We start from the raw sequence: 114,190 nt of genomic DNA, 5'->3' as shown, positions 1-114,190 counted from the left end.
CGCGTCGCCACGCCGCCTTCCATCGCCGCCTTCGCGACGGCCGGCGCGATCCGTACGATCAGGCGCGGGTCGAACGGCTTCGGAATCAGGTATTGCGGGCCGAACGACACGTCGTACGCACCATAGGCCGCCGCGACGACTTCGTTCTGCTCTTCCTCGGCCAGCCCGGCAATTGCGTGCACCGCGGCGATTTCCATTTCACGCGTGATCGTCGTCGCGCCCACGTCCAGCGCGCCGCGGAAAATGTACGGGAAACACAGCACGTTGTTGACCTGGTTCGGATAGTCCGAGCGGCCCGTCGCGATCACGACATCGTCGCGCGTCTCATGCGCCAGTTCCGGGAAGATTTCCGGCGTCGGGTTGGCCAGCGCGAGAATCAGCGGGCGCGCCGCCATCTGCTTGAGCATCTCCGCCGTGAGGATGCCGCCGACCGACAGCCCCAGGAACACATCCGCACCGCCGATCACTTCGGCGAGCTTGCGCGCATCGGTTTCCTGCGCGAAGCGCGACTTGGCCGGGTCCATCAGCGTGGTACGGCCGCGATAGACAACGCCTTCGATGTCGGTCACCCACACGTTTTCCACCGGCAGCCCGAGGTCGACCAGCAGGTCCAGACACGCCAGCGCGGCCGCACCGGCGCCCGACGTCACGACCTTCACTTCCTTGATGGATTTCCCGACGACCTTCAACCCGTTGATGAACGCGGCGGAAACGGTAATGGCCGTGCCGTGCTGATCGTCGTGGAAGACGGGAATCTTCATGCGCTCGCGCAGCTTCTGCTCGACGGTGAAGCATTCCGGCGCCTTGATGTCCTCGAGGTTGATGCCGCCGAACGTCGGTTCGAGGCCGGCAATGATGTCGATCAGCTTGTCCGGGTCGGTCTCGTTGATCTCGATGTCGAACACGTCGATGCCCGCGAACTTCTTGAACAGGACGGCCTTGCCCTCCATCACCGGCTTCGACGCGAGCGGGCCGATGTTGCCGAGGCCCAGCACGGCGGTGCCGTTCGTGATCACGCCCACCAGGTTGCCGCGGCTCGTGAAGCGGTGCGCCTGCAGCGGATCGGCGGCGATCGACTCGCACACGCTCGCCACGCCGGGCGTATAGGCCAGCGCCAGATCGCGCTGCGTCACCAGCGGCTTGCTCGCGACGACCGAGATTTTCCCGGGAGTCGGAAACTCGTGATAGTCGAAGGCGGCCTGCTGCTGTGTCTCTGTCTGTTTCATGTTTTGGTCCCGGCGTGGGCGCCAGGCCAGTCCCGGCGCGATCCATGAAGGGGATTCTAAGGACCCGCCATAACGTGATGATTCTGTTTTAATATCGGTCCATCACTTTTTCCTAATGAATACATGACCAGTCAATGAATTTTGACGCAAACGACGTGGTCAGGCGGCTCGGCGCGCGTCTGAAGATCCGGCACCTGGTGCTGTTGCTGCAGATTCAGCAGCACGGATCGCTGACACGCGTGGCCGAGCACATGGCGAGCAGCCAGCCGGCCGTGACGAACGCGCTGTCCGAACTGGAGAGCATGTTCGGCACGCCGCTGTTCGAACGCTCGTCGCGCGGCATGCGGCCCACCGCGCTCGGCGCGGTCGTGCTCGAACGGGCGAAGGCGATGATCAAGGATCTCGACCACCTCGCCCGCGAGATGGAGGCCGTCGCCGCCGGGCATGCGGCCCATCTGCACATCGGCGTGATTCCATTCATCTCCGGCCAGATGCTGTCGGCCGCGCTGAAGCGGCTGCAAGCGCGCATGGAACGGCGCCTGACCGTGACGATTCACGAAGGCACCAGCGATCAGTTGCTGCTGCAACTCCGGGATCACAGCGTCGACATCGTGATCGGCCGCGCGTCGTCGGCGATCGATCTCGGGCAGGTCTCGTTTGAAGTGCTGTATCAACAGCAGCCGCGCATGATCGCGAGCCGGCGGTTGGCCGCCAAGCTCGCCCGCACGCCGCTGGACTGGCACAAGCTGCACGCGCTCGACTGGATTCTCGGCGCGCCGCATACGCCGATGCGCGAACAGGTGACCGACCTGTTCCTGTCGGCCGGCATCGCGCCGCCCGTGCCGATCGTCGAAAGCTATTCGTCGAAGCTGATCGGCGAAATGATCGCGTCGAGCGACGAGGCTGTATCGATCGTGCCGGCCGACATCGCGGAGGAACTGGTGCGGATCGCCGGCGTGGCGATCGTGCCTTATTCGCTGGTGTGGACGTTGCCGCCGATCGCGCTGTTCACGCGCTCCGCCGATTCGCAATCGCCCGCGCGCGATCTGCTCGTCGACGCGCTACGTGCGGTGTGCAAGGAGACGTACGGGGACGCGCAGCGATAGCGCGTTACTTGCCCGCCGCAAGGCGACGCAGGATCTCCGCACGCTCGGCGGCCAGCACGTGGTCCGAGCCCTCGCCTCTGTCGTAGCGTGTGCTCGTGCGGTAGGAAAGGCGCTTCGCGTATTGACTGGTGGCGGGATCGAACGCCCAGGCGTCGACGTCGAAGAAGTGCTTGCCGAAATGATCTTCGTCCTTGCCCCATACGTAGTCGGCCCGGACAAACAGCGGATACGGCGACACCTCCGGCAAATTCCACATCGCACGATCGGCCATCTCCGTCTGGGTGACATTCGGCATCAGGTTCTCGATCTTGCCGTTCGCGCCGACACGTAGCACCGCGACGCGCTCCAGCATCCCGCTGCCGCCCCCCGAGAACATTCCGGAGAAGAACACCCACGAGCCGCCGGACGCAATCGGCAGCCGCTCGGACCGCGGATTCAGGCCGAACTGGTACAGCTCCTTCGAGGAATGAGGAAGCGGCGCCGGCGGCATCTCGAAGCACGGCGCACGGTCGGGCAGCACGCAGAGCTTCACGCCGGAGAGCGGAAGCCCGTCGCCGTCTAGCTTGCCTTCCGTCTGAGTGAAGCGCGGAAATGCGGTTTCGCGCGGCGCTGCTTGAACGCAGGCGATGCCGACGAGCGCCATGCTTGCGATCGCCGCGAACGTTTTACCGATCCAGCGCATCACGCCTCCGCCCGATGACACACCACCTCGATATTGTGTCCATCCGGCCCGATGACGAATGCCGCGTAGTAGTTCGCGTGATAATGCGGCCGCAGCCCGGGTGCGCCATTGTCTTCCCCGCCGGCCGCCAGCGCCGCGCGATGGAACGCATCGACTTGCGGCCGTGTGTCGGCCACGAACGCGATGTGGAGATGCGCCGGTTTCTCGTCGGTCGGGAACAAACACAGCGAAGACTTGCTGGGCAGTCCGATCTCGATCCCGCGCGACGGCTCGCGTTCCCCGACAATTTCGGCCCCCAGCGGTTCGAGTGCCTTCAGGAAAAACGCCTTGCTGACGGCGTAGTCGCTGACGCCGAATTTGACGTGGTCAAACATGAGTTCTCCCCGGATGAATGGGTGTGCCGGCGCGCGTGTGCGGGACCGTCAGGTGGTTCGGTCCCGGCGAATCGGACAGATGATACGGGAATCGCGATGCCCGATGCCAATCTACGGTCACGCAATGCGCCGACATCCTGTGCGCCCTCGCACACGCCGAAGCGGTCGTCCGCGGCTGCTCAGGTCGCGGTAGCAAACACCGGCTGATTCCCGACGCTCTCACGTTCGAGCATTCTCGCGTACCACGCACGAAGCGCTTCGCACTCCTCAGGCACTGGCAGCTTCACGAGCATCGCAAAGATCAAACCGCCGATGACGGTGATGTCGGCCATCGTGAACGTCTCGCCCGCAACATACGGTTGCCGTTGCAGAACGGCATCGAAGTAGCGCATGCCCCTCAGCGCCTTGTCGCGCTGACGGAATCCCCACTCCGGGTTTTGATACGTCTCCACGTCGGGCCCCAGGCCGGGCGTGCCGTGATGGAAATAAACGCTGATCGCGTCGAGCAGCTCCAGTTCCGCGCGTTTGCTCATCATATGGATGATGCCCTTTTCGCGTGGCGTGCTGCCAGTCAGCGTAGGTACGCCATCGAGCGTATCGAGATACTCGGTAATGGCCGTGCACTCGGCAATGCAGGTTCCATCATCGAGTTCGAGCACCGGCAACGTACCCGAATAATTCTTGCTGGCGATGAACTCGGGCTTTTTATGCTCGCCCTTGTAAAGATCGACCATCATGAACTGGACGCGCGATTGCAGCCCCTTTTCGGCCAGCGCGATGCGCACGCGTGTCGGATAGGGCCCTGTCGGGAAATCGTGGATCTTCATCATCGGCAGTTGGGCGGTGTCGAAATCGACATTGCTGGAAGTCATTTCAGGAGCACTCCGTAGTCGGTTGCAGGGGATCGGACGACGTGAAAACACGTCGCCCCACGAATCTACCTAACGTTTGTTAGGTTAACCATATAAGGTACAATCCGGGGTGTCAACATCCATTTCCTGCGCGCGGAGGCTGAAACGGTGACGAACGACGCGAGCTCGAACTCGAGAGAAAGAATTCTGGCAGCCGCCACGAGGCTCGCGCAGGCGCACGGCTACGGCGGCTTGAATTACCGGGATCTCGCCGACGAGGTGGGCATCAAGGCCGCGAGCATCTACCACCACTTCGACAGCAAGGCCGATCTCGGCGCCGCCGTAGCGAGGCGCTATTGGGAGGATGCAGCGGCGGCGCTGGACGACATGCTGGCCAGATCACACGATCCGCTGGACTGCCTGCGCCGCTATCCGGATACCTTCCGCAAGGCGCTCGAGACTGGCAACCGCCTGTGCCTGTGCAGCTTCATGGCCGCCGAAACCGACGATCTGCCGGAAGTCGTGATGAAAGAAGTCCTGTCCTTCGCCGACGTGAACGTGGCGTGGCTCAGCAAGGTGCTGTCCGCAGCGGCAGTGGTCGGCGCTCGGGAGAGCAAACCGCGGGCACGGGCGATCTTCGCCGCCATCGCCGGCGCTCAGCTCATCGCGCGGAGTCGCGCCGATCTCTCGCTCTATGACGCGCTGATCGACAATTATCGTAAAGCGGGGCTTTTGCCGGCGTAGCGGGGTAACGGTGACGCGGCTTCGGATGATGTCGGACGTTCGTGAACGCGCGATGTTCGATCGGGTGACCCCGGCTGACCTGGATTCCGTCGCCGATGTGTGCTGCCGGGCCGCCGCGATCATCAGCGTACCGAATTGACAGGCTTTTCGTAAAGCGACCAGACAATACCGTCCGTTTTCAATCCGACGCGGACAAAGCCAATCGACTCGTAGTAAGCACAGAGCTTCGTGTTTTCGGCGCCGCAGTCGAGTCGAAGCAAACGCCGGTTCAAGCGGCTCACCTCATGAGCGCACCAGTCGAGCATGAAGCCGCCGAGCCCGAACCCGTCGAAACCTTGCCGTACACAGAGGCCATGCACGTAGCCTGCAATCGGCGCTTGAGGCCCCCAGTGCCTGTCCTCGTCGAAGTCGAGCGAGAACGTGCCGATCAGCGCGCCATCCTGTTCGACGACGTACACGGCCTTCTCGGCGATGTGGTTTCGCACCCACCGTTCCGAGAAGCCGTCGCCTTCCTTGCCCCACACGTAGTCGCCGTGCGCGACCTTCTTGGCGTGTGCATCATTCCGGATCTGTGTCAGCACCGGAACATCGTCTACTGTCGCCTTGCGGACGCTTTTCGAAACCATCGCTCGTTTCCTCGTTGAGCCAGAGTGACCATCCCGGCGCGCCCCGTGACTGAGCTGACGCTAGCCGCGCGCCCGGCACGCGTGCTGTCTTTATCTAGCGCCGCGCTAGTCATGGCTCACTTGCTTAAGCCACGCGTTCAGTTCACGCGTACGATCACGTGTTCTGTCGATTTGGCAAGTCAGTAGATCAAGATCCCGATCCGCGCCTGCCTCGTTTATCAAATACCAAGCGGAACACTCGTTGTCGAGAAAACGGATCCATTGCCGCTGAGCCGCGACAAATTTCACCTTGAGTGCAGGGTAGTCGACGTACTCGTCACGCGGCCGAGACAGCGACTTCAAAATCTTTTGGTAAGTTCGGTTCAATTCGTCATCTACGCTCTGAAATTCATCTTGGCTACGCTGCTGCAAGCACTCGCGAGCCACGCTATCCGGTGTGCAGCTCTGCGCTTGCGCAGCAGTGAACCACGACAATGTCAGTGCCATGGCGATGCCGTGCACCGCGCGACGAGGGCTAAACACCGATGCGCGAATATGCATTCTTGCTCCCATTCCCGTTTTCACATTCATATGGCGATCGGAACAATTCTCGCGTCGATCGCGTTCGACAAAATCTCCGTCGGAAACCCACCCTCTACGGATGAAAAGTCTCGCCCCGCTTGAGCATGTCGATGAATTCCGCGATTTTTCGCGCCCGTGTTTCCGGCTTCCTGGCATTCTGTATCCGAAACAGGATCGCATAGCGATTACGGCTGTTCAGCGTCGCGAAAAACTTCCCGGCTTTCGGATGGGCATCCAACGCCGCCTGCAAGTCGCCCGGCATGATCGAGTTGCTGGCCGACGTATAAGCAGCCTCCCAGCGGCCGTCCTTCCTCGCCTTCTCGATCTCGCCCATGCCGGCCGCGCGCATTCTGCCTGCGGCGATCAGCGCTTCGGCCTTGTCCTTGTTGAGTTTGGACCAGATGCTTTTCGCCGAGCGCGGGGTAAAGCGTTGCAACCAGTATTGCTCGCTCTCGCCCTTCTTTTGGCCATCGATCCAGCCGTGGCAAAGGGCGCTTTCCACCGCCTCTTCATAGGTGACGGTTCGCTGCCCCGCGCCCTTTTTCGCGAGCCGCAGCCATGCTCCGGTCGACGTGCCGCCGTTCCGGCCCAACCAGCTTTCCCATTCGGCTTGACTCGCAAACGTCAGAGCGTCTTCGGCCATGTCACGATCCTAATGGTTGCGTTCTCAACGACTCAAAAGCCGCCACGCAACGAACGCGCGGCGACCACCGGAGCCATCGATTCCACACCACTGCGTCAAACAATCCGGTTCAACGCATCGGCAAACCGCTTCACCGCGCCATCGACATCATGCAGCTTGTCGAGACCGAACAACCCGAGCCGGAAAGTCTTGAAATCCGCCGGCTCGTCGCATTGCAACGGCACACCGGCCGCGATCTGCAAACCGACGTCGGCGAACTTCTTCCCGGTGCGAATACCGTCATCGTCCGTATAACTGACCACGACACCCGGCGCCTCGAACCCCTTCGCGGCCACGCTCCTGAACCCCTTCTCCGTCAGCAGCGCGCGAATACGCTCGCCGAGTTCGAGCTGCTCCGCCTTTACCTTGTCGAAGCCGTACGCGTCGGTTTCCTTCATCACGTCGCGCAGCGTCGTGAGGCTGTCCGTCGGCATCGTCGCGTGATACGCGAACCCGCCGCCCTCGTACGCTTCCATGATCTGCAGCCACTTGCGCAAATCGCACGCGAAGCTGGTGCTGGTCGTCGAATCGATGCGCTCGCGCGCGAGCGGGCTCAACATGACCATCGCGCAACACGGCGACGCGCTCCAGCCCTTCTGCGGCGCACTGATCAGGATATCGACGCCGCTCGCCTGCATGTCGACCCACACGGTGCCCGACGCGATGCAATCCAGCACGAACATGCCGCCGACCGCATGCACCGCGTCGGCCACCGCGCGCAGGTACGCGTCGGGCAGCATGATTCCGGACGCGGTTTCGACGTGCGGCGCGAACACGAAATCGGGTTGGTTTGCGTGAATCGCGGCGACCACTTCGTCGATCGGGGCCGGCGCGTACGCGGCCTGCCTGCCGGCTTCGACCGGGCGCGCCTTCAGCACCGTCGTTTCGGACGGAATGCTGCCCATGTCGAAAATCTGCGACCAGCGGAAGCTGAACCAGCCGTTGCGGATGACGAGGCATTTCTTGTTCGTCGCGAACTGTCGCGCCACGGCTTCCATGCCGAACGTCCCGCTGCCCGGCACGATCGCGACCGACTTCGCGTTGTAGACTTTTTTCAGCGTGGCGGAGATGTCGCGCATGACGCCCTGGAAGCGCTGCGACATATGGTTGACCGAGCGATCGGTGTACACCACCGAATATTCGAGGAGCCCCTCGCGGTCAACATCGGGAAGTAAACCTGGCATGCTCGCCTCCGGTGAAAGATGAACGATGGAATCAGGACAAGCAGCGTCTTCGATTCGATACTGCTCTGCACCATGCAACTGCGTCATTTCCTCGACGAAAGCCGATTCTAACGAACGCCGCCGGCCGATTGGCGCATATTTTTGTCGGCTCCCAGGCTCGGTATTCGTCGAGGCCGGCCCGTGCCGCGCACATCGCCCTGTTCCGTGTAAGGATTAACGACGCGTAAGGCAACGGCCGCCTAACATGTCGACCAGCCCCCTTCACGACGGAATTTACGATGACCCCTTCTCCCGCATCGTCACGGCAGTCGTCAACCGATCCCGCGCTCGCCGAGCGCATCGACGCGGTCCTGTCCCGCCAGCTCGATACGCAACGCCTCGTCGGCGCGGTCGTCCTGGTCGCTCGCGACGGCGCGCTCGTCTATCGTCGCGCGGCCGGGTTCGCGGACCGCGAATCGCGTACGCCGATGCGCGAGGACACGCAGTTCCGGCTCGCGTCGGTCACGAAGCCGATCGTCTCGGCGGCCGCGATGGCGCTCGTCGCGCAACGCAAGCTGTCGCTCGACGAAGCCATCACGCGCTGGCTGCCCGAATTCCGCCCGGCGCTGCCCGATGGCACCGTGCCGGCGATCACGGTGCGCCAGTTGCTCGTGCATACCGCCGGCCTCGACTATCGCTTCAACGAAACCGACGCGAACGGCCCCTATGCGCGTGCGGGCATCTCCGACGGGCTCGACGGCGCCTCGATCACGCTCGCCGAAAACCTGCGCCGGATCGCGAGCGTGCCGCTGCTGTTCGCGCCCGGCACCCACTGGAACTATTCGCTGTCGATCGACGTCATCGGCGCGCTGATCGAAGCCGTCTGCGGCGCGCCGCTCGCCGACGCGATCGATGCACTCGTGTTGCGCCCGCTCGGCGCGCGCGACACGGGCTTCGTCGCACGCGATCCCGCGCGGCTCGCCACGCCATACGTGAACGACACGCCGAAGCCGCACCGGCTCGCGGAGAACGAGACGGTGCCCATCGACGAAGGGTTCGTCGGCGTCACGTACTCGCCGTCGCGCGCGCTGAATGCACAAGCGTTCCCGTCGGGCGGCGCCGGAATGGTCGGCACCGCGGGTGACGTGTTGACGGTGCTGGACACGCTGCGCGCGGGCGGCGGCGCGATCCTGCCGGCCGAACTGGTCGACGAGATGGGACGCGTGCAGACCGGCGATTTCGAATTGCCGGACCTGCCGGGCGCGGGTTTCGGGATCGGCTTCTCGGTGCTGCGCGACCCGCAGGCGGCCGCGTCGCCGGAATCCGTCGGCACGTGGCGCTGGGGCGGCGTCTACGGTCATTCGTGGTTCGTCGATCGCGCACGCGGGCTCACCGTCGTGTCGCTGTCGAACACGCTCTACGAAGGGATGAACGGGCAGTACACGCTCGATCTGCGCGATGCCGTCTACGGCGCCGGCTGACGCACGCAACGAAAAAAGGCCCGACAGCGTCGGGCCAACGGGTTTGAGACACAAGGAGAATCCCGCCCACCCCATACCGGGCGGTCACGCCGCACTACACGACGTTCTTTTCGACGATCGGCCGGTTTTCCAGCACACGCGCCCAGCCGAGCGACGACAGGTCGAGCGTGTCGTAACGCCCGCCCAGAATGAGTTCACTGACGCCCCGCCCGGTCGCCGGCCCTTGCTGCAGCCCGTGGCCGCTGTAGCCGTTCGCGAACACGACGTTGTCGAGTTCGGGGTGGTAGCCGATGATCGCGTTGTGATCGAACACGTTGTACTCGTAGTAACCGGACCAGCAATTCTCGACGCGCAGCGCCTCGAATTCCGGCACGCGGTGCGCGAGCGTCGGCCAGATCACGTCGTCGAACAGGTCGTGGTCGACTTCGTCGAGCGGCAGGTCGTCCGGGTCGCGATCGGGGCTCGGCGACGTACCGCAGATATACGTGCGCCCTTCCGGCCGGAAATACACGCCGGTCGGATCGATCAGCAGCGGGCAATCGGCGAGCTTCGCCGGCGACGATACGTTGAAGATGCTGCGCCGCCGCGCATACACCGGGATGTCGATGCCCATCATCGCCGACAGCGTGCGCGTCCATGCGCCGGCCGCGTTGACGAGCGTGTCGCACGCATGGCGCTCGCCGTCGCCCGTCACGACATGCGTGATCTTGCGGCCGTCGCGCACCACGTCCTTCACGTCGGCCGGCACGTAGCGCGCGCCCAGCGCCTGCGCCTTCTTGCGCAGCGCCTGCACGAGCCCGTAGCCGTCGAACCAGCCTTCGCCGCTGGCTCCGTACGCGCCCGACACGAGATCGTCGACGTTCAGCCACGGAAACTTCGCGCGCAGCGCGTCGCCGTCCAGCAGCCGGATATCGGCGCCGAGGCGCGTCTGCAGCGCGTGGTTCTCGCGCAGCGTCGCGTCGCCGGCCGGCGTCGCGAGAAACAGGTAGCCGCCTTCGTGCAGATCGATCGACGGCCGGTTGCCGTCCACTTCGAGCCGTTCGCCGATCGTGCGCAGGAAATCGATGCCGAACAGCGACATCTCGATCGACAGCGGCGTGGAGAACTGCTGGCGAATCGACGCGGCCGACAGCGCCGACGACGATCTGGCATAGGTGGGGTCGCGCTCGATGACGGTCACGGCGACCGTGGGATCGGTGGCGCGCAGGAAATAAGCGATCGAGCTGCCGATCACACCACCGCCGACGATGACGACTTGAGAACTCACGACTGACTCCGATTGCACGTAAAAGGCTCAGGGCCTGTGGGTGATGCGTGCCGCGACTCGCGCGGCGTCGCGGGGCAAGCTTCGCGGGCGATCGCTTCGGCTATTTCAGCACGTCCGGCATCGCCGCGAAAGTCCGCGCGCAGGGTGCATTCAGTCCGCCGATTTCGTCGTGACGGGCTGCCACGCGGCGTTCTTCACTTCATACAGCGTCGAGCTCGGGTTTTTCAGGTCGCCCGTGCTCGTGAACGCGATCGTGCCGGTGATGCCGTCGTAGCGCGTGCCCTTCAGCGCGCCGTTGAAATCGGCCGGCTTCGTCGAGTTCGCCTTCTGCATCGCGTTGATCGCGATCCACGTCGCGTCGTACGCGAACGGCGCATACGCGAGCATGTCGACGCCGTACTTCTGCTTGAATTTCGTTTCGAACAGCTTGCCCTTCGCGAGACGCGACAGCGGCTGCCCGTATTCCCACACCGACGCGCCTTCGGCCGCGTTGCCGGCGAGCCTGATGAAATTCGCGTTCATCACGCCGCCGCCCGCGAGGAACTGCGCGCGAATGCCGAGCTGGCGCATGCGCTTCACGAGCATCGCGGCCTGGGCGTCGAGGCCGCCGAAGAACACGAGATCGGCGTTGGCGCTCTTGATCTTCGTGAGCTGCGCGCTGAAGTCGACGGCCTTGTCGTTCGTGAATTCGCGCGCGACGATCGTGCCGCCGTTCGCCTTCACGGCCTTCTCGAATTCGTCGGCTTCGCCCTGGCCGAACGCGGTGCGATCGTCGATGATCGCGATGCGTTTCGCCTTCGTCACGCTCGCGGCATACGTACCGGCATTGCCGGCGTTCTGCGTGTCGGTCGCGATCACGCGGTACACGCTGTCGAGCCCGGCGCGCGTGATGTCGGGATTGGTCGCCGACGGGGTGATCATCGGAATGCCGGCCTTCGCGTAGATCTTCGACGCGGGCAGCGTCGTGCCCGAATTGAAGTGCCCGATCACGACGGCCACCTGCGCGTCGGCGAGCTGCTGCGCGGCCTGCACGCCGGTGCGCGGATCGCTCTGATCGTCCTGCGACGCGACGACGAATTTCACCGGCTTGCCGCCGACGGTCGTCCGCGCGGCATTCGCTTCGTCCACCGCCATGCGCACGCCGTTCTCGATGTCCTTGCCGTACGCGGCGCCGCCGCCCGTCAGCGGGCCGGCCACGCCGACCTTGACGATCGTCTCCTGCGCATGGGCCGCGCCCGTCTGAGACGCGAGAAGCACGGCGGTCAGTGCGACGCCGGAAAGCGAACGAATGCGGAACGTCATGGCAGTCCTTCTTGTGAGAGTCGGGATGCAACGCGCGATCGGCACGCGTCGGCAACCTCCTGCGCGCCGGTGATGTCTTGTGCTGCCGACGCGCAATGCGCGCGACCGGCTCGCCGATCACCGCGGTTCCGTCTCCGAAGAACCTTTCATCGCGAAAGAGGTGAATGGATTGTGGGTAGCCAATACCCGTGCCGCAAACGAAATATCGGAACTACGTTGTGAGGATTTATCATCAAGTTCCGGATTGATGGCCGATCCGCGGCCCGTGCGACAGTGGGCCGTGGATGGAGGTGCTCCGAGGGGAAATGGCGGTCGCTTCGCCGAGTAAAGGCCGGCGCGGTCATGCCGGCAACGCATCATCGTCGCGACGCCGTCCGGCCTTCGCGACGCCGACGGCCGGCGCCGCGTCATCGGTCAGTGCCGATCGGTGCCCGTGTGGTGACGCACCGCATCGGCCGCCTCGCCGGCCTTCTCCTGAAGCTTGCCGGCCTGCTGTTCGGCCACGCCTTCCGCTTCGGTCTCGCGGTCGCCCGTCACCTTGCCGAGTGCTTCCTTGACCGAACCCTTGACCTGCTTGAGCTTGCCTTCGATGCGATTCCTGTCCATGGTCTTCTCCTGCGATGGTTGAGGAAAGCCGGCAATGCAGCGGCCTGCGCGGCACCGCCGAGCGGACAGGATCGCAAGCCGGCGCCGCGCGCGGCAGATGCGGATGCACCAGTGCGCATGGTGCATTCGCACCCGAACACCGTCAGTCCTTGTCCTTGGCGCCGCCCTTGTCGCCACGCGCGCCGTTCGCTTCGGCCGCGGCCGCGCCGACGATCCCGCGCTCGCGCGCCCAGACGATCGCCTCGGCGCGGCTGTGCACGTCGAGCTTCGCGTAGATCGTCGCGACGTGATTGCGCACGGTGTTCGGCGCCAGCCCGAGGCGACCGGCGATCTCCTTGTCGGCGAGGCCATGGCACAGCAGGTCGAACACGTCGCGCTCGCGCGCGGTCAGGTCGGACAGCTGCGCGCCCGCATCCGGCGCATTCGCGCGCCGCACGTTCGCGAGCTTCTCGATCAGCGTGCGGCTGAACCACGACGCATCCTGCATCGCGGTCTCGATCGCATAGACGAGCTCCATCTCGGTGCGCTTGCGGTCGCTGATGTCGAGCAGCGCGACGAGCAGGCAGTCGCGCCCGTGAATCGCGACGGGGTCGGCCGACACGACGCAATCGCGGACGTCGCCGTCGCGCGTGCGGATCTGCACGTCCGCGTTGCGCACGTTGCCGTCGCGCACGAGCCGGCCTTCGATGCGCGGCCATACGCCGCGTTCGGCCCACAGCCCGATCTCGTCCGCGGATTTGCCGAGCAGGTCGGCCTGCGCGTGGCCCGTCATCGCGGCAAACGCGTCGTTCACGTCGAGCAGCTCGAAACGGTCTGCCGTGACGATCGCCATCGCGACCGGCGCCATCCGGAAGGCCGTCGCGAAGCGCTCCTCGCTTTGCATCAACGCGCGCTCGGCCTGCTTGCGCGGCTCGAGATCCATGAACGTGAACAGCATGCACGCCTCGCCGTTCATGTCGATCGGCTGCCCGGCGACGACCACCGCCTTGGTGCTGCCGTCGGCCAGTTTCAGCACGGCTTCCATCTGCGGGATCGTCGCGCCTTCGCCGAGCCGCTCGATCGCCAGCTCACGCCGCTCGGCCTGTTCGAGCACGTCGACCTCGTATACCGAGCGGCCGAGCACGTCGTCGCGTGCGTGGCCCGTCATGTCGAGGAAGCCCTGGTTGACCTTCACGTAGCGCAAGTCGTCGAGCCGGCAGATCACGGCCGGCGCCGGATTCGCGTTGAAAGTGCGCTCGAATCGCTCCTCGGCGCTCGCCCATTCGGTCGCGTCGTGCAGCACGAGCGCGAGGCAGTCCGGTGCGCCGGCCGCGTTCGTCAGCACGAGGCTGCGGATGCGGTGAACCCAGCTCAACGACTCGTCGGCGGCCGATTCGACCTCCACCGTCACGTCGCTGAACTCCTCGCCGGCGATCACGCGATCCATCGGATAGTGGCCGTCGCGCACCGGATGGTTGTTCCGGTAGCGCAGCCGGAACCGCTCGCGATATTCGGTGACGTCCGCGCCGAGCGCCTTCAACTCGGTCACGCCGTGCATCGCGAGCGCGGCCTCGTTCGCCCAGACGATCCGCTGGTCGGGCTCGATCAGGATCACGCCCTCGGTGAGCCCCGCGATGATCTGGTGCAGCTGGCGCCGGTCGGTATGCGACTTGAGCACCTGTTCGTCTACTGGTTCGTTCATCGATTCGTTGTCCCTGTCGTCAAACATGAGCGTCAACAGTGCGCCGGCCGGGCGCCCGTCGCAGCGTCACGCGCCGGCCGGCGGGTGCGGCGATGATCACGTGCGGCGCAACGGCGCGACAGGCACGGATGCACTATCTCGAATAGTACATTCGCACGCCGCCCGCGTTTCGTGCGGCGCCCCGCCAAACGGCACAGTGCGACCCGCGCGCCGTTCACGCCGCATTGCCCGGGTCATGGTCACGTCGTGTACCCGCCCGTACGTTCCGTCCCCCGGTGCAAACGCACTAGCCGATCAGGTGAATTTGCGCGATGTCCGCTCGCGTTCGCGTCGGTACGCTGGTACTGCATCGACGCTTATGCGCCGCCCTTTCATACCGCAGAGGAGGACACCGGATGAAATTGCAACAGACACCCGATCCGACGCGGCCCGAGCCGGCCCCGGACCATCCGCCCGAACCGGCGCCCGGCACCGATCCGCCGGTGCCGCTGCCGCCCGACGTACCGCGCCCGGACATGCCGCCGCGCGAACCCGGCTACGACACGCCGATCGCCCGCTAACGCGCGGGCGTGCACGGGAACGATCCGTGCTCCCCGAGTAATTGGTTCAACCCGCCAATCGAAGGAGAACATCAATGAACAAGACCTCGCACCTTTCGACGCTGCTCGCCGTCAGCGCGGCTTTCCTGCTTTCCGCCGCCCCGCTCACGAACGCGCACGCCCAGGCCTCGTCGACCGACAGCGGCATGGCGACCGAATCGAACCAGCCCGTCACCGACACGTGGATCACGACCAAGGTGAAGGGTGAACTCGCCACGACCGATGGCGTGAAGAGCACCGACATCAGCGTGAAGACGGTGGACGGCGTCGTCACGCTCACGGGCGTGCTGCCGACGAAGACTGCCGTGAAGAAGGCCGTCGCCGTGACGCGCGCCGTCAAGGGCGTGAAGCACGTCGACGCATCCGGCCTGAAGGCGAAGGGCTGAGCTATCCCGCGGCCGACCGCCGCACTTTTCTCCCCTTACACAAGGAGCACACCATGAACGAAGACAAGATCAAGGGCCAGTGGAAACAGCTCACCGGCAAGCTGAAGGCCAAATGGGGCAAGCTGACCGACGACGATCTCGCGGTCGCGGAAGGCAATCGCGATTATCTGGCCGGGAAGATCCAGGAGCGTTACGGGATCGCCCGCGACGAAGCCGAGAAGCAGTTGAAGGAATTCGACCGCGAGCTGTAACGCGCCAGTCGTCTCACCCGGCCGCGACGCGCGATGCGTCGCGGCCACGCGGAGGACAACGACATGGGCAAATATCTGATCGCATGGCTGCTCGGTGTACCGATCGGGCTGCTGGTACTGTTTTATCTGGTCACGCACCTCTTCTGATGCACGCGACGCCCCGTCGACGAAAACGGGCCGACGGCTGAAACCAGCCGCCGGCCCGTCTGCTTTTGCATGCGGTACGCGATGCGTCGCGCTTACTTCGCCGCGTTTGCCGTCATCTTGAAGATGCCTTGCGCGTTGCCCGCGTCGAAGCGCAGGTCGGTCACCCAGCGACGCGCGGCCTGATCGAACGTGCGCTTGCGCGTGATGAACTCGTAGAACGAACCCGGCACGTTGCGCTTCACCGTGCCGCCGTCGCGGGTACGGAACTCGCGCTCGACCGTATCGGCGCGATAGGCTGTCTGGAATACGCGGCCCGAGCGCGAGCGCTCGACTTCCGGCTTCATCGGTCGCCCCTTCGCCTTCTCGTCGTCGGACAGCTTGAACACGTCGGCGACGCGGTCGGTCGCGTGATTGAACGCATTGCCCTCGGTCGCGATCCACGCCATTTCCGCCGACTCCATCAGCAGCGTCTCGTAGTCGAGTTCGCTCGGCACGTCGTGCTGACGCGCGAACGCGCCGACGATCTCCGGCAGCAGCGCGTGCGCGGCTTCCAGCGACAGCCAGCCTTCGCGCTCGACTTCCCACAGCAGCGCGACGGCCGCCGGCGACAGCGGATCGCGCGACGAGCCGACGACGTTCGTCACGGCCTGCTGGAATTCCTTCGAGAAGCGCTCCGGATGCAGTTCGCTGACGAAGAACTGCGCGATTTCGTCCGGCGCGTCTTCATGCGCATACGCGCGACCGGTCATGCCGAGCTTGTCGAGCGGGTAACGGCCGTTCAGGCGAAAGCCGAGCGGACGCAGGATGCGCGTGAACGCGGCCTCGCCCGGCGGCAGCGCGCCCGTGTGCGGCCAGCGCACCGTGCGCAGCGCGCCGTGGTCGAAATAGACGGAGCCGCTGCGTTCGATCGCGTCGGCCGTATACGCGCGGCCGTTCGCCGAACGCTCGAGCAGCCCTTCGAACAGCGCCATGTTCATCGCCTGCGCGATTTCCGCGCGCGTCACGATGCCGTCTTCCCATTCCTCGAGGATGGCCGGCATGTTGAGGGTCGAGAACAGGGCGTCGGTCTTCGCCTGTCCCAGCAGCTTCGTCAACAAGCTGTCGATATTCGGATTGCGCATCAGGATTCTCGTGTCGGGGGACCCGCCGGCAATCGTGCCGGCCACTCGTCGGCCGGCCGCCCGCGGGCGCCTGACCTTGCACGGGAAGCATTATTCAAAGGGTTGCAGCGGGGCGTAAAGCGAGATTAAATTGAGACGTGATGAGTTTTTGGAATTATCAGCCGCTCTTCGCTGGTGCGTCACCCGGCGCCGCGGGTCAATTCGTCAGATCAATCGAGCATCATGCGCAAATTCAAGATCCCCAACATGGGCGCGCTGGTGGCTTTCGAAGCCGCCGCCCGCCACGAGAGCTTCACGCACGCGGCCAAGGAGCTGTTCCTGACCGAAAGCGCGGTGTCGCGGCAGATCGCGACGCTGGAGGCGAGCCTCGGCGTGCGGCTGTTCGCGCGCGTGAAGCAGCGCGTCGTGCTGACGCGTGCCGGCAAGCTGTACGGCACGCAGGTGCGGCGCGCGCTGGAAGCGCTCGACCGCGACACGCTGTCGATCATCGCGCACGGCAGCGGCGGCGGTTACCTGGAACTCGCGGTGCTGCCGACCTTCGCGTCGCACTGGCTGATTCCGCGCATCAAGAGCTTCTACGACCGCACGCCGGACGTGCGCGTGAACATGGGCAGCCGCACCGACCTGTTCTCGTTCGAGGACACGCACTTCGAAGCCGCGATCCACTACGGCAAGCCGACCTGGCCCGGCACGTCGTCCGACTATCTGTTCGGCGAGGAAGTCGTGCCGATCTGCTCGCCCGCGCTGCTGAACGGGCCGGTCGAGCGCGTCGAGGATCTGCTCGCGTATCCGCTGCTCCACTCGACGACGCGCCCCGGCGCCTGGGCGCAGTGGTTCGAGACGCACGGCGTCGAGGACATCCGCACGATGCAGGGCGTGCGCTACGAACTGCATACGATGCTGATCAGCGCGGCCGCGGCCGGGCTCGGCGTCGCGCTCGTGCCGAAGTTCTTCGTCGAGGAGCAGTTGCAGCAGCTCGGCCTCGTCGTGCCGTGCGACGCGGCAACCGTCGGCGATTCGGCGTATTACCTCGTGTATCCGACCGAGTTCAGCCACAGCAAGCCGCTGGAATCGTTCCGCAGCTGGCTGCTCGAACAGGCGAGCGCGTATGCGGCGCCGGAGCGCGATGCGCGCGACGCCGACGAGGAAGATGAGGAAGATGAGGAAGACGACGAGGACGTCGAGTAACGACGCCGTCGCACCGGCGTCATCGCGCGGCGGCTGCGCATGCATGTCGCGACGGCACGTCGGCCGCCACGACCTTCACCAGCCGCGCACGATCGGGTGTTTCGAGCCCCGGGCACGCCGTCTCCAGATCGCGGATCACGAGCGTCGCGCGCCCGTCGAACCGGCATACGCCGCGGGGTTGCACGGCCGGCAGCCGTAGCGCGCGTCTCGCCTCGTGCTGGTTCGTGAAAACGATCACGCCCGCGCGTTGCGAGCGAGCGGGCAAGCGCCGCGCCGACGCGTCGTCCTCTTCGAACCACACGTCCGACCCGATCGATTCGTCGCCGTAGTCGAGCGCGTAACGCCCGGACAGCGTGATCGTCCGGTCGATCTGCATCGCATGGCAAGCCGGCTCGGCATCCGCCGGGATCGTCTGCGCGCCGGCCGCGAACGGGCCGCACGCCAGCAACGATAAAAACAGCGCACGGGCGCGGCCGGTCATGCTCGAGACATCAATCGCGGGGCGGATCATGGGCAGCGAAGCGCGGATCATCGTGACGAAGACCCGTATCGTCGCGCACCGCGTGCGTTACATGTGCCACTTCACCGTGGCGGTCAGCGTGCGCGGATCGCCGGGCATGTTGTACAGGTCCGCGTTGCCGTGCGCGGAGATGAAGTAGCGGCGATTGAACAGGTTGTCGAGCGTGAGCGTCACGTCGACCTTCTTGCTGCGATAGCCGGCGCCCAGGTTGAACACCGTGAACGACGGCAGCGTGACGAGATCGCTCGCCGACGTATAGCGCGCCGACTGGAACTGCATGCCGGCCGCCGCGTAGAAGCCGTACGGCAGCTCGCGCTTGAGCCACAGGTTCGCGCTGTGGCGCGGCATCAGCCCCGGCGTGTTGCTCGACACCGCGACGCCGGCCGCCGTCGATTGCGCGGAACCGTCCACCGTACCGTTCAGGTACGCGTAACCCGCATACACCGACCACTTCGGCGCGATCTCGCCGGTGAAGCCGAGCTCCATCCCGCGCACGTGCTGCGTGCCGATCGGCAGCGCGTAGCCGGGATTCGCCGGATCCCCGATCTGCTGGTTGGTCTGGCGCATGTCGAACAGCGCGACGCTGGCCGTCGCCTTGCCGCCGAGGTCGAAGCGCGAGCCGACTTCATACGCGGTGGTCTTCTGCGGCGCGAGCGCGGCGCCGTTCGAGAACGCGCCGGAACTGATCAGCGTGTCGGCCAGCGGCGAGAACGACTGGCTGAACGACCCGTACAGCGTGAGCCAGTCGAGCGGTTCGTAGATCAGCCCGACGCGCGGGCTCCACGCATGATCGGTACGGTCGAGATTGACGTTCGACGACGTGTAGTCGTGGCGGATCTGGTTCAGGTAGTCGAACCGCAGGCCGGCGAGCACCTTCCAGTGTTCGGTCAGCGAGATCAGGTCCTGCGCATAGACACCCGCGAGCCCGACGACGGTCGACGCGTTCGTCTTCGCACGCGTGCCGGTCGGCACGCCCGGCAGGACGACCGGCTGCGGATTGAAGAGATCGTAGGTCGCGACCTTCGTCACGCTGTAGATCGTGTCGAACTTCTGCTGCTGCGACAGCTCCAGCCCGTACAGCAGCTCGTGGCGCATGCCGAACAGCGACGTCTTCTGCGTGAGTTCGAACAGCCCGTCGATGCCGTGATCGGTGCGCTGGCGCGTCGACTGGTCGAGCGTGACGACCGGGTGCGCGGCAGTCTTGATCGGCTCGTAGTTCACGTAGTTCTTCCGCTCGAGCGAGAAGTCGTACGCGCGGATCGCGCCGTGGAACGACAGCGAATCGTTGAAGCGGTGATCGAGCGACACCGTCGCGCTTTTCGCGGAAACGTCGTTGTACGAACTGTTCACCCCGTCGGCCGACCCGTAGTACGTGTTGATCGGCACGTCGACCGGCCGGCCGCGATACGCGGGCACCCCCTGGTCGGACGTGCGGCGGTCGTGCAGGTAGTCGAATTCGACGTTCAGCACCGTGTCGCGGTCGAGCTTGAACTGCGCGGACGGCGCGATCGCCTGCCGGTTGAGCTGGAACTGATCGCGAAAGCTGTTCGAATTCTCGGCCGCGCCGGTCATGCGGAAGCGCGCCGCGTCGTTCGCGTTCCAGCCGAGGTCGAATTCGCCGCGCCGCTCGCCGCGCGTGCCGAGCGTCACGCCCACGTCGTTCACCGGGTTCGCCTGCGGCCGCTTCAGCACGCGATTCACGATGCCGCCCGCCGAGCCGCGCCCGTACAGCACCGCCGCCGGCCCCTTCAGCACCTCCACGCGATCGACGTTCGACAGGTCGCGGTAGTACAGCGCGTCGTCGCGAATGCCGTCGACGTACTGGTCGGTGATGCTGTTGAAGCCGCGGATCGTGATCTGGTCGCGCTGGCCGTCGCCGACCGAGAAGCCGACGCCCGGCACGTTGCGCAACGCGTCCTGCAGCGACGTCGCGTTCTGATCCTCGATCACCGCGTGCGGCACGACGTTCACGGTCTGCGGCACGTCCATCAGCGACATGTCGGTCTTGGTCGCCGCGCGCGAATGGCCGCCGTCGTACGACGCATGCTCGGCGGCCGCGTTGACGGAAATCGCGGGGAGGGTCGCCGCGGCGTCGGCCGCTTGTGCAAACGAAGTGCGGGCGCCGGCCAGCGACGTGGCGATCAGAAGCGCATGGCACGCGCTCGTGTTGAGTTTCATCGTGAACGTAGAAGGGGGTGAAGAAAACGGCGAACGGCAGCCCGCCGGCCGGCGCAACCGGCACGAAAAAAGCCGTGACGCCCCGTCACGGCCGGTAATGCGGCGAAATAATAAACGAGAATGATTCGTGTTTTTAGTTAATTTTTAACGTGTCGCCTGCCCGCAACGTGAACGCGCATCGCGCTCTGCATTCCTGACGAATGCCTTTCTATTTCGGGTGATCGGGCGGCACGGATGTAATGAAAAAGAAAGCATTGATCGGTCGCCTCATGCGGCGACGATCGGTAAAAAAGCGGGATCGGGATATGGAGACGGAGAAGCGGGAAGGACCACGAAGGATCGGGTCATGCAGGCGGAGCGGATTCAACAGTCCGGTGCGCGCCGGACCGGGCAACCCCGACCCGGCGCTCCGGGCAGCCGACCTCGTATCGGCGGTGCGGCGATCTTCTTCTGTTCTTCACTACGTCTGCTCTCAGGTTCACTGCATTTTTTTCCTCGCCGCGTCCGGCCATTATCCGCTCAATTCGGGCGAAGTAAAACGTTTGCGGTTGCACCCCGGCCGTTATACCGGCGATTCGGCAACAGTCTTTCCGAATGCTTACGGTAATTGCGACGCGGTTTCCGCCATGTTGCATTCGTTGCGGCGTTCCTTTTAAATGGAACTGGTTCCATTCGTTGAATCGGCCATATTCGCGCGTGACGAGGAGTCGCGTGCGCGTCATGATGCCGATTCAGGATCGAGGATCATCCCGTTCAGGATTCGCATCGCCCGTCCTTCCCGGACACCCCGTCAAACGAGACCGTCATGCCCGATTCCGCCTCCCTGCAGCACCTGTTTCCCGCATTACAGGACATCCCCGCCGAATTCCGGCTGGCTTCGCCGATTCACCAGCGCGTGTCGCTCGTCGACGGCGAATTGCGACCGTGGGACGGCGCGACCAAGACCGTGCTGTCGCCCGTGTGCGTGCGGCAGGCGGACGGCAGCGTCGAGCAGGTCGAGATCGGCAGCTACCCGGTGATGGGCGAAACGGAAAGCGACGCGGCGCTCGACGCCGCGGTGCGCGCGTACGACGCCGGCCGCGGCGAGTGGCCGACGATGAAGGTCGAACAGCGCATCGCGTGCATGCAGGACTTCATCAAGCGGATGGTCGCGCAGCGCGAACTCGTCGTGAACCTGATCATGTGGGAGATCGGCAAGAGCCTCGCCGATTCGCAGAAGGAGTTCGACCGCACCGTCACGTACATGACGCAGACGATCGACGCGCTGAAGGAGCTCGACAACGCGAACTCGCGCTTCGTGATCGCGGAAGGCACGATCGGCCAGATCCGCCGCACGCCGCTCGGTGTCGTGCTGTGCATGGGCCCGTACAACTATCCGCTGAACGAAACCTTCGCGACGCTGATCCCCGCGCTGCTGATGGGCAACACCGTGGTGTTCAAGCCGCCTCAGTACGGCACGCTGCTGTTCAAGCCGCTGCTCGAAGCGTTCCGCGACGCGTTCCCGAAGGGCGTGATCAACACGATCTACGCACCGGGCGCGGTGGTCGTGCCGCACATGCTCGCATCGGGCAAGATCAACGTGCTGGCGCTGATCGGCTCGAGCAAGGTGGCCGATCACCTGAAGAAGCAGCACCCGAAGTCGCACCGGCTGCGCGCGATCCTCGGCCTCGACGCGAAGAACGCGGCGATCGTGCTGCCCGACGCCGATCTCGACCTCACCGTGAAGGAGTGCCTGCTCGGCGCGCTGTCGTTCAACGGCCAGCGCTGTACCGCGCTGAAGATGCTGCTGGTGCATCGCTCGATCGTCGACGAATTCCTGAAGCGCTTCACCGCCGCGCTCGAACAGCTGAAGATCGGCATGCCGTGGGAAAAGGGCGTCAGCATCACGCCGCTGCCCGGCATGCACCGCACCGCGTACATGACGGATGCGATCGACGATGCGAGGGCGTTGGGCGCGCACGTCGTCAATCAGTCGGGCGGCGAGTTCAGCAAGACGCTGTTCTACCCGGCCGTCGTGTATCCGGTGTCCGAAGGGATGAAGCTGTACCGCGAGGAACAGTTCGGGCCGATCATTCCGGTCGCGCCGTTCGACGACGTGGACACCGCGCTCGACTACGTGACGACGTCGGAGCACGGCCAGCAGGTCAGCATCTTCGGTTCGGATCCGGCGCAGATCGGCGCACTCGTCGATCCGCTCGTGAACCAGGTGTGCCGCGTGAACATCAATTGCCAGTGCCAGCGCGGGCCCGACGTGTTCCCGTTCGCAGGCCGCAAGGATTCGGCGGAAGGCACGCTGTCGGTGAGCGACGCGCTGCGCGCGTTCTCGATCCGCTCGATGGTCGCGGCGAAGCAGACCGACAGCAGCAAGCAGTTGCTCGATTCGATCGTGTCGGATCACCACTCGAAGTTCATCAATACGGGCTTCATTTTCTGAAGCGGGCTTGATCGATGCAGGCGCCTCCGTCGCACGTCGGTGCGGCGGAGGGTTTCGGGCACGCACCGTGCGGCTAGACGTTCGTCACCAGCAGCCGAATGCCCGCCACGCCGAACACGACGGCCAGACACGCTTCCATCGCGCGCCGCCCGCGCACGTACAACCGGCGCGCACCGTCCATCGAGAACACCAGCGCATAGCCGCCGAACACGAGACAGCCGATCGCGAGGCAGCCCGGCACGACGGCGCCGTGCGCGCCGCCCGCGCCGTTCGACGACAGCGCGACGATCGACACCCACACGAGAATCGCCTTCGGATTGGTCAGGTGCAGCATCGCGCCGCGCACGTAGAAACGCGACAGCCGCTGCTCGCGCGCCGCGTTCGCCGCTGCCGCCGGCGGGCCCGACAGCGCCGTGCGCCCCGACTTGAACGCGAGCCACAGCAGGTACAGCCCGCCGAACACCTTGATCGCGACCAGCAGCTTCGACCACGCGAGTAGCACGGCCGAGACGCCGAGCGCCGCCACCGTCGCCCAGAACATCGACCCCGAAATCACGCCGAGCGCGAACGCGAGCGCCGCCTTGCGGCCCTGGTTCGCAGCGACCGACATGATCGCGAGATTGCTCGGCCCGGGGCTCGCCGTGCCGATGAAATACGCGGTGTAGGCAAGCAGCAGGTTGGCGGAGAAGAAGGCGTGGACGCTCATGTCGAACCTCGCGGAGACGATCGGGAGATTGTTGGCAAACCTGCGTCGTCTGCCCATGGACAATTGCGCGGCAATTCGCTGGGCCAGTTGTGTGGCCATGCAACCGATCGCCGCGCTCGGACCGTCTCTGTTTTGAAACACCTGGCGCATGCGCCGCCGGTTCGCGCGATGCGGCAACGGGCGCTCCATGCGGTCGTTTCCCGTCGCGAACGCACGGCCGGTGTGGCCGAACCGCCCGCTACGCGCCGTTCCGGCCTTTCGCCGGCAGAAACGCACGACGCGCCCGATGTCCGCGTTACGTTACATCCGTGAAGCATTTCGCGTCGTCGAGCCGCTTCCGGCGTTCGATACCGTCTGCCTGCCGCCCATCGACACCCTCCTCGATCGCCTGCGCGATCCAGTCCCGACGGGACTCGCCGAGCGATGCCGGACCGCGGCTCAACATTACTCAACAATCGTCCGGCGGCGCTGGTACGGAATCTGCATTCCGTTCGGGCAGAAGCCGCGCCCGGTACCGCGCGGACACGAATTCACCCTCGGGCGCTCCCCCGGATCCGCCCGTACGATATGCACACGCAACGAGGCTCTCCATGGATGCGCAGCCCAACTCGTCCGATTCGTCGTTCCAGCTCTTCCTCGCGAAGGTGCTTGAACAGCCGCTGCCCGACTGGACCGAAAAACAGCAGATGGAACTCGAGATGGCGCACACGCTGTCGACGCAAATGGTCACGCTTGCCGAAGACATGCGCGGTCGCACGCCCGATCTCGCGCGCTGCCTCGTGCTGCTCCGCTACGCGAAGGTGCTCGACTTCATGCTGACGTCGCTCGCCGCGCACCGCGACATTCATCCGCAGACGCTGCGCACGCTGTTCCGGCTCGCGAACCTGAAGGTCGACGACGCGTATCCGGTGTAAGCCGGCGCAACGGACCGGGCCGCGCACGACCATCGCGGCCACGCCGGCCAGGCGAGATTCGCTCCCGCACACGCACGGCCCGCCTGCCCCCGCGCGCAAACGGCGGTACAATCGCGCGCCATGAACGCACTTCGCCGCTTCCTGCTCCGGCCAGGCGTCGCGCGACAGTTGCTGTGGGGGTTCCTCCTCGTGACGCTGCTGTCCCGCGCGCTGATGTCGGGCGCCGTGATGCTCGATCCGGACGGTCCGGAGGCGGGCTCGGTGGTGCTGTGTTCGGGCCGCGGCCCGCTGATCGTCGCCGGCGCCGCACTGGCCGCCCGCTTCGACGCGAGCGCGCCGATCACGCCGGCCAACGATGCGCTCGCGCTCGTCGACGCGCTCAAGCATGACGCGCACGCCGACAAGGCCGCCTCCTCCGGCGACGGCGACGGCCTGTGCGCATTCGGCGCCGCGCTGTTCACCGCGCTCGCGTCGTTCGCGCTGCTGGTGCTGCTGTTTCCCGCGGCGCCGCCGCGGCGCTTCCGCGTCCACTGCTACAGTCCTCCTTTCGTGCGATCGATATTCGACGATCGCCCGCCCTCCCGCGCACCTCCCCGGTTCTGCTGAACGTTCCGCCCTGTGACGCATGCACGTCGACGTGCATGCGCGTTCACGCCGTTCGTTTCGCCCGACCTGATTCACGCGTTCACCCGCATGCCCGCTTCGCGCGGGCGACGCCGCCTTGCGCTCCGTTTGCGCAACGCGCGGCGCCGCCTGCCGCGCCGACGCATGCACGCGGGTGCGACGCACGTTGACGGCCGCCGGCCCGCGCCGGCCCCGCCGCTCGACGAAGCCGAGGAGTTCACACCATGTCGACCATCGTCGATCGGGCCATCTCGCCCGCCCGTTCCGCCAGCGCCGGTTACCGGACGCTCTGGCGCTGGCATTTCTATGCCGGCCTGTTCGTGATGCCGTTCCTCGTGATCCTCGCGATCACGGGCACGCTCTACTGCTTCCAGCCGCAGATCGAGCCGCTGCTGTATCCGCACCGGCTGGTCGTCGAACCGCGCGCGACGCCGCGGCTCGATGCCGACACGCTGCTCGCCCGCGCCCGCACCGCGATGCCGGCAGGCGCAACGCCGGTTTCCGTGCAAGTTTCCTCCGCGCCGGACCGCAGCGCCGAGTACGTTTTCCGGCTGCGCGACGGCAGCCGCGAGAGCGTGTACGTGAACCCGTACGACGGCAGCGTGCTCGGCACGCTGAGCGTCGAGAACCGCTTCATGCAGGTCGACCGGATGCTGCATCGCAAGCTGCTGCTCGGCAAGACCGGCGAGTTGCTGATGGAACTCGCCGCCTGCTGGACCTTCGTGATGATCGGCACCGGCATCGCGCTGTGGTGGCCGCGCGGCGCGGCACGCGTCGGGCGCGCGCTGCAGCCCGACCTGTCGCTGCGCGGCCGGCCGCTGTGGAAGAGCCTTCATGCGACGGCCGGCATCTGGCTCGCGGCCGGCACGATCGCGTTCATCCTGTCCGGGCTGCCGTGGTCGGGCTCGTGGGGCAAGAACTTCAAGGCGCTCGCCGCGACCGTAAACCTCGGCGCGCCGGAAGGCGCGTGGGGCGGTGCGTCGGTGCGCTCGACGCGCCCGGGCGCCGCCGCGGCGGCCGGGACTGCGCGCGCGCCGGCCGCCGCCGCGTCCGGCCATCACCACGAATCGGACGAATCGATGCCCGGGATGGTGATGGACGACCTGCCGTTGCCGCAAACGCCGTGGGCGGTCGGCAACGTGCCCGTCCCGCATTCGCCATCCGCGCCGACGCCCGCGCCGCTGCCATTGGCCCGCGCGATCGCGATCGTCGCCGGGCTCGGCGTGACGAGCGGCTACACGCTCGCGCTGCCGGCCGGCACGGACGGCGTGTTCACCGCGTCGTACTTTCCCGCCGACCCGAAGGCAGAACGCACGATCTACGTCGACCAGTACAGCGGCGCGGTACTGAAGGACATCCGCTATGACGACTACGGCGCGGTATCGCGAGCGGTGTCGTACGGCACGTCGCTGCACATGGGCCGTTATTTCGGGCTCGCGAACCAGATCATCTGCGCGGTGTTGTCGCTCGGGCTGGCCGCGATGGCCGTCACGGGCACCGTGATGTGGTGGAAGCGCCGCCCGGCCCGGACGCTGGGCGCACCGTCGCGCGAACGCGGCGCGCCGCCGATGCGTGGCTGGATCGCCGGGCTCGTGCTGCTCGGCATCGTGTTCCCGTTGATGGGGCTGACGATCGTCGCGGTCTGGTTGCTCGACCGGCTGCTGTTCGGCCGCGCGGCGCGCGCCGCGGCGTGATGAACGCAAGCGCTTCCCCCATTCGAAGGAAACCGAAACAATGAAGTTGAGATTGATGCTGCCTGCCGCCGTGCTCGCGGCGCTGTCGCCGGCCGGGCAGGCACAAGCACAGGAAAACGGCGTCGACGGCACCGGCGCCACGCTCGCACCGATTCGCGTCGACGCGCAGAAGGCGCCCACGCTGACGCAACCGCTCGACACCGGCAGCCATCTCGGGCTATCGCCGCTCGAAACGCCCGCGAGCGTCGAGCAGATCAGCCGCGCGACGCTCGACACGCGCGGCGACAGTTCGATCATCGACGCCGTGAGCCGCGCCGCCGGCATCAGCGCGTCGCCGCATCCGGGCAACGGCAACTCAGAGCTTGCCGCGCGCGGCTTCGTCGGCGCGTCGTCGGTCACGCAGCTCTACGACGGCGTGCGCCCGTACGGCGCGATCGGCGTCACGTTCCCGTTCGACACGTGGTCGGTCGACCATATCGACGTGCTGCGCGGCCCCGCTTCGGTGATCTACGGCGAAGGTGCGATCGGCGGCGTGGTCAACATCGTCCCGAAGAAGCCGACGCGCACGCCGATCCGCAACGAGCTGCAAATCGGCGGCGGCACCGAAGGCACCGCGCGGGCCGCGTTCGGCAGCGGCGGCGCGATCAACGACAAGCTGTCGTACCGCTTCGACATCAGCGGCAACCGATCGTCGAACTGGGTCGATCGCGGCAATTCGCGCAACCTGTCGGTCTCCGGCGCGCTGCGCTACGACGTGACGCCCGACCTGTACGTGACGGCCTCGTACGCGCAGGGCTTCCTGCATCCGATGCAGTATTTCGGCGTGCCGCTCGTCAACGGTGCGCGCGATCGCGCGCTCGACAAGAAGAACTACAACGTCGGCGACGCCGACATCGCGTTCCGTGACAGCTGGGCCACCGTCTCGGCGAACTGGCAGCCGAGCGACAGCCTGAACGTGACGAGCACGCTGTACCGGATGAAGAGCAACCGTCACTGGAAGGATGCGGAGTACTACACGTACCTGCCGTCGAGCGCGCAAGTGCGGCGCAGCAGCTACACCGAGATCTTTCACGACCAGGAACAATACGGCAACGTGACGACGGCCACCGTCGGCAGCGCGCTGCTCGGCATGCGCAACACGTTCTCGGCGGGCGTCGAGTTCAACCACACGACGTTCCAGCACGACAACAACTCGCCGTATGCGGGCACGTCGACGGTCGATCCGTTCGACTTCGATCCGGGCAGTTTCATCAACACGGCCGGCACGTTTCCGAAGTACCGCAGCCAGTCGAACCAGTACGCGCTGTTCGCGGAGAACCGGCTCGAGATCACGCCGCGCTGGTCGGTGATCGGCGGTCTGCGCTACGACCATGCGAGCGTGAACCGCGACGATCTCGTAAACGGCGGCGCGTTCACGAAGGTGTTCGCGACCACGGGCTGGCGCGTCGGCACCGTGTACGACGTGCGGCCCGGCCTCGCCGTGTATGGACAGTATTCGGTCGCGGCCGATCCGGTCAGCTCGCTGCTGTCGCTGAATGCGTCGAAAGCGAACTTCACGCTCGCGACCGGCCGGCAGATCGAGATCGGCGTGAAGCAGTCGTTCCTCGACGGCAAGGCGGAATGGACGCTCGCCGCGTACCGGATCGTGAAGGGCAACCTGCTGACCGCCGACCCGGTGAACCCGAACCAGTCGATCCAGGTCGGCCAGCAGTCGTCGCGCGGGCTCGAGGCGACGGTCGGCGCGGAGATCGCGAAGGACTGGCGCGTCGATGCGAACGTGTCGATCCTGCGCGCGAAATACGACGATTTCCAGCAGTCGTCCGGCGGCACGACCGTGTCGCGCGCGGGCAACGTGCCGGTGTCGGTCCCGCAGCGGCTCGCGAACCTGTGGGTAAGCTGGCGCTTCGCGCCGGACTGGACGGGCATCGCGGGCGTCAAGTACGTCGGCAAGCGGTTCGCCGACACCGCGAACCAGCTCGTGATGCCGTCGTACACGACCGTCGACCTCGGCCTGGCGTGGAAGCCGCGCAAGGACACGACGATCACCGCCCGCGCGTACAACGTGTTCAATCGCCGCTACGTGCAGTCCGCGTACTACAACGAAACGCAGTATCTGCTCGGCAACGACCGGCGGTTCGAGGTGCTGGCGAACTACCGGTTCTGAGGACGCATGCCGCCGCGCGCCGGGCAAGGCGGCACGTGCGCGGCGGCGTGCCGGTCAGCCTTCCGCATCGCCAGCTCGCGTCGAGGCATCACGCACGCGTGCCCGCCGCGCGCCCCGCCATCCACTTCCGGTAGCGCCGCGTCTGGCACTGCGCGGCCAGTTGCTGCCGCACCAGCGCGCGCAGCGGCGACACCCGCGGGTGCGTGCGGCGCCCTTCGCTCAATCGCGTGAGCTGGAACTTGACGACGGCCATGTTCGCCAGCGCACCCAGCGCCTTGTTCTTCCAGCGGATCGGCTGCAGCACCGGCGCGCTGTCCTTGCCGGCGCGCCAGTCGCGCGGCAGGTTCGGGTCGATCGACAGCGCGGTCGCGATGCCGACCATCGCGACGCCGCTGTCCACCACCTGCTCGGCCACCGCACGGCGCCGGATGCCGCCCGTGACCATCAGCGGCATCCGCGCGACGGCCGTGATGTCGCGCGCGAATTCGAGGAAATACGCTTCGCGCGCCAGCGTACGGCCGTCGCGCGCCTCGCCCTGCATCGCCGGCACTTCGTAGCTGCCGCCCGACAGTTCGACGAGATCGACGCCGAGCGGATTCAGCAGTTCGACCACGCGCTTCGCGTCGTCCGCGCTGAAACCGCCGCGCTGGAAATCGGCCGAGTTCAGCTTCACCGCGACGACGAAGGCCGGCGACACCGCCGCGCGCACCGCCTTCACGATGTCGAGCAGCAGGCGCGCGCGGTTCTCGATGCTGCCGCCCCACTGGTCCTGCCGGCGGTTCGTCAGCGGCGACAGGAACTGGCTCAGCAGATAGCCGTGCGCCGCGTGCACCTGCACGCCGGTGAAACCGCTTTGCTCCGCGAGCTGCGCGGCGCGCACGAAACGCTGCTGCACGTCGGCGATATCGGCTGCCGTCATTTCCTTCGGCACCGGAAACTGCTTCGACAGCGCGCCGAGCGCGAGCGGCACGGCCGACGGCGCGAGCGTCGTCTGGCCGAGCGCCGCCTGCATCTGGCGCCCCGGGTGATTGATCTGCATCCACACGTGCGCGCCGTTCGAGCGTGAGATCTGCGCCCAGCGGCGGAAACGGTCCAGATGCGCGTCGCTTTCGAGCACGACGCCGTTCGGCCCCGTCATCGCGCGGCCGTCCACCATCACGTTGCCAGTCAGGATCAGCCCGACCTCGCCGTCGGCCCACGCCTGGTACAGGCGCAGTAACGCGTCGGACGGCGCGTGGTCCGCATCGGCCATGTTTTCTTCCATCGCGGCCTTGGCCAGACGGTTCGGAATCACCGCCCCGTTGGGCAGTGTGAGGGGCGCAAACAGATTCATCGTGGCAGATCCTCGATTGACGATGGCCCACGATAACTTTAAAGTCAACTTTAAGGTCAAGCCCTTTTGGAACCCAACATGAAAATCGGCGAACTGGCGAAAGCGAGCGGCCTCGCGGCGTCGCGCATCCGCTTCTACGAAGCGAGCGGCCTGCTCGAACCGGCCCGCCGGCAGGCGAACGGCTATCGGGAATACGGGCCGGAAGCGTTGACGCGGCTCGCGATCATCGACCGCGCGCAAGGCGCGGGCTTCTCGCTCGACGAGATCCGCGCGGTGCTGCCGCCCGATCTCGGCGCATGGCCGCACGATCAACTGCTGGCCGCGCTGCGGCACAAGGTCGACGAAATCGCGCTGCTCGAACGGCGTCTCGCGCAGAACCGGCAGCATCTGGAAACGCTGATCGGCGAGATCGAGAACAAGCCGGCCGGCGAGGATTGTGCGGGCGCCGCGCAACGGATGCTCGACCGGCTGGGCGAGCAGGCGAACGAGCCGCTGGCGCCCGCGCCCGTCGTGCGGCCGGCGCGCAAGCGGGCGTGATGGATCGTGCTGAGGGATTGCACCGCGCCGTCCATCGATCGATGCGCGCCGCGCGCCTGAAGTGAAGCGCGACGCGGGCGCGGTTGCCCCGATTTGCTTACGTCGCAGGTAATCGACGCGCGCCGCCCGCGTCGCGATCATGGGCTTCATCGACCCTCGAACCGCATCCCGCCAAGGAGCCCGCCATGACCGCGTACGCCATCGCCCACCTGCACGACGTCGACATGTGCGACGACATCGTCGAATACCTCGAACGGATCGATGGCACGCTCGCGCCGTACGACGGCCGTTTCGTGATTCACGGCGCCCGCCCGGAGGTACGCGAAGGCGTGTGGCGCGGCGACCTGATCGCGATCGCATTCCCCGATCTCGACACGGCGCGCGCGTGGTACGAATCGGATGCGTACCGGCAGATCCAGCCGCTGCGCGCACGGCACGCGAGCGGCCCGTTGATCCTGATCGACGGCGTCGATGAACGGCACAAGGCGACCGACATTCTGCGTTGAACCTTGACGCGGGCAACGCCTGCCGACGCTTACGGCGCCTTCCGCTCCATCGGCTCGCCGACGACGAACCCGCCGCCCTGGAACCGCTGCGCGGGATCGTCGTAATCGGCGGTCGGCGCCGTCACCGGGAACAGCCCGGCGAACTGCTCGGAACTGTCGCGCGGGCGAAAGCCGAGGAAGCCGACCTTCGTGTTGTCCCACCACTTCACCGGGTTGTCCGACGCGCCGTAGACGATCGCGTGCCCGACGCGGTTCGTCAGCAGCGAGCAGCGCACGAGTTCGATGAAGTCGCGGTAGCTGAGGAACGTGACGAGCATGCGCGGATTCTTCGGCACCTCGAACGACGACCCGATCCGCAGGCATACCGTCTCGATCCCGAAGCGATCGAAGTAGTAGCGCGACAGCGATTCGCCGAAGCACTTCGTCACGCCGTACAGGCTGTCCGGGCGCAGCGGCGCATCGGCGTCGAGCACCTCCGTGACCGGGTGGAAACCGATCGCATGGTTCGAGCTCGCGAACACGACGCGCTTCACGCTGTGCTTGCGCGCGGCTTCGTACAGGTTGTACGTGCCGGTGATGTTCGCGCCGACCAGATCGTCGAACGGCGCATCGACCGAAATGCCGCCGAGGTGGACGATCGCGTCCACGCCGTCGACGAGCGCCATCACGGCGGGCCGGTCGGCCAGGTCGACCACGCGGAGCTCTTCATGCGCGGCCGCGTCGCCGAGCGTCGCGATGTCGCTGACGCGCACGACGTCGGCCCAGTCAGCGAGCGCGCCGCGCAACTGGCGGCCGAGGTTGCCGGCCGCGCCCGTCAGCAGCAGGCGGCCGAACGGTTTGCGCGCGGCGGTGGATGAGACGTTCATCGAATCTCCTTGGATCTGACCTAAGACGGAAAACGTTTTCCAACTATACGCGGACGCGCCGCCGAGCGTCAATGGTCGAACCTGCTCGCAGCCCTCCGCATTTTCCCGATATCGGCGGCGGTCTGCGCGCGGGCTTTTTCTGCCACAATCGGGCGTTATCGAACGAAAACGTTACCCTTCGAATGAAAAAAGTTTCCTCGACGATCCGCGACGTGGCCGCGGAAGCCGGTGTGTCGGTCGCGACGGTATCGAAGTACGTGAACGGCACGCAGCGCTTCTCGCCGACCGTCGAGGCACGGCTGAAGGAGGCGATCGAGCGGCTCGGCTACCGGTCGAACCCGCTTGCGCGCTCGATGATCACCGGCCGCACGCGCACCATCGGCCTCGTGATCCTCGACATCAGCAACCCGCACTTCACGAACGTCGTGAAAGGCGCGAACCGCATCGCGCTGCAGCACGACTACACGCTGCTGCTCGTCGATACCGAGGAGAACCAGACGCGCGAACGCTCGCTGATCGAGGCGCTCGCGCAGCGCGTCGACGGGCTGATCGTCAGCACGCGGATGCCCGACGACGAAGCCGGCTGGATGCTCGACCTCAACAAGCCGCTCGTGCTGCTGCGCCGCAGCCCCGGCCTGCCGATTCCGAGCGTCGGCATCGACAACCGGCTGTCGACCTACATGCTCGCGCGCCACCTGCTCAATCTCGGCCATACGCGCATCGCGTATCTCGGCTTCGGCACCGCGCGCGTGAACGACGAACGGATCCAGGGCGCGCGCGACTGCCTCGCCGAAGCGGGGCTCACGCTCGACGTGCACGACGCGCACGCGCCGACCGCCGAGGCCGGCGAGCGCGCGTGCTCGCGCGTGATGCTCGGGCCGCAGCGCCCGCAGGCCGTGATCTGCTACAACGACCTGATCGCGCTCGGCTTCATGAAGGAAGCCGCGTCGCTCGGCTTCCGGCTGCCGCAGGACGTGTCCGTCGCCGGCATCGACAACGTGCCGTACGGCGAATACGCGGCGCCCGCGCTGACGACCGTCGACATCCAGAGCGAGAACATGGGCGAGCTCGCGATGCAGAAGCTGATCGACGCGCTCGCCGGGCGCACCGATGCGAGCTATTCGACGTTCGAGCCGCGGCTGATCATGCGCGCGTCGACGGCCTCGGCCGGCTGACGCGGTCGCGACGCGCGTCACGTCCCCGAACTAAAAACGCCGCCCCGAGGGCGGCGTTGTCGCTTGGCCGATACGCCATCACGCATCGAGTTGCGCGGGCTTCATCTTCGGCGTGAGCACGTGCATCACGGCCAGCGCGATCAGGTAGGCCGACGCGCCGATCGCGAACAGCACCCAGTAGTGGCCGGTGCGCTGCAGCACCTGGCCGATCACTTCCGAGAACAGCACGCCTCCGATCGAGCCGGCCATTCCGCCGATGCCGACCACCGACGCGACTGCACGGCGCGGGAACAGGTCGGACGCGGTCGTGAACAGGTTCGCCGACCAGCCCTGGTGCGCGGCGGCGGCGAGGCCGACGATCAGCACCGCGATCCACAGGCTCTGCACCTGCGACACGAACGCGATCGGCAGCACGCAGCAGGCGCAGATCAGCATCGCCGTCTTGCGCGCGCGGTTCACGCTCCAGCCCGCGCGCAGCAGCATCGACGACAGCCAGCCGCCGCCGATGCTGCCGACCGTCGTCAGCGCATAGATGCAGACGAGCGGCAAACCGATGTGCTGCATGTCCATCCCGCGCGACTCGTTGAGCCACTTCGGCAGCCAGAACAGGTAGAACCACCACACCGGATCGGTCATGAACTTGCCGATCAGGAAGGCCCACGTCTCGCGCTTGCGGATCAGTTCGCCCCAGCGCGGCGCGCCGGCGTTCGCGTTCGCCGCGTCGAGCGCTTCGGCTTCGTCGCGCGGCTCGTCGTATTCCGCGGCGAGCGCGCGCGTGTCGGCCGTGCGATACATCACCAGCCACACCGCGAGCCACACGATGCCGATCGCGCCGATGATCACGAACGCCGCGCGCCAGCCGTAGGCCACCGCGATCGCCGGGATGATCGCCGGCGCGAACACCGCGCCGATGTTCGCGCCCGAGTTGAAGATGCCGGTCGCGAGCGCGCGCTCCCGGCGCGGGAACCATTCGGCCGTCGTCTTGATCGCGGCCGGGAAGTTGCCGCCCTCGCCGATCCCGAGCAGCGCGCGCACGGCCGCGAAGCCCGTCACCGAGCCGACCGCCGCGTGCAGCATCGCGGCGATGCTCCATACCAGCATCGCCACCGCGTACGACACGCGCGTGCCGAGCCAGTCGACGATGCGCCCGAAGCCGAGCAGGCCCAGCGCATAGAACGCCGAAAACGCCATCACGATGCGGCCGTACTGCACTTGGCTCCAGCCGATGTCGTGCTGCAGCATCGGCGCGAGGAGGCCGAGGATCTGCCGATCCATGTAGTTGATGACGGTCGCGAAAAACAGCAGTGCACAGACGGTCCAGCGATAGCGGCTGGCGGCCGCGCGCACCGCGCCGACGACGGCAGAGGGCATGAATGTCTCCGATGCACGGTCGCGCCCGTCGCGCCGCACGAAGTGTTCGTTGACCGGCGACCGGCGCCGGGGCGAACGGCCCATGTGCTACTGCACAGGCACTTTTCGCCAATCCATCTGGAAAACGTTTTTCAAAGGATAGGCCGCGTGCCGGGGCCGTGTCAGTCCGGGATTTCGATGAGTCATCTCAAATTGGTCGCGGCAAAAGAGACGACTGTTTCGTACGGGGAATCAATCGTTTTCTGGGACACGGACTGCGACTGGCGGCAACCCGCGGCTCGGGCACACAACTCCTCGACAATTGCGATTCGTAAAACGCGAAGGCCGGTCTGACACGCAAATGCCGCATGCTCGGCATGTCGGGCCCGGAGCGCAATTCATTGATTCTCCTTGTCGATCAATTATTAGTCTTTTCCATATCAATCGATACAAAAAACATCAGCCGATCAAGTATACTCATCTGCGGCCTCAGCCTTGAACATCACAACGACATAATATTGCCGCTATGCTCAAATTTTTGATCACCTGCGTTCAGGTTCTCTCCGGCTTCTATTTAGCGGGCGACATGGCACGCCAGAATCCGAAGATCAATGATTTCGTTGCTCACCTTGAAGATGGCTATGGAAGCTTCAATGCCCGCCTGAAAGATATCAAAGTTCGAGATGGCTTGAATGCATTGAGAAAATTCTATCGATATATTTCGATAATATCGATCGCCTGTTTCTTTATGCTCCCAAAAATTGTCGGACCAAACCAATTACTAGCTGGCTATCTGTCAAGCATCGGCATGGTAAGCATGTTCGGCTGGTTCTCGATAAAATGGTGTATCGATCACAAGAATGCACTCACTGGCATACGGCCTCAGGTGGGGTTGATGATATTTGGCCCGGTCATTCTAGGAATATTCGATACATTCTTCGAAACCCCATTTGTGACAATTCTTACCCAACCTCTCTACAAAATTTCCATTCCTCTCGGCTTGCATGTTCCGCACCTGACCAATCCCATTGCAATTGGAGGATGTCTTTCTCTCATTTTCGCGATATTCTTTTTGATTTACTACATACTCACGTGGTTGCTTGCCGCGCCGGCTGCATTTCTTTCTGCCGCATTCGTCTTGCTTCCGGTTGCCGCAGCAAGATTAATTCATACGGTCGCACCGCGAAAGGCGTTTGTTGGCCTAGCCCTTATCCTTTTCGCAACAACAAGCTTTGGCCTGCTCTTGTTCTAGGGCCTGATGTAGCGCCTTCATGGAGAAACCTCGCGATGACTCCCGCTCACCTGATTCCGAGCCCGCTGGGCGACATCGCCGTGCGCATCGAGGACGATGCGCTGACCGGCCTGTACTTCGTCGGCCAGAAATACTTTCCGTCGGTGGCGATCGTGACCGAAGCGGACGCACTCGCGATGTCGCCCATCGCGCGCCAGGTCACGGAAGAAATCGCCGAGTACTTCACCGGCGCGCGCGGCACGTTCTCGGTGCCGATCCACCTGCGCGGCACCGCGTTTCAGCAACGCGTATGGAAGGAACTACTCGCGATTCCGTTCGGCGAACTCGTGTCGTACGGCGATATCACCGAGCGCGTCGGATTGCCGATGAGCGGCGCGCGCGCGGTGGGCGGCGCGGTCGGCCGCAATCCGGTATCGATCATCGTGCCGTGCCATCGCGTGGTCGGCGCGTCGGGCAGCCTGACCGGTTATGCGGGCGGCATCGATCGCAAACGCGCGCTGTTGTCGCTCGAAGGCGCGGGGTTTTCGCGCGACGCATATCAACCGATGCAGCGGGCGCTTGCGTTCTGATCGACGAAGCGCGTCACGCGCCGCATGCCCCGAAACGTTGACGATCCCGCAACGGGTGGACGCCGTGCCGGCGGAGTGACGACGGACGAACGGCGCGGTTGCCTCACGTCATGTGCGCTTGCGCATCGCATGCGCGACCCGCGCGTTCGCTTCGAATTTCGCGCGATGCGTCGAGAAAAACGTCCGCACGTTGCGGACGTTCGACGCGCCGGTGAACAGCCGCCGCGCGAATTCGTCGTATTCGGCGACGTCGGCGAGATCGGCGATCACGACGAAATCCGGCCCCGGCGACACGCGATAGCACTGCGTGACGGCCGGCTCCGCGCACACGTACGCTTCGAACGCGTCGTAGTCTTCGGCCGTCTGCCGGTCGAGGCTGATCTCGATCAGCGCGGTGACGCCCGTGCCGATCGCGACCGGATCCAGCACCGCGACCTGCCGACGGATCACGCCGGCCTCCGTCAGCCGGCGCACGCGACGCATGCAGGTGGGCGGCGACGACAGCGCGCGCTCGGCGAGTTGCAGGTTGGACACCGACGCGTCGTCCTGCAGGATCGCGAGGATGCGCAGGTCGAGGTCGTCGAGGGTGATGCCGGCCATCGGCCACTCCTTCCGGTCAGAGTGTGAAATTTAATTTCAACATGATAGACGATTATCCATCTGTTTCATGTTTGTTCATTTTTTGAAATTTAATTCCATTCCACTGACTCTACCATCGCTCTCACTGATCCAGACAGGACATTTACGGAGCGCGATATGTGTGGAATCGTCGGGGCGGTTGCCCAGCGGGACATCCTGCCCAACCTGGTCGACGGCCTGAAACGGCTCGAATACCGCGGCTACGACTCGTGCGGCGTCGTGGTCTACCGCGACCGCGCGCTGGCGCGCGCCCGCAGCGTCGATCGTGTCGCGAACCTGCAGCGCGAGATCGCCGCGCAGGCGTTGTCCGGTTACACGGGCATCGCGCATACGCGCTGGGCCACGCATGGCGCACCCGTCACGCTCAACGCGCATCCGCACTTCTCGCCGAGCGACGCGAATGCGCGCATCGCGCTGTCGCACAACGGGATCATCGAGAACTGCGATCAACTGCGCGCGGAACTGCAGGCGCACGGCTATGTGTTCGCGAGTCAGACCGACAGCGAGGCGATCGCGCATTTGATCGACCATCTCTACGACGGCGACCTGTTCGAGGCCGTCCGGCATGCGGTGGCGCGACTGCGCGGCAGCTATGCGATCGCGGTGATGTGCCGCGACGAGCCGCACCGGATCGTCGGCGCGCGCGACGGGATGCCGCTCGTGGTCGGGGTCGGCGAAGGCGAGAATTTTCTGGCGTCCGATGCGATCGCGCTGTCGGGTATCACCGATCGCATTGCCTACCTGGAGAACGGCGACGTCGCCGATATCCAGCTGCATCGCTACTGGATCGTCGATGCGAACGGCCAGCGCGTCGAGCGCACGGTGCAACGCGTCGCCGCGCATAGCGGCGCGGCCGATCTCGGATCGTATCGGTACTACATGCAGAAGGAAATCTTCGAGCAGCCGCAGGCGGTGTCCGATACGCTGCTCGACGTTTCGTCGATCATGCCGGAGCTGTTCGGCGACGGTGCGTGGCGCGTGTTCAACGACGTCGATTCGGTGCTGCTGCTCGCGTGCGGCGGCAGCTATCACGCGGCGCTGACCGCGAAGTACTGGATCGAGAGCATTGCGAAGCTGCCGGCGAGTGTGGAAATCGCCAGCGAGTTCCGTTATCGCGACAGTGTGCCGAATCCGCGCACGCTGGTGGTTGCGGTGTCGCAGAGCGGCGAAACCGCTGATGTGCTGGGCGCGGTGCATGTCGCGAAGCGCAGCGGGATGACGCACACGCTCGCGATCTGCAACGTCGCGACGAGTGCGTTGATGCGCGAATGCGCGCTGCAATTCGTGACGCGTGCGGGAGTCGAGATCGGCGTGGCTTCGACGAAGGCGTTTACGACGCAGCTCGTTGCGCTGTTCCTGCTGACGTTGTCGCTGGCGCAGGTGCGCGGGCGGTTGAGCGACGACGAGGAGAAGGAACATCTGCGGGCGCTGCGGCATCTGCCCGATGCGATGTCGAAAGTGCTCGCGCTGGAACCGCAGATCATGGCGTGGTCGGAGTTGCTCGCGCGACGCGACAACATGCTGTTTCTCGGGCGCGGGATGCATTATCCGATCGCGCTCGAAGGCGCGCTGAAGATGAAGGAGATTTCCTATATTCATGCGGAGGCCTATCCGGCGGGGGAACTGAAGCATGGGCCGCTGGCCCTCGTCAGCAATGAAATGCCTGTGATCGCGGTTGCGCCGAACGACATGCTGCTCGAGAAGCTCAGGTCGAACATGCATGAGGTCAGTGCGCGGAATGGGCGGCTGTTCGTGTTTGCGGACGTGGACTGTGGGTTGGTGCCGAGCGAGGGAATCGAGGTGATTCGGCTGAACGAGTACTACGGGCCGTTGTCGCCGATCCTGCATACGGTGCCGATGCAATTGCTCGCGTATCACGCGGCGCTGGCGCGGGGGACGGATATCGATAAGCCTAGGAACCTGGCTAAGTCGGTGACGGTGGAGTGAGGGGCGGTTTCGCGCTCTTATTGTGCTGACGTGCATTTCAGAAGTCCCGGACGCGCCTCCGTCCGGTATTCCCCGGCATTCCGCCGCCCGCCGGGGCACTGCCTATCGTAAGTAGCCACGCAGTCGCAGCGTGGATGCACGTCAACGCCGTGTCGTCGAGCGTGCCCGGAACGATACCCGATACCGGCCGCACGTCCCCGCCACGGCGTGCCAGGTATGAAGAATTCGGTGCGTGATTCGTTGAGCCACGTCAAGCCATTGACGAGGCGTCAGCATAGAGTGGTTTCAGGGTTCGACCGGCTCTCGATGACCATGCTCAAGGAGGACAAGATGGCATTCCCGCAAAAATTCGCCATCGCCATTGCGACGCTCGGCATGATCAGTGCCGTTGCAATCGCTGGTACGCCGACGGCCACCGACAATGCGGCTCACGATGCCCATCATCCGAATAAAGCAACCGCAAAAGCGCCGACCAAGTCAAACCGCGAGGCGGACGACCAAATGCAAACCATGCGCGTCATGCACGAAAAGATGATGAACGCGAAGACGCCCGAGGAACGCGCTGCGCTGATGGACGAGCAAATGAAAATCATGCAAAACGGCATGAGCATGATGGAGATGATGAGTGCTCACTCGTCCGGCATGCCGATGTCGTCGCGGCAGGGGAGTATGGAAACGCGCATGGACATGATGCAGATGATGATGCAGGCAATGATGGACCGGCAGGCTGCTCGCGAGCATCCCGCCGAGAAGTGAGACGCCACGAAATGGGAGATAGCCGTGGATGACAACTCGCATGATGGTCGGCCGTTCTGGAAATCACGGTCGGCCATTGCACTCGTAGCGTTCGCTGCAATAGCGCTATTCCTCCTGCTCTCCGAACACCGCGCCCACTTCCTTGGGGTGTTGCCCTATCTGCTGTTGCTCTCGTGCCCGCTGATGCATCTGTTCATGCACCATGGGCACGGGCACCATGGGGCGAAATCGGCCCGCGGGCGTCCTGATCCGGGAGACGGCCATGACCAGCATCGGTGACGGCTACGGGCTATGGAGCCTCGTCGCTATCAATTCTCTCGTCTTCATCATCTTCGCGTTCAGCTTCTTCAAGCCGGCAACCAAGCGGGACTGGCGCACGTTCGGCGGATTCTCCGCCTTCATCGTCGCGCTGTTCGCGGAAATGTACGGGTTTCCGCTCACTATCTATTTGCTATCGGGTTGGTTGCAGACGCGCTTTCCGCAAGCAAATTTGCTGTCGCACGACGCGGGGCACCTCTGGTGGACCTTGACCGGCAGACACGGCGACCCGCATGGCGGACTTCCGCACCTTCTCAGTTTCTTCTTGATACTCGGCGGTTTCTACTTGTTGTCCACGGCGTGGCACGTACTGTATGAAGCTCAGCGCGGCAAGGAGTTGGCCACCACCGGACCCTACGCGAAAATCCGGCATCCTCAGTACGTCGGATTCGTCGTCATCATGCTGGGCTTCCTGCTCCAATGGCCCACGCTCGTGACCTTGGCGATGTTTCCCATTCTGGTTTTCATGTACGTTCGACTAGCGATACAAGAGGAGCGTGATTCCGAGGCACGGTTCGGCGCTGCGTGGCGTGAATACGCGGCGCACACGCCGCGCTTTGTGCCGAACCTGTTTGGAAAACGCCCGGCTCGAGTACATTGATTTCAGGCGACTGCCCCGTAGCGGGCGCTGCTGCCGAACTCGATCGCGCTCTTCCGGGATAAGGGGACTGCCATGAAGCCCTTCAAGACTGGCGTGACGCTCTCAGCCACGGTTGTGCTCTTCTATGTCCTGTGCACCCTCGTATGGATGGCGCTTCCCGAACCGTTCATGAACTTCATGAACGCGCTTTTTCACGGACTCGATTTCCGGCGCCTCCAGACGGGCGAGCCATCGTCCTGGTGGTTTGTCGTCTACCCGGCCTTTGTGTTCGCGGTATGGTTCTTTGCAGCCGGCGCCTTCTTCGCTTGGTTACACAACCGCATGAGTGGACCAAACTGACGCAATTCCGTACGCCTACCCTTGTCCCTGGAGCGAAAAAACGTGGAATGAACGTTGCTCCCGCTCTATCGTTCAACACGTCGAAGCGTACGCGACCGACGTATCGGCCAGTCTCAGTAAACGAAACGGGTGAGCAAAGGAGCGTCCAATGAGTGGCCAACCCGACGAAGAGAAGCTTTATCACCCCCGGATTTTCGAACACGTGTCATCGGACGGACATCACGCCCGTGACACGGACCAGCACGCCGCTTCCACCGGGCACAGACCCGACGCGCATGCTCATCACCATGAGGGCCAGGACGAACACGTGCGCTCCACGGGTTCGCTTCGCGATCCCGTCTGCGGCATGGCGGTGACCGATGCGTCGCGCTTTCGCTGCGAACACGATGCAAGGTGGTACGCGTTCTGCAGCGAAGCTTGCTTGACGAAGTTCAAGGCAGCGCCGTCCAGGTACGTCGAGCCCTCGCCCATTGAACAGCAGCAAGCAGCACCCGAGGGAACCCTTTACACGTGCCCAATGCATCCGGAAATTCGTCAGGGCCATCCTGGGCAATGTCCGAAGTGCGGCATGACACTGGAACCGATTCTGCCCAGCGTCGACGAAGGCGAAAACCCGGAACTAGTCGATTTCCGACGTCGATTCTGGCGGACGTTGCCACTGACCGTCGTCGTCTTCGTCCTGGCGATGTTCGGCCATCGTCTCGAATTGATGGATGTCCGCAGCGAGAGCTGGGCTGAGTTCATTCTGTCGACGCCGGTCGTCTTGTGGGCAGGCCTGCCGTTTTTCACGCGATGCGCGCGCTCATTCATGAACCGCAGCCCCAACATGTGGACGCTTATCGGGCTTGGGACAGGCGCGGCCTATATCTACAGTGTCATCGCTACCCTCTTCCCCGGCGTGTTTCCTGAAACGTACAGTACGCACGGCCGGGTCAGCGTGTATTTCGAGGCGGCGTCAGTCATCATTTCGCTGACGCTTCTCGGACAGTTGCTCGAACTGAAGGCCCGATCGCAAACGTCCGCCGCGATCAAGGCACTCCTCGGGCTCGCGCCCAAGACTGCGCGACGCATCAACCCGGATGGTTCCGAAGAAGACATTCCGTTGTCCCATGTACATGTGGGAGACCTGCTTCGCGTGCGGCCCGGCGAGAAAGTCCCAGCGGACGGTGTGGTGACTGACGGCTCGAGTTCGCTCGACGAGTCCATGATTACCGGCGAGCCCATTCCCGTCACCAAACGCGTTGGTGACCGCGTCATTGGCGCAACGATGAATGCGACTGGCAGCCTCGTCATTCGCTCGGAAAAGGTCGGCTCCCAAACTGTCCTGTCGCAAATCGTGCAGATGGTCGCGCAGGCGCAGCGGTCCCGAGCCCCCATGCAGCGCATGGCCGACAAAGTCGCCGGCGTGTTTGTCGTCGGGGTCGTCAGTGCCGCTCTTCTGACGTTCTTCGTGTGGGGCATCTTTGGGCCGGAGCCCAGCTGGGTGTTCGGTCTCATCAATGCGGTGGCGGTGCTCATCATTGCGTGTCCATGCGCGCTGGGCCTTGCGACGCCAATGTCCATCATGGTCGCGAGCGGGAAAGGCGCCGCTACCGGGATTCTCTTTCGCGACGCGGCTGCGATTGAAAATCTACGCAAGGTCGACGTACTCATTGTCGACAAGACGGGGACGCTGACCGAGGGGCGTCCAGAGTTCGATCGAGCTGTGGGCGCCAACGGATATACGACCGACGAAGTCCTTCGTCTGGCGGCGAGTCTCGACCAAGGTAGCGAGCATCCGCTTGCCGCAGCCATCGTTGTGGCAGCCCGTGAAAAGAAGCTGACGTTGGACCGCACGGAAAACTTCGAATCCGCGACAGGTATCGGCGTGAGAGGAATCGTCGCTGGCAGGAGACTTGCACTTGGCAATACCGCGCTGATGCAGACCGACGCCATATCCGTCGAATCGCTGGCCAAGGAAGCGGACGGCCTCCGAGCGCAGGGTGCGAGCGTCATGTATTTGGCGGTCGATGGCAGTTTGGCCGGACTGCTGTCCGTCGCCGACCCGATAAAGGTGACCACGCCGGAAGCGCTTTCGACATTGAGGGAGAACGGTATTCGAGTCGTGATGGCGACCGGTGATGGTGTGGTCACCGCCAAGGCCGTAGCCGAGAAACTCGGCATCGACGAATTCCATGGCGAGGTGAAGCCTGCCGACAAGCTCGATCTCGTGACGAAGCTTCAGCAAGCCCGGCATGTCGTCGCGATGGCCGGCGACGGCATAAACGACGCTCCCGCACTCGCCAGGGCCGATGTCGGCGTGGCCATGGGAACAGGCACGGACGTGGCAATGAGCAGCGCTCAGGTGACGCTCGTCAAGGGCGACTTGCGCGGTATCGCGCGTGCCCGACAGCTGTCCGAGGCAACCGTCGCGAACATGAAGCAGAATCTTGGCTTCGCATTCGTTTACAACGCGCTCGGGGTTCCGCTGGCAGCTGGCGTACTTTACCCGTTCACTGGGCTGCTGCTGTCGCCGATGATTGCCGCGCTTGCAATGAGCTTGAGTTCCGCATCGGTCATCTCGAACGCGCTGAGGTTGCGTAACGCCAAAATTTGAGCAGCGCCGAATGCTGAAGCCACTTGAGCAAGCCGCTTCGATTCGCGAATGACGTGTGCGTCAGCACGGGACGGGAGAATCCACCGCCTGGCGGCCGCTCTCCGACACATGTCAGGCCGACCCCGCCCGAACGAAATGATGCTCCACTCTCGTCCGGAGCACGCCATCGAGCGCCGCAAGCCGCTCACGCAGCCGGACCGCCTGCCCTTCCGTCATTTCACCGAGCACGATTTTTTGTTCGAGCACGTCACCACAGCGGGTGATGGCCCACCGATCGACCGTAGCCGTTTCACCTTCGAGCACAGCAGCCGCGGTCGAGACAATACCCGGATTCCGTCTCGAAACGAGATGAACCGTGTGCGTCAACGTGAAACCGGGAAGAAAATGCGACCAGTCTTCACAGACCGTCGGATGGGAAGCGGAGGAAACTTGGCTCATGGTTGCTCCGGATGAATGGTTATCGAACCGGTGCCAGCCATGCTGCTCCCGTTTCGTTGCCGTCGATCGGCCGCATCGCCTCAGGGGCGTCCACCTTGCCCGGGAGGGCAGGTTGGCGTCGGGAAACCCGACTCTGGATGCTTGATTTCTCACGTTCGACATTTCGAACGTTGATTCATTATACCGAAAATTCGACGCCGAACAAGTCACCCCGGAAAAGCCGCAATTCGACCGGATGGCGCGTTCGATCCAGCCCTCTTACTGCAGGAGCCCGCCACGGCACGACCACCGCACCGACTAAAACCACACACTGAACCGCGTCCCCGTCATCAGCACATCGACCGTCAGTTTCCATTGATGGGCCTCGGCAATCTCCCTGCAGATTGCCAGCCCGAGGCCCGCACCGTCATACCGCGAATCCGGCGCCCGCCAGTATCGGTCGAAAAGCAGCGGCAGATGTTCCCGCCGAATACCGGGCCCTTCATCTTCAACATGAATCGCCGTCTCGAGCACGGTCAGCACGACGACACCACCCGACGGCGACGCATTGATCGCATTCTCGAGAATGTTCTTGAGCAGGATGAAAAGCGCCCCGCCGTCCGCGCGTATCGGCGACGCGGCGTCGCGCGCTTCGATATGAAGCGTTACTTGCTTCGCATCGGCCTTGCCGGCCAGCAAGCTCACGACGTCCCGAGCGACGTCGACGCCGTTCACGTCGCCGAAACTGAAGTTCTGCGCCTCGCTGACTTCAGCCAGATGCAGCAGCTGCTTCACCTGCCGGGCCATCAAGTCGATCTCGCGAAGCAAAGGCGCCTTATGGCTGATGTCGGGCTGCAGCTCGATCTGCCCTCTGACCAGCGTGAGCGGCGTCTGCAGCTCGTGCGCGGCGTCGGCCAGAAACTGCTGCTGAACCGCGAAGCCATTCTCGAGCCGGGTCAGCGCATCGTTGAACGCATCGATCAGCGGCTTGATCTCGCTGGGAATCCCGGCAGACGACAGCCGCGTCTTCAGGTTGCGCGGCTCGATTTCCCGCGCGGCACGCGATACCTCCCGCAACGGCTTCAGCACGTGACCGATCGTCAACGGCAGCGTCAGTCCGAAAATGATGGTCGCAATGACCAGCACATAAGCGATGGTCTTCGGTATCGGATCGATCCGCGTCCTGACGAGCGCATCGACGAGTTGCCTGCTGTGCGCCACCTGCACGTAATAGACGACGCTCCCGTTCAGCGCGCGCTGCGTCGCGACCGCGTACGCCTTGCCGTCGATCGTAGCGGGCAGCACCTTGCCGGCCACCGTCGCGAGGTCCTCCGTCAGCCACGGTCGATCGTCGCTCGAAGGCGCCGACGCCAGCAACACCTTCCCCGTCGCATCGAGCACGCGATACTTCACGTCGGCCGGCAAGAGCCGGAATATCACCGCCGGATGCTCGCCCAATCGCACGGATGCCGGGCGCCCGGCCGCATCGAAACGCATCCCGTCCACGATATGACGGATGCTCTCCATCTGCTGGCGCCTTCCCAGGAAGTCGGGATATCGATCCAGAAAATAGACGGAAAGCGCGGACAGCAGCGCGAGGCTGACGGCGAACGCGGCGACGTTGGTCACCCACAGACGCGTCGACAGGCGCAGGATCCAATGACGAAACATGGCGTCCTTTTACCAGAGCGCGGCAACGGGCGAAACGCGGCGAAGCATCGTCACGCGTCCCGCAGCGCGAAGCCGGCGCCGCGGATATTGGTGAGCCGCATCGTTGCGCCGATCGCCGTCAGTTTCTTGCGCAAGCGGTGCACGGTCACCTCGAGCGCGTTCGGCGTAACCGCCTCCGCGAACCCCCATGCGGCATGCTCGAGTACCGCATGCCGGACGGTCCGGCCCGCGGCTTCGATCAGGCACAGCATGACCTGCAACTCGGCCGGCGCCAGCAGCACCGTCCGGTCGCCACAGCGCATCGCGCGTTGCGGCGGGTCCACGGTCACATCCGCGAACGATGCGACGAGCGTCGTGAGCAGCGCCGGACGACGCATCAGCGTGCGTACGCGGGCGACGAGTTCGCTCATTTCGAACGGCTTGGTCACATAGTCGTCGGCGCCGCTTTCGAGTCCGTCGATACGGTCATGCAGCGCGTCGCGTGCCGTCAGCATCAGGCAAGGCATCATGCGGCCCGCCGCGCGCAGCGTGCGCAGGAACGTCAGGCCGTCTCCGTCGGGCAATCCGCGGTCGACGATCAGCAGTGCGTAATCGGCCCGGTCGATACCGTAAGCGGCTTCCCGGGTATTGCCAAACCGATCGGATTCGATTCCCGCCGCGGCCAGGGCCTGAGACAACAGGCCGGCCAGGCGCTCGTGATCCTCGACAATCGCCACTCTTGGCATGCTCGCACTCACTTGAACCGATACATGTAGCCGATCCGGGCGTCGGGAACGAACCGCCTGCCGACGAGCGGACTGTCGGTGATCCCGTCGCCGAGACGCGACACGCCCACGTCCAGAAAAATCGTCTGCTGCTTCGTCGGCCGATAGTCGAAACGGGTGCCGGCCGACACGTTCACGGCCGAACCCGCGCTGTAGGGGGCGCGCCACGCACGTGCTTCCGATGGTCGCACGCCGTAATAGTAGTCGACGTATTTGTTGCTCAGCCATTCAGCGCCGACATGCGGCGTGATCGAGAATGCGCCCGACGAGAACGCCTTCTCGAAGCCGATTTTCGCGCGTGCGCCCTTGTTTCCGCCGAGCAGGAAGCTACCCGACAACGTGCCGAGGCCGGTGCTCCATGACAGTGCAGGCCCGTACCATAACGCGCCCTTGCGCTTTTCCATGCCGTTCAGGATCGGGGCGTCCGAGCCACTGTATCCGTCGAACAGCGAGAACTGGCCACGCAGCGCGACACTGACACCGCTCCAGTTGCCTATTTTCAGATCGACCGTGGTGCCGATGGCCTGCACCCATTTGTTGTCGAAGTAGACCAGAGGAAAAGGCAATACGCGGGTGCCGTCGCCCTTGTAGGCCGACGGTTCGATGCCGACGCCCGCGCCCAATCCCCAATGCGTGACGTTCGTCGCGTTGTTGAGTATGGTCAGCCCTGAGTTATCGGGATCGGGCGGGCTCATGCCGTCGTCCGCCCACGCGGAAACAGATGAAAGTGCGAATGAAGCGGCAATCAGCCATAGCGGGCGGGCGCGGCGAGAGGCAATTTTCACAATCGTTTTCCTGGAGTCGACGGTCGAAACGGGGGCTACTGTAGGACCAGTCGACTTACCGCTCACTTACCAGGAAAAATATCGTCCAAGGCCTCTCCGCGCGCCTGCATGACGCGCCCGCCGAACCCCGTTACTTCGACAACCGCAGCTTCTTCGACACCACGACGCCGCTCGACGGACTCACCAGCCAGATGTCACGGAGATCCATGTGCAACGTGGAGATCCGCGTCGAAATGTCCGTCGGCTCCTCGATACTCGGATCGGCATGTTCGGTTTGTTCGCTCAAGTAAGGCCGAACCAGCCGCCCGGAAAAAACCAGTGCGAAGTCGCCATGCGTTTGCGCGTACTCGGCGGGCGAAAGCCGCATGCGGCTCCGAACCGTGGTCTTTTTGCCTTGCCCGGTCTCGAGCTCGATGATGTCGACGTGCTGGACGTACCCTTTCGCCTTCGCTTCCGGTGCGATCACGAGCCCGCGCCCGCGCGGCCCCTTCGTCACCTTGCTGAGCAGGATGCCTTCCCGGCCGTCGCGCTCCGCATCGAACAGGTCGACATCCAGTGTCAGCAGCTGCCGCCGCGACCGGTATCTCAGCCCGTACCGCACCGGCACCACGAACGTCACGTCACGATCCAGACCGACGGCCGCCAGGTCGGGATTCGTCGGGCCGTGCCGGCCGGCGGCACCGGCGACCGCGCCGCGAACCCGGTCGCGCAACGAAGGTGCGAGCGTGCTGGCGTGCACCTTCTGCAGCGCATCCCGGATGGCAACCGGATCGTCGCCGACAATCGGTCGTGCCGGGGCCGTGTCGTGCTCGACAGCCGACGCGACGTGCGTCGAGCCGTCGCCGCCCTTCCCCTCTGCATGCGCCGCGACGGGCGCCAGCATCGTCGTCAAGGCGACGATGCACGCGAAGCGCGAACACCCCAATTTGAATTTCCGGTGAAACACGACGAACTCCCGATTGCGTCCAGATCGATCAACGACGAGCACTATAGGCTGGAATGATCGGCAACGCATCCGCCGTTCGAAATTCGACGATGCCGGCACGCGTCGTCATAGGTTCCTTGTCGGCCCGGCGGCACGTCAATGGCCGACACAACACTACCGTGTTGCCGTGGCGACAACAACTGACGGAAAGCAGGCAACGGCACTCATCGAGCATCCGCAAACGCATCGCGCGGCATCACCTGGCTCGCGGAATTCGTCCGAATCCAGTCCGCCATTCACCTGCGCAGCCGAGCGATCCGGCGGCGAATTTGTATGTTGAAAGATGCTTTCTCCGGCATCCGATCGGCGGGCGTACACATCACGCGCCAGTGCACAAGCGTGCTCGCACGGGTTTCAATCGATGTGACGTAACGCTGCTCATTTTGAGTCGGGACAATTCCTAATTTCCAACTTCCAATTCAATCATGTCCTGACAAAAAAGCCCCTATTTCGACCATATGGAAAACGAGGCACGACAAATACAAACCCACAATAATCGCCTCGGCATATTCATATCTAAACAAAGACACCGCCCAACCCACGCAAACATTAACCATTGTTTCAAAAGCAATAATTTCCCATCTCAAAATAAAAATATTTCTTAAAGATAGAAATATCTTGTTATTCTTCGCACCGAAATTCCAAGCGCCGTCGCATTGCCACCTGAGAGGCAGATTCGAATCCATCCGAATCCGGAACAAAAAATAACGAGATTGTCGTTATGTCGATAGCAGCAACTTTGAGAAACTTTGCGTCGGGTCTGGTCGACCTGAACAAGCGTCCAGTCTCCCTTCATTTCGGGCAGGCGCAACGCGCGGTCGGACATCTGCTGGCGCTCCATCACGCCGATATCCGCGAGGGGCTGATGTCGGGCATCGAAGGGCAACTGACCTGCGTGTCGACCTACGATCATCTGCCGCCTGCGCTGTTTCTCGGTTTGCCCGTATCGGTCCGGCTGACGACCGATCGGGGCAACATCCAGGCGATCAACGCGATCGTGCGTGAAGTGCGAGCCGGTCAATCCGACGGCGAGCTGACCGTCTATCAGCTGCACGTATGCGACGCCCTGTCGCTGATGGACCGTCGCACGAACGCCCGCCTGTTCCGCTCGCGCGGCGTGCCGGACATTCTGGCGACGCTGATGAACGAGTGGAAACAGCGTAGCGCCGCACTCGCGCGAGCATTCGATTTCGACCTGTCGGCATTGCGGGCCGATCGGTATCCGGCACGCGAGCTGACGCGGCAAGTCAATGAATCCGACGCACGCTTCATCCGGCGTCTGCTGCGCCGGGAAGGCATCACGGTCTTTGCAAAGGCCGCCCCGGTCGACGGCAGGCGCGGCGTGACCGATGAGCGGCCGATTCACACGCTCGTGTTCTGCGACGATCCGCATCGTCTGCCGGACGCACCGGCCGGCACCGTCCGCCTTCATCCGCGCGACGCCGGCGTCGAGCAACGTGACACCGTCACCCTCTTTGCGTACGACCAGAGCCTGTCGCCCGGCAAGGTCCGCCGCCCGTCGTGGGATTACAAGACCGCTCGTATGGACGACTTCGAGGCCATCACCGGCCTCGATCAGGGCGAGTCGGGGAACGATCTTGCGCGCCTGCTGACCGACGTCGCGGTCGACATCCCGCACGTCGGCGACTCGTGGAACGATCACGCGCGCATCGCGCACGACCGGATGCTGGCCCATCAGTTCGCGACCGCGCGCTTCGAAGGCATCGGCACCGTGCGCGACATGCTGGTGGGGCACGGATTCACGCTGACGGGCGACCCCGAGCTGGATATGAAGTCGATCGATCGTCGTCGGTTCGTCGTCACGTCGATTCGACACATCATCTGGAACAACCTGCCGAAAGACCTGTCGGGCCGCGCAAGCGGGCTATTCGCGGCAAGCCGCAACCTGACGCCGATCGTCCCGCCGCCCGATGCATCGGGTTCAACGGATACGCGCTACGAGAACAGTTTCACGTGCGTGCAACGCGGTGTGCCGCTCAAGCCGGCCTACGATCCGGCAATCGACGTGCCGCCGGTTCACCTGCTGACCGGCACGATCGTCGGCACGCAGGGCGAAGAGGTGTTCTGCGACAAGGCCGGCCGCGTGCGTGTGCAGATTCACGGGCTGGATCCGGCGGACCATGCGCACGCGCAAGGCGCCGGCACGAACGGCCTGGCCGGCGACAGCGCGCCGATTCGCGTCGCGGCGAGTCTCGCGGGCGAATGCTTCGGTGCGCTGTTCCTGCCGCGTGTCGGCATGGAGGTCCTGCTGGGGAGCCTGTCGGGCGATCCGGACCGTCTGGTGATCATCGGCGTGTTGAGCAACGGCGCGAACCCGCCCGCGACTTTCAGCGATACCGGCGCGCTGCCGGGCAATCGCTACGTATCCGGGATCAAGACGCGGGAAATCAGGGGCCGTCGGCACAACCAGCTTCGGCTGGACGATACGCCGTCGCAAATCTCCGCGCAGTTGGCAAGCGGACATGCGCATAGCCAGTTGAATCTCGGCTATCTGACGCAACCCCGCATCGACGGTCACGGGGACGATCGTGGCGAAGGCGCGGAGCTGCGCACTGACGCCGCCGCGGCGTTGCGCGCCGCCCAAGGCATGCTGTTGACGACCTATGCGCGTTCGCACGCAACCGGCGGTCAGCTCGATCGCGATGAACTGATCCATTTGCTCGATCAATGCGCGGCGCTGTTCAAGTCGCTCGGCGATTACGCCGGCCAGCATGGCGGGCAATCCGCCGACACGGCCGGCCAGGACAACATCGCCAACGCATTCCGTCACTGGAAACCCGGCCGGTCGGAATCCGACTCCACGGGCGACGCATCCGCGTTCATGGCGTTCGGTGCGCAAGCGGGGTCGCTGAACGTCACGCCGAAAACGCACGTCACGTATGCGGGCGAGAACGTCGATCAGATTGCGCAGCAACACATGCAAATCACGAGCGGCGAGCGAATCAATCTGCATGCCGGGCGCGGCATCGCGATGTTCTCGCACGGCGACGGCATATCGGCGATTGCGAACCACGGGAAAGTGGCCCTGCAATCGCAGAACGACGACACGCAAATCGAGTCCGGCAAAAACATCCAGTTAACCGCGGCTGACGGCAAGCTGGCCGGCACGGCGAGCGACGAAGTCGTATTCGTCACATCCGGCGGCGCGTATCTCAAGCTGCGTGGCAGCGATATCGAACTGGGTTGCCCCGGCAAGTTCACCGTGAAATCCAATGGTCATGCGTGGGACGGCCCCGCCAGCATGAGCGTCGACCTGCCGACATTCGATCAAAGTCCGCTCGGCCGCGTCCCGAAGCTGATTCGCCCAACGGACGGTAACGCGGCGCCGGGGTTCGAAGGACAGATTCGAAAGGCATCGGGAACGCTGTCGAACATGACGACCGACACGGCCGGGGAACTGCCGGCGGTCGATACCGACCGGTTCGAGAGGCTGACGGTGCAGTTCACCAAGAAGAATGTTTAACGCAAGCGCAGGAGTCCGGATGATTGATTCATCTCTCGATCCTCGGCCGGAAGAGGACGCACGCACCGACGAGCACGCCGCGACGGGCGACGTGTCCGACGCGGCTACGCCGCGCCCGGAGCCACCTCAGATCGTCGTCGGTCGGAGCGACGGCGTCTCGATGTGGACGAAAGACACCCGGCTGATCTGCATCAAGCAAATGCCGTTGCCTGGTGTCGTCATCTTCGTCCATGGCGTGAACTCCGAAGGCGAATGGTTCGAAGCCGCCGAGCAGGGGCTGTGCGATGGCCTGAATCGCCGGCTCGGGCGGCTGGATGATCAATTGATGTATCACGGCATCGACGCCGGGCAATTGGTGCCGGCGAAGTACACGGAAAGCGTGACGCCGGACGGGTTTTTGAATCCGAAGCTTTGGTCCGGCAACTACATCAAGTCTGATCCGTCCTTCTCGCCCGTCATTCACTTCCGATGGGGCTATCGGGCAACCGCCGCTGAGTTGAAAGAGTATGGCGACAAGATCTTCCTGAACGAGAAGGACTATTGGGGCGGCGGCCCGTTCACGAACGGCTGCGCGAGCCTGCCCGATCTCTGGCACGGCGGCCTCGACGACCGCGCGGCCGGGTGGTTGACCGTCCAGGGGATCAACCCGACCAACCGGCCGCTGTATCGCGCGCCGCCCCGCGCATATGGCGTGCTCGCGGCGTTGCGCCTGGCGAGGCTGATCGAATCGATTCGTCGCATGCAGGCCGACGTGCCGATCACCGTCGTATGCCATAGCCAGGGCAACATCGTGGGCCTGACGGCGGCGTTTTTCGGCGATGCGCTGCCCGATGTCGAAGATCCGTGGGGACGTAGCGGGCAGTGCGTGGCGGATGCCTACGTACTGGCGAATGCGCCGTACAGCCTTGCGCGCGCGGACGGCCCGAATCCATCCGATACGTTCATGGATACCTGGTCGCAACGCGCGACCAGGGACGGCAGCGGTCGTCGCGGACGGCAGACCTACGCCGCCCGCACGAAAACGTTCGGCAAGTTTCTGTCGATCATCGGCACGCGCAAAGCCTACGAACTGCCCGCCGGCAAGATCGATGAAGACATGGCCAACGAACGGGTATCACCGACCAGCAAGCGGTCCTATGCGGCACAAGAGGATCGGGCTCGCCACGGCCTGAACGGATCGACATATGGTCGCGTCACCGCGTATTGCTGTCCACACGACCAGGTGATTTCGGCGGTCACGGTTCAAGGCATCGGCTGGCGCGGCATCGACGAGAACGAGCTGAACGATATCAACGTCCCCGGCGTGCTGACGCAGCGCGTCTTTGCCTCCGGCTTCCAGGTTGGCGTGCAGGAGCGCTATCAGTATTGGGAAGATGACTGGCGGCATGGCAAAAAGGGAACGACGTCGGGATTCTGGTATCCGCCTTCGCCACCTGCCAAGTTCAATCTCATCGGTGCGCTCAAAGGGAATGAAACCATCTGGGGAGTGGCGGCGACACTGGCGACTGCGCCGCTCATGTTCGTCGTGACCGGGTTCAGCTCGGCGTTGAACATGTTCCGCGTGAATGCCAATCCGCCACAGGGATGGACCGTCGTGGCGGACGCCCCGCCACTTGACGAGCCATTTCCGCCGAAAGCGAAGCGATTCGGCAAACCGGTCAAAACGACGGACGGCGCGGCGGTGAGCGACTTCAACGAAGGCAACGATCCGCTGGCCGCATGGCGCGACGCAAGCAAGAGCGAGGCAGACAAGCGCGCGGACGATCCTTACGATCAGTACGAGGCGAAGAACGCGGACAGTGTCGCGCAAGGGACGGCAGAGAGCGAAGCCGGACAGCGTTACGAGGACCGTGCGCTGATGCGGATGGAGGCGCGGCGCACGCTGAATACGGAATGGCTCGATGGCGACGGCCACGTGATCGGCGAGGACGGCAAGAGCGAAATGCCGGAGGGTTACAAGGAATGGCGCGATAGACAGATTGTGGATTGGCTCGATCGTGGCTCGACCAACAGCCCGACGAACCATTCCACGACGATGACCAATCCGGAGCACGCCGAAAAGGCACTTGCGTACGACGTGGCGATCGGGGTTTGCTATCTGACGCCCGAGCAAATGAAAGCGCTACGGATTGAAGCCGATTGGCGGATGGGAGACGGTATTCCCGACGACAACCCGAACAAGAAATACACAGAGTACTTTGTGCGCGGAAAATTTGACGAACTTCCGATGCATGAATGGGTACATGCGGAGAGCAGCGAAGGCAAGATGCCGGACGCCATCACGAATGAACGAGAAGGTCAGTTCTATCTGAAGGTCGGGGGCACGATATGAAGGCACTAATCGCTACATGGCCGCGACGTGCCGCTGTTGCGCTCGCAGCATGGATGATCACGGCCGTACTCATGGCGTCGTTAATGGCGCACGTAGAACAACCAGACCCGACACAACTGGAAATAGGAGATTGGATGAAACGATTTTTAGTCGTGCCCAGCCTGGCTGCGCTCATGGTGCTTCTGTTCACCACGGCCACGGTACGGCCGGCGCACGCGGCACCTTCGACGGAACCTGTAACGCATGCGGGACCCTCTGCGGAAGAAGCAGCGAAGCCATTCGTCGCGCAGGTTGTAGGTTTGATCTGGTTGAATCCGTTGCAACGCATGGACTACCCGACCGAATGGCAACTGCTGTGGACGCAAGGACTCGCGTCTCCGAACAAGAACGACGACATGGTGCGGACCGATCCGAAGTCCTTTACGACGCTCCAGTCGGTAGCGGGTATCGCATACGGCAACGAAGGCACAGAAACATTCAGAGGGTTCTATCGCAAGTACATGACCAAGTTCCCGCTGCTGCTTCACTCACGCTACGCGAGCAATGCGAAATACTTCTACACGGTCAAACCTGACGATAAAAAGAACTGGCGTGAGTTGGCTGGCATCCGTGTCGAGCTTGCGATTCCGGAACGACTCGACGCGGCCGAATCGCAAAACTATTTGCAGGACTCGATTCGAAGGACGTTTTCGATCGGGAATCGGTATTTTCCAACGATGTGGAGCCGCAACACGCTTCCCGACGTACAAGCCACACAAGGCGGCCCCAACACCGGATTCACATCCCTGAACAACGCACTGGACTACTTGCGGGCGAACCCTGACAAGAGCGTCTGGGTAGTGAACTGGGACGCACCCAACTTCCCTCCCACGGATGCACAGATCAACGAGAACCTTGTCGTGCTGTTCCTCGCTGGCCCAACCTTCAACACCGAGCGTGAACCGCTCTCCTGGATCGGCAAAGCCGCAACCGGCAACACGCATGATTTTCCGCAGAAGGTCGGCACGACCCGAGCCGTGCAGGCGTGGAAGGCGACCATCGACCAAGCGGCACGCAATGCCGGCATCGTGGTCCCTGACCTCAACTACGTCGTTCACGACGCAGGTAAAGGCAGCGACGCATCATCGACACGTCTTGCGATGCTCGGACAAACCTTGACCGAAACCCTCCCCGAATACGACCACCGTAAGCAGACGTTCAACACGGCCGCCCTACTCGGCGACATGGGAACCGGCAGCGCATTGACCGACGTCGCGCTCGCAATCGGCCGGATCAATCACTTCGGCGGCAATGCACTCGTCGCCGGCACGACCGATCCGGATCATCCGGTCGCGGTCGTCGTCCTGCCACCGTCGAAACTCACGCCGATCGATCCCGACAAGGATTGGTTCCGCGCACGCGGCGGAAACAACGCCTACCTGCCGTGGTGGGGACGCCGACACGACACAAATTACGGCATGCAAGGCTATTCGTGGTGATGCACATCGGCTTGGCGGCGCGCTGCATGTGAACGTAACCGCCGCGTCTAGTAACAGGAGTCGAGTGCAGCCATTTGCTATCGCGCCCGGTTTGGTGGCGCTCATGGTGTTTCCTTTCGTCACCACCATGATTCCAGATTAACAATGACGATATGAAAATAGCGGAATAGTATGAATAGCATGCTCCGGACATTAAAATCCAAATATTTGAAAAAGATAAAATTGATCGTGGCGCTGCCGATAAGTGTGTTGCTAGCCGGTTGCCCGCCGATGATTGTGCCGCATTTTTCAACGAAATCTTACGAGAAAATTTATAGCTTTCCGGCTGAACCACGTCCGTGGTTGACGCTGAAAAACGAGGGCATCAGTCTTTATTTGTATAATAGTTGCTATGATCGGAGCAGCGACTGTAAATGGCAAAATCTGGTCGCCTTGAAGAGCGGAACAAAACCCGATTGGAAAAGCCTTCTGGATGCACGTCCGATTAGTTGGAAAGTTCAAGGTACGAATTTACCCATGCGCCGCCCGATCTCCGCCTATGTACCCGGCACCAAATATCGTTTCATGGGTGCATTCAATAACTACCCAGAAATCGTGTTTGCAATTCCCGATGATCTTGTTGCCGATAAAGGGAATCGCGATCCGAGCTACATGCAGATTGAAGATTACAACTCTCTCGCCAGCCCTGTGGCTATAGATATTCAGTTGGTCGTTTACGATGACGAGCATCAATGGATTTTTGCTAGACAACCGAAACCGAATTATGAAAGAAAGAATTATCCGACTGACCTATTTGTTCCCAGCGACCTATTTCGATTTTCGGGGGGCGATGATGTGCGGCTACATCAATCGATGGCCTTGTATTATGTTTCACCAAAAACAGCGCCGACCGGCTATCGTGTCGTATCAGGCAAGGCGGCGGAATATTGGGTTGGAAAGTTCAACATCAAGTATAGAGCCGATCAAATCGCGTTAGCTGATGTTACATTTCCTTCTGTGCCTCTCACACTTGACGCCTTAACCGTCGATGACAAAAGCGTCGCTGGAAAGCCCACGCTGTTATGTCACTACAGCTCTACCCAATTTAATCTGGGTTGGATGGATGCGGCCCAACACCGCGAACCATCGGAGGAAGATCGAAAGAATTGCGAGCCAATTCAATAGTCGGGATGCTGCCCAATAATTATTGGGTCGGATCGTCTGCGTTTCGCCATCGGCCGGATCAATCACTTCGGGGGCAACCTGCCGTGGTCGGGCCGCCGACACGATACAAATTACGGCATGCAAGGCTATTCATGGTGATGCACACCAGCGCGGCAAATCGCTTCATCCGAACGTGATCGCCGCGTCAGACCTCAAACCATTTGGAGGACGGAATCCCATGCGGGGAATTATCCGGGTAGAAGATACGCACACCCACGGCGGCCGGGTCGAATCCGGCGCCCGAAAAAGCACGGTGATGGGGCGCGCGGTCGCTCGTATCGGCGACGCGTGCTCGTGTCCGATTCATGGCGCTTGCACGATCGCTGAAGGCGACCCGGCCTTCGACATCGAAGGCCGCCCCGTCGCATTCGACGGCCACAAGACTTCGTGCGGCGCGGAATTGATCTCGTCGCTTCAACATTCGGGGCGAATCTGAATGCCGACGACCCGACGCATGACCGACGAACAGTTCCGGCTGTTGCGGATGCACGATACGAGGATCAAGCCGCTGAACCAGTGGGCCTTGCACGAGATTTTCGTGAAGGGCCGATCACAACGGGCGCTGGCCGCCGAACTCGGCATGACGCACTCCGCGATGTCGCAACTTGTGCGAAAAGCCTGGCGACGCTATCTCGATCTGCCATGTAACGCCGCCCGCCTCACGACGCTCACGGTCACGATTCCGTCGAAGTACGAGCAGGCGCTGCTGGCATGGGTGCGGGATGCGCACCGGCTATCGACCCAACCCGGCCCCGACGCGGCGACGTAATCGCGACGATTCCGGCCAGCGAAGCCACGGAGAAATTAATTCCCCTATTTCCAAGACATAGAAAACGTAATTCCACTTCGAGCCGCATCTTCAGCCAACTTTGGATCCTTTTTCCCTTCTGTCCCCCGTATCATCTCCGTCACTACGCAATCAGCCAGAGACGGACATGAGCGAACCCACCGCGCTGCACTACCTCGACTACGCAGCCACGACCCCCGCCGATCCCCGCGTGATCGAAGCGATGACGGCCTGCCTCGGTTTCGACGGCATCTTCGGCAACCCCGCATCCAGCTCGCACGCCGCCGGCCGACTCGCAAAAGACAAGGTCGAGCACGCCCGCGCGCAAGTCGCCGCCCTCATCGGCGCGGACGCCGACGAGATCGTATGGACGTCGGGCGCCACCGAATCGAACAACCTCGCGCTGAAGGGCTATGCGGAAAATGCGACCGGCAAGCGCCACCTGATCACGAGCCGCCTCGAGCACAAGGCCATTCTCGACACGATGGCGAACCTGTCGAAGCATGGCATGCAGGTCACCTTCCTGACGCCCGACGCCCACGGCGAAATCACCGCCGACGCCGTGGCGGCCGCGATCGGCCCCGACACCGGCCTCGTGTCGCTGATGCTCGTGAACAACGAGATCGGCACGCTGACCGACATCGGCGCGATCGCCCGCATCGTGCACGCCGCCGGCGCGCTGCTCCACGTCGACGCCGCGCAGGCGCTCGGCAAGACACCGATCGACGTGCGCGCGCTCGGCATCGACATGATGTCGATGTCCGCCCACAAGGTGTACGGCCCGAAGGGCATCGGCGCGCTGTTCGTGCGCCGCGAGATCGCGAGCCGGATCGCGCCGCAGATCCACGGCGGCGGCCACGAGCGCGGGCTGCGTTCTGGCACGCTCGCCACGCATCAGATCGTCGGCATGGGCGTCGCGTGCGAACTCGCCGCCGAAAAACTCGACGGCGAAGCCGAACGGATCGCGGCGCTCGGCGCGCGGCTCACCGACGCGCTGTTCGCGCTCGGCGACGTCACGCAGAACGCGGCCGCTGCCCGCCGCATCCCGCACACGCTGAGCCTGACGGTGCATGCGCCGGGCTTCTTCCCGTTCATGCTCGGCGAAGCGCTCGCCGTGTCGTCCACCTCCGCATGCAATTCGACCAGCGGCGCGCCGTCCCACGTGCTGACCGCGATCGGCCTCGATGCGGAAGCGGCCGGCCGCACCGTGCGCATCAGTTTCGGGCGTTTCACGACGGAACAGAACGTCGACTTCGCGATCGCCTGTTTCGCGCGGGCGATCGAGCAATGTCGGGCGGCGGCGGCGACCGGCTTCGCCGCGTCGCGGCAGATCACGCCGGCCGATCTCAAGGCGATCCGCAATGCCGGTTTCCGTGCGGTGATCTGCAACCGGCCCGATGGCGAAGGCGCGGATCAACCGGCGTTCGAGGAGATCGCCGCCGCCGCGCGCGAACTGGGCATGGACGCGCGCTACCTGCCGGTCGAACGCGACCGCATCGGCGACGCGGAAGTCGACGCGTTCGGCGCACTGGTCGACACGCTGCCGAAGCCGGTGCTCGCGTATTGCCGCAGCGGCAGCCGCTCCGGCATGCTGTGGAATCGGCTGTCCGAACGACGCACGGCGTAAGCCGCCCCGCCGTTACGCCTGACCGACCACCTGCGTTCACGCATGAAGCCGATGCTTCGCTGCGTGGCCGCCGGTGGCGCGAGTCACAGCCGCATCACGTCTGTTCATCGCCGTTCACCGGCGTATAGATCGCCAGCTTCAGCGCGGGATCGTCGTTCGCCTGGAACGTCGCGTACTCGTAGCGCTGCGTGCCGCGTTGCGCATGCACGAGCACCTTCTCGCCCGACACGCCGCTGCGCACGTCATGCGTATCCCACCATCGACAGAATTCGCTGCTACTGGCGCGCAAGCGCGCGACCAGTGCGACGAACGCCGGGTCGCTCGCGTAGAGATCGTGGTTCGTGCGAAACAGCGCGATCATCCGGCGCGCCTCGTCGGCCCAGCGCGCGGCGAACAGCGCACGCGCGTACGGCGCCTCGAACATGTAGACGAGGATGTTGCGATCCGCTGGCGCCAGCCGGTCGAAGCCGAGCAGATCGGCCGCGGCCGCATTCCACGCGAGGATGTCCCAGCGTCGGCCGGTCACGTAGGCGGGCTGTTGAAGATGCGCGACGAGCCGCGCGATGGCCGGCGGCACGCGTTCCGGCACGAACGCAGGTGACCCGTCGCGCCGCGCGAGCGTGCGCAAGTGGGCCGCTTCGGCCTTGTCGAGCCGCAACGCGCGCACCAGTGCGTCGAGCGTCGTATCCGACGGGTTGACGTCGCGCCCCTGCTCGAGCCGCACGTACCAGTCGACGCCGATGCCGGCCAGTTCCGCGACTTCCTCGCGCCGCAGGCCGGGCGTGCGCCGGCGCGGGCCGTCGTGAAGGCCGACGGCATCCGGGCGCAGCTTCTTGCGCCGCGAGCGCAGGAAATCACCGAACGGGGTTCGCGTGGTAGCGGTCATCGGGTTCGCTCCGTGCAGGGTGGTATCGGCCCATCCTGGGCTCGCGCCGGGCCTTGTTGCCGATTCTAAGCCTGCCAGAATCGACGCGTCCTCACCCTCGGGAAGTGTCATGAAAGCTGCGATTCTGAAGTCGCTGGGCACGCCGCTCGCGATCGAAACGATGCCGGACCCGGTGCTCGGCACCGGCGAAGTCGTCGTGGACGTCGTCGCGACGCCGGTTCTGTCCTATGCGCGTGAAGTGTTCAGCGGCGAGCGCCGCTATCCGATCGAGTTGCCGATGGTGCCCGGTTGCGGCGCGATCGGCCGGGTCCGGCAAACCGGCCCCGACGCGACGCAGTTGCAGCCGGGCGACTGGGTGTTCTGCGACCCGACCGTGCGTTCGCGCGACGACGCACGGATACCCGACATCGTGCTGCAAGGCTGGAGCGCGCGCGGCGAAGGTGGCAAGCAGTTGCAACGCTACTTTCACGACGGCCCGTTCGCGGAGCGGCTGCGCGTGCCGACCGAGAATGCGGTGCGCATCGGCGCGATCGCGGCCGCCGACGCCACGCGCTGGTGCGCGCTCAATACGCTGCTCGTGCCTTACGGCGGGCTGCTTGCGTCCGATCTGCGCGCCGGCGAAATCCTGCTCGTCAGCGGCGCGACCGGCAATTTCGGCAGCGCATGCATCGCGGTGGCGCTGGCGATGGGCGCGCGGTGCGTGGTCGCGCCCGGCCGCAATGCGCGCGTGCTGGCGGATCTCGAACGCCGCTTCGGCGACCGCGTGCGCACGGTCGAACTGACCGGCGACGAAACCGCGGACCGCATCCGCATGCAGCACGCCGCGCCGGGGCCGATCGACTGCGTGATCGACCTGATGCCGCCGTCGGTGCCGGCGACGACGGTGCGGGCGGCCGTGATGGCCGTGCGTCCGTACGGGCGCGTGGTGCTGATGGGCGGCGTCGGCATGCTCGGCGGGGCCGGGCTCGAGCTGCCGTATCCGTGGCTCATGCGCAACGACATCACGCTGCGCGGTAAATGGATGTACCCGACGGAAGCGGTGACGCTGATGACCGGGCTCGTTCGCGGCGGGCTGCTCGACCTGGGGCACTTCGACGTGACGGTCTTCGCGCTCGACGACGCGAACGACGCGGTCGCGCATGCGGCCGAACATGGCGGGCCGTTCAGGATGACGGTGATCGCGCCCTAGGCAACACATCGCGCACGCCCAGACGTCGAAATTCGGCGGCCGGCGCGATGGAAAGCCGCGCCGGCCGCCGCCCTGCCCGCTACGTCACTCGTCCTGCTGTTCCTGCTGCGCCTGCACCTGCCGCTGCCGGATGAACTGCCGCACATCGCTCATCGTCACGCGGCCGGTGTGCTTCGCATCGATCTCGTCGAAGTGCTTCGACACGAAGCCGAGCCCGCTGCTTTGCGCCTGCGCCTTCGTCACGGCCGCGCCGTTGCTCAGCACGGTATTGCCGCCGAGCCTCGCGTCGACGCGCTGCTGCGCCTGCTGCTGCAAGGCCGCGCCGGTCGACGGCAACACCGGCGCCGCGCGCGTGGCCGGAAAGAACGGACCGTCGACACCGCGCCCGCCGTGCGGCAGCTTCACCGGCGCCACCGCCTGCGGCGGCAACGCGTAGGCACTGCTCATCACGGCGCCGAGCACGATCAACGGAGACATACGCCGCATCAATTGGATTAGGGACATGATCGCTCGCATTCAATGGATGAATAGAGGGTTCCTTTGACAAGGACTCCGTCGCTCAAGGGGCTGCCGCCAGCGTCGTCGCGGCCGTCGCGCCCGGCGTGCTGCCGGTCGGCACGCTGGGCGGGTTTTCATCCGGCCACGGCGGCGGCAGCGTGTGCAGCGTCAGCGCCGTCGGAATCCGCGCGCCCTTGTAGAACGTCTGCAAATCCCGCTTCATCAGCGGACGGGCGACGTCGTCCAGATAGATCATGTGACCGCCCTGGAAGAAATTCACCTGCAGCTTCGGATGCAGCCCCTTCACCGTCTGCAGCCGCGCGAGCTGCTTCTCGGTGTTGAAGAACGGCGTCGCGAGATCGTGGTAGCCGTTCTCCGCGAGCACGCGAAGCTTCGGGTTGAGCTGCAGCGCACCGAGCAGATCGGGAATCGTGTCCGGCATCGGCTGGCCGTCGTGCGAGAAGTCCCAGACGCCGATGATGTTGTCGTTCAGCGGCAGGTACGTCGCGTTCGGGGCCGTATAGCCGAGGTAGTCCGGCATCTGCGTCGCGAGCGCGTTCGTGAACGGTTGCGAGATCAGGATGTCGGACGGATCGCCGTCGTTCTGCAGTCGCGGGTCCGAGTTCGGCAACGACACGCGCCCGTCATACCGGCCGATCGTCGTGCCGGGCACCAGGCTCGTGCCGAACGGATTCGCGTTGAAATAGTCGCGCAGCGCCTGCTGCGTGAGGCTCGACGGAATCGACCACAGCCTGAGCGTCGCATCGCTCGGGAACACCGGCGTGCCGAGCGCGTCCGGAATGCCGAGCTGGCTCAACACCCACGACTGCGAATACTTCTGCAGCTGGCTGTAGATCAGCGTCGTGAACAGTTCCGTCTGGAGTGCATACAGATCCTGGTTCACCGGCGCCGGCGACACCTGGTTGAAGTACGCCGCGACCGCCGCGTAGCCGGGCAGATAGCCGGCCACCGTATCGGTATCGAGCAGCAGCCCTGCGGTCGACTGCGTGATCGCCACCGCTTCCACCGCATCCGCGAAGTAGTTCAGGATCGCCGATTGCAGCACGATCCCCGTCAGGTGCACGCCGGCCGATTCGAGCGCGAGCGCGAGCATGTCGGTACGCGGCGTGCCGTACGATTCGCCGTACAGGTAGATCGGCGACGTGCCGCGGCTGTTGACGTTCAGGTAGCGCTGGATGAAGTCGCGCATGATGTTCACGTCCGCGTCGGAACCCCAGTACTTCTGGTTGGTGTTCGGCAACACGGCTTCCGACAGCCCGGTGCCGGGCGGGTCGATGAACACGAGGTCGGTGGTGTCGATCAGGCTCTCCGCATTGTCGACGAGCGGATAATTCGGCCAGTTGTTGCCGAACAGCGGATCGGGCGTGGCCACGCGGGTCGGCGCGAACGAGCCGAGCCGCAGCCAGATCGACGACGAGCCGGGCCCGCCGTTATAGACGAACGTGACCGGGCGCGGCTTGCCGTTCGTGCTGGGCGCGGTGTACGCGACATACGACATCGACGCTTCCGGGTTGCCGTTCGCGTCCTGCGCGGTCAGGTGGCCGGTGGTCGTCGTGTAGTCGATCGTCTTGCCGCCGCCCTTCCACTGGTAATGCATGACGGCCGCTTTCTCGGACACCTGCGACGGCGCGAGGCCGTCGGTCGCGTTCATCGAGTACGCGACCGGGTCGACATACGACTGGTTGGCGGCAGACGTCTGGGTGCCGGCCGCCTGCGCGCTGGCCTGCTGGCTCGCGGTGGCCTGCGCGAGGCTCGACGCGCCGACGGACGACGAATCGTCGCCGCCGCATGCCGCGAGCGCCAGTGTCATGACGGTCAATGCGCCTAGCCCGGCCAGCCGGCCACGACGAACACGGCGGCTGCCGGTACTGCTCCTGTCTGGTTTCATCTCTTTCCTTCAGCTTCGGATACCGCGTCACAAAGGCCGCCAACGCCCGCGACACGCGCAGGCCGACCCGCCACTCGCGTTGCACGGTCGGCAGTCGGCGGTTGGGGATAGGACTTCCAAGAGACTGAACTTGATACAGACACAGCAAACTGCTGGCGAGAATGATGCCCGGACGCGCCCCCTGCAGTTTGGACAACTTTTGTATGACTGAAACTCAGGCCATGACAAAAATAGGCGGTGCTGCGCCGCGTTGTCAAAGATCATTCGGATATTAAAAATCCCGCAATGATGCGAAGGGCGGACAGTGTCTGGAACTTGAAAGAAAACGGAATTATTCGTGCAAGGTGTGTTTTGGCGGCAATGCCACGCCGAATATTTTACTTTTCACGCGCAATGCAGAATCCTTTCCCGTATTGGCGCAGCAGACAGAAATCCTTCAAATCGGCATGATCATTCTTTCAATTTTATTATCGCCAATCGATTAACGCGATGCAGCAGCGTGTACAGGTCATTCGACGATTCGATTCACTTCAATCCTTCCTCAATTGCGGCATCGATGTGCACTGCATCATCCATAAAGTACCGGCTCGATTAATTACTCATGGAATTATTTACCCGGTATTCGAACGGTTTCCGGGACAAGCGCGACGTCCGGCATTGCCGCACATCACGCCTGTCGCAAAACCTCAAGCCATCGTCACTTCCCGCCGCCCGGCAGCGCGATATCGATCAGCACCGGATCGTGATCCGACGAACGATACGCATCGGCCGCATAGAACGTCTTCTGCTGCTCGGCCGACTTGTACGCGAGCGTGTACTGCAGCGCGAGCGGCTCGTCCGCGTTGATGTGCCATTCGTGCACGGCCTTCACGTGCGACGCGAGCGGCAGCGTCGCGAGCGCGTGGTCGAGATAGCCGGCTTCGCCGTTGTAAACGTAGCTGTACGCGTTCGCACCGATCCAGCGCGCGACGAGGTTGCGGTAGCCGCGCGATTCGAGCGTGCGGATCGGGTCTTCGTACGTGTAGCTGTTGAAGTCGCCGATCAGCAGCACGCCCTGACTCTTGACGCCCGTCGGGTTGCCGGCCAGCCAGTCGGCGACCTTCGCCGCCGCGCGCGTGCGCGTCGGGTTCCAGCATCCCTGGCCATCGCCCTGGTCGAGATCGTCGTTCGCGGCATCCGGGCAGTTCTTCGACTTCAGGTGGTTCACGGCCACCGTCAGCGCCTGTTTATTGCCGCCGAGCAGCCGGAACGACTGCGCGAGCGGCTGGCGGTTCTTGTCATCGATCGCGAGCGTCGCCGCGCGGCCGACCGGTTCGACCTTGCGGCTGTCGTAGATCATCGCGACCGCGATCGCGTCGCCGCCGAGCCGCGACGTGCCCGGATCGACCACGCGCCAGTGACTGCCGAGCTTCGCCGCGAGCTGGCGCACCGCGCTCAGTTCGCCGTAGCCGTTGTTCTGGATTTCCATCAGGCCGATCACGTCGGCGTCGATGGCCTTCAGCGCGCTGACGATCTTCGCTTCCTGGCGCTGGAATTCCTGGAACGTCTTCGCGCCGCGATTGTTCGGATCGTCGAAGCCGCCGCCGAGACCGTTGCCGTTGAAGTAGTTGAGCACGTTGAACGACGCGACGCGCAGGTTCGCTTTCGGATCGCGCGCCGGTGCGTTCGTGCGCCGGTTCTCGCGCTTGTCGAACACCGGCGCGGCCGCGCCGGGCAGCGGCTGTACGCGCCATGCGCCGTAACGCACTTCGAGCACGCCCTCGACGTCGCGCACCGTGTAGCCCGCGCGCAGCGTGTTCGCGGCCGACAGGCCCGGCGCCGGATACGGCACGGTCGCGGGATTCTGCTTGTTCGAGCCGTCGTCGAGGATCAGGCGGTTGCGCGCGTTCGCGTCGATCTGCGTCTGCGCCTGTGCGGGCGGCACGACGCTCGTCGGCATACGCAGCCGGCCGTTGCTGAGCATCACGCTGCCGTAGCGCCCGAGTTCGTAGTTGTCAGTGACGTTCAGCGTCTGCGGCAGGCGCACGAGCATCCCTTCGTACGCGGCGAACGCGTTCGGGCTGTCGACCGGCAGCGTGAGCGTCGCGGGCGTGACCGTCTGGCCGTTCGCGCACACCGCGATCGCGCCCGCCAGCGTGAGCTGCGTCTGCCCGTATTTCTCGTCGACCCTGCCCGTCACGTGCACGAGATCGCCGGCCTTCGCACGCACCTTCGGCGCATAGACGAACAGGCCTTCGGACACACCCGGCTGGTTGCGGCGCTGCGCATCGGCCTGCTGGACGAAGAAGCCGCCGAAGCCGTCCGTGCCGCCGAAATCGGCGGTGACGACGGCTTCGATCGACGCGTTCTGGCCAGCGAGCGGCGACGGCGCGCCCGTCCCCTGGATATCGGCGATCGGCGTCGTGCTGCCGCCGCAATTCGCGCTGACGGGCGCGGCGGTGGCGGCGAATACCGGCGCGGCGAGCATCGGGAGCAGCAATAGCGGGGCAAACAGGCGGATTGTCGAGCGCATGGCGGGAATCCCGGTTGTGAGGGTGGCGAAAGCTTAGCGACGCTCGGTGACAGTTTTTGGTAATCGGCAGACAGGCCGATGTCATCGTCGTCATCACGCCGGGATCGCCACGCGTCGTACGGCCGGGCGTCGCCGATGCGCCGAATCCTGCGCCGACAAAACCGCCGCGCTAGACCGTCCCCGGCAGTGCGCTTGACACGAGCACGGCCGCCACCATCAGCACGCCGCCGAGCACGACCGCCTCGACGCGCAGCACCGTGCCGAACCGTTTCAACGCGCCGGCCGGCATCGCGGCGGCCGGGTCCTTCAACGCGGCCAGCAGCTTCGGCATCCCGAAGAACCGGTTGTGTCCGCCGAGCATCGCGGCAATCAGCACGAGCGCGAGCTTCAGCAGCAGGATCTGCCCGTACGTCGACGCGAGCAGGTTGGCGGGCGTACCCACGCCGCGCCAGCCGTTGTACGTACCGGTCGCGAACAGCACGACCAGCGCGTAAGTGGATGCATCGGACAACGACTGCACGAACGATGCGCCCGTCGTGCGTTCGCTCGCCGGCATGCGGACGAGCCGCGGCATCACGCCGAACGCCGTCACGAGCACGAGCCCGACCCATGCGCTGATCGCCAGCAGATGCAGCCAGTCGATCCACACCGGCACGCTGAACAAGCCCGCATCCACGGGATGGCCGCCGTTGCCGCGCGCGAGCGCGACACCGGCGAGCGCGACCGCCATCGCGAACGGAAACCGGGTGTCGTTCGCATGCGTGACGAACGACAGCAGCACGACGACGAGCATGAACACCGTGCCGGCCAGCCACGCATGGCCGAACCCGGTGCCCGCGAGCATCGAATGAGCCGCCGGCCCCGCGTCGAGCAGCGGCACTTCGCTCATCAGCGCGCAGTGCGCCCAGAACGCGATGACGCTCGCGAGCAGCGATACGACGGACGCGCTGCGCAGCGTCGCGACGAGCCGCCGCCCGACGTCGTGTTGCCACACCGATGCGCCGCGCGCGAGCCAGTGCCGGCCGAGCAACGCGCCGACGACGACCGCGAACCCGGCGTTCTGGATCGCCACTGACACGAGCCGCAGCAGGCCGACGATGCCGTCGTTCACCCCTTCACCCGGAACGTATAAGCGCCCTTCGTGCGATGCGCGTCGGCCGTCATCGCCGCCCACTGCACCGTGTACGCGCCCGCCGCGAGCTTCGGTATCGCGACGGTCATCACGCGCGGGTTCGACGCATCGATCTTCGCCTTGTCCCGCGTGACGGCGTTGCCGCTCGCGTCGGACACCGTCACCGAGCTGAACGCCGGTTCGAGGTCTTCGTTGAACGTGAGCCGCAACGTGTCGGGCGCCGCGTCGACCGTGCTGCCGGCCGCCGGCACAGCGCCTTCGAGCTTGCCGTGGGCCGAAGCCGCGACCGGTGTCATCGCGAAGAGGGCGGCAGCCGCGGCGAGCGCGGCGAGCCGTCCGGAAATCGTGCTGTTCATGTTCGCGCTCCGCGTCACGGCTTCTTCAGTTCGACGACGGTCAGCGCGCCGTTCACGTCCTCGGCGACGAAGTCGATCGTATCGCCCACCTTCACCTGCGACAGCATCGCCGGGTCCTTGACCTTGAACACCATCGTCATCGCGTCCATCCCGAGGTTCTCCAGCGGGCCATGCTTGATCGTCAGCTTGCCGGCGGCCATGTCGACCTTGCGGATCTCGCCGTGCGACATGCGCTGCGCCGCCGCGGCGCCCTGCCTCGCGCCGCCGCTCATGTCCATGCCGGCCATGTCGCCGGCCGCGTACGACGCGGCGGACAATGCCAGCGCACACCCCGTCGCCATCAAAACCAGTCCTTTCTTCATCGTGTCGACTCCCGTGTGAGTGAATGGAAACCGGCGGCCGCGTCGGTGCGGCCGCCGCGTGCTGCTTCAGCCATCCGGCAATTCGCCGGTGAATTCGTACGCGACCGTGCCCTTCGGATGCCGGAACCAGCCCGGATCGCGATAGTCGTTGCGGCCAAGCCCCTGCCGCACCTTGAGCACCGTGAACATGCCGCCCATCTCCAGCGGCCCGAACGGGCCCGTGCCGGTCATCATCGGCAGCGTGTTGTCGGGCAGCGGCATCTCCATGCCGCCCATCGCGCCGCCCGTGCTGCCCATCGCCATGTAGTCGGGCACGAGCTTGCCGATGCGCTTCGCGAGATCCTTCTGCGGCACGCCGATCAGGTTCGGCACCTGGTGGCCCATCGCATTCATCGTGTGATGCGACTTGTGGCAATGGAACGCCCAGTCGCCCGGACGATCGGCGGTGAACTCGATCGCGCGCATCTGGCCCACCGCGACGTCGGCCGTCACTTCGGGCCAGCGCGCGGCCGGCGGAATCCAGCCGCCGTCGGTACCCGCGACCTCGAAGCTGTAGCCGTGCAGGTGGATCGGATGGTTCGTCATCGTCAGGTTGCCGAACCGGATCCGCACGCGGTCGCCGGCGCGCACCGGCAGCGGATCGATGCCCGGGAATACGCGCGAGTTGAAGGTCCACATGTTGAAGTCGGTCATCTCGTTCACGCGCGGCGTGTAGCTGCCCGGGTCGATGTCGTACGCGGCGAGCAGGAACACGAAATCGCGATCGACCGGCATCGTGCCGCGCGCCTTCGGATGCACGATGAACATGCCCATCATCCCCATCGCCATCTGCACCATCTCGTCGGCGTGCGGGTGATACATGAACGTGCCGTGCGCTTCGAGCCGGAACTCGTAGACGAAGGTCTTGCCGGGCGGAATGTGCGGCTGCGTCAGGCCGCCGACGCCGTCCATCCCGTTCGGCAGCCGCAGCCCGTGCCAGTGGATCGTCGTGTGCTCGGGCAACCGGTTGGTCACGAAGATGCGGACCTTGTCGCCTTCGACGGCCTCGATCGTCGGACCCGGCGACTGGCCGTTGTAGCCCCACAGGTTCGCGTTCATGCCGGGCGCCATCTCGCGCACGACGGGCTCGGCCGTCAGGTGGAATTCCTTCCAGCCGTTCTTCATCCGCCACGGCAGCGACCAGCCGTTCAACGTCGCGACGGGCGTGTACGGGCGGCCGTCGGGCGGCACGAGCGGCGGCTGCGTGCCGGCTTTCGCCATCGTGGGCGCTTCGGGCAGCGACGCGGCGCCGGCCTTGCTGACCATCGCCGCACCGAGCAGCGCGGCGCCCGAGCCGCTGAGAAATTGTCGACGGGACACCATGTCAATGACCTTCCGGATGTGGTTGCGTGGCGGGCGCCGACGGCGCCGCGGGAATGGACGCCGGCTGCGGCGCGGCGTCGGCTTTCGAAGCGGATTCGGGTGCTGATTCGGCGGAGTGCGTCGCGCGTGGCGCGGCGCCCGACGACGGCAACCGGCCGCCGACCGCCATCTGGAGATCGGTTTCGGCGAGCCAGTAGTCCTTCAGCGCATCGATGTAGCCGTTGACCGCGCCAACCTGTTCTCGCGCATCGGTCAGCAGCTCGAACACGCTCGCGAGCATCCCGTTGTAGCGCAGCAGCAGTTCGTCGGAGATCGTCTTGCGCAGCGGCACGACTTCGTCGCGATAGTGCGTGGCGACGTCGTAGCGGGTGACGTAAGCCGCATACGATTCGCGCACTTCGGAGCGCGCATCGATGGCGGTTTTCGCGAGCCGGTTCGCGGACTGCATGTAGATCGCCTCGGCACGCGCGACCTTGGCGCCGCCCCAGTCGAACAGCGGAATCTCGACGCTGATCTCGTAGCCGTGCTCGTGGCCCTTGCCGGTTTCGTAGTCGTTCACGTAGCCGAGTTCGACCGCGTTGACGAAGCGCGTGGCCTTGCTCAGGCCGAGCGACGACGCGACGCCCTGCGTCCGCAGCTTCGCGGCCTGGATGTCGAGACGGTTGCTCATCGCGAAACGTTCGAGATCCGGCAGGTCCGGGCGCGCTTCAGGCAGATCGGGCAAGCGTTCGGGCAACGCGTACCGCGTGCGCTCGCCCCACAGCCCCATCGCGCGCGTGAGCTTCTCGCGTGCGGCGACGGCCTGCTGGCGCGCTTTCGCGTGCTGCGCGACCGCGTCGGCATGAAACGCCTGTTCGCGTGCGTAGTCGAGCCGGCTGAAGTTGCCGGCCTGCCGCATGCGCAGCGCGAGTTCGGCCGCCGCGCTCGCAGCCTCGCGCACCTGCTGCGCATAGTTCGCGGCCTGCTCGGCGGCGACGGCCTCCACGTACGCCCGGCGCGCGTCGGCCGCGACCTTCAGCATCGCGTCGGCCGTTTCGAGCTTGGTCTGCTCGAAGCGGCGGCGCTCGATGTGCGTCGCGAGCGGCATCGTCAGCAGCGCGAACACGTTCGCCGAGAACGTGCGGCCGAGCGTCAGCTCGCCGTCGCCGGCACGCGTGCGGCTGAACGCGAAGCGCGGGTTCGGCAGCCGGCCGGCCTGCACGAGGTCGGCCTCCGACAGCCCGAGTTCCGCGTACGACGCCTGCAGCCCGCGGTTGTTCAGCAGCGCGACTTGCACCGCGTCGTCCATCGACAGCGGTTTTGCAAGCAATTCCTGCGTCCGCTGGTCGACCGCTTCGCGGTCGGCGTCGGTCCGCACCACCACCGCGTCCTTGCCGATTCGCTCGGTTGCGACGGACGACACGGCGTCGAACCCGCCGTCCTTCGAAAATGTCGTGCAGCCCGCGAGGAGCGCCAGCACGATCGCGGCCGCACCGATCCGACGCGATATCGCGAGCGTCGTCATCGCGTGGCCCCTCCGTGCGTGGAATGAGCGGCGCCGTTGCCGGCCGCGCCGCTGTTCGTGCGCCCTTTCGCGGGTCGCTCCGTCACGTCCCGGTTCAGTTGCTTCCAGCCCGGGCCTGCGTCGTCCCGATACGGCCGATAGTCGTCGAACGCCGACGTCACGGTGACGTCCGGCACCGACGCGGCGGCGTCCGCCGGATCGGGAAACGCGGTTTGCGCGGGCGCGAGCGACGGCACGAGGGCCGCCGCGCCCCATAGCGCCGCAATGATCAATCGCATGAACATGTCTCGTCGTAAAGTCGTCCGGCGTGGCGTGATGCGATGGCCGGAGCAAATAGCGGATCGCGGCGGGTCGGCCGCGGCCAGGAACTAGACGGGTATCCGGCGAGGCGGCCGGTCGATGCCGCCGGTCAGGAACGACACGCCCCCGGCCGAACGCGGCCGCGCGACGGTCGTGACGCGCACGCTCGCCATGACGGGCGCCGCGGGTGCGCCCGCCATGCCCATGCCGATGCAGCAGGACACGCACGCGGCACATGACGACGCATGCCGCGCGCGATCGCCGTGATCGTGATGGCCGTCCTGCGCGGCCGGTATCGTGTGCGGCGCGTTGTCCTCATGCGGCACGGCGGCGCCCGCGCACGGCATTGAAACAGCCGCGAACGACTGGATCGGCAGGCTCAGCGCCAGCAACACGACGACGAGAAAGGTGCGCCAGTACGACATGGATGCGAAATCGGGCAGACAGCGACCGTTGGGCCGGCGCGTCGCACGACGGCGCGCCGGGGACAAGACGGCAGCAGCTTATCGCCGCCGCGGTGACGGCGACATGGCCGAAACATGACCGGGCTTTCATGACAATTCCGTCATCCGCCGATCATCGTTCGCGCACGCGCGGCGCCGTATGCTCCGGCGTTACACTGACCGGCTGGAATCACGGACGGCCTGCCTCACCATGCGGATATTGATAGTCGAAGACGAACCCAAGATGGCGTCGTACCTCCGGAAGGGGTTGATGGAGGCGAGCTACACGGTCGACGTCGCGGAAAACGGCCAGGACGGGCTGTTCCTCGCGCTGCACGAGGATTTCGATCTCGTCGTGCTCGACGTGATGCTGCCGGCGCTGGACGGCTTCGAGGTGCTCAGGCGGCTACGCGCGCAGAAGCAGACGCCCGTGCTGCTGCTCACGGCCCGCGACGCGATCGAGGACAAGGTCGCCGGGCTCGAACTCGGCGCCGACGATTACCTGCTCAAGCCGTTCGCGTATGCCGAATTCCTCGCGCGCATCCGCTCGCTGCTGCGGCGCGCGCCGCGCAACGTGCGCGACATCCTGCACGTCGCCGATCTCGAAATCGACCTGCTCAAGCGCCGCGTGCGGCGCGCCGACACCCGCATCGACCTGACCGCGCAGGAATTCGCGCTGCTGCAGCTGCTCGCGGAACGCGAGGGCGAGGTGCTGACGCGCACCTTCATCACGTCGCAGATCTGGGACATGAATTTCGACAGCGACACGAACGTCGTCGACGCGGCGATCAAGCGCCTGCGCGCGAAGATCGACAACGCGTACGAGACGAAGCTGATCCACACGATCCGCGGGATGGGCTACGTGCTCGAGGATCGTTCGTGACCGCGCACGCCGCTTCGTATTCGCTGCTGCGGCGCCTGACGCTCGCGTTCGCAGCGGTCGCCGCGCTCGTGTTCGCGCTGACCGGCGCGTATCTGTACCGATCGCTGTCCGCCGAGCTGACGCGACGCGACGACATCGAGATCTCCGGCAAGCTCAACCAGTTTCTGCAGCTCGCACGCGCCAGCGGATCGACGGCCGCGCTGCGCGCCGATCCGGCCGTGTTCCACGACGTGCTGCTGTCGCATCCGGGTGTCTATCTCGGCATCTACGACGCGCAAAACCGCCCGCTCGTCGAGCATTCCGACGAAGCCGGCAACACGCTCGCGTCGGTGATCGCCGCATCGCATCGGTCACGCAGCACCGACGGCCCGTTCACCTGCGCGCCGCCCGGCATCGGCACGTCGCGCTGCGTGTCCGCACGCGAAACGCTGCCGTCCGGCGAAACGATCCAGGTCGCCCTCGCACGCACGGCGACCGATCGGCAGTCGCTGCTCGAAAGCTATCGCGTCGACATCTGGCTCGCGGCGGCCGTCGGCGCGCTGCTGGTCGGCGCGCTCGGCTACGCGGTCGCGTCGCGCGGCCTGCGCCCGGTCGAAAGCCTCGGCCGGCAGACGTCGCGCATCGAGGCGCACAACCTGAACGCACGCCTCGACGCACGCGGCGGCCCGGTCGAATTGCGCGAGCTCGCCACGTCGGTGAACCGGATGCTCGACCGCCTCGAACGCGCGTTCGTGCGGCTGTCGCAATTCTCGTCCGATCTCGCGCACGACATGCGCACGCCGCTCGCGAACGTGATCAGCTCATCGCAGATCACGCTGTCGCGCGCGCGCACGGCCGACGAATACGAAGCGCTGATCGAATCGAACATCGAGGAATGCGAACGGCTGCAGCGGATGATCGAGAACATGCTGTTTCTCGCGCGCACCGACAATGCGCGGCAGCACCTGAAAGCCGCCGAACTCGACGCGGGCAGCGAATTGCGCCGGCTCGCGTCGTATTTCCAGGCGCTGGCCGACGAAGCCGGCGTGCGCATCGACGTGCATGGCGAAGCGCCGGTCGTCGCGGACGCGACGCTGTTCCGGCGCGCGGTCAGCAATCTCGCGTCGAATGCGCTCGAACACGCGGAAGCCGCATCGACGATCGAGCTGGCCGTGTCGACCCAACGCGGTTACGCGGTCGTCGAAGTCACGAATCGCGGCGTCGCGATTCCGCCCGAACAGGTCGAGCGGATCTTCGAGCGCTTCTACCGGATCGATTCGTCGCGGCACGGCGCGGCGCGCAACGCGGGGCTCGGGCTCGCGATCGTGAAGTCGATCATGGAGCTGCATCGCGGCAAGGTGGAAGTCGCGAGCCGCGACGGGCGCACGACGTTCGCGCTCCACTTTCCGCGCGACACCGACAATTGAACGATGCGCCGCCGCGTGCGGCGCTAGCGATTCCGCGCGGCGGCGAACGACGTGCGAACGCACACGAGCAGCACGATGGTCGCCGCGCTGAATACGGCCCCCGCGTAGAACGTGGCCGCGGCGCCGGCCCGATCCCACAGCACGCCCGCGACGGCGCTCGAGACGAGCGTCACGATGCCGCTGATCAGGTTGAACACGCCGAACGCCGTGCCTCTCAATTCGGCCGGCGCGGCCTGCGCGACCATCGTCGCGAGCAGCCCTTGCGTCATCCCCATATGGAGCCCCCACAGCGCGACGCCGACGAGCACGGCCGGCCAGTGCGCGCCGTGCGCCAGCACGATGTCGGCGGCGATCAGCAGCACGAGCCCGATCGCCATCAGTTTCGTGTGGCTCGTCGTATCGGCGAGCTTGCCGAACGGGTAGGCGGACAACGCATACACGACGTTCATCGCGACCATCACGAGCGGCACGAGTGCGACGGGCACGCCGCCGCCCATCGCGCGCAGCACCAGGAACGCCTCGCTGAAACGCGCGAGCGCGAACACGCCGCCGACGGCCACGACCCACCAGTAGCGGGCGCCGAGTTGCGCGACGACCGCGCGGCGGATCGGGTTCACGCCCTTCTCGCCCGGCGCACCAGCCGGTTCCTGGATGCCGAACGCGAGCAGCGCCACGGCCAGCACGCCCGGGATCACGGCCAGCCAGAACGCGAGGCGGAAATCGTCGCGCCACACCAGCATGATGACGACGGCCAGCAGCGGCCCGAGAAACGCGCCCACCGTGTCGAGCGACTGGCGCAACCCGTACGCGGCGCCGCGCAGGTGAACGGGCGTGACGTCGGCGACGAGCGCATCGCGCGGCGCGCCGCGAATCCCCTTGCCGATGCGGTCGACGATCCGCGCGGTCACCACGACGCCGATCGTCGGCGCGATCGCGAACAACGGCTTGCTGAGCGCGCCGAGCGCATAGCCGGCCACCGCGAGCCATTTCCGATTGCGCAGGTAATCGCTCAGCGTGCCGGAGAACACCTTGACGACCGGCGACGTCGCCTCGGCGATCCCTTCGATCACGCCGATCGTCGTCGCGCTCGCGCCCAGGCCCGCCATCAGGAACATCGGCAACAGGCTGTGGATGATTTCGGACGACACGTCCATCAGCAGGCTGACACAGCCGAGCACCCACACGCTACGCGGAATCTGCCGAAGAATGCCGGTCGATGCGTCGGTCTGCATGGATCGCTCCCGGTTCAGGCATCGTGATGCCGAATGCCTGTGATGCTACCGCATGCTCGCGACCCTGATCGCAGACCGAGGCGCGCGTGCGCGCTTGCTATTGCGCCGCGTCGCGCCGTAGCTTCGCCTGTCGGCGCGACCGGTCGTTCAGTATCTGGTGCCGGCGATGGTCGGTCCGCTTCTTCCAGTCGCGGGCCTCATCGCGCGTGCGCAGGCAGCCGACACAAAAGCCCGTTCGGCCGTCGAACGCGCACAGGTCGATACACGGCGATTTCGCGGCCACGATCAGGCTGCCTTCGCACGCGTCATCACTTCGACGGTCACGTGCGACACGCCGTCGAAGCGCGCGAGCAGCGCATGGTAGAAACGCGCGTCGCGCGCGGCGTCGCCCGATTCGACCGACACGATCGCGCTCATGTGCCCGGGGCCCACGCGCCATACATGGAGGTCGTTGACCTTGTCGCCGAGCGCCTCGATCGCACGGCGCACGTTGTCCGTCAGCTTGCGATCGACGTTGACGTCGAGCAGGATCCCGCCCGTGTCGCGCATCAGCCCGTACGCCCAGTTGGCGATCACCAGCGCACCGACGATGCCCGCGAGCGGGTCCATCCAGACCCAGCCGAACGCGCGCGCGAGCAGCAGGCCGACGATCGCCAGCACCGACACGGCCGCGTCGGCGATCACGTGAACGTAGGCCGACCGGATGTTGTGGTCGCGATGCGCGGCCGAGTGCGAACCGTGATCATGGTGTGTGTCGCCGTGGTCATGATCGTGGTCGTGCGCATGATGATGATGACCATGCCCGTGATGGTGATCGCCGCTCAGCAGCCACACGCTCGCAAGGTTCACGGCAAGCCCCAGCACGGCGATCGGAATCGCTTCGTCGAAGTGGATCGGCACCGGCGCCAGCAAGCGCGCGATCGCCTCATAGCCGATCAGCATCGCAATCATCGCCAGCACGATCGCGCTCGTGAAGCCGGCCAGGTCGCCGAGCTTGCCGGTGCCGAACACGAAGCGCGGATCGTCGGCGTGCCGGCGCGCATAGGTATAGGCCAGCGCGGCGATCAGCATCGCGCCCGCGTGCGTCGACATGTGCAGCCCGTCGGCGACCAGCGCGAGCGAGCCGAACAGCGTGCCGCCGACGATCTCGGCGATCATCATCGCCGTGCACAGGCCGATGACCATCCACGTCTTCCGCTCGTTGCGGGCGTGTGCTGCGCCCAGAAACGCGTGGCTGTGCGCGCCGCCGGCCGACGTGCGGTTGAATTCGTTCATGTCGCGGTCCGGTTACTTGAAATAGCTGTGCACGACGTCGATGAGCTGCTCGGTCGCGCTGCCCTCGTGTGCGTCGGCCGTATCCGCATCGACGAGATGCGACCGGATGTGGTCTTCCAGCACGACGGCCAGCAGGCCGTTCATCGCGCCGCGGCAGCTCGTGATCCGTTGCAGCACGTCGTTGCAGCCACGCTCTTCCTCCAGCGCGCGCTCGATCGCTTCGACCTGCCCCTTGATACGGCGCACGCGGTTCAGCAGCTTCTGTTTCTCGCGAACGGTATGACTCATCGATGGCTCTCGGATAGGGTAGGGGAGTATATCTCCGGAAGATTTCCCCCATAGGGTAGAGGGGTATATTTTTCCAGACGAACGCTTGTCGAACGAAAACCGCTCGGCTAGACTGTTTTTCGTCTTTGGGGAGTAGCCTGCTTTCCGTCACCGGAAAGCGGACGCGTCAACACACTCGGCCCGCGGCCGTGGCGCGTTCGGCCTGATCGGCTTGGCGAGACCATCGGCACATCGCGTCGTTCCTGGTCGGACGCCGGCGGATGTGTCATGGTTCGTCAGCGTCCGACCACGGAGTCCCCATGTTCCTTTCCGCTCGCCTCCCTCACGCCACCGCCGCCCGCGGAGGTGCCGCATGACCTTCATGTTCGTCGAACTGGCGTTCATGCTGATCGTCATCCTCGTCGCCGCCGAAATCTTCACCAATGCGCTCGAACATCTCGGCGAACGCCTGAAGATTTCCGAAGGCGTGACCGGCTCGCTGTTCGCGGCCGTCGGCACCGCGCTGCCCGAAACGATGGTGCCGCTGCTCGCGCTGGCCGGCGGCACGTCGAACCAGGCCGTGAACGAAGAGATCGGCGTAGGCGCGATTCTCGGCGCGCCACTGATGCTCGCGACGCTCACCACGCTCCTGATGGCGCTCGCCGTGATCCGCTCGCGCGGGCTGCGCGGCACGATCGCGCCCGAACGCACGGGCTTCGTGCGCGACATGAACACCTTTCTCGCCGCATTCTCGCTGGCGACCGTCGCGATGTTCGTCCCGCATCACAACTGGGCCGTGCGCGCATTGCTCGCCGCGATGCTGGCCGGCCTCTACGTGATGTATGTCGTGCTGACGTTCCGCGCGTCGACCGGGCTCGTCGACGCCGGGCACGGCACCGAGGCGCCGCACGCGATGTTCCTGTCGCGCGTCGGCCTGCCGACCACCCTGTCGACGATCGTGCTGCAACTGCTGATCGGCGTCGCGCTGCTGGTCGGCGGCGCGAAGGGCTTCATTCACGGCGTGGAAGGCGTGTCGCACGCGCTCGGCGTGTCGGCGCTGCTGCTGTCGCTGATCATCGTGCCGATCGCGACGGAACTGCCGGAGAAGGTCAACAGCGTGCTGTGGATCCGCCGCGGGAAAGACACGCTCGCGTTCGGCAACATCACCGGCGCGATGGTGTTCCAGGGCACGCTGCTGCCGGCGATCGGCATCATGCTGACGCCGTGGGAGCCGCGCCCCGAAGTGCTGACCGGCGTGATCGTCACGCTCGCGGCGGCGGCCTGGCTCCGCATCCATGCGCGCACGCGCGGGCTCGCGATCTGGGCGCTGCTCGCGAACGGTGCGGGTTATGCGGGGTATCTGGCGCTGACGCTGACGCGCTGAACGCCGGTCGGGCGCGCCGGCCGGCGAACCCGTCGGCGCGGCGCGTTTCATGGCGCCGGACGCGGGCGACGGCAACGCCCGCGCATCCGGACGATCAGGAACCCTTGACGAGTTTGACGATCGTCAACGTGCCGTCGACCTTCTCGATCCGCACCCTGACCTTGTCGCCCGCATGCGCTTGCGCGAGCATCGCCGCATCCTTCGCCTTGAATGCCATCGTCATCGGCGGCATCCCGACGTTCTCCAGCGCGCCGTGCTTCAGCGTGATCTTGCCGCTCGCGGCATCGACCTTCTTCACTTCGGCGTCGGTCAGCGCGGCGTTCGATTCCGCCGCGCCGTCCGACGACATCTTCATGCCGGACATGTCCATGCCCGACATCTCGCCGGCGGCAAACGCCGGTACCGCGAAAGCACTCAGCGCGACGACAGCGGCTGCAGTGGCGATCAATTGATTCATCTTCATCGTGATTCTCCGGTGGGAAGGGATGGCACGTTCGTGCCGGAAGGAACTGCATCGGAATGCCGCGTGGGGCCCGCGCTTCGCGCACGACGGCGTTGAAGCAGAAGCCACGCGGCGGGAATGACGAACATCGACAGGAGCGGCGCCGTGACCATGCCGCCGACCATCGGCGCGGCGATGCGCTGCATGACTTCGGAGCCGGCGCCGTGGCCGAGCATGATCGGCACGAGCCCGGCGAGCACGACGGCGACCGTCATCGCCTTCGGCCGCACGCGCAACACCGCGCCTTCGCGAATCGCGTCGAGCAGCAACGCATCGGTCAGCGGTTCGCCGGCATCGAGCCGGCGCTGCAGCGCGCCCTTCAGGTACAGCAGCATCACGACGCCGAATTCGGCGGCCACGCCCGCCAGTGCGATGAAACCGACCGACGTCGCGACGGACACCGCATGGCCGAGCGCCCACACGAGCCAGAACCCGCCGACCAGCGCGAACGGGACCGTCGACATCAGCAGCAGCGCGTCGGACGCGGAATCGAACGTGACGAACAGCAGCACGAAGATCACGACGAGCGTGACGGGCACGACGGTGCGCAGCGTCGCCGCCGCGCGTTCGAGGTACTCGAACTGCCCCGACCACGCGATCGAATAGCCCGGCGGCAACGCGACCTGTTGCGCGACGGTCTTCTGCATCGCACGGACGGCCGTGCTCAGGTCGGTACCGCGGAGATCGACGTACACGTAGCCGGACAGCCGTGCGTTCTCGCTGCGGATCATCGGCGGCCCGTCGGCGATCGCGACGTGCGCGACGTCGCCGAGGCGGATCTGCGCGCCGCGCGCGGTGACGATCGGCAGTTGCCGCAGGTTCTCGAGCGAATCGCGAATCTCGCGCGGATAGCGGATGTTGATGGGGAAGCGCTCGCGCCCGGCGATCACTTCGCCGACATCCTCGCCGCCGATCGCCGACGATACGACCGACTGGATATCGGCCACCGACAGCCCGTAACGCGCGGCGGCGAGCCGGTCGACGTCGACGTCGACGTAGCGGCCGCCGTTCAGCCGTTCCGCGAGCGCGGACGTCACGCCCGGCACGCGCTTCACGGCCGCCTCGACCTGCGTCGCGATCGCGTCGATTCCCGCGAGGTCCGGCCCGGAAATCTTCACGCCGACCGGCGTCTTGATTCCGGTGGACAGCATGTCGAGCCGGTTGCGGATCGGCGGCACCCATACGTTCGACAGCCCGGGCACCTTCACCGTCCGGTCGAGTTCGTCGACGAGCTTCTCCGGCGTCATGCCCGGCCGCCACGCGCTGCGCGGCTTGAAGCGGATCGTCGTCTCGAACATCTCGAGCGGCGCCGGGTCGGTCGCCGAATCGGCGCGGCCCGACTTGCCGAACACCGTGTCGACCTCGGGCACGGTCTTGATCAGCCGGTCGGTCTGCTGCAGCAGTTCGCTCGCCTTGTCCGCCGAGATGCCCGGCAGCGCGGTCGGCATGTACAGCAAATCGCCTTCGTCGAGCGGCGGCATGAATTCGCCGCCGAGCCGCGACAACGGCACGGCCGTCAGCACGAGCGCGACGACCGCGACGCCGATCGCGGCCCACGGGCGCCGCAGCGTCGCTTCGAGCAGCGGCCGGTACAGGCGGATCAGCACGCGGTTGATCGGGTTCGCGTGTTCGTGCGGAATGCGGCCGCGCACCAGATAGCCCATCAGCACCGGCACCAGCGTCACCGACAGCCCGGCGGCGGCGGCGATCGTGTAGGTCTTCGTGAACGCAAGCGGCGCGAACAGCTTGCCCTCCTGCCCTTCCAGCGAAAACACCGGAATGAACGACAGCGTGATGATCAGCAGCGAGAAGAACAGCGCGGGTCCGACCTCCGCGGCCGACGCCGCGACGAGTTCCCGGCGGCGTGCGGCCGTGATCGGCTCGCCGGGATGCGCGCGGTCGTACGCTTCCAGATGCTTGTGCGCGTTCTCGATCATCACGATCGCCGCGTCGATCATCGCACCGATCGCGATCGCGATCCCGCCGAGCGACATCAGGTTCGCATTCACGCCCTGGTAGCGCATCACGATGAACGCGGCCAGCACGCCGAGCGGCAGCGACAGGATCGCGACCAGCGCACTGCGCAGATGAAACAGGAACACCGCGCAGACGATGCCGACGATGACGAATTCCTCGATCAGCTTGTCCGTCAGGTTGTCGACCGCACGCACGATCAGTTGCGAACGGTCGTAGGTCGTGACGATCTCGACGCCCGGCGGCAGCGAGCGCTTCAGGTCGGCGAGCTTCGCCTTCACCGCGTCGATCGTCGTCAGCGCGTTCTTGCCCGAGCGCATCACGACGACGCCGCCCGTCACCTCGCCCTGCCCGTTCAGTTCCGCGATGCCGCGCCGCATCGCCGGGCCGACCTGGATGCGCGCGACGTCGCCGAGCAGGACCGGCGTGCCGGTGTCGTCGGTGCGCAGCACGACGTGACGAAAATCGTCTAGCGTGCGCAGGTAGCCGGACGACCGCACGATGTATTCCGACTCGGCCAGCTCGACGACCGAGCCGCCGGACGCCTGGTTGGCCTTGCCCAGCGCCTCCGCGACCGCCGCCTGCGTGATGCCGTACGCGCGCAGCTTGTCCGGATCCAGCACGACCTGGTACTGGCGCACCATGCCGCCGATGCTCGCCACTTCCGATACGTCCGGCACGGCCTTCAGCTCGAACTTCAGGAACCAGTCGTTGAGCGCGCGCAGTTGGCCGAGATCGTGACGGCCGGTGCGATCGACGAGCGCGTATTCGTATACCCAGCCGACGCCGGTCGCATCGGGCCCAAGCGACACGGTCGCGCCCGCCGGCAGCCGGCTCTGCACCTGGCTCAGGTATTCGAGCACACGCGAACGCGCCCAGTACGGATCGGTGCGGTCGTCGAACAGCACGTAGACGAACGCGTCGCCGAACGACGAGTACGCGCGCACGGTTTTCGCGCCCGGCACGCCGAGCAGCGTCGTCGTCAGCGGATAGGTCACCTGATCCTCGACGACCTGCGGCGCCTTGCCCGGATACGACGCCTTCACGATCACCTGCGTGTCCGACAGGTCGGGCAATGCGTCGAGCGGCGTCTGTCGCAGCGAATGCACGCCCCATGCCGCGAGCAGCACGGTGGCCAGCAGCACCAGAAACCGGTGATGGACGGACCAGTGAATGATGCGCGCGATCATCGCTCGCCTCCCTGCGGCTCGACCTTCGTCAGCCGGTAGCCGTCGTCGGCCTGCGTGAACGCGAAGCGCACGGTCTGGCCCGGCTTCACGTCCGGAAACGCGTGCGCCGACGGCTTGCCGAACGCCATCGTCATCGCGCCCCAGCCAAGCGCCGGCACCGGCTGATGCGAGAACGTGATGTCGTCGGCCGTGACCTTCTCCACCTTGCCGGTGGTTTCGTAGACCGGCGCGGTTGCCGTCGCGGACGACGCGGCCGAACTCACCCCTGCCGCCCGCGCGAGCCGCGGCAACACGCTTTTCAGGCTGGCTTCCGAATCGATCAGGAACTGCCCCGACGCGACGACCGTGTCGCCTTCGTTCAGCCCGTCGAGCACTTCCGTGTCGCCGCCGACGTCGTTGCCGACCGTCACCGACACCGGCTGCAGCCGGCCGTCGCCGTGCTTCGCGATGACGATCGTGCGCTGGCCGGTCGCGATCACCGCCTCGGACGGCACGAGCAGGCGCGACACCGTCTCGTTCGCGGCGACCCGCACGCGCATCAGCATGCCGGGCGTGAGCTTCAGCGATGCGTTGTCGATCTCCACGCGCGCCTGCAGCGTCCGGCTGCCCGTGCTGATGCCGGGCAGCACTTCGCGGATGCGTCCGCTGAAATGCCGGGCCGGATCGCCCGCGAACGTCGCGTCGACCGACATCCCCGGCTGCACGTTCAAGGCGAGCGCTTCCGGCACTTCGACGATCAGCCACAGCGTCGACAGCCCGGCGATCTTCACGAGTGTCTGACCGGGCGCGACCGTCGCGCCGTCGCGCACGTTCAGCTCGCTGACGACGCCGGTTTCCGGCGCGCTCAGCACGACGTGCGTCTGCGCGCGGCCGGTGCGGTCGAGGGCCGCGATCATCCCGTCCGGGATCGACAGCGCCCGCATCCGTGCGCGCGCCGCATCGAGCAGGCTGCCGTCCATCCCGCCGCGCTTCAGCGCGAGATACTCCTCCTGCGGCGCGAGCCAGTCGGGCACGAACAGCGATGCGACCGGCGCGCCCTTCGCGATGCGCTGCATCGGCGCACGCGCGTACAGACGATCGATGTAGCCCGTCACACGCGACTGCACGACCGTCGCGCGCGCTTCGTCGAACTGCGTGGTGCCTACCGCGTCGAAGCCGGCCGCCGTCTGCTGCCGACGCACGGTCGCATAGCGGATGCCGAGGTTCTGCTGCAGGCCCGGATCGATCCGGATGCCCGCCGCGGCACCGCCTTCGTCCGCATAGACCGGCTGCAACTGCATGTCCATGAACGGCGATTTGCCCGGTTTGTCGAAGTGCTGGTTCGGCACCATCGGGTCGTGCCAGTACAGCACCTTGCGTGCGGCCTGCTGCGCCGGCGCGTCCGACGGCGCGGCGGCGGGCATGGCGCGCGGCGCCGCGTCGTCCGCAGCATGGCGAACGCCCGCGAAATAGCCGGCGCCCGCGAGCGCCGCACCGGCGGACGCGATCAGCGCCGCACGCATCAGTGATTGCCTTGTCATGAGCGTCTCCTTCACTGCGCGGCGGCCATCGCCGACGGCACGACCTGATATTCGAGCTGCGCCCAGGTCTGCGAGACCTCGCGCCTGAGATCGAGCACCTGCAACTGCGCATCGAGTTGCGCACGCCGCGCGGCGAACGTGTCGGCGAGCGACCCCGTGCCGGCCCGGTACGCGGCCGTCGCGAGCTGCACGCGCTGCTCGGCGGCCGGCAACAGCGCGGCGCCCAGCTGCGCGATACGTTCGCGGCCGCTCGCCAGCGTGTCGGATTGCGTGCGGATGTCGGCCTGTACCTGGCGCAACGTGTCCTCGTACATCAGGCGCGCCTTCGTCGCGAGCGCCGCCTTTTCGGCGACGTCGCGGTTCTGGCGATTCTTGCGATCGAGCGGCAGCGGAATGGAGACGCCGATCGACACCATGTTCGAATACGCGCCGCCGCGCTGCTGGTATGCGATTTCCCATGTCCAGTTGGGGTTGCGCTCGCTGGTCGCGACCGCGGCGTCGGCTTCGGCCACCGCGATATCGTTCGCGGCGGCGACGAGTGCCGGCTGCGACAGGCGCAGCTCGTCCGGCGGCAACGACGATACGAAGGATTCGGGCGCGGGCGGCGTACCTGCCACGTCCGTCACGGGCGCCGCCGTCCAGCGGCCCAACGCGACAAGCGCGGTGCGATACGCCTGCTGCGCCTTGAGCACCTGGTCCTGCGTCCGAGCGAGCATCGCGCGGGCCTGCACGACGTCGCCCGCGCTCGCCTTCGCGCCGCGATACGACGCCTGCGTCGCGTCGAGTTCATGGTTCATGTGACCGAGCAGCGCCTGCTGAAGCGCGAGCGCCTGCTTCGCATAGACGGCATCCAGCCACGCCGTCGCGGTCTGCCGGCGCACGGCCGCCAGTTGCACGAGATAGCCGGCGCGCTCGCGGCCGACCTGTTCGTCGGCCAGCGCGGTACGCAGCCGCCGCTTGTCGCCGGACACCCATTCCTGCTCGATGCCGATGCGGCGCATCGTCATGAAGTCCTGGCCGACGGTGAAGCGCTGCCCGCCGTTGACCGGCAGGTTGTCGATACCGGCCTTGAGCATCGGGTCCGGCAACTGCCCGGCCCTGACGGCCGCTTCGGAACGCGCGAGCACGGAAGCCTGTGCGGCCTGCATCGACGCGGAACGATCGGTGGCGGCCTGTAGCGCGGCGTCCAGCGTCAGCGGCGCCTGCTGCGCGTGAACGGCGCCGGCCACCAGCAGCGCGGCCCACGGTACGGGCGCGCGCCGACGTGCACGCGGCATGCGCCGCGTGCGGAAAGCGAATGACATGGTGTAACCCCAAATCGGAACCCAAAGGGATTCCACGTCCTGCGCGCAGGACGAACCTCACCGCGTACGCGGCGAACCGGTCAAATCGGGATCAGCTGATGCGTGGCGGGCGCCACAACCCGTTCGGGTCGCGAGCCGGGACGGACTGCGTGTAGTGGAAGACGATCGTGCTGGCGAATGCGGCGGGACGGCTGACGTCGGCGCGGGCGGCCGGGTGGTAGAGACTGCCGAACTGGCATTGGGCCGTCACCTTGCAGGCCGTGCCCTTGGCTTTGGCCTTCGCGTGATCGGCGGAGGACGGCTGCATCGAATCGCAGCCGTTCATGTCGGCGGACATGGCCATGTTCATGCCCGTATCCGCCTCCATCGACATCGTGTGCTGCATTGGACATTCACCGGTCAGGCCGCTGGCTGCCAGCCCAGTGATGGGCAGCACCGCGCACAGCAGCAGCAGGATGAAGGTCCGAAACAGTTTCATGGCGGCGATTATAGCGCGGGCCGCAGCGGCATGGCGCTGCGTCGCGACGGCGAAACGACGCGCCTTCCCGCGCCACGGCCGCCGCGCGTCATCGCAGCAGGTTGTCCGCCGCCAGCACCTGCTGCACCGCCGGCCGCGCGCGCACCCGCTCGTACCACGCACGCAGATGCGCATGCCGGCTCAGGTCGATATCCGCGTTGTACACGGAACGCATCCAGTCGGCCTTGCCCCAGCCGGTCAGCGCGAACAGGTACGCATCGGCGACCGTGAACGTGTCGCCGGTAACGAACGTCCTGCCGTCGAGCTGGCGGTCGATCCACGCGAAGCGACCGTCGAGCTTCTGCCGTACGGGCTCGACGTACTTCCCCGCCTGCACCGCATACAGCAGCGGGATGAACCCCTTGTGGATCTCGGTGCCGAGAAAGTTCAGCCATTCCATCAGCCGGTAGCGCGCGAGCGTGCCGTAAGCGGGCGCAAGCGCAGCCGCCGGGCGCTGGTCCGCGAGATACTGGGCGATCACCGGCCCTTCGCGCAGCATCGTGCCGTCGTCGAGCTCGAGCAGCGGCACGTAGCCGAGTTCGGTCACGTCGTAGTAATCGCGGCCGCCGTCGACGACATGCTTGCGCGCGTCGACCTTGACGATCTCGGCGTCGAATCCGCCTTCGCGCAGTACGATGCAAATAGCCTGCGAACAGCTGCCGGGAGCGTGATAGAGCTTCAAGCGTTTCCTCCGTGGGTTGTCCATGTATCGATTCGCCGCGACGCGGGCGCTAATATCTCGCATCGGCGCAGCGCTGGGAAGACGGCAGTCGTTTGTGCCGTAGTCACAAAAAATTTACCGACCAGGATTCGGCACGATGAAAACGAGTGCGACAGGTTGTTCCGTTGAAGAAGCGATGCGCCTGCTCGGCGGCCGCTGGCGGCTGCTGCTGGTGTCGTATCTGCTCGACGGGCCGCGCCGCTTCAGCGACCTGCGGCGCGACATGCCGGGCATATCGCAGCGCATGCTGACGCTCGACCTGCGCGCGCTGGAAGACGCGGGGCTCGTGCGGCGCACCGTCTATCCGGAAGTGCCGGTGCGCGTCGAGTACGATCTGACCGCGGACGGCGACCGGCTGCGGCCGGTGGTCGACGTGATGCGCGAATTCGGGCTGTGGCTGAAGGCGCGCGACGCACAGGCCGACGCGATGCTCGACGCCACGGCTGCGACCGAAACGACGATGCACGCTCACAAATAACGCCTTCAGCAGGAATCGATGCTCAGGGAACTTCACGCTACCGTCGGCGCGGCCACGCCCGATCTCGACGATGACGAAAGCTTCGCCAACATCTACTGTCACGATGCGGAGCAGGACTATTGCTTTGCGCTGTCGCGCTTTCCGGACGACACGCTGATCGAAGTGATGGTGCGCGACCAGCTCAACGTACGCGTCAAGGATCTGTCGGTGCGGCTGACCGACGATACGATCAACGTCGAGATCGAGCCCGGCGTCGCCGCGCGCCTCGACGGCCAGACGCGTTATGTGATCCATCTCGCGCCCGGACAGTACGATCCGGTCACGCTGCGCGCCGCGCTGAAGGAGATCTTCGTCGGCAAGAACGGCTATCGCGACGACAGCACGCACGGCTGACCGGTCGCCTGCGCGCGCTCCTTCGCCACGACAACCGCTCATGACACGCTTCGCGCGATTCCACCCGCTTCCCTGTGTCGCCGCGCTGCGGGGCGGCACGGCGGGGCACGCGACCACCTACATCGCCGCGATGGCGCTCGCCGGTAGCCTGTCGTACGGGCTGCTCGTCGGCAAGGTGGAGCGTATCGACGCATAGACGCACACGAAAAAGGCGCAGGCGCACCGACTCGTTTACACTGCCCCGGTATACCCTCTTCCGGGTGACGCGCGACGTTTTACGGGGCGAACGGATCGACAGGACGCCTGCCGGCATTTCCCGCTGATGGCGTCCTTCGCGGCAAACGCGGGAATCCAGCCGCTTCAACGGCCGGCCCCGCTGATAACGGGCTTGCGGCCCCCTTCCGACGGCAAGCCGAACCCATGCTTTTTTCGTATCAATGGAACGCGCGTCACGGGCGGAACAGGCCCTTGGGAACCGCATGCTGCTCAACGTGAACGCCATCCACCGCGACGACGATCGTGTCAACCTATCGTTCAAGGCATTGGGCGAGCTGATCGAGACGGTCGGCACGCCGCACTTCGTGCCGCGCCTCACGCAACTGCTGAACGACGTCGTACCGCTCGACGTCGCGCACGTCGAACGCTCGCGCGTCGATGGCACGATGCCCACAGGCTATCGTTGCGAATGGATCGGCAGCAGCGGCATCGGCGCCGCGGCCACCGACATCTCCGACGTGATGACGCTCTACTACGAGCGCTTTCTCGACAGCGACCCGCTGTTCGCGGGGCTGCGCGGCAAGACGGGCACGATGCTCGTCGTGCGCGACGTCGCGGCAATCCCGCCCGGAGAATTTCGCCAGCGGCTGTTCGACGACGTGCATATCGGGCATGAATGCGTGCTCGCACGCGGCACCCGCTATTCGCAGCATTCGATCGCGCTGGAGCGCGGCCGCGACCGGCCGCCGTTCACGCTCGCCGAGATGAACCGCTTCCGCAGCATCAGCGACATGCTGTTTCCGCTGCTCGAACTGCATGCGTCGACCACCGCCGCGCGGCGCATCGCGCACGCGACGCCCGACCTCCATCCGCTCGCGCAGTTCGATGCGCGTCTCGCGGCCGACGGCGTGAAGCTGTCGAAGCGCGAATACGAAACCTGCAAGCATCTGCTCTCGGGCAAGACCGTGCCGGAAACCGCCGGCATTCTCGGCGTGCGCGTCGCGTCGGCCGAGTCGTACGTGAAGCGCGCATTCGCGAAGCTCGGCGTGCGCACGAAGCGCGAACTCGCCGCGTGGGGTTCGGCCACCGCCGTGCTCCCCGCCGCCGGATCGCGCGACGGCGGCGCACCGCCGGCCATCCCGCGCTGACCCGAGCCGCCGCGTCGGCGTCCCGGCGCAGTGAACGAAGCAACGACAAGGACGCGATACGGCGCGCATTCATCGCACCGACGATCGCATCACGGATACCATCACGTCATCCCGCCGAAGACAGGACACCGACCTATGGACCGAGTCGAACACATCAGCATCGAACCAACGCTCGCGCTTGCCGCCGACGAGCTGAACGAATCCGATTTCTCGTTCGACATCGCGTGGGAATTGAATGCGCCGTATCAGGACTTGCTCGATCTTCGCGCGCTGCCAGCGCGGCGCAAGGACTACGGCTTCGATCCGGCTGGCTGGGCGAGCGAAGCGTCGGGCCGAACGGCGCTGTTTCGCGCGACGGCCGGCGAGCGGCTCGCCGGGTTTGTCGCGATCGAGGAAAGCTGGAACGGCATGGCCGAGATCGCGGAGTTGGCCGTCGACCGCCACTGCCGACGCCAGGGCATCGGGCAGCTCCTGCTGGCGGCCGCGGAAGCGTGGGCGCGCAGCCACGGGTTCAGCTTCATCCGGCTCGAAACGCAGGCGAACAACGTCGCGGCGTGCTCGACGTATGCGCGCGCGGGCTTCGCGCTCGGCGGCCACGACCGCTTCCTGTACGCCGGTGGCGAGAACGCCGGGGAAGTCGCGCTGTTCTGGTACAAGGACCTGCGCGACGGGCAGACCGCGCGAAGCCGCACGGTCGACCCGGCATCAGTGCAGCCGGTGCGCTGACGCGCCGCCATTCGTCGCGTCAGCGCAATGTCACTGCCGCGTTACTTGCGCGTCGCCACGATGAACAGGCGCGGAAACGGCAGCAGCACAGCGCCGTCGTCCTGCACCGGATAACCATCCGGCCCGGCCAGCGCATCGCGATAGCGCGCGACAAACGCGCGCTGCTCGGACGCGTCGAGCGCCGCGAGGAACGGCCGCAATGCACTGCCCTTGAACCATTCGACGACCGCATCCGCGCCGCCGCGCAGCAGGTGGTAATAGGTCGTGCGCCACACGTCCACGCGCGAACACAGCGGCGCGAGCAACGCATGGTAATAGCGTGCATCGAACCGCTCGGTGCGCGCCGCGCCTTTCAGCTTGTCGGCCCACGGCCCGGCCGCGGCGACTTCGCGCATCAGCCGATGCGCCGGTTCGTCAAGATTGTCGGGCATCTGCACCGCGAGATGGCCACCCGGCGCGAGGCGGCCGACGAGCATCGGGAACAGCGTGTCGTGCGCGGGCACCCATTGCAGCACCGCATTCGACAGGATCAGGTCATAGCCGCCCGGGTCGTCCCAGGTCGTGACATCGGCAAGGTCGAAACGCAGCGCCGGCAGGCGCTTGCGCGCGGCCGCGATCATGTCCGCCGACGCATCGATCCCGTGGATCGTCGCGTCCGGTGCGCGTGCGATCAACGCTTCCGTCGAATTGCCCGGCCCGCAGCCGATATCGATCGCGGTGCGGATCGGTGTATTCGGCACGGCGGCCAGCAGATCGCGCACGGGGCGCGTGCGTTCGTCCTCGAACTGCACGTATTGGTTAGCGTATTGATCGAGCGGGGTCGTCACGATAGATCTCCTTGTCGGCATGAGCGGCCGCCGCGCTTCCGCGTAAGGGAATGCCGCAGGCCGCCGATGCAGCGCATTCTGCGACGGCCGGCGACATTCAGTAAAATGAATTTAATATCGTGATTGATTCAAAATTCTGATGAAGATCGATACGCTCGGTGTCCAGGCTTTCGTCGCGATCGCCGAGGGCGGCAGCTTCAGGCAGGCAGCCGATACGCTGCACGTCACGCAAACGGCGATCACGCAGCGGCTACGCAAGCTCGAAGCGTATCTCGGCGTCGCGCTGGTCGAACGCACGACGCGCCGCACCACGCTGACCGAGATCGGCCGGCGTTTCCTGCCGCAGGCGCGCCGGCTGCTGAACGAACTGTCCGACGCATTGACCGAAATCCGCGAGACGGGCCTGAGCCAGCGCGGCGACGTCACGATCGCGTGCGTGCCGACGGTCGGCGTGCAATACCTGCCGCGCATCCTGCGCGCGTTCTCCGGGCACCGGCCGCACGATCGCGTGAAGATTCTCGATCATGCGTCGGCGTCGGTGCTGCAGGCGGTGCTGCGGCGCGAGGCCGAATTCGGCATCAGCATCGCCGGCGACCAGCACCCGGAACTCGTCAGCGTGCCGCTCACGCACGATCCTTATGTGCTCGTGTGCCGCGACGATCATCCGCTCGCGAAGCGGCGGCGCATCCGCTGGACGGCGCTGCAGCCGCATCCGCTGATCTTCGCCGGCGAAGTGAGCGGCAATCGCGGGCTGCTCGAAGGCGCGCTGAAGACGAGCGGTGTGTCGCTGCATTCGTTCTACGAGGTGCAGCGCAGTTCGACGGCGCTCGGGCTCGTCGCGGAAGGGCTCGGCGCGGCCATCGTGCCGAAGCTCGCGATCCAGAAGAATGCGTATCCGATGATCCGCACGATCGAGCTCGTCGAGCCGTCGGTGTCGCGCACGCTCGTGCTCGTCATGCGGCGGAACGCACAACTGTCGCCCGCCGCGCGGGCGCTGTACGACATGATCGTCGAGCGGGCCGCACCCTGACGATAGTGTCAGGGGTGCGTCACGAAGCAGCGCCTTCGGGGTAGTATCGCCACACGCGGTCGCGACGACCGGTGCCTACCCGGCGCCGCACGCGTCATGCCGCCGCTGCAACGGCTGTTCCTCACCACCCCGCACGGAGCACTGCATGGCCTATCGCAACTACCACAAGCGCAAGATTGCAGACCGGGAACTCCATCCCGAAACCCAGATGATGTCGTACGGTTACGATCCGTTCCTGTCGGAAGGGTCGGTGAAGCCGCCCGTGTTCCTCACGTCGACGTTCGCGTTCCGCACGGCCGAGGACGGCGCCGAATTCTTCGACGTCGTGGCCGGGCGCAAGCCTTTGCCCGAAGGTGAAAGCGCGGGCCTCGTCTACAGCCGGTTCAATCACCCGAACCTCGAGATCGTCGAGGATCGCCTCGCGCTGCTCGACGATTCCGAAGCCGCCGTCGTGACGTCGAGCGGCATGTCCGCGATCGCCGCGATCCTGCTGACGTTCCTGCGGCCGGGCGACTGCGTCGTCCAGTCCGTGCCGCTGTACGGCGGCACCGAAACGCTGATCTCGAAGTTCCTGCCCGAGTGGGGCATTCGCTCCGAGGTAATCGCCGACGGGCTGTCCACCCGTGCGATCCGCGCCGCGCTCGAAGCGGCCGCGCAGAAGGGGCACGTGCGGATGTGCTACATCGAGACGCCCGCCAACCCGACCAACGCGCTGTTCGACCTCGAAGGGCTGCGCAGCGAGATCGATGCGTTCGAGGCTCGCCACGGCTATCGCCCGCTGTCGGTCTGCGACAACACGCTGCTCGGGCCGCTGTACCAGAAGCCGTCGCGCCAGGGCATCGACCTGAGCGTGTACTCGCTGACGAAATACATCGGCGGGCATAGCGACCTCGTCGCCGGCGGCGTCACCGGCACCCGCGCCCTGATCACGAAGATCCGCTCGTTCCGCAGCACGCTCGGCTCGCAGCTCGACCCGCATTCGTCGTGGATGATCACGCGCTCGATGGAAACGCTCGTGCTGCGCATGCAGCAGGCCGCGCGCAGCGGCAGCGCCGTCGCGCGCTGGCTCGCCGACAATCCGTATCGGCCGGTGCGCGTGCTGCACCCCGAGCTCATCGACGATCCGGCCTACCAGGCCGTCTACCAGCGTCAGTGCAGCGGGCCCGGCTCGACGTTCGCGTTCATCCTCGACGGCGGCCGCGAGCAGGCCTTCAGGTTCATCAACCACCTGACGCTCTTCAAGTCCGCGGTCAGTCTCGGCGGCACGGAGTCGCTGATCTGCCATCCGGCGTCGACGACGCATTCGGGCGTGGCGGCCGAGGCGCGCGCCGCGGCGGGCGTGTCGGAAGGGTTGATTCGCGTGTCGGTCGGGCTCGAACATCCGGACGATCTGATCGCCGACCTGTCGTACGCGCTGGAGCATTGCTGATACGCGTGGCATGCGCCCCGTGCGGGTTCGTACGGAGCCGGTCCCCGCCGGCGCGGAGCGGGCATTCAGCGATGCCGCCCCGCGCCCGATGCCGACGCCCGGATACCGACTTTCGCGCTGCGCGAGCGTGCTTGCCGCGCAACGCGAACTGCTTCAAAGCACCTTGACCATGAACACGCGCGCCGCGCCTTCCGGCTCGCATGGCACTTCGCCGAACGTCTCGTAACCGTGCTTCCGATAGAAATCGGGTGCCTGGAACGAGATCGTGTACAGCACCGCACGCGCGCAACCGCGCCGCTTCGCTTCCGCTTCGGCCTCGCGCAGCAACCGGCTGCCGAAACCGCCGCCGCGCAGCGATTCGGGCAGATAGAACAGATCGATGAAGAACAGGCCGAGCGACGTGCGGCCGGTGAGGCCGCCCAATACCTCGCCGGTCGCGGGATCGGTCACGTAGACGTCGAGCGCGGCCGTATCGGCGCGCCCCGTCATCGCATGGTTGAATTCGCCGAGCTTGCGGCTGATGAAGTCGCGGGCGGCCGGCTGCTCGGTGTCGGTCAGTTGAAGGGTGACGTCGGGATGGGCTGTCATCGAGGCGAACGCGTGCGTAAAAAGACCGCCGGGCGTGCGGTGTCCGCGGCGGGCGTCGCACGACTATAGCGCGTTGTCATGCGCTCATGTCACCGTAAACGAACGCCACCGTCAGCCCGTGACAATCGCGCCACCGTCGCGCGCATCCCGTCACTTCGCGTTCAATTCCTTCCAGCGCCGGTACACGTCGATCGCGCCGTCGTGCTTGTGCTGCACCATCGGCAACCGGCGTTCCCCGATCGGCTTCCCGTATTCCGCATAAAGCGTATCGAGTTCGAAGTACTTGCGGTCGTCGCGATAGAACGGCGCGTAGTCCTCGCGCGTCGTGACGTAGATCACGCGCTTCGGGCTGCAGTAGTACAGCGAGCCGAGGCACATCGGGCACGGGCTCGCGAGGATGTAGATCTCGCAGTCGGTCAGGTGCTCGGTACCGAGCTTGCGGCACGCGTCGCGCACCGCGAGGATCTCCGCGTGCGCGGTCGGGTCGCTGGTCTGCGCGACGAGGTTCGGGCTCTCGGCGACGATCTCGCCGTCGCGGACGATCACCGTCGCGAACGGGCGACCGCCCTCTTCCACGTTCTTCATCGCGAGATCGATCGTGCGTTTCACAAAATCCATGGGTGTGTCCTCGTTGAATCGACATGGCGGGAACGTGCGCCGGCCGGCGCACGTCGGGCGATACTGCGCGACACCGTTGCAGCGGTGCCGTGCAGGCGTCAGAACGGCTTGGTCGGCAGGTACTTGCCGTCGAGCGTGATCACCGCGCGCGAACCGCCTTCGGGATCGTCGACCTTCTTCACGTCGAGCCGGAAATTGATCGCGCTGATGATGCCGTCGCCGAACTTCTCGTGCACGAGCGCCTTCAGCGTCGTGCCGTACACCTGCAGCATTTCGTAGAAACGGTAGATGGTCGGGTCGGTCGGCACGCGATCGTCGATGCTGCCGCGCAGCGGAATCGACTGCAGCAGCAGCACCGCGTCGTCGTCGAGGCCGAGCTTGTCGGCGACGACGCGCGCCGCATCGGCCGGCAGCGCATGCTGGCCGAGCAGCGCGGCCGTGACGAACGCTTCGCTCAGGCCCGTGCCTTCGGTAAGCTGCGCGAACGACAGGTTCTTGCGCGCCTTCGCGAGGACGACGGTTTCCGCCAGCGCGTGACGCGCCGTCTGACTGTGCTGGGACTGGATCATGGCAATTCCTCGTAGTGGAGTGAGAGCAGGAGCGACTCAGGCCGCGACGGGCAGCGTCGCGGGGTGGCGCGGACGCCGGGATGGTCCGCGAGGGACACGAAGCGGCCGCTCGCGCCGTCGTAGGCGTCGATGCAGCCCGATTCGATGTCGTAGACCCACCCGTGCAGCGCGAGACGCCCTTCTTCGAGCGCGAGCCGCACGGCGGGGTGCGTCTTCAGGTTGGCCAGTTGCGCGACGACGTTCTCGCGCACCATCGAGTCGATCCGCTCGCGCTCGCTGCGATGCGTGCGCGCCTCGTTCACGACCCGCGCCGAATCGGCATAGCGCAGCCAGTGGCCGACCGCCGGCATGTGGTCCATGCACTGGCAGGTCGCGATCGCGGTCATCGCGCCGCAATCGGAATGCCCGCAGATCACGACGTCGGTCACGCGCAGCGCGGCGACCGCATATTCGACCGACGCCGACACGCCGCCCGGCTCCGGGCCGTACGACGGCACGATGTTGCCCGCGTTGCGGATCACGAACAGGTCGCCCGGTTCGCGCTGCGTGACGAGCTCCGGCACGAGCCGGCTGTCCGAGCACGAGATGAACAGCGCCCGCGGGTGCTGGCTGCGCGCGAGATCGCGAAACAGCGCGGCGCGCGCCGGATACGCGTCGCGCTGGAACTTCAGGAAGCCTTCGATGATGTCCTTCATCGCGTGTTCTCCGGTGCCGGTGGAATCGATGAAGGGCAGGTTACGCCCGGCTTCCGATAACGTAAAAGACTGATTTATGATCCGCTGGATAAGCAAGACTTATAGGAACCGCCATGCTGCTGCGCCACATCCACTACTTCCTGGCCGTCGCCGAACACCGTAGCTTCACGCGCGCGGCCGCTGCGCTGCACGTGTCGCAGCCCGCGCTGTCGCAGCAGATCCGCCAGCTCGAGGACACGCTCGGCGCGCAGTTGTTCGACCGCACGGCGCGCGTCACGCGGCTGACCGATGCCGGCGACGTGTATTTCCGCTATGCGCGGCAGGCGCTGCACGATCTGGCGGAAGGCCGGCGAGCGATTCACGACGTGCAGGATCTGAGCCGCGGCTCCCTGCGCGTCGCGGTCACGCCGACCTTCACGAGCTATCTCGTCGGGCCGCTGGTCGAGGCATTTCACGGCCGCTACCCGGACGTGTCGCTATCGATGCGCGAGATGTCGCAGGAGCGTATCGAAGCGCTGCTCGGCGACGGCGAGCTCGATGTCGGCATTGCATTCGACGAGGTGCAGGCGGCGGATGTCGACGCGCAAACGCTGCTGGTCGAAACGCTCGCGCTCGTCGTGAACCGCGGGCACGCACTCGCCGGCAAACGCAAGGCCAGCCTGCACGCGCTGCACGACGCGCCGCTCGTGCTGCTCACCGCGGAGTTCGCGACGCGCACGCAGATCGACCGCTATTTCCGTGCGCACGACGTACAGCCACGCGTGCTGATGGAGGCGAATTCGCTCGGCGCGGTGATCGAAATCGTGCGCCGCACGAACCTCGCGACGCTGCTGCCGGTGACGATCGCGATCGAGCACGACGATCTCGTCGCGGTCACGCTCGATCCGGCGGGGCTGCGGCGCACGGCCGTGCTGCTGCAGCGCAAGGGCGCGTACCGGAGCGCGGCCGCGCGTGCGTTCGTCGAGCTGGCGCTCGCGCAGGGGGCGGAAAAATCGAAGGGGGAAGGCGGAGCACGTGCAACGCGCAAAAAGGCGGCCGGCTGAACGCAGCCACGCGGAACGGAAGACGAACCGTCCCGCGCGGACGTCCGGCGTTTCAGTCGAACGAAACGCCGGCGTGACGTCGAAACGACGCGAACGAAACGCGCGTCAGTTGTACCCGAGGATCGCCACGGCCGCGACATCCGGCCGATCGATCGTATGGCCGACGAGCGACGTCATCGGTTCCTGCAGCACGGCCTGGTACGAGGTCACGCGCGCTTCTTCCGGCGCACCCGCGTCATCCGCGGCCGGTTCGTCGAACATCGCATCGAAACCGCTATGGAACACCGCCTGCTTCTGCGAAAAAGTCATCTCCACTCCTTTGCTTTGATATGTCGTTGATGTTCCAGCTAGCCTGCTTCAACGCCGCCGCACGCACGGGTGGGCCGTCATGCGCCGCCTCGGATCGCGCGAGCTGCGCGCGCGCGTCGCGCCACCCTCGGGCGAAACGCCAGCGTGATCGCACTATGGCAGACACACTGCAACAATAAAAACGCATAATGCTGATCGTTAAGTTCAGTTTTCCTGATACCTATGAAGATGCTCGATCACGACGTGCTGGCCACCGTCGTCGCCGTCGCGGAAACCGGCAACATGACCCGCGCGGCCGAAGCCGTGAACCGCTCGCAGTCGGCCGTGAGCATGCAGATCAAGAGCCTGGAGGACGCGATCGGCCGGCCGCTGTTCGTACGCAAGCCGCGCAGCATCGTGCTGACACGCGAGGGCGAGGTGTTGCTGGGATTCGCCAGGCGAATGCTGGCGCTGCGCGACGAGGCTTGGGCGGCCGTGGTGCGGCCGGAAGTGACCGGCAAGGTCGTGATCGGCGTGCCGGACGACTATGCGTCGTCGCTGCTGCCGTCGGTGCTGAAGAAATTCTCGGCGACCTACCCGAAGGTCGAGATCCAGGTGATGGGGCTGCCGAGCAGCGCGCTCGCGCCGCTGATCAAGGAGGGCACCGTCGACCTCGTGTGCGGGACGCGCATCAAGGGGCTCACCGGCGACTTCATCCGCCACGAGCCGATGGCGTGGGCCGCGATGACGAACGGGCCGCGCGTCTGGGAGGAACGGCCGCTGCCGATCGCGGTGTTCATGCCGGGCAGCGTCGCGCGCGAGAACGCGATCCGCAGCCTCGAACGCGCGAAAGTGCCGTACCGCACGTCGTATGAAAGCCCGAGCCTGCTCGGGCTGCTCAGCATGGTCGAAGCCGGCCTCGCGGTCGCGCCGCTCGCCCGCTGCGCGATTCCCGCGCAACTGTCGATGCTCGGCCGCTCGCACGGGCTGCCCGACCTGCCGCCGCTCGAGCTGATTCTCGCGCGCAGCACGAAGTCGAAACGGCCGCCGTGCGACTTCCTCGCGGAACAGTTGATGGAAGACCTGCAGCGGCAGACCGGACAGACAGGCGACGCGTGAGGCCGCCGGCGGCCGCTCGCCACGAGGTCACCCATGTCCAGCCGCGTGCAACGCCGCATTGACGATGCCGGCCACCGTATCGACGAGCGCTTCCAGCGTGTCGCCGTGCACGTACCGCCCGGCCGGCGGAACGTGCTCGCTGCGCCGACCGCCCCACTGCGAGCCTGACGTGACCGACAGCGTCGCGCTGAACCGCTGGCCGTGCCGCCGGCCGAAGATGCCGATTCGCCGCTCGGCCACGTAAGCCTGTTCGGGAAGGAACAATCGAATCTCGACCGCCGCCTGATCGGGGTCGGCCGCGCACGCGTGCGCATCGAACGCCGGCGCGAATGCCTTGACGATGCGGAACGTCACGTGGGAATCCCACGCGGCCAGCGGCCCGCCGGCCGCATCGACGCGTTCGGCGTCGACCGACCACTGATGGTGATCGGGCACGCGAATCGCCTGGCGCAGCAGCACGTCCGCCGCGCGAACCGTCACCATCAACTGCCGGGCAAGCTGCCTGCCCGACGGCAACGCCGCGGTATGCGCGCGACGGGCAGCCGGGCGCGCAATACGCACTTCTTCCGTAAGGTACATGGGCCCTCCGTGTTCACGGGTAGCGCCGCGTTCGACGCAGCGCACAAACGGCCGTCGTCGCCGGCCGGCGGACAGCACGGCGGCCGGCGAATCGGCGGCGGATGAGCCGAGCAATCGCCGTTCCCGACTCAACGGACGGCGGGCCGGACGCATATTCGGCGCGCGACCGGCCCGATCACCGCGTCGACTTGCTGCGCGATCAGCGTGTGCAGCGCGAAATCCAGGTCTTCCGGCGCGATGTCGAACCGCACGTGAATCACGTTGCGCACGGCGCGCGCGCTGGCGACATACACGCCGAGCGGGGAATGCAGCAACGCGGCAAGCCGGTCGTGCGCGGCGTCGACGGAGTCGGCCGTCAACGTGACGGGCAGTTGCAGGCGCGGGCGCGGCGGCGGGAACGGCACGACGTTGGCGGATGCGCCGCCGCGCAACCGGCGGCCGGCGACATCGAAGGCGGGAAAGGGATGAATGAAGGTCATGGCGCGGACGGCGGCCGGCCCGGCTGTTCGACACGTGCCCAGCTTAGAAGAGACCGTATCAACGCCGTGCAAAAAAACGGGGCGGTCGTGCAAAAAACGGCATGCACGCATCGGGATCGCGCCCCGTACGCCGCGCTTGCGGCGTCGGGCAATCACGGCGACGGCCGATCAGCCGTTTGGCGGACTCGACCCGCCGGGCTCGCGGCGATATGCCGGGCGCTTTCCACGCGTCGCCTGCAGCCATGACCGTCTGGCGATGAACGTGCGATCGACATGCGCCGCCTGAACCGGTGACGGTCGCACGCGTCCCCGTCAACCATGACAGGTCGACAACAGGCGATCCGTCGATACACTGTGAGCCGTCCCGACGACGGCGATCTCCGTCGTCATCGATGCCGGCCCTCGCTTCTTCGAGCGCGCCCGAGCCTTCGGCTTCCCATCCATCCCCACACCGACCGCACGCTTGCCAAGGAGCTGCACTTGAAACACTGGCGCGACACGCTGTTCGTCTTCGCCGGCCTGCTGGCCGCCGCGTCCTCTCACGCCCATCCCGTCTGCACCGTCGTCGCCGACGCGGCCACCGGCAAGCTGCTCGTGCAGCACGGCGACTGCACGACCCGCGTGACGCCGGCATCGACGTTCAAGGTCGCGATCAGCCTGATGGGCTTCGACGCCGGCGTGCTGAAGGACGCGCACACGCCCACGCTCGACTTCCACGCCGGCTACCCCGACTGGGGCGGTGCGCCGTGGCGCGAACCGACCGACCCGGCGCGCTGGATGAGGCTGTCGATCTTCTGGTATTCGCAGCAGGTCGCGCAGGCGCTCGGGCAGGCACGCTTCCAGCAGTACACGAGCGCGTTCGGCTACGGCAACGCCGACGTCACTGCCCAGCAGGGCGAACGCCCCGGCGTGATGGGCGCCTGGGTCAATTCGTCGCTACGGATCTCGCCGCTCGAACAAGTCGCGTTCATGCGCAAGATCGCGCGCCGGACGCTGCCCATCAGTGCGCATGCGTACGACATGACCGAGCGCATCACGCTGATCGACGCACAACCGGGCGGCTGGATCGTGCACGGCAAGACCGGCACCGGCTCGCCGGGCTCCAAGTACGATGCTGCGCACGCGTACGGCTGGTTCGTCGGCTGGGCGACGAAGGGGCCACGCACGCTGGTGTTCGCGAACCTGATCCAGGACGACGAGCGGCAAATGCCCAATGCCGGCCTGCGCTCGCGCGACACGTTCCTCGCGGCGCTGCCGGCGCTCGCCGAAACGGCCCGGCCGCAATGAGCACCGGCCCCCGCAATGCCCGCATCGACCTGCTGCGCGGCGTGTCGATCCTGCTCGTCCTGCTGCATCACTTCAACATCGCGTATCCGCTGCGCGACACCGCGCTCGCGCGCGTGCTCGGCTGGGACACGATCCATGCGATCGTGCGCAACGGCAACTACGGCGTGACGATGTTCTTCGCGATCTCGGGCTACCTGATCGCGTCGAACGCGCGCCGCCGCTGGGGCAGCCTCGGCGCGCTCGGCGTGCGCGCATTCTATGTGTCACGGGTCGCGCGGATCGTTCCGTGCCTGCTTCTGCTGCTCGCGCTCGTCAACGGCCTCGCGGCGGCCGGCGTGCCGATCTTCACGAACCACGCGCCGCAGGGCATCGCCGTGTCGTACTGGCTCGTGAATCTGGCGTCGCTCACGTTCTGGATGAACGTGCTGATCGGCGCATACGGATGGGTCAACTACGCGCTCGGCGTGTTGTGGTCGCTGTCGGTCGAAGAGGTGTTCTACCTGACGTTTCCGCTGCTGTGCATCGCGCTGCGTCGCGACACGCGGCTGTTCGCGTTCTGGGTGATGACCGCCGCGATCGGTCCCGCGTATCGCTACACGCATTCGGGCGACGAAGGCGGCTTCCTGTACGCGTACTTCGCATGCTTCGACGGCATCGCGATCGGCTGCTGCACCGCGCTACTGGCCGAACGCGCCCGCTGGCAGGTACTCGCGGCCGTGCCCGTGCAATGGCTCGTGGCAACGGCGATGACGGTGTTCTATCTCGCGTCGCCGATCGCCGAAAGCCACGTGCTCGGCGTATCCGCGATGGCGCTCGGCACGGCCGTGCTACTGATCGGCGCCCATGCCGAACACACACCCGCTCACGGCCGCCTGCTCGCGCCGCTGCGCTGGAGCGGCCGGCTCAGCTACGAGCTGTATCTGTTCCATCTGATCGTGCTCGGCGCGCTGCGCACGTTCTGGGCGCCGTCTGCCACGCATGGCGACGACAAGCTGGCGCTGCTCGTCGCGTACCTGGCGCTGTCGGCGGCATTGAGCGCGGTCATTGCACGCGGCTATGCGGCGCCGCTCGACCGCTTCATCAAGCGGGTTGCGTCGCGGCCGCCGGTGCACGTGACGGACAGCGCGCGCGTGTAGCTGCTCCGGGTGGCGGCGAGCAACGCAGAAGCCGGCCGCGGTCAGCCGGCGTATGCGGCAGCGCAGCGCACGGTCACGATGCGCGCCGGCGGAAGATTGGCCCAGACGATCCGGCTGTCGCACGCGACGAATGCCGAATCGCCCAGCGGATGACGGCCGGGCGGGCGCAGGTCGTAGGTAAATTGAATCATCACGCCATCGGCCGACAGCACGCGATGACATTGCCCGACGATCGCCGCCACGTCATCACGCGGCAGCGTGCGCAGCGGCAGGCACGACACGATCGCGTCGACCGTGGCGCCAGGCGGCAGCAACCGTTCGAGCTGTCGTGCGTCGCCCGACACGATCGAGATACCGGGAAAGCGTCGCCGCAGATGCCGCACGAACGCCGGCGAGCGTTCGACCACGACGAGGCGCAGCGGCGCCACGCCGCGTTCGAGCAGCGCCGCGGTGATCGCGCCGGTGCCACCGCCGAGTTCGACGACGAGCCCGTCGCCGTCCGGCACCGTGTCGGCCATCTCGCGCGCCAGATGCCGCGAACTCGGGCACAACGCGCCCACCGCGGCCGGCCGGCCGACCCACTCGCGCACGAACAGTGCCGAGACACGCCACGCGTTCGGCCACATCACCGGCGGGGCTCCGGCGCTTGGGCGGCGGGCGGCGGGTTGCCGACGACTGCGCGGGACAGGGCTACGGCGATACGGGCAAGGTTCATGCGCATCCTCCTGGGCGAATCGGTCCGCCGCAGGACGCGCGACGGTCAATCGATTCTAGGAAACGCAAACTTAAGGTGACGTGAAGATTGACCCTGATTTGCCTGACCAATTCGTGCCGGATCGGCGATCGACACGCTGCTGCACGTGCGCGGGATAGCGCTTGCCGACGATCCGATTTGCCCCGGCGCCGTCTGGATCTGCGCGAAATCGTCGGCGGTCAGTCTCCAGCGACAGAAATGGGGTCGGGACGTCGGCGCGCGATGCCTCTCTCCCGCGAACCATCATCTCGCCCACCGCCTCGAGGTCGTCAGCCAAAGCCGTGCGCGAGCAAGCGGGCTTTGAACCGCGCGCCATGCTCGCCACACGGCACGCGCCCCCCTTCACCGCAAGTTGGTTCTCGCCAATTCGACGATCTCGTCGCCGCGCCCGCTGAGGATCGCGCGCAGCATGAACAGGCTGAAGCCCTTCGCATGCGCGATCTCGATCTTCGGCGGCATCGCGAGCTCGTACTTCGACGTGACGACGTCGACCACCGCCGGCCCGTCATGCTCGAACGCCGTCCGCAGCGCTTGCTCGACGTTCTCCGAATGCTCGACGCGCACGCTGAAGATACCGGCGCCCTTCGCGATCGCCGCGAAATCGGTCGGGCTCAGGTCGACGTTCGTGTCGAGATAGCCAGCCGCCTTCAGCTCCATCGACACAAAGCCGAGCAGGCTGTTGTTGAACACGACGACCTTGATCGGCAGCTTGAGCTGGCGTGCGGTCAGCAGATCGCCGAGCAGCATCGACAGCCCGCCGTCGCCCGACAGCGACACGACCTGCCGCCCCGGATGCGCGCCCTGCGCGCCGAGCGCCTGCGGCATCGCATTCGCCATCGACCCGTGGTTGAACGAACCGTGCAGTTGCCGCTTGCCGTTCATCGTCAGGTAACGCGCGGCCCATAGCGTCGGCGTGCCGACGTCGGCCGTGAAGATCGCGTCCTCAGCCGCGACTTCGTCGACGATCTTCGTCAGGTACTGCGGATGGATCGCGCGGCCCGGCGGCTCGGCCACCGCGAGATCGTCGAGTCCCTTGCGCGCGGCCGCGTAATGTTTCAGCGCGTTCTCGAGGAAGCGCCGCTGCGTCTTGCGCGTCAGGCGCGGCAGCAGCGCCGCGATCGTCTCCTTCACGGTGCCGACGAGCCCGAGCGCGAGCGGGGCGCGATGGCCGAGTTGCGAACCCTTCCAGTCGATTTGCGCGATCTTCGCATTCGTCGGATAGAACGGCCGGTACGGGAAATCCGTGCCGAGCATCAGCAGCGTGTCGCACGATTCCATCGCGTGATAGCCGGAGCTGAAACCGATCAGCCCCGTCATCCCGACGTCGAACGGGTTGTCCCATTCGACGAACTGCTTGCCGCGCAACGCATGCACGACCGGCGCGCCGAGCGTGTCCGCCAGCGCGACCACTTCGTCGTGTGCGCCCTGCGTGCCGCTGCCGCACAGCAGCGTGACCGCGTCCGATTCGTTGAGCAACGCCGCGAGCCGGTCGAGATCGGCATCGGCCGGCAGGATCGACGGCGGCGCCGATTCGCTCCACGCGGGCGCTTCGTCGGGGCCGTCGCCGAGCGCGATGTCGCCCGGCAGCACGATCACCGCCACGCCGCGCTCCTCGATCGCGGTGCGCATCGCGCGCGCCAGCACGCGTGGAAACTGCGACGCGTTCGTCACCAGCTCCGCGAAATGGCTGCATTCACGGAACAGGTCCTGCGGATGGGTTTCCTGGAAGTAGCCCAGGCCGATCTCGGTCGACGGGATGTGCGCGGCGATAGCCAGCACCGGCTGGTGATTGCGGTGACAATCGTACAGTCCGTTAATCAGGTGCAGGTTGCCGGGGCCGCAACTGCCCGCGCACACCGCGAGCCGCCCGGTCGACGCGGCATCGGCGCCGGCCGCGAACGCTGCGCTTTCCTCGTGCCGCGTGTGCATCCAGCGGATCGAGCCGATCTGGCTGAGGCTGAACGACAGGCCGTTCAGGCTGTCGCCCGTCACGCCCCAGATGCGCTCGACGCCCGCTGCCGCCAGCGTCTTTGCCAGGTATTCCGCCATCGTCTGTCTTGCCATGATGCCCTCGCTCGTTGATCGATTGTCGATTGATCCGGCTCCGGCACCTGCGGCCTTCGCCGATGACGGAACGAGCATACGCGATCGCGTCGAACGGCGTCGTGACGGTGCAATCGGCATGCGCGACAGCTCGGCCGGGCCCGTCCGCGCAGCCGGGCCGCCCTTTCGGCCAGGTCGGACGAGCGTCGCCGCATGGGCCCACCCGGGCACGCAGGTGAACGGGGGCTCGCCAGGCTGCCGACCCCACCATGCGCTATACCGGCAGCGCATCCGTCGACAGGATCTCCTTGAGCACCATGAACAAGCGCACCTGCCGCACACCGGGCAGGTACAGCAGTTGCCGGCATGCAGGCGGTTGAAGCTGTCGTTGTTCGCGCGTGCGCACCCGCATGAAGCAGTCGAATTCGCCGGTCACCGCGTGACACTCGATGCATCCCGATACCTTCCGCGCGGCTTTCTCGAAGGCGACGAATGCTGCCGGCGTCGACGACGATGGGCGGCGACGTGCGACTCGTGTGAGACGGCTTCGACATCGGTATCCGCCACGGTTGGGAAGATGCGATGGAGAGCGTGCGACAGGCGGGCGGCAAGCCGTATCCGATTCCGGCCGGCTGTTCCGAACATCGGTTCGGCGGGCCCGGGTTCGTCGGCTTCGCGGAGGAAATGCGTGCGCAGGAGGCGGAACCCGGCTTCCCGTTCGATTACATCGTGGTCTGCTCGATGGCGGGCAGCACGCAGGCGGGAATGGTCGTCGGCTTCGCGGCCGACGTGCGCGCGGACCGCGTGATCGGCATCGATGCGTCGACGACTATTTCCCCGGCTTCCCCGAACCCTGCCCATCATCCGTCACAGCCGTTCCAACGCCCGCCTGACGGCATCCTCGGTCGCCTCCCACACGCGATTCAATGCTTCCGGCCCGCCGTCCCGCATTGCATGCTCCGCGCTTGCGCACGCGTCGCGCGCCTCGACGTCGCCCGCCAGCGCGAAACCGCCTCGCATCGAATGCAGTTCGATGCGCAGCGTATCGGCGTCGCCACTCGCGAGTGCATTGCTGATCACATCGAGCGACTGCAGCGTCGCATCGTGAAGCGTGCGCCGCACCTCGTCAGTCATCGCGGGCGCAACGGGCGGCCGCTCAAGCGCTGGCTCGGACGATACCGCATCGCGCCCCGCGTGCCGCCGCAACGCCGCGTCGAGCGTCTCGATCGACAGCGGCTTGAGCACGACCTCTACCGCACCGGCTTGCGCGCAACGCCGCCGATCCTCGTCCGTCGCGTGTGCCGTCATCGTGATCACGGGCACGCGAGCGCCCTGCTCGCGCAGGAAGTTCGCGAGCGCGAAGCCGTCGAGTTCCGGCATGCCGAGATCGGTCAGCACAACGTCGTACTGCCGCTCGAAGAACGCGCGCATCGCCTCCACGCCGTTGGATACGATCGTGGCGTCGTAGCCCAACGCATCGAGCTGGTCGCGCAGCAGCGCGCGGCTCGCCGGATGATCCTCGGCGACAAGCACGCGCAGCGGCTCGCCATCGTCGGCCTGCGCATCTGCGCCAGCTTCCGCGCCCGACTCGAATGCCGCATCGGCGTCGTGCTCGTGCGCCGTATCCGCGAACGTCTCGGACTCCGGCACATCGGCCCGCCACCCGGCCGGCGCTTCGGGCAGCGGCAATGCCGCCACGAAAACCGTGCCTTCGCCTAGCCGGCTGTCGACACGCAACTCGCCGCCCATCAGCGTCGCGATGCGCCGGCACAGCGGCAGCCCGAGCCCCGTGCCGCCGAAGCGCCGGTAAATCGACGCGTCGGTCTGGATATAGACGTCGAACAGTGTCGGCATGCTGTCTTCGGGAATGCCGATGCCCGTATCGCTGACGGCGATTTCGACGCCACTGCCCGTCGGACCCGCGTGCGCGAGCCGCACGTCGATCGTCACGCGGCCGCGCTTCGTGAACTTGATCGCATTGCTGACGAGGTTCGAAATCAGTTGCCGCAACCGCGTCGAATCGCCCACGTAGCCATCGGCCAGATCCGGGGCAACCCGGCACGTCAGCGCGAGGTTTTTCGCATCCGCGAGCGGACGGAAAATCGTAGCCACGTCGTTCACGACGCGGCGCAGGTCGAACGGGATGCTTTCGAGCACCATCTGGTTCGACTCGGCCTTCGACAGGTCGAGCACGTCGTTGATCACGCGCAGCAGCGCATCGGACGACGACATGATCGTCTTCAGGCGCCGCCGCTCCTGCGACGGCAGGGCCGCGCGCTCCATCAACTCGAGATTGCCGACGATCGCATTGAGCGGCGTGCGGATCTCGTGGCTCATCGTCGCGAGGAAGGTCGACTTCGCCGTGTTCGCGTGCTCGGCGGCTTCGCGGGCCTCGTGCAGCTTCTCCTCGGCCTGCTTGCGCGCCGTGATGTCGAGCATCGTGCACAGCAGCACGTCGATCCCGCGGTACCTGGTGCGCACGATGTGCGCCTCGAGATAGGTCGTGCCGCGTCCCGCGCGCTCGACGGCCAGCTCTCGCGTCACGCGCGTACGCGCGTTGCCGCCCTGCGCGCCGGCCCGGTACGCCAGCCACAGTTGTCTGCCGAGCGGCTCGCCGATCATGTCGCGCTCGTACGCGGTCATCGCGTCGTTGCGTACGATCGTTTCGCCGTCGGCGAACGACAGCAACACGAGCCCGGCCGGCGCCGTGCGGATCAGCGTTCGGTTGAGCGCCTCGCTTTCGATCAAGCGAATCGCGCGCCGATTCGCCGGACGCAACGCGCGCCGGTCGAACATCACGATGGCGAACCACAGCAGCCCGATCGCGAAGAGCGCGGGTGCGACCGTCAAGCTCGCGCTCCACGCGATGTCGCTCAGAACGGCACGCCATGACACGGCTGCCATCACCACCTGGTCCGATCTCGGTACGCGGTCGCTGATGACGAAGTTCATGCCGACGCGATGGACGACCGCTCGCCCACTGGCCTGCAGACGCGCCTGCTCGAGCGCACGGGCCACCATCGCCCTGTCGGGCTGCCCGCCGAGCAGGAGACCTCCATCGGCATCGACGAGCGCGTATTCCCTGCCGGCGCCCGGCGAGCGCAGTATCCCCTCTATCAGCGGCGGGCTGTTGATAACGAACCAGACGACTGGCCTGCCGTTCGCGCCGAGCACCCATTGCACCATCCGCAGCACGGAGCGTCCGAGCAGCGGATCGAATCGCCGCTCGAGCACAATCGTGCTTTGACGAGCGACGGGCGCCATCGATACGGCTGTATCTTTCGTTGTCGGCCGCAGTTGCTCGACCCACGCCCTTACGTCGAATCCCGCTGGCAGCGCAAGCGCCCGTTTCACCAGCGGATGCCCTGCCGTAACGATGAAATCGCCGTCCGGATCGATCAGATAGGAAGTGCCGCCCGGATCGGCCGGTTGCGGCGGAGGCAGGACGCCCGTCACCTCGACCCGCCCGAGATAGCGCGCGAGGTAAGGCAAATGGCTGTTCGCCGATGCAGCCCGCGGGATGTCGGCGAATGCGGCGATCGCGATTCGCCCTATGCGTCCGACGAATGTCTGCATGCCGTGCTTGCCGGCGAGCAACCCGGGCAAGACCGGCGAATCGTCGACAACGCCGGCCCACTGCAGCTCCATGTCTTCGACATAGCGGTTCCGCAGCGCCCTCATGATTTCCAGCTCGGCCACGAGTTCGGCCCTGCGCCCCGTGAACTCGACGCGAAAGCGCTCGAGCGATTCCTGCACGTCGAGCCGCAAGACCAGCGTCGCGCACAGTAGCATGAACACCGAAATCGCAGCACCGCTTGCGTACAGCAGGATCTGCTGCTGGCGCCGAATACGACCGGGATTGAATGGCTTGCGAACGGCCGCCGTGCCGTGCGAGAGAAGTCTTTTCAGCTTTGCGGGCATGTCATATCGGTCTCGTCTCTCCTGGCCGGAAATACCGCGTCATTCACCGGTGCAGGCGCATCGGGCTCCTAGGAACCGGGGTAGTCGTGCCGCATGCGTCTCGCCGACGGCGCATCGCCGTCAGGCGCAATGGAGCGATTTTGCTCATCGGCATAGCGGACGACAGCGGCACGACCCGCGCGTAATCCTTGCCCGCAGCCCGCCTGCCGCGATCGCCGAGGAAAACGCGCGAGGGTATCGGGCGAGGCGGCCGGGCATGGCTCGCTATCGTTTCGAGGTTTTCGACGTAGCGGTTCCGAAGTGCGCTGACCACCTCGATCTCCTCGAGCAGGTCGGCCTTGCGGACGAGGCGCTCCGACCGGAACCGCGCAATCGGTTCCTGAAGATCCGTGTGACAAGCGCCATGCAACCCAGCACGAACACCTCGATCGCCACGCTGCTCCCATACAGCAGCCGCCGACGCGAGACGCGCCCGGGCTCGAACGGCTTGCGGCAGTGGACGTCGCGTACGCGATCAGCGTTCTCAGTCTATCGGGCATACATGTCGTCAAAGGCGGCCCGGCCACGCCGCTGCCTCATGCGCGGTCCGGATCGATCGGCACCGCCGCCGGTTGGCGGCTACGCATCGGTTGCCGGCAAATCGGGCAACTGCCCCTCGCTCGCATAGCGGATCAGGTCCGCATCGCGGATGATCCCGAGCTTCTTCATCGCGCTCGATTTCTGCGAACTGATCGTCTGCTTGCTGCGGTGAAGCTGGACGGCGATCTCGCCAACCGTCAGGCCGGCCCCGTAAAGGCGCACGACCTCGATTTCGCGGGCGGTCAGCAAGCGCGTGCCGGCCGACGGCTGGCAGTCCTCCAGCAGCTTCTTGACGAACGGCGACAGATAATTCGCCCCGACGAACGCCGCATGTACCGCGCCGACCAGATGCGAAATCGCATCGGACTTGCTCAGGATGCACGCGACGCCCTGCTTCTGAATCGCGAGCAGCACGCTCGGGTTGTCGATCATCGTGATCGTCACGAGGCGCAGCGCCGGATAGCGGCGCTGGAGGAACGACAGCAGCGACAGGCCGTCGCCGTACTTGCCGCCGGGCATCACGTAATCGACGACGAGCACGTCGCTCTGCTGCTCGTCGAGCATCGCCACCAGATCAGTCGAATTCGAGACGGTGCCGAGCAGCTTGATCGTGCTGCTGCCTGCGAGCGCCTGCGACATCCCGAGCGCGGACGAAGGATGATCGTCCGCCACCATCACTCGCACAAAAAATTCATCCATCTTTATTCTTCTCCCGATACACGCGGCCCGACGTGCCATGTTGAGCGACGCGCCGGGATTCGAATCGATCGCGCAACACGCTTGCGTTGCGGTATTGAGCGAACCGGGCGGTGCGCAGCGTAATTTTAAGATAATAGACGGGTTCCGGGGCGCGGCGGTACGATCGGCGTGGCCGCTGACAGCCGCAACGGCCCGACGCGCCGGACACAGCATCCGGCACGAATCTTCGGCGGCCCACGGACCGCCGCCCGCACACACCCGATCGGCGGCGTCCCCCAACGCCGTCGATCCATCCTGTCCCGCCGGGCAGCTGGAGCTACCCTAACGTTTGATCACGGACTTGTCCGATTCACCCGAACCGTCATCCGCTGCGTGCTGCCACTCGACGATCACACGCCGCTTCTGCGACGGCGACATCATGATGAATTCGTTCAACTTCGTCAGAAAATCCCGTCTGGATTTCTCCGGCAACGTCGCGAATCCAAGCAGCAGCCCGAACACCTTTCCCATATAGCGCACGGCCTTACCCTTCCTTCTTCAGTCGAAATCACGCGGCACCCTGCGATGCGGCGTGCCTGCCTTCCTCGTTTGACGCCGGGCGGCCTACGCCGCCGCCGCGCCGCGTTTTTCTTATCGCCCCGGCCCGTGTGCCGCCGCCGGCATGGCATCCAATGCCGGCCGCTTGTCCATCGCCCCGGCCGGAAAGTCGATCCCGCGCCGCCGCGCGATGCGGACCAGCGCGCGGCGCAGATCGGCGAGCATCACGGGTTTGGTCAATATGCATTCGACGTTCGACGCCGCATAACGCCGGGCGTCGTCGGGCGCCAGATGCGAGGCCACGACGATCATGTCGCACGGCAGCGCGCGCGCATGGACGGCTTCCGCCAGTTGGCGGGCCGACATGTCGGGCAAGTCCGCACCCAGCAGCAGCATGTCCCAGCCACCGGTCGCGAGCAGATCGAACGCCGCGCCGCCTGACGACACGCATCGAACCGTACAGCCGAGTACGTCCAGTTGCTCGCGGAAGATCGACCCGTTCACGGATGCATCGTCGGCAACCAGCACGCGTGGCACACGCGTGCCGGAACCCGGCACCGCCGGCAGACCGCCATGGGTAGCGCGACCCGGCCCGCGTGTCGACTCGGCCGTGGCGCCCCGCGCCTGCTCGAGCGCCGTGCGCAGCCCGTTCAGCGAATAGCTCGACACGCGGATCGTACGGCCCGCGACATTCGGCTGCAGCGGGCCGTCCGGCGTGGCCAGTACAACTGGCGTGCCGCCGCCGAGGCTGTCGAGCTCCTCGCGCCGCCATTGGTCGGAATCGCCGAAGAGCACGATCGCGTGAGCACGCGCGAGGCACCCGGCGGCAATCCCGATCGGACTCGGATGCATCGCGACGTCGAATCCCCATGCACGCAGATGCGGGAACGCGAACGCGCGCCATGCGTCCTCCGGCGACACGACGATCAGCGTCCGGCCGGCGCCCGCACCTGCGCCGATCGGGACTTTCCGCGCAATCCCCATGCGCAACGGCAGGCGCACGGTGAACACGCTGCCGATGCCCGGCGCGCTATCGACCGCGATCGTCCCGCCCATCACCGCGACCAGCCGGTCGCACAGCGCGAGCCCGAGCCCCGTGCCGCCGTACCGTCGCGTGATCGACGCATCGACCTGCGAAAACGGCTTGAACAACCTCGTCCGGTGTGCAGGATCGATCCCGATGCCCGTATCCTCGATGCCGATCGCAAGCTCGGGCGCACCGCGCGCGTTTCGCCCTACCGCCACGCGCGCGACGATGCGCCCTTCGCTCGTGAACTTGATCGCGTTGCTCAACAGGTTGCCGACCACCTGCGCGAGCCGCGTCGGGTCACCGCGCATGCGCTGTGCGCCGCTCGCATCGATATCGGCGAATAGCGGCAATCCTTTCGCCTTCGCAACCGGCGCGAACGCCGCGAGCTCGCGCTCGATCACCGCAATCACGTCGAACTCGATCGACTCGACCGACATCGCGCCGGCTTCGATCTTCGAGAAATCCAGGATGTCGCTGACGATCGCGAGCAGCCCCTCGGCCGATGCCCGCAGCGTTTGCACGCGGCTCTGCTGCGACGCATCGAGCGCCGTGCGTTCGAGCAGTTCGAGATTGCCGAGGATCACGTTCAGCGGCGTGCGGATCTCGTGGCTCGTCGCGGCAAGAAACGACGATTTGGCCGCATTCGCCGAATCGGCCGCGCGCACAGCTTCCTCGAGCTGGTGCACGAGACGGCGCTGCGCGCTCGTGTCGGCGAACGCCGCGATCAGCACGTCCTCCCCCTCGTAACGCGCGCTGTGCGCGATGACCTCCAGATGCAGCGGCATATCGCCGTGTGCATCGAGCACGAACTCGGTCATCATCGTCCGGCCGCCCCCGCCTTGCGCGACGAACGCGTCATACTTCTCGAGCACCTGCGCGGACAGCGCATGATGATCGCCGCCGTGCGGCAGCAACATCTGCGTCAGCGCGTCGCTCGCGAGCATCACGCGCCGGTCGGACAGCGACACGAGCCCGATACCGACCGGCGCCATCGCGACCACGCTGCGGCAGAGCGCCTCGCTGTCGAACACGCGCGCCGAGCGCGCGTAGACCGGCACCAGCACGCGCCGGTGGAATCGGACGAGCAGCAGCCACATCACGGCGATCGCGACGAGTGTCGCCGCCGCCAGCGAGCCGGCCTGCACGCCGATGCCGGCCACCACGTCGGCCCACGACAGCGCATACGCGATCGTCCAGCCCGTCGCGGCGAGCTTGCCGCGGAACACGATCGTGCCGTCGCGAAAGAGCGGTTCGCCGGGTGCGCGATCGCCGTGGGCGACGTCGAGGCTCAACAGGCGCTCGGTCAGCGCGTTCGTGCGCTCGACACCGGGATCGACCGCAATGAGCCGGTTGTCCGCGGACGCGATGAAGAACACGCCAGCCTGCGTGCGCTCGGCCAGCCACGACAGCAGGTATTCGGGCGCGTATTCGGTGACCAGCACCGCGAACGGCTGGCCGCTGGATCGGGCCTCGGCGGCCAGCCGGATGCGCACCTGCCCCGTGACCGGATTGAGGTAGGGCGGCAACCAGCGGACGTTCGGTCGGCCATCGTCCGGCGCGGGCGGCCGACCGTCGAAATCCACGTGCAGCGCATCGAACACCTTGGCGCGCGCGTCGGTCGACGCGAGCGCCGGGTCGTCGCGCGACAGGTGCGGCACGAGCCCGAACATCCCGGTTCGCGTGCTGTAGTGATAGCCCTCGAGCGTGCGCCCGCGATTGATCGAACTCGCCGCGCAGATGCGCGACAGCAGAAACGACAGGGCAAGGTAACGCGCGACCTCGTCGCGTTGCGCGGTTGCGCCCGGCACGCCGACCACGAGCGACGGAAACGGGGTGATCGCAAGCTGCTGGCCGTTATCGAGGAACGCCTTCGTGACGTCCGCCGGCGCCGGGCCGAGTTCGCGCCAGATCAGCTGCGTATTCGTGACGCCGTTCCTGAACGACGTCTCGGCCACCTGGACCTCGCCGGCGGTTTCTTCGACACCATTCAGGAAATTGCGCCGCTCGCCGTCCAGATAGCCGTAAACGATCGACGTAATCCCGAGCCCGCAGGCAATCAGGATCAGGACCGTGACGACGATGCCGCCCCCGAACATCGAGATGCTCTGGTAGCGGCGGATGGACTGAAGTGTGCTGTATGGCATGGCTCGACGTGACGGCGCCCGAGGATGCGGGCATGCGGCAGATTCCCTGCCGGACCGGGCGTCACGATGGGTACATTCGGGGTAGCGATGTCCCAATCATGCCAAACGACACTGCGAAAATCAGTCTTGCATTATCTTTTTAGTACAAATCCGATACCATCGAGAGATGATTTTGAACTTGAACGAAAGTTCATCGCGAGATCAGGTCGGGAGCCTGTCCGATCGGACGAGTCGTGTCGTCGATTCGCGGCGGGCGGCCGCGCAAACGAAATACCGCCGGCAAGCCGGCGGCAGAAAAGACGCATCCACGGTAGACGCAGCGCGCCGGAGTCCCTTTCCGCCGCGCCGGCCCCCTCAGTTCTGCGTGAGCGGATTCAGCGTCGTGCACAGGAAGCCCGTGCAGTTCTTCGGCGTGAAATAGAACGACGCCATCACCGGCGTGGGAGAGCCGAGCGCGAGATCGCTCAGATACGCGCTGCCCTGTGCGCCGAACGTGTTTGCTTGCTGAACGAAGCTTGCGCCAGTCGACTGGATCGCGGCCGACTGGTACGAGAAGGTCGGCGACTGCGTCTGGTCCTTCACGTAGATCCACGAGATCGCCGTGCCGAATGCCATCCCGCCCTTCGCGCGATAGCCCTTCGCCCCTTCACTGTTGGCCTGTGCGATGAAGTCGCCGACGGTCGACGTCGGCGCCAGCGCGTCGTACGTATAGGTCGCGTTCGACGCGTTGTTCTTCATGTACACGTTCGCCTGCACGGCGCCCACCATCATCGGGCCGAGGAGCCAGTAGCCCGACTGGCCCTGGCCGTTCGCCTGCGTGAGGAACGCATTCGCGTCGGCCGGCAGGCCCGTCGTCGTGTACGTGTAGGTGGCGGACGAACCGCCATCCTTGCGATAGAGATCGCCGTACGTGAGCGGTCCTTCGTAGCGATAGCCGCTCGCCCCTTGCGCGTTGGCCGCATTAACGAAGGACGTCATGTCGGCCGGCGCCGTCTGCAACTGGTACGTGTAGGTCTGCGCGGTGCCGTCGTTCACGAAGATCGACTGCGTTCCGCCGTTGCCCGCCGCGTAGAAGTAGTCGCCCAGATAGCGATAGCCCTTCGCGCCTTCGTTGTTGACCAGCGTCAGGAAGCTCGCGCGATCGGCCGCGACAGGTTGCGCCTCGTAGCGCCAGGTCAGCGTGCTGCCGCCCGAGCCCCCCGAACCGCCGCTGCCGCCGGATCCCGTTCCGCCCGAACCCGTGCCGCCTGTCCCGCCGCTGCCGCCGTTGTTGCTCGTGCCCGAGCCGCCCGACGAAGCGGGTGAGGGATTGTCGTCGCCGCCGCAAGCGGTCAGCGCGAGGCAGGTCAATGCAATCAGTGCAGCGGCTTTCATCGGGATCACCTTCCAAACGAACAGGACGAACAGGACGAACGAGGCCCGTACGCGCGGATCACGCCGCACGCACCGACCATCACGAATCACGAATCAGGATCGGCCGGCGGCCCCCGCCGGCCCGGCGACGTCAGTTGACCTGCAGCTGGCCACCGCGGCCCAGCCCGCCCTTGACGTCCTGCGCCTTGTAGCTGCGCAGCGCCACGACCATCTTGTTCCACGCGTCGATGAACGCGAC

Annotated in this window: 107 protein-coding genes, 2 pseudogenes and 2 riboswitches (1 of these 111 cut by a window edge); of the genes and pseudogenes, 47 read left to right on the top strand and 62 right to left on the bottom strand. The window is 65.7% G+C overall.

Going from position 1 to position 114,190, the window contains the following annotated elements; genetic code table 11:
* On the bottom strand, positions 1-1,226 hold the 5' portion of the coding sequence (locus CFB49_RS17775) for an NADP-dependent malic enzyme (protein ID WP_089435961.1). The gene continues 1,075 nt to the left of window position 1, outside the view; 1,226 of the gene's 2,301 nt are visible here — the first part of the coding sequence; its start codon is at positions 1,224-1,226; its stop codon lies beyond the left edge, outside the window.
* Positions 1,227-1,360: 134 nt separating this feature from the next.
* Between CFB49_RS17775 and CFB49_RS17770 the strand changes: the two genes are divergently transcribed.
* Complete coding sequence (locus tag CFB49_RS17770; protein WP_034205524.1) at positions 1,361-2,332, top strand: LysR substrate-binding domain-containing protein; 972 nt, start codon at positions 1,361-1,363, stop codon at positions 2,330-2,332.
* Positions 2,333-2,336: 4 nt separating this feature from the next.
* Here the strand turns inward: CFB49_RS17770 and CFB49_RS17765 are convergent, their stop codons facing one another.
* From CFB49_RS17765 to CFB49_RS17755, 3 genes are all read right to left on the bottom strand, one after another.
* Entirely contained in the window at positions 2,337-3,014 is a 678-nt protein-coding gene (locus tag CFB49_RS17765; RefSeq protein ID WP_089491914.1) for a hypothetical protein, read from the bottom strand.
* Positions 3,014-3,388 (bottom strand): VOC family protein, encoded by a 375-nt coding sequence (locus CFB49_RS17760; protein WP_089491913.1) that lies wholly within the window; start codon positions 3,386-3,388, stop codon positions 3,014-3,016. The genes CFB49_RS17765 and CFB49_RS17760 overlap by 1 nt, the downstream gene beginning before the upstream one ends.
* Positions 3,389-3,567: 179 nt before the next feature.
* Entirely contained in the window at positions 3,568-4,260 is a 693-nt protein-coding gene (locus CFB49_RS17755; RefSeq protein ID WP_089491912.1) for a glutathione S-transferase, read from the bottom strand.
* A gap of 147 nt (positions 4,261-4,407) precedes the next feature.
* Here CFB49_RS17755 and CFB49_RS17750 point away from each other — a divergent pair, with 147 nt between their 5' ends.
* Positions 4,408-4,983: a TetR/AcrR family transcriptional regulator gene (locus tag CFB49_RS17750; protein WP_089491911.1), complete on the top strand. Its 576-nt coding sequence runs from the start codon at positions 4,408-4,410 to the stop codon at positions 4,981-4,983.
* A gap of 122 nt (positions 4,984-5,105) precedes the next feature.
* Here CFB49_RS17750 and CFB49_RS17745 read toward each other — a convergent pair whose 3' ends face one another.
* The 4 genes from CFB49_RS17745 to CFB49_RS17730 form a co-directional block, all read right to left on the bottom strand.
* Entirely contained in the window at positions 5,106-5,609 is a 504-nt protein-coding gene (locus CFB49_RS17745; RefSeq protein WP_069618961.1) for a GNAT family N-acetyltransferase, read from the bottom strand.
* A 105-nt stretch (positions 5,610-5,714) separates the two neighbouring features.
* Entirely contained in the window at positions 5,715-6,179 is a 465-nt protein-coding gene (locus CFB49_RS17740) for a lysozyme inhibitor LprI family protein (protein ID WP_249190393.1), read from the bottom strand.
* Positions 6,180-6,243: 64 nt separating this feature from the next.
* Positions 6,244-6,813, bottom strand: a complete 570-nt coding sequence (locus tag CFB49_RS17735; RefSeq protein ID WP_089491910.1) for a YdeI/OmpD-associated family protein — start codon at positions 6,811-6,813, stop codon at positions 6,244-6,246.
* Between the two features lie 95 nt (positions 6,814-6,908).
* The gene (locus CFB49_RS17730; protein WP_089491909.1) at positions 6,909-8,036 is read right to left on the bottom strand and encodes an aminotransferase class V-fold PLP-dependent enzyme; all 1,128 of its coding nucleotides are present in this window, start codon (positions 8,034-8,036) and stop codon (positions 6,909-6,911) included.
* A 278-nt stretch (positions 8,037-8,314) separates the two neighbouring features.
* Here CFB49_RS17730 and CFB49_RS17725 point away from each other — a divergent pair, with 278 nt between their 5' ends.
* Positions 8,315-9,496 (top strand): serine hydrolase domain-containing protein, encoded by a 1,182-nt coding sequence (locus CFB49_RS17725; protein WP_089491908.1) that lies wholly within the window; start codon positions 8,315-8,317, stop codon positions 9,494-9,496.
* Between the two features lie 94 nt (positions 9,497-9,590).
* On the opposite strand, the gene CFB49_RS17720 is transcribed toward CFB49_RS17725, so the two are convergent.
* From CFB49_RS17720 to CFB49_RS17705, 4 genes are all read right to left on the bottom strand, one after another.
* Positions 9,591-10,763 (bottom strand): NAD(P)/FAD-dependent oxidoreductase, encoded by a 1,173-nt coding sequence (locus tag CFB49_RS17720; protein ID WP_089435948.1) that lies wholly within the window; start codon positions 10,761-10,763, stop codon positions 9,591-9,593.
* A gap of 150 nt (positions 10,764-10,913) precedes the next feature.
* Positions 10,914-12,065 (bottom strand): branched-chain amino acid ABC transporter substrate-binding protein, encoded by a 1,152-nt coding sequence (locus CFB49_RS17715; protein WP_089435947.1) that lies wholly within the window; start codon positions 12,063-12,065, stop codon positions 10,914-10,916.
* 414 nt (positions 12,066-12,479) lie between these two features.
* A complete protein-coding gene (locus tag CFB49_RS17710; RefSeq protein WP_050017276.1) occupies positions 12,480-12,671 on the bottom strand; it encodes a CsbD family protein in 192 nt (63 codons plus the stop codon).
* A gap of 142 nt (positions 12,672-12,813) precedes the next feature.
* Entirely contained in the window at positions 12,814-14,352 is a 1,539-nt protein-coding gene (locus CFB49_RS17705) for a helix-turn-helix transcriptional regulator (protein ID WP_069618967.1), read from the bottom strand.
* A 395-nt stretch (positions 14,353-14,747) separates the two neighbouring features.
* Here CFB49_RS17705 and CFB49_RS36360 point away from each other — a divergent pair, with 395 nt between their 5' ends.
* The 3 genes from CFB49_RS36360 (at position 14,748) to CFB49_RS17695 (ending at position 15,588) form a co-directional block, all read left to right on the top strand.
* On the top strand, positions 14,748-14,912 hold the full coding sequence (locus CFB49_RS36360; RefSeq protein ID WP_162838130.1) for a hypothetical protein: 165 nt from the start codon (positions 14,748-14,750) through the stop codon (positions 14,910-14,912).
* 74 nt (positions 14,913-14,986) lie between these two features.
* A complete protein-coding gene (locus tag CFB49_RS17700; RefSeq protein ID WP_089491907.1) occupies positions 14,987-15,337 on the top strand; it encodes a BON domain-containing protein in 351 nt (116 codons plus the stop codon).
* Between the two features lie 53 nt (positions 15,338-15,390).
* Positions 15,391-15,588, top strand: coding sequence for a CsbD family protein (locus CFB49_RS17695; RefSeq protein ID WP_034205539.1), 198 nt, complete (start codon positions 15,391-15,393; stop codon positions 15,586-15,588).
* A 239-nt stretch (positions 15,589-15,827) separates the two neighbouring features.
* Here the strand turns inward: CFB49_RS17695 and CFB49_RS17690 are convergent, their stop codons facing one another.
* Positions 15,828-16,856 (bottom strand): DUF1338 domain-containing protein, encoded by a 1,029-nt coding sequence (locus CFB49_RS17690; protein ID WP_089491906.1) that lies wholly within the window; start codon positions 16,854-16,856, stop codon positions 15,828-15,830.
* A 222-nt stretch (positions 16,857-17,078) separates the two neighbouring features.
* Between CFB49_RS17690 and CFB49_RS17685 the strand changes: the two genes are divergently transcribed.
* Entirely contained in the window at positions 17,079-18,044 is a 966-nt protein-coding gene (locus tag CFB49_RS17685; RefSeq protein WP_089491905.1) for a LysR family transcriptional regulator, read from the top strand.
* Between the two features lie 19 nt (positions 18,045-18,063).
* Here the strand turns inward: CFB49_RS17685 and CFB49_RS17680 are convergent, their stop codons facing one another.
* Both CFB49_RS17680 and CFB49_RS17675 read right to left on the bottom strand, forming a co-directional pair.
* Positions 18,064-18,525 (bottom strand): hypothetical protein, encoded by a 462-nt coding sequence (locus CFB49_RS17680; protein ID WP_089492767.1) that lies wholly within the window; start codon positions 18,523-18,525, stop codon positions 18,064-18,066.
* Positions 18,526-18,612: 87 nt separating this feature from the next.
* Positions 18,613-20,742 carry a TonB-dependent receptor gene (locus CFB49_RS17675; protein ID WP_069618972.1) on the bottom strand — a complete coding sequence of 710 codons (2,130 nt, stop codon included), beginning with the start codon at positions 20,740-20,742 and terminating at the stop codon, positions 18,613-18,615.
* A gap of 239 nt (positions 20,743-20,981) precedes the next feature.
* Between CFB49_RS17675 and CFB49_RS36355 the strand changes: the two genes are divergently transcribed.
* Entirely contained in the window at positions 20,982-21,398 is a 417-nt protein-coding gene (locus CFB49_RS36355) for a hypothetical protein (RefSeq protein WP_179234917.1), read from the top strand.
* Between the two features lie 149 nt (positions 21,399-21,547).
* A complete protein-coding gene (locus CFB49_RS17665) occupies positions 21,548-23,176 on the top strand; it encodes an NADP-dependent glyceraldehyde-3-phosphate dehydrogenase (protein WP_089491904.1) in 1,629 nt (542 codons plus the stop codon).
* A gap of 73 nt (positions 23,177-23,249) precedes the next feature.
* Here CFB49_RS17665 and CFB49_RS17660 read toward each other — a convergent pair whose 3' ends face one another.
* On the bottom strand, positions 23,250-23,882 hold the full coding sequence (locus tag CFB49_RS17660; RefSeq protein ID WP_089491903.1) for a LysE family translocator: 633 nt from the start codon (positions 23,880-23,882) through the stop codon (positions 23,250-23,252).
* Positions 23,883-24,472: 590 nt separating this feature from the next.
* Here CFB49_RS17660 and CFB49_RS17655 point away from each other — a divergent pair.
* From CFB49_RS17655 to CFB49_RS17640, 4 genes are all read left to right on the top strand, one after another.
* The gene (locus tag CFB49_RS17655) at positions 24,473-24,796 is read left to right on the top strand and encodes a hypothetical protein (protein ID WP_050018102.1); all 324 of its coding nucleotides are present in this window, start codon (positions 24,473-24,475) and stop codon (positions 24,794-24,796) included.
* A gap of 120 nt (positions 24,797-24,916) precedes the next feature.
* On the top strand, positions 24,917-25,402 hold the full coding sequence (locus tag CFB49_RS17650; protein WP_089435941.1) for a hypothetical protein: 486 nt from the start codon (positions 24,917-24,919) through the stop codon (positions 25,400-25,402).
* Positions 25,403-25,644: 242 nt separating this feature from the next.
* The gene (locus CFB49_RS17645) at positions 25,645-27,114 is read left to right on the top strand and encodes a PepSY-associated TM helix domain-containing protein (RefSeq protein ID WP_089491902.1); all 1,470 of its coding nucleotides are present in this window, start codon (positions 25,645-25,647) and stop codon (positions 27,112-27,114) included.
* A gap of 40 nt (positions 27,115-27,154) precedes the next feature.
* Positions 27,155-29,278 carry a TonB-dependent receptor gene (locus tag CFB49_RS17640; RefSeq protein ID WP_089491901.1) on the top strand — a complete coding sequence of 708 codons (2,124 nt, stop codon included), beginning with the start codon at positions 27,155-27,157 and terminating at the stop codon, positions 29,276-29,278.
* Between the two features lie 88 nt (positions 29,279-29,366).
* Here CFB49_RS17640 and CFB49_RS17635 read toward each other — a convergent pair whose 3' ends face one another.
* The gene (locus tag CFB49_RS17635; protein WP_089435938.1) at positions 29,367-30,611 is read right to left on the bottom strand and encodes an NADH:flavin oxidoreductase/NADH oxidase family protein; all 1,245 of its coding nucleotides are present in this window, start codon (positions 30,609-30,611) and stop codon (positions 29,367-29,369) included.
* A 78-nt stretch (positions 30,612-30,689) separates the two neighbouring features.
* On the opposite strand from CFB49_RS17635, the gene CFB49_RS17630 reads away from it, so the two are divergent.
* Positions 30,690-31,148 (top strand): MerR family transcriptional regulator, encoded by a 459-nt coding sequence (locus CFB49_RS17630; protein ID WP_089435937.1) that lies wholly within the window; start codon positions 30,690-30,692, stop codon positions 31,146-31,148.
* A gap of 185 nt (positions 31,149-31,333) precedes the next feature.
* Positions 31,334-31,654 (top strand): DUF1330 domain-containing protein, encoded by a 321-nt coding sequence (locus CFB49_RS17625; RefSeq protein ID WP_089491900.1) that lies wholly within the window; start codon positions 31,334-31,336, stop codon positions 31,652-31,654.
* Between the two features lie 29 nt (positions 31,655-31,683).
* Here CFB49_RS17625 and CFB49_RS17620 read toward each other — a convergent pair whose 3' ends face one another.
* Entirely contained in the window at positions 31,684-32,520 is an 837-nt protein-coding gene (locus tag CFB49_RS17620; protein ID WP_089491899.1) for an NAD-dependent epimerase/dehydratase family protein, read from the bottom strand.
* Between the two features lie 71 nt (positions 32,521-32,591).
* On the opposite strand from CFB49_RS17620, the gene CFB49_RS17615 reads away from it, so the two are divergent.
* A complete protein-coding gene (locus tag CFB49_RS17615) occupies positions 32,592-33,695 on the top strand; it encodes a LacI family DNA-binding transcriptional regulator (RefSeq protein WP_089491898.1) in 1,104 nt (367 codons plus the stop codon).
* A gap of 78 nt (positions 33,696-33,773) precedes the next feature.
* Here CFB49_RS17615 and CFB49_RS17610 read toward each other — a convergent pair whose 3' ends face one another.
* On the bottom strand, positions 33,774-35,066 hold the full coding sequence (locus CFB49_RS17610) for an MFS transporter (protein ID WP_069619070.1): 1,293 nt from the start codon (positions 35,064-35,066) through the stop codon (positions 33,774-33,776).
* 505 nt (positions 35,067-35,571) lie between these two features.
* Between CFB49_RS17610 and CFB49_RS35750 the strand changes: the two genes are divergently transcribed.
* Complete coding sequence (locus CFB49_RS35750; RefSeq protein WP_143329297.1) at positions 35,572-36,297, top strand: hypothetical protein; 726 nt, start codon at positions 35,572-35,574, stop codon at positions 36,295-36,297.
* Between the two features lie 35 nt (positions 36,298-36,332).
* Positions 36,333-36,866: a methylated-DNA--[protein]-cysteine S-methyltransferase gene (locus CFB49_RS17605; protein ID WP_089491897.1), complete on the top strand. Its 534-nt coding sequence runs from the start codon at positions 36,333-36,335 to the stop codon at positions 36,864-36,866.
* Between the two features lie 108 nt (positions 36,867-36,974).
* On the opposite strand, the gene CFB49_RS17600 is transcribed toward CFB49_RS17605, so the two are convergent.
* Complete coding sequence (locus tag CFB49_RS17600; RefSeq protein WP_089435930.1) at positions 36,975-37,466, bottom strand: Lrp/AsnC family transcriptional regulator; 492 nt, start codon at positions 37,464-37,466, stop codon at positions 36,975-36,977.
* A 156-nt stretch (positions 37,467-37,622) separates the two neighbouring features.
* Here CFB49_RS17600 and glmS point away from each other — a divergent pair, with 156 nt between their 5' ends.
* The 6 genes from glmS (at position 37,623) to CFB49_RS17570 (ending at position 44,062) form a co-directional block, all read left to right on the top strand.
* Positions 37,623-39,452 carry a glutamine--fructose-6-phosphate transaminase (isomerizing) gene (gene glmS / locus CFB49_RS17595; protein WP_089491896.1) on the top strand — a complete coding sequence of 610 codons (1,830 nt, stop codon included), beginning with the start codon at positions 37,623-37,625 and terminating at the stop codon, positions 39,450-39,452.
* A 306-nt stretch (positions 39,453-39,758) separates the two neighbouring features.
* Complete coding sequence (locus CFB49_RS17590) at positions 39,759-40,208, top strand: hypothetical protein (RefSeq protein ID WP_249190392.1); 450 nt, start codon at positions 39,759-39,761, stop codon at positions 40,206-40,208.
* Positions 40,209-40,232: 24 nt separating this feature from the next.
* Positions 40,233-40,487, top strand: coding sequence for a DUF2933 domain-containing protein (locus tag CFB49_RS17585; protein ID WP_084044288.1), 255 nt, complete (start codon positions 40,233-40,235; stop codon positions 40,485-40,487).
* Positions 40,471-41,127 carry a methyltransferase family protein gene (locus CFB49_RS17580; protein WP_089435916.1) on the top strand — a complete coding sequence of 219 codons (657 nt, stop codon included), beginning with the start codon at positions 40,471-40,473 and terminating at the stop codon, positions 41,125-41,127. Before CFB49_RS17585 ends, CFB49_RS17580 begins: the two co-directional genes overlap by 17 nt.
* A 72-nt stretch (positions 41,128-41,199) precedes the next feature.
* A complete protein-coding gene (locus CFB49_RS17575; protein WP_069618990.1) occupies positions 41,200-41,466 on the top strand; it encodes a DUF5676 family membrane protein in 267 nt (88 codons plus the stop codon).
* 148 nt (positions 41,467-41,614) lie between these two features.
* Complete coding sequence (locus CFB49_RS17570) at positions 41,615-44,062, top strand: heavy metal translocating P-type ATPase (protein WP_089491895.1); 2,448 nt, start codon at positions 41,615-41,617, stop codon at positions 44,060-44,062.
* A 111-nt stretch (positions 44,063-44,173) separates the two neighbouring features.
* Here CFB49_RS17570 and CFB49_RS36350 read toward each other — a convergent pair whose 3' ends face one another.
* The 5 genes from CFB49_RS36350 to CFB49_RS17545 form a co-directional block, all read right to left on the bottom strand.
* The gene (locus CFB49_RS36350; protein ID WP_176730216.1) at positions 44,174-44,500 is read right to left on the bottom strand and encodes a hypothetical protein; all 327 of its coding nucleotides are present in this window, start codon (positions 44,498-44,500) and stop codon (positions 44,174-44,176) included.
* Positions 44,501-44,542: 42 nt separating this feature from the next.
* Positions 44,543-44,646, bottom strand: a riboswitch (SAM-I-IV-variant riboswitch).
* Between the two features lie 151 nt (positions 44,647-44,797).
* Positions 44,798-45,796, bottom strand: coding sequence for a sensor histidine kinase (locus CFB49_RS17560; protein ID WP_256979910.1), 999 nt, complete (start codon positions 45,794-45,796; stop codon positions 44,798-44,800).
* Positions 45,797-46,200: 404 nt separating this feature from the next.
* On the bottom strand, positions 46,201-46,875 hold the full coding sequence (locus tag CFB49_RS17555; protein ID WP_069618994.1) for a response regulator transcription factor: 675 nt from the start codon (positions 46,873-46,875) through the stop codon (positions 46,201-46,203).
* An 8-nt stretch (positions 46,876-46,883) separates the two neighbouring features.
* Entirely contained in the window at positions 46,884-47,699 is an 816-nt protein-coding gene (locus CFB49_RS17550; protein ID WP_089491892.1) for a MipA/OmpV family protein, read from the bottom strand.
* Positions 47,700-47,829: 130 nt separating this feature from the next.
* Positions 47,830-48,645, bottom strand: a complete 816-nt coding sequence (locus tag CFB49_RS17545) for a hypothetical protein (RefSeq protein WP_089491891.1) — start codon at positions 48,643-48,645, stop codon at positions 47,830-47,832.
* A gap of 760 nt (positions 48,646-49,405) precedes the next feature.
* On the opposite strand from CFB49_RS17545, the gene CFB49_RS17540 reads away from it, so the two are divergent.
* The 7 genes from CFB49_RS17540 (at position 49,406) to CFB49_RS17510 (ending at position 59,595) form a co-directional block, all read left to right on the top strand.
* Positions 49,406-52,168 (top strand): type VI secretion system Vgr family protein, encoded by a 2,763-nt coding sequence (locus CFB49_RS17540; protein WP_089491890.1) that lies wholly within the window; start codon positions 49,406-49,408, stop codon positions 52,166-52,168.
* A gap of 19 nt (positions 52,169-52,187) precedes the next feature.
* A complete protein-coding gene (locus tag CFB49_RS17535) occupies positions 52,188-54,500 on the top strand; it encodes a T6SS effector phospholipase Tle3 domain-containing protein (RefSeq protein WP_373453186.1) in 2,313 nt (770 codons plus the stop codon).
* A 134-nt stretch (positions 54,501-54,634) separates the two neighbouring features.
* Positions 54,635-55,978, top strand: a complete 1,344-nt coding sequence (locus tag CFB49_RS17530) for a virulence factor (protein ID WP_084044290.1) — start codon at positions 54,635-54,637, stop codon at positions 55,976-55,978.
* A 171-nt stretch (positions 55,979-56,149) separates the two neighbouring features.
* On the top strand, positions 56,150-57,142 hold the full coding sequence (locus tag CFB49_RS35745; protein ID WP_143329296.1) for a hypothetical protein: 993 nt from the start codon (positions 56,150-56,152) through the stop codon (positions 57,140-57,142).
* Between the two features lie 217 nt (positions 57,143-57,359).
* Positions 57,360-57,617 (top strand): PAAR domain-containing protein, encoded by a 258-nt coding sequence (locus CFB49_RS17520; RefSeq protein ID WP_089491888.1) that lies wholly within the window; start codon positions 57,360-57,362, stop codon positions 57,615-57,617.
* 18 nt (positions 57,618-57,635) lie between these two features.
* Positions 57,636-57,950 carry a TrfB-related DNA-binding protein gene (locus CFB49_RS17515; RefSeq protein ID WP_089492765.1) on the top strand — a complete coding sequence of 105 codons (315 nt, stop codon included), beginning with the start codon at positions 57,636-57,638 and terminating at the stop codon, positions 57,948-57,950.
* A gap of 166 nt (positions 57,951-58,116) precedes the next feature.
* Positions 58,117-59,595, top strand: coding sequence for an aminotransferase class V-fold PLP-dependent enzyme (locus CFB49_RS17510; protein ID WP_089491887.1), 1,479 nt, complete (start codon positions 58,117-58,119; stop codon positions 59,593-59,595).
* Between the two features lie 94 nt (positions 59,596-59,689).
* Here CFB49_RS17510 and CFB49_RS17505 read toward each other — a convergent pair whose 3' ends face one another.
* On the bottom strand, positions 59,690-60,481 hold the full coding sequence (locus tag CFB49_RS17505) for a helix-turn-helix transcriptional regulator (protein WP_069619000.1): 792 nt from the start codon (positions 60,479-60,481) through the stop codon (positions 59,690-59,692).
* A 109-nt stretch (positions 60,482-60,590) separates the two neighbouring features.
* Here CFB49_RS17505 and CFB49_RS17500 point away from each other — a divergent pair, with 109 nt between their 5' ends.
* The gene (locus CFB49_RS17500; protein WP_089435907.1) at positions 60,591-61,670 is read left to right on the top strand and encodes an alcohol dehydrogenase catalytic domain-containing protein; all 1,080 of its coding nucleotides are present in this window, start codon (positions 60,591-60,593) and stop codon (positions 61,668-61,670) included.
* Positions 61,671-61,754: 84 nt separating this feature from the next.
* Here CFB49_RS17500 and CFB49_RS17495 read toward each other — a convergent pair whose 3' ends face one another.
* The 10 genes from CFB49_RS17495 to CFB49_RS17445 form a co-directional block, all read right to left on the bottom strand.
* Positions 61,755-62,147 (bottom strand): 2-oxoglutarate dehydrogenase, encoded by a 393-nt coding sequence (locus tag CFB49_RS17495; RefSeq protein WP_227789689.1) that lies wholly within the window; start codon positions 62,145-62,147, stop codon positions 61,755-61,757.
* A gap of 82 nt (positions 62,148-62,229) precedes the next feature.
* Positions 62,230-64,077 (bottom strand): S10 family serine carboxypeptidase-like protein, encoded by a 1,848-nt coding sequence (locus CFB49_RS17490; protein ID WP_089491886.1) that lies wholly within the window; start codon positions 64,075-64,077, stop codon positions 62,230-62,232.
* Positions 64,078-64,774: 697 nt separating this feature from the next.
* Entirely contained in the window at positions 64,775-66,589 is a 1,815-nt protein-coding gene (locus CFB49_RS17480; protein ID WP_089491885.1) for an ExeM/NucH family extracellular endonuclease, read from the bottom strand.
* 169 nt (positions 66,590-66,758) lie between these two features.
* On the bottom strand, positions 66,759-67,700 hold the full coding sequence (locus CFB49_RS17475; protein WP_089491884.1) for a CopD family protein: 942 nt from the start codon (positions 67,698-67,700) through the stop codon (positions 66,759-66,761).
* A complete protein-coding gene (gene copC / locus CFB49_RS17470; RefSeq protein ID WP_089437037.1) occupies positions 67,697-68,077 on the bottom strand; it encodes a copper homeostasis periplasmic binding protein CopC in 381 nt (126 codons plus the stop codon). The genes CFB49_RS17475 and copC overlap by 4 nt, the downstream gene beginning before the upstream one ends.
* Before the next feature lie 14 nt (positions 68,078-68,091).
* Positions 68,092-68,439, bottom strand: coding sequence for a copper-binding protein (locus CFB49_RS17465; protein WP_089491883.1), 348 nt, complete (start codon positions 68,437-68,439; stop codon positions 68,092-68,094).
* Positions 68,440-68,505: 66 nt separating this feature from the next.
* Positions 68,506-69,801 carry a multicopper oxidase family protein gene (locus CFB49_RS17460; RefSeq protein WP_089435902.1) on the bottom strand — a complete coding sequence of 432 codons (1,296 nt, stop codon included), beginning with the start codon at positions 69,799-69,801 and terminating at the stop codon, positions 68,506-68,508.
* A gap of 1 nt (position 69,802) precedes the next feature.
* Positions 69,803-71,305, bottom strand: a complete 1,503-nt coding sequence (locus CFB49_RS17455; RefSeq protein ID WP_089491882.1) for a TolC family protein — start codon at positions 71,303-71,305, stop codon at positions 69,803-69,805.
* A complete protein-coding gene (locus CFB49_RS17450) occupies positions 71,302-71,583 on the bottom strand; it encodes a hypothetical protein (RefSeq protein WP_179234915.1) in 282 nt (93 codons plus the stop codon). The genes CFB49_RS17455 and CFB49_RS17450 overlap by 4 nt, the downstream gene beginning before the upstream one ends.
* A 90-nt stretch (positions 71,584-71,673) precedes the next feature.
* Positions 71,674-72,030 (bottom strand): hypothetical protein, encoded by a 357-nt coding sequence (locus tag CFB49_RS17445; RefSeq protein ID WP_089491880.1) that lies wholly within the window; start codon positions 72,028-72,030, stop codon positions 71,674-71,676.
* Positions 72,031-72,259: 229 nt separating this feature from the next.
* On the opposite strand from CFB49_RS17445, the gene CFB49_RS17440 reads away from it, so the two are divergent.
* Together CFB49_RS17440 and CFB49_RS17435 are read left to right on the top strand one after the other, a co-directional pair.
* Positions 72,260-72,931, top strand: coding sequence for a heavy metal response regulator transcription factor (locus CFB49_RS17440; protein WP_069619009.1), 672 nt, complete (start codon positions 72,260-72,262; stop codon positions 72,929-72,931).
* Complete coding sequence (locus CFB49_RS17435) at positions 72,928-74,337, top strand: heavy metal sensor histidine kinase (protein WP_089491879.1); 1,410 nt, start codon at positions 72,928-72,930, stop codon at positions 74,335-74,337. The genes CFB49_RS17440 and CFB49_RS17435 overlap by 4 nt, the downstream gene beginning before the upstream one ends.
* A gap of 23 nt (positions 74,338-74,360) precedes the next feature.
* Here the strand turns inward: CFB49_RS17435 and CFB49_RS17430 are convergent, their stop codons facing one another.
* From CFB49_RS17430 to CFB49_RS17415, 4 genes are all read right to left on the bottom strand, one after another.
* The gene (locus tag CFB49_RS17430; RefSeq protein WP_089491878.1) at positions 74,361-75,569 is read right to left on the bottom strand and encodes an MFS transporter; all 1,209 of its coding nucleotides are present in this window, start codon (positions 75,567-75,569) and stop codon (positions 74,361-74,363) included.
* A 97-nt stretch (positions 75,570-75,666) separates the two neighbouring features.
* Positions 75,667-75,852, bottom strand: a complete 186-nt coding sequence (locus CFB49_RS17425; RefSeq protein WP_089491877.1) for a DUF1289 domain-containing protein — start codon at positions 75,850-75,852, stop codon at positions 75,667-75,669.
* 2 nt (positions 75,853-75,854) lie between these two features.
* A complete protein-coding gene (gene dmeF, locus CFB49_RS17420; protein WP_089491876.1) occupies positions 75,855-76,844 on the bottom strand; it encodes a CDF family Co(II)/Ni(II) efflux transporter DmeF in 990 nt (329 codons plus the stop codon).
* A gap of 12 nt (positions 76,845-76,856) precedes the next feature.
* A complete protein-coding gene (locus CFB49_RS17415) occupies positions 76,857-77,132 on the bottom strand; it encodes a metal/formaldehyde-sensitive transcriptional repressor (protein WP_069619013.1) in 276 nt (91 codons plus the stop codon).
* A gap of 115 nt (positions 77,133-77,247) precedes the next feature.
* A riboswitch (yybP-ykoY riboswitch) is annotated at positions 77,248-77,416 on the top strand.
* Between the two features lie 68 nt (positions 77,417-77,484).
* Here CFB49_RS17415 and CFB49_RS17410 point away from each other — a divergent pair.
* Entirely contained in the window at positions 77,485-78,495 is a 1,011-nt protein-coding gene (locus tag CFB49_RS17410) for a sodium:calcium antiporter (RefSeq protein ID WP_089491875.1), read from the top strand.
* 94 nt (positions 78,496-78,589) lie between these two features.
* Here the strand turns inward: CFB49_RS17410 and CFB49_RS17405 are convergent, their stop codons facing one another.
* The 6 genes from CFB49_RS17405 to CFB49_RS17380 all read right to left on the bottom strand — a co-directional run bounded on the left by CFB49_RS17405 (position 78,590) and on the right by CFB49_RS17380 (position 86,184).
* A complete protein-coding gene (locus tag CFB49_RS17405; protein ID WP_069619015.1) occupies positions 78,590-78,958 on the bottom strand; it encodes a copper-binding protein in 369 nt (122 codons plus the stop codon).
* Entirely contained in the window at positions 78,955-82,161 is a 3,207-nt protein-coding gene (locus CFB49_RS17400) for an efflux RND transporter permease subunit (protein WP_089491874.1), read from the bottom strand. Before CFB49_RS17400 ends, CFB49_RS17405 begins: the two co-directional genes overlap by 4 nt.
* Complete coding sequence (locus CFB49_RS17395) at positions 82,158-83,681, bottom strand: efflux RND transporter periplasmic adaptor subunit (RefSeq protein WP_089437036.1); 1,524 nt, start codon at positions 83,679-83,681, stop codon at positions 82,158-82,160. Before CFB49_RS17395 ends, CFB49_RS17400 begins: the two co-directional genes overlap by 4 nt.
* An 11-nt stretch (positions 83,682-83,692) precedes the next feature.
* Positions 83,693-84,985, bottom strand: a complete 1,293-nt coding sequence (locus tag CFB49_RS17390; protein WP_089491873.1) for a TolC family protein — start codon at positions 84,983-84,985, stop codon at positions 83,693-83,695.
* A 91-nt stretch (positions 84,986-85,076) separates the two neighbouring features.
* Complete coding sequence (locus tag CFB49_RS17385; RefSeq protein WP_089491872.1) at positions 85,077-85,463, bottom strand: hypothetical protein; 387 nt, start codon at positions 85,461-85,463, stop codon at positions 85,077-85,079.
* Positions 85,464-85,551: 88 nt separating this feature from the next.
* Complete coding sequence (locus CFB49_RS17380) at positions 85,552-86,184, bottom strand: glutathione S-transferase C-terminal domain-containing protein (protein ID WP_069619019.1); 633 nt, start codon at positions 86,182-86,184, stop codon at positions 85,552-85,554.
* A gap of 136 nt (positions 86,185-86,320) precedes the next feature.
* On the opposite strand from CFB49_RS17380, the gene CFB49_RS17375 reads away from it, so the two are divergent.
* The 5 genes from CFB49_RS17375 to CFB49_RS17360 all read left to right on the top strand — a co-directional run bounded on the left by CFB49_RS17375 (position 86,321) and on the right by CFB49_RS17360 (position 89,184).
* The gene (locus tag CFB49_RS17375; protein WP_089435889.1) at positions 86,321-86,701 is read left to right on the top strand and encodes a winged helix-turn-helix transcriptional regulator; all 381 of its coding nucleotides are present in this window, start codon (positions 86,321-86,323) and stop codon (positions 86,699-86,701) included.
* 18 nt (positions 86,702-86,719) lie between these two features.
* Entirely contained in the window at positions 86,720-87,094 is a 375-nt protein-coding gene (locus CFB49_RS17370; RefSeq protein ID WP_089491871.1) for a hypothetical protein, read from the top strand.
* Positions 87,095-87,134: 40 nt separating this feature from the next.
* Positions 87,135-87,290 (top strand): hypothetical protein, encoded by a 156-nt coding sequence (locus CFB49_RS36345; RefSeq protein ID WP_176730212.1) that lies wholly within the window; start codon positions 87,135-87,137, stop codon positions 87,288-87,290.
* A gap of 283 nt (positions 87,291-87,573) precedes the next feature.
* Positions 87,574-88,458, top strand: a complete 885-nt coding sequence (locus CFB49_RS17365; protein WP_089492764.1) for a helix-turn-helix transcriptional regulator — start codon at positions 87,574-87,576, stop codon at positions 88,456-88,458.
* Positions 88,459-88,593: 135 nt separating this feature from the next.
* Positions 88,594-89,184, top strand: a complete 591-nt coding sequence (locus CFB49_RS17360; RefSeq protein WP_089491870.1) for a GNAT family N-acetyltransferase — start codon at positions 88,594-88,596, stop codon at positions 89,182-89,184.
* 41 nt (positions 89,185-89,225) lie between these two features.
* Here the strand turns inward: CFB49_RS17360 and tam are convergent, their stop codons facing one another.
* Complete coding sequence (gene tam, locus CFB49_RS17355) at positions 89,226-90,011, bottom strand: trans-aconitate 2-methyltransferase (RefSeq protein WP_089491869.1); 786 nt, start codon at positions 90,009-90,011, stop codon at positions 89,226-89,228.
* A 139-nt stretch (positions 90,012-90,150) separates the two neighbouring features.
* Between tam and CFB49_RS17350 the strand changes: the two genes are divergently transcribed.
* Complete coding sequence (locus CFB49_RS17350) at positions 90,151-91,041, top strand: LysR family transcriptional regulator (protein WP_089491868.1); 891 nt, start codon at positions 90,151-90,153, stop codon at positions 91,039-91,041.
* Positions 91,042-91,186: 145 nt separating this feature from the next.
* A complete protein-coding gene (locus CFB49_RS17345) occupies positions 91,187-92,470 on the top strand; it encodes a cystathionine gamma-synthase family protein (RefSeq protein ID WP_089491867.1) in 1,284 nt (427 codons plus the stop codon).
* A 153-nt stretch (positions 92,471-92,623) separates the two neighbouring features.
* Here CFB49_RS17345 and CFB49_RS17340 read toward each other — a convergent pair whose 3' ends face one another.
* The 4 genes from CFB49_RS17340 to CFB49_RS17325 all read right to left on the bottom strand — a co-directional run bounded on the left by CFB49_RS17340 (position 92,624) and on the right by CFB49_RS17325 (position 94,940).
* Positions 92,624-93,058: a GNAT family N-acetyltransferase gene (locus CFB49_RS17340; RefSeq protein WP_089435884.1), complete on the bottom strand. Its 435-nt coding sequence runs from the start codon at positions 93,056-93,058 to the stop codon at positions 92,624-92,626.
* 150 nt (positions 93,059-93,208) lie between these two features.
* Positions 93,209-93,676 (bottom strand): nucleoside deaminase, encoded by a 468-nt coding sequence (locus CFB49_RS17335; RefSeq protein WP_089491866.1) that lies wholly within the window; start codon positions 93,674-93,676, stop codon positions 93,209-93,211.
* Between the two features lie 98 nt (positions 93,677-93,774).
* Positions 93,775-94,245, bottom strand: coding sequence for a cyanase (cynS, locus tag CFB49_RS17330; protein WP_089491865.1), 471 nt, complete (start codon positions 94,243-94,245; stop codon positions 93,775-93,777).
* A complete protein-coding gene (locus tag CFB49_RS17325) occupies positions 94,242-94,940 on the bottom strand; it encodes a carbonic anhydrase (protein WP_179234914.1) in 699 nt (232 codons plus the stop codon). The genes cynS and CFB49_RS17325 overlap by 4 nt, the downstream gene beginning before the upstream one ends.
* Before the next feature lie 113 nt (positions 94,941-95,053).
* On the opposite strand from CFB49_RS17325, the gene cynR reads away from it, so the two are divergent.
* A complete protein-coding gene (gene cynR, locus CFB49_RS17320; protein WP_089435882.1) occupies positions 95,054-95,983 on the top strand; it encodes a transcriptional regulator CynR in 930 nt (309 codons plus the stop codon).
* A 105-nt stretch (positions 95,984-96,088) separates the two neighbouring features.
* Here cynR and CFB49_RS17315 read toward each other — a convergent pair whose 3' ends face one another.
* Entirely contained in the window at positions 96,089-96,292 is a 204-nt protein-coding gene (locus CFB49_RS17315; RefSeq protein ID WP_069619032.1) for a hypothetical protein, read from the bottom strand.
* Between the two features lie 222 nt (positions 96,293-96,514).
* On the opposite strand from CFB49_RS17315, the gene CFB49_RS17310 reads away from it, so the two are divergent.
* Positions 96,515-97,390, top strand: a complete 876-nt coding sequence (locus tag CFB49_RS17310) for a LysR family transcriptional regulator (protein ID WP_027782171.1) — start codon at positions 96,515-96,517, stop codon at positions 97,388-97,390.
* 27 nt (positions 97,391-97,417) lie between these two features.
* On the opposite strand, the gene CFB49_RS17305 is transcribed toward CFB49_RS17310, so the two are convergent.
* Together CFB49_RS17305 and CFB49_RS17300 are read right to left on the bottom strand one after the other, a co-directional pair.
* Positions 97,418-97,969 carry a hypothetical protein gene (locus tag CFB49_RS17305; protein ID WP_069619034.1) on the bottom strand — a complete coding sequence of 184 codons (552 nt, stop codon included), beginning with the start codon at positions 97,967-97,969 and terminating at the stop codon, positions 97,418-97,420.
* A 128-nt stretch (positions 97,970-98,097) separates the two neighbouring features.
* Positions 98,098-98,448 carry a hypothetical protein gene (locus CFB49_RS17300; RefSeq protein ID WP_089491863.1) on the bottom strand — a complete coding sequence of 117 codons (351 nt, stop codon included), beginning with the start codon at positions 98,446-98,448 and terminating at the stop codon, positions 98,098-98,100.
* Between the two features lie 474 nt (positions 98,449-98,922).
* Between CFB49_RS17300 and blaOXA the strand changes: the two genes are divergently transcribed.
* Complete coding sequence (gene blaOXA, locus CFB49_RS17295; protein ID WP_371090899.1) at positions 98,923-99,735, top strand: OXA-1043 family class D beta-lactamase; 813 nt, start codon at positions 98,923-98,925, stop codon at positions 99,733-99,735.
* Positions 99,732-100,871 carry an acyltransferase family protein gene (locus tag CFB49_RS17290; RefSeq protein ID WP_089491862.1) on the top strand — a complete coding sequence of 380 codons (1,140 nt, stop codon included), beginning with the start codon at positions 99,732-99,734 and terminating at the stop codon, positions 100,869-100,871. The genes blaOXA and CFB49_RS17290 overlap by 4 nt, the downstream gene beginning before the upstream one ends.
* Positions 100,872-100,912: 41 nt before the next feature.
* Here the strand turns inward: CFB49_RS17290 and CFB49_RS17285 are convergent, their stop codons facing one another.
* The 3 genes and pseudogenes from CFB49_RS17285 to CFB49_RS17275 all read right to left on the bottom strand — a co-directional run.
* Positions 100,913-101,500: a class I SAM-dependent methyltransferase gene (locus CFB49_RS17285; protein ID WP_089491861.1), complete on the bottom strand. Its 588-nt coding sequence runs from the start codon at positions 101,498-101,500 to the stop codon at positions 100,913-100,915.
* Between the two features lie 467 nt (positions 101,501-101,967).
* The gene (gene poxB, locus CFB49_RS17280) at positions 101,968-103,689 is read right to left on the bottom strand and encodes a ubiquinone-dependent pyruvate dehydrogenase (protein WP_089491860.1); all 1,722 of its coding nucleotides are present in this window, start codon (positions 103,687-103,689) and stop codon (positions 101,968-101,970) included.
* Between the two features lie 253 nt (positions 103,690-103,942).
* Positions 103,943-104,149 (bottom strand): annotated as a pseudogene (locus CFB49_RS17275) (Lrp/AsnC ligand binding domain-containing protein); the annotation flags it as partial.
* Positions 104,150-104,172: 23 nt separating this feature from the next.
* On the opposite strand from CFB49_RS17275, the pseudogene CFB49_RS17270 reads away from it, so the two are divergent.
* A pseudogene (locus CFB49_RS17270) lies at positions 104,173-104,493 on the top strand (1-aminocyclopropane-1-carboxylate deaminase); the annotation flags it as partial.
* 42 nt (positions 104,494-104,535) lie between these two features.
* On the opposite strand, the gene CFB49_RS17265 reads toward CFB49_RS17270, so the two are convergent.
* The 5 genes from CFB49_RS17265 to CFB49_RS17240 all read right to left on the bottom strand — a co-directional run bounded on the left by CFB49_RS17265 (position 104,536) and on the right by CFB49_RS17240 (position 113,952).
* Positions 104,536-107,589 (bottom strand): ATP-binding protein, encoded by a 3,054-nt coding sequence (locus tag CFB49_RS17265; protein WP_089491859.1) that lies wholly within the window; start codon positions 107,587-107,589, stop codon positions 104,536-104,538.
* A 618-nt stretch (positions 107,590-108,207) separates the two neighbouring features.
* On the bottom strand, positions 108,208-108,867 hold the full coding sequence (locus CFB49_RS17255) for a response regulator (protein WP_069619056.1): 660 nt from the start codon (positions 108,865-108,867) through the stop codon (positions 108,208-108,210).
* Positions 108,868-109,188: 321 nt separating this feature from the next.
* On the bottom strand, positions 109,189-109,377 hold the full coding sequence (locus CFB49_RS17250) for a hypothetical protein (RefSeq protein ID WP_084044297.1): 189 nt from the start codon (positions 109,375-109,377) through the stop codon (positions 109,189-109,191).
* Between the two features lie 120 nt (positions 109,378-109,497).
* Positions 109,498-112,578, bottom strand: a complete 3,081-nt coding sequence (locus CFB49_RS17245; protein ID WP_089491857.1) for an ATP-binding protein — start codon at positions 112,576-112,578, stop codon at positions 109,498-109,500.
* A gap of 354 nt (positions 112,579-112,932) precedes the next feature.
* The gene (locus CFB49_RS17240) at positions 112,933-113,952 is read right to left on the bottom strand and encodes a hypothetical protein (RefSeq protein ID WP_089492763.1); all 1,020 of its coding nucleotides are present in this window, start codon (positions 113,950-113,952) and stop codon (positions 112,933-112,935) included.
* Between the last annotated feature and the right edge of the window lie 238 nt (positions 113,953-114,190).

Origin of the sequence: Burkholderia sp. AU17457 (assembly GCF_002223255.1) — a bacterium.
GTDB classification, from domain to species: Bacteria; Pseudomonadota; Gammaproteobacteria; order Burkholderiales; family Burkholderiaceae; genus Burkholderia; species Burkholderia sola.
The sequence above is the reverse complement of the archived record's forward strand: the minus strand, read 5'-3'. Positions and strand labels throughout refer to the sequence as shown.

Bases quoted from the DNA above. Each gene is read 5' to 3' on its own strand.
- CFB49_RS17770 (WP_034205524.1), top strand. From the start codon at position 1,361: ATGAATTTTGACGCAAACGACGTGGTCAGGCGGCTCGGCGCGCGTCTG.
- CFB49_RS17765 (WP_089491914.1), bottom strand. From the start codon at position 3,014: ATGCGCTGGATCGGTAAAACGTTCGCGGCGATCGCAAGCATGGCGCTC.
- CFB49_RS17760 (WP_089491913.1), bottom strand. From the start codon at position 3,388: ATGTTTGACCACGTCAAATTCGGCGTCAGCGACTACGCCGTCAGCAAG.
- CFB49_RS17755 (WP_089491912.1), bottom strand. From the start codon at position 4,260: ATGACTTCCAGCAATGTCGATTTCGACACCGCCCAACTGCCGATGATG.
- CFB49_RS17745 (WP_069618961.1), bottom strand. From the start codon at position 5,609: ATGGTTTCGAAAAGCGTCCGCAAGGCGACAGTAGACGATGTTCCGGTG.
- CFB49_RS17740 (WP_249190393.1), bottom strand. From the start codon at position 6,179: ATGAATGTGAAAACGGGAATGGGAGCAAGAATGCATATTCGCGCATCG.
- CFB49_RS17735 (WP_089491910.1), bottom strand. From the start codon at position 6,813: ATGGCCGAAGACGCTCTGACGTTTGCGAGTCAAGCCGAATGGGAAAGC.
- CFB49_RS17730 (WP_089491909.1), bottom strand. From the start codon at position 8,036: ATGCCAGGTTTACTTCCCGATGTTGACCGCGAGGGGCTCCTCGAATAT.
- CFB49_RS17725 (WP_089491908.1), top strand. From the start codon at position 8,315: ATGACCCCTTCTCCCGCATCGTCACGGCAGTCGTCAACCGATCCCGCG.
- CFB49_RS17715 (WP_089435947.1), bottom strand. From the start codon at position 12,065: ATGACGTTCCGCATTCGTTCGCTTTCCGGCGTCGCACTGACCGCCGTG.
- CFB49_RS17710 (WP_050017276.1), bottom strand. From the start codon at position 12,671: ATGGACAGGAATCGCATCGAAGGCAAGCTCAAGCAGGTCAAGGGTTCG.
- CFB49_RS17705 (WP_069618967.1), bottom strand. From the start codon at position 14,352: ATGAACGAACCAGTAGACGAACAGGTGCTCAAGTCGCATACCGACCGG.
- CFB49_RS36360 (WP_162838130.1), top strand. From the start codon at position 14,748: ATGAAATTGCAACAGACACCCGATCCGACGCGGCCCGAGCCGGCCCCG.
- CFB49_RS17700 (WP_089491907.1), top strand. From the start codon at position 14,987: ATGAACAAGACCTCGCACCTTTCGACGCTGCTCGCCGTCAGCGCGGCT.
- CFB49_RS17695 (WP_034205539.1), top strand. From the start codon at position 15,391: ATGAACGAAGACAAGATCAAGGGCCAGTGGAAACAGCTCACCGGCAAG.
- CFB49_RS17690 (WP_089491906.1), bottom strand. From the start codon at position 16,856: ATGCGCAATCCGAATATCGACAGCTTGTTGACGAAGCTGCTGGGACAG.
- CFB49_RS17685 (WP_089491905.1), top strand. From the start codon at position 17,079: ATGCGCAAATTCAAGATCCCCAACATGGGCGCGCTGGTGGCTTTCGAA.
- CFB49_RS17680 (WP_089492767.1), bottom strand. From the start codon at position 18,525: ATGACCGGCCGCGCCCGTGCGCTGTTTTTATCGTTGCTGGCGTGCGGC.
- CFB49_RS17675 (WP_069618972.1), bottom strand. From the start codon at position 20,742: ATGAAACTCAACACGAGCGCGTGCCATGCGCTTCTGATCGCCACGTCG.
- CFB49_RS36355 (WP_179234917.1), top strand. From the start codon at position 20,982: ATGAAAAAGAAAGCATTGATCGGTCGCCTCATGCGGCGACGATCGGTA.
- CFB49_RS17665 (WP_089491904.1), top strand. From the start codon at position 21,548: ATGCCCGATTCCGCCTCCCTGCAGCACCTGTTTCCCGCATTACAGGAC.
- CFB49_RS17660 (WP_089491903.1), bottom strand. From the start codon at position 23,882: ATGAGCGTCCACGCCTTCTTCTCCGCCAACCTGCTGCTTGCCTACACC.
- CFB49_RS17655 (WP_050018102.1), top strand. From the start codon at position 24,473: ATGGATGCGCAGCCCAACTCGTCCGATTCGTCGTTCCAGCTCTTCCTC.
- CFB49_RS17650 (WP_089435941.1), top strand. From the start codon at position 24,917: ATGAACGCACTTCGCCGCTTCCTGCTCCGGCCAGGCGTCGCGCGACAG.
- CFB49_RS17645 (WP_089491902.1), top strand. From the start codon at position 25,645: ATGTCGACCATCGTCGATCGGGCCATCTCGCCCGCCCGTTCCGCCAGC.
- CFB49_RS17640 (WP_089491901.1), top strand. From the start codon at position 27,155: ATGAAGTTGAGATTGATGCTGCCTGCCGCCGTGCTCGCGGCGCTGTCG.
- CFB49_RS17635 (WP_089435938.1), bottom strand. From the start codon at position 30,611: ATGAATCTGTTTGCGCCCCTCACACTGCCCAACGGGGCGGTGATTCCG.
- CFB49_RS17630 (WP_089435937.1), top strand. From the start codon at position 30,690: ATGAAAATCGGCGAACTGGCGAAAGCGAGCGGCCTCGCGGCGTCGCGC.
- CFB49_RS17625 (WP_089491900.1), top strand. From the start codon at position 31,334: ATGACCGCGTACGCCATCGCCCACCTGCACGACGTCGACATGTGCGAC.
- CFB49_RS17620 (WP_089491899.1), bottom strand. From the start codon at position 32,520: ATGAACGTCTCATCCACCGCCGCGCGCAAACCGTTCGGCCGCCTGCTG.
- CFB49_RS17615 (WP_089491898.1), top strand. From the start codon at position 32,592: ATGGTCGAACCTGCTCGCAGCCCTCCGCATTTTCCCGATATCGGCGGC.
- CFB49_RS17610 (WP_069619070.1), bottom strand. From the start codon at position 35,066: ATGCCCTCTGCCGTCGTCGGCGCGGTGCGCGCGGCCGCCAGCCGCTAT.
- CFB49_RS35750 (WP_143329297.1), top strand. From the start codon at position 35,572: ATGCTCAAATTTTTGATCACCTGCGTTCAGGTTCTCTCCGGCTTCTAT.
- CFB49_RS17605 (WP_089491897.1), top strand. From the start codon at position 36,333: ATGACTCCCGCTCACCTGATTCCGAGCCCGCTGGGCGACATCGCCGTG.
- CFB49_RS17600 (WP_089435930.1), bottom strand. From the start codon at position 37,466: ATGGCCGGCATCACCCTCGACGACCTCGACCTGCGCATCCTCGCGATC.
- glmS (WP_089491896.1), top strand. From the start codon at position 37,623: ATGTGTGGAATCGTCGGGGCGGTTGCCCAGCGGGACATCCTGCCCAAC.
- CFB49_RS17590 (WP_249190392.1), top strand. From the start codon at position 39,759: ATGACCATGCTCAAGGAGGACAAGATGGCATTCCCGCAAAAATTCGCC.
- CFB49_RS17580 (WP_089435916.1), top strand. From the start codon at position 40,471: ATGACCAGCATCGGTGACGGCTACGGGCTATGGAGCCTCGTCGCTATC.
- CFB49_RS17575 (WP_069618990.1), top strand. From the start codon at position 41,200: ATGAAGCCCTTCAAGACTGGCGTGACGCTCTCAGCCACGGTTGTGCTC.
- CFB49_RS17570 (WP_089491895.1), top strand. From the start codon at position 41,615: ATGAGTGGCCAACCCGACGAAGAGAAGCTTTATCACCCCCGGATTTTC.
- CFB49_RS36350 (WP_176730216.1), bottom strand. From the start codon at position 44,500: ATGAGCCAAGTTTCCTCCGCTTCCCATCCGACGGTCTGTGAAGACTGG.
- CFB49_RS17555 (WP_069618994.1), bottom strand. From the start codon at position 46,875: ATGCCAAGAGTGGCGATTGTCGAGGATCACGAGCGCCTGGCCGGCCTG.
- CFB49_RS17540 (WP_089491890.1), top strand. From the start codon at position 49,406: ATGTCGATAGCAGCAACTTTGAGAAACTTTGCGTCGGGTCTGGTCGAC.
- CFB49_RS17535 (WP_373453186.1), top strand. From the start codon at position 52,188: ATGATTGATTCATCTCTCGATCCTCGGCCGGAAGAGGACGCACGCACC.
- CFB49_RS17530 (WP_084044290.1), top strand. From the start codon at position 54,635: ATGAAACGATTTTTAGTCGTGCCCAGCCTGGCTGCGCTCATGGTGCTT.
- CFB49_RS35745 (WP_143329296.1), top strand. From the start codon at position 56,150: ATGAATAGCATGCTCCGGACATTAAAATCCAAATATTTGAAAAAGATA.
- CFB49_RS17520 (WP_089491888.1), top strand. From the start codon at position 57,360: ATGCGGGGAATTATCCGGGTAGAAGATACGCACACCCACGGCGGCCGG.
- CFB49_RS17515 (WP_089492765.1), top strand. From the start codon at position 57,636: ATGACCGACGAACAGTTCCGGCTGTTGCGGATGCACGATACGAGGATC.
- CFB49_RS17510 (WP_089491887.1), top strand. From the start codon at position 58,117: ATGAGCGAACCCACCGCGCTGCACTACCTCGACTACGCAGCCACGACC.
- CFB49_RS17505 (WP_069619000.1), bottom strand. From the start codon at position 60,481: ATGACCGCTACCACGCGAACCCCGTTCGGTGATTTCCTGCGCTCGCGG.
- CFB49_RS17500 (WP_089435907.1), top strand. From the start codon at position 60,591: ATGAAAGCTGCGATTCTGAAGTCGCTGGGCACGCCGCTCGCGATCGAA.
- CFB49_RS17495 (WP_227789689.1), bottom strand. From the start codon at position 62,147: ATGTCTCCGTTGATCGTGCTCGGCGCCGTGATGAGCAGTGCCTACGCG.
- CFB49_RS17490 (WP_089491886.1), bottom strand. From the start codon at position 64,077: ATGAAACCAGACAGGAGCAGTACCGGCAGCCGCCGTGTTCGTCGTGGC.
- CFB49_RS17480 (WP_089491885.1), bottom strand. From the start codon at position 66,589: ATGCGCTCGACAATCCGCCTGTTTGCCCCGCTATTGCTGCTCCCGATG.
- copC (WP_089437037.1), bottom strand. From the start codon at position 68,077: ATGAACAGCACGATTTCCGGACGGCTCGCCGCGCTCGCCGCGGCTGCC.
- CFB49_RS17465 (WP_089491883.1), bottom strand. From the start codon at position 68,439: ATGAAGAAAGGACTGGTTTTGATGGCGACGGGGTGTGCGCTGGCATTG.
- CFB49_RS17460 (WP_089435902.1), bottom strand. From the start codon at position 69,801: ATGGTGTCCCGTCGACAATTTCTCAGCGGCTCGGGCGCCGCGCTGCTC.
- CFB49_RS17455 (WP_089491882.1), bottom strand. From the start codon at position 71,305: ATGACGACGCTCGCGATATCGCGTCGGATCGGTGCGGCCGCGATCGTG.
- CFB49_RS17450 (WP_179234915.1), bottom strand. From the start codon at position 71,583: ATGCGATTGATCATTGCGGCGCTATGGGGCGCGGCGGCCCTCGTGCCG.
- CFB49_RS17445 (WP_089491880.1), bottom strand. From the start codon at position 72,030: ATGTCGTACTGGCGCACCTTTCTCGTCGTCGTGTTGCTGGCGCTGAGC.
- CFB49_RS17440 (WP_069619009.1), top strand. From the start codon at position 72,260: ATGCGGATATTGATAGTCGAAGACGAACCCAAGATGGCGTCGTACCTC.
- CFB49_RS17430 (WP_089491878.1), bottom strand. From the start codon at position 75,569: ATGCAGACCGACGCATCGACCGGCATTCTTCGGCAGATTCCGCGTAGC.
- dmeF (WP_089491876.1), bottom strand. From the start codon at position 76,844: ATGAACGAATTCAACCGCACGTCGGCCGGCGGCGCGCACAGCCACGCG.
- CFB49_RS17415 (WP_069619013.1), bottom strand. From the start codon at position 77,132: ATGAGTCATACCGTTCGCGAGAAACAGAAGCTGCTGAACCGCGTGCGC.
- CFB49_RS17410 (WP_089491875.1), top strand. From the start codon at position 77,485: ATGACCTTCATGTTCGTCGAACTGGCGTTCATGCTGATCGTCATCCTC.
- CFB49_RS17405 (WP_069619015.1), bottom strand. From the start codon at position 78,958: ATGAAGATGAATCAATTGATCGCCACTGCAGCCGCTGTCGTCGCGCTG.
- CFB49_RS17400 (WP_089491874.1), bottom strand. From the start codon at position 82,161: ATGATCGCGCGCATCATTCACTGGTCCGTCCATCACCGGTTTCTGGTG.
- CFB49_RS17395 (WP_089437036.1), bottom strand. From the start codon at position 83,681: ATGACAAGGCAATCACTGATGCGTGCGGCGCTGATCGCGTCCGCCGGT.
- CFB49_RS17390 (WP_089491873.1), bottom strand. From the start codon at position 84,985: ATGTCATTCGCTTTCCGCACGCGGCGCATGCCGCGTGCACGTCGGCGC.
- CFB49_RS17385 (WP_089491872.1), bottom strand. From the start codon at position 85,463: ATGAAACTGTTTCGGACCTTCATCCTGCTGCTGCTGTGCGCGGTGCTG.
- CFB49_RS17375 (WP_089435889.1), top strand. From the start codon at position 86,321: ATGAAAACGAGTGCGACAGGTTGTTCCGTTGAAGAAGCGATGCGCCTG.
- CFB49_RS17370 (WP_089491871.1), top strand. From the start codon at position 86,720: ATGCTCAGGGAACTTCACGCTACCGTCGGCGCGGCCACGCCCGATCTC.
- CFB49_RS36345 (WP_176730212.1), top strand. From the start codon at position 87,135: ATGACACGCTTCGCGCGATTCCACCCGCTTCCCTGTGTCGCCGCGCTG.
- CFB49_RS17365 (WP_089492764.1), top strand. From the start codon at position 87,574: ATGCTGCTCAACGTGAACGCCATCCACCGCGACGACGATCGTGTCAAC.
- CFB49_RS17360 (WP_089491870.1), top strand. From the start codon at position 88,594: ATGGACCGAGTCGAACACATCAGCATCGAACCAACGCTCGCGCTTGCC.
- CFB49_RS17350 (WP_089491868.1), top strand. From the start codon at position 90,151: ATGAAGATCGATACGCTCGGTGTCCAGGCTTTCGTCGCGATCGCCGAG.
- CFB49_RS17345 (WP_089491867.1), top strand. From the start codon at position 91,187: ATGGCCTATCGCAACTACCACAAGCGCAAGATTGCAGACCGGGAACTC.
- CFB49_RS17340 (WP_089435884.1), bottom strand. From the start codon at position 93,058: ATGACAGCCCATCCCGACGTCACCCTTCAACTGACCGACACCGAGCAG.
- CFB49_RS17335 (WP_089491866.1), bottom strand. From the start codon at position 93,676: ATGGATTTTGTGAAACGCACGATCGATCTCGCGATGAAGAACGTGGAA.
- cynS (WP_089491865.1), bottom strand. From the start codon at position 94,245: ATGATCCAGTCCCAGCACAGTCAGACGGCGCGTCACGCGCTGGCGGAA.
- CFB49_RS17325 (WP_179234914.1), bottom strand. From the start codon at position 94,940: ATGAAGGACATCATCGAAGGCTTCCTGAAGTTCCAGCGCGACGCGTAT.
- cynR (WP_089435882.1), top strand. From the start codon at position 95,054: ATGCTGCTGCGCCACATCCACTACTTCCTGGCCGTCGCCGAACACCGT.
- CFB49_RS17315 (WP_069619032.1), bottom strand. From the start codon at position 96,292: ATGACTTTTTCGCAGAAGCAGGCGGTGTTCCATAGCGGTTTCGATGCG.
- CFB49_RS17310 (WP_027782171.1), top strand. From the start codon at position 96,515: ATGAAGATGCTCGATCACGACGTGCTGGCCACCGTCGTCGCCGTCGCG.
- CFB49_RS17305 (WP_069619034.1), bottom strand. From the start codon at position 97,969: ATGTACCTTACGGAAGAAGTGCGTATTGCGCGCCCGGCTGCCCGTCGC.
- CFB49_RS17300 (WP_089491863.1), bottom strand. From the start codon at position 98,448: ATGACCTTCATTCATCCCTTTCCCGCCTTCGATGTCGCCGGCCGCCGG.
- CFB49_RS17290 (WP_089491862.1), top strand. From the start codon at position 99,732: ATGAGCACCGGCCCCCGCAATGCCCGCATCGACCTGCTGCGCGGCGTG.
- poxB (WP_089491860.1), bottom strand. From the start codon at position 103,689: ATGGCAAGACAGACGATGGCGGAATACCTGGCAAAGACGCTGGCGGCA.
- CFB49_RS17265 (WP_089491859.1), bottom strand. From the start codon at position 107,589: ATGCCCGCAAAGCTGAAAAGACTTCTCTCGCACGGCACGGCGGCCGTT.
- CFB49_RS17255 (WP_069619056.1), bottom strand. From the start codon at position 108,867: ATGGATGAATTTTTTGTGCGAGTGATGGTGGCGGACGATCATCCTTCG.
- CFB49_RS17250 (WP_084044297.1), bottom strand. From the start codon at position 109,377: ATGGGAAAGGTGTTCGGGCTGCTGCTTGGATTCGCGACGTTGCCGGAG.
- CFB49_RS17245 (WP_089491857.1), bottom strand. From the start codon at position 112,578: ATGCCATACAGCACACTTCAGTCCATCCGCCGCTACCAGAGCATCTCG.
- CFB49_RS17240 (WP_089492763.1), bottom strand. From the start codon at position 113,952: ATGAAAGCCGCTGCACTGATTGCATTGACCTGCCTCGCGCTGACCGCT.